The organism is Streptomyces sp. NBC_00223 (assembly GCF_036199905.1).
Taxonomy (GTDB): Bacteria; Actinomycetota; Actinomycetes; order Streptomycetales; family Streptomycetaceae; genus Actinacidiphila.
This window is the reverse complement of sequence record NZ_CP108109.1, coordinates 5,218,334-5,332,823: the sequence shown is the minus strand read 5'-3', so window position 1 is coordinate 5,332,823 and position 114,490 is coordinate 5,218,334. Positions and strand designations below refer to the sequence as shown.

The following is a 114,490-nucleotide window of genomic DNA, read 5'->3' as shown; positions in this document are numbered from 1 at the left end:
CGCGCCAAGATCGAGGACGTGCCGTCGTCGCCGACGCTGATCCGTACCGTCCGCGGGGTCGGCTACCGCCTGGACACCCCTCAATGAGACGTGGCTCGATCGGCGGGCCGTTCGGCCTGCTGCGCTGGACGAGTCTGCGACTGCGGCTGGTCGCGGTGTTCGCGCTGGTGGCGCTGACGGCCGCGGTGTCGGTGTCGGGGATCGCGTACTGGCTGAACCGGGACGCGGTGCTGACCCGCGCGCAGAACAGCGCCCTCAACGACTTCCGGGACTCCTTGCAGCGCAACGCCGCCGATCTGCCGGTCGAGCCGACCTGCCAGTCGCTGAACACGGTGGCGACCCGGATAGGCGGCCCGGACACGTATCAGGTGGTGCTGATCGACACCACGCCGGACGACGGGCCCTGCGCGGCGCCCTCGAACCGGGACGCGTTCTCGATGGACGACGTGCCGGCCTCGCTCCAGCGGGCGGTCAACACCCGGCACGAGAAGGACCAGAACCGCTACCACCTGCACTGGGAGCGGATCTCGCTGGAGGGCCACCCGTATCTGGTGGCGGGCGCGCGGATAAACGGTGACGGGCCGACCGGCTACATGCTCAAGTCGCTGGACGCCGAGCGCAAGGACCTCAACTCGCTGGCCTGGTCGCTGGGCATCGCCACCCTGCTGGCGCTGATCGGTGCGGCGCTGCTGGCGCAGGCGGCCGGTTCCACGGTGCTGCGGCCGGTGCGGCGGCTCGGCGAGGCGGCCCAGCGGCTCGGCGAGGGTCATCTCGACACCCGGCTGAAGGTTTCGGGCACCGACGAGCTGGCCGAGATGTCGCGGACCTTCAACAACGCGGCCGAGGCGCTGGAGGTCCGGGTCGAGGAGCTGAGCGCCCGGGAGGCGGCCAGCCGCCGCTTCGTCGCGGACATGTCGCACGAGCTGCGCACCCCGCTGACCGCGATCACCGCCGTGACCGATGTGCTGGAGGACGAGGCGGAGGCGCTGGACCCGATGATCGCCCCCGCCGTACGGCTGGTGGTCAGCGAGACCAGGCGGCTGAACGAACTGGTGGAGACGCTGATGGAGGTCACCCGGTTCGACGCCGGGACCGCGAAGCTGCGGGTCGACGAGGTGGACGTGGCGGACATGATCATGGCCTGCATGGACACCCGGGCCTGGATGGACTCGGTGGAGCTGGACGCGCCCCGCGGGGTGCTGGCCACCCTCGACCCGCGCCGGCTGGACGTGATCATGGCGAACCTGATCGGCAACGCGCTCAAGCACGGCGGGTCGCCCGTACGGGTGGCGCTGCGCACCGAGGGCAGCGCGATGTCCGGCGAGGTCGTGGTGGAGGTCTCCGACCACGGGCCCGGCATCCCCGAGGACGTGCTGCCGCATGTCTTCGACCGTTTCTACAAGGCGGACGCCTCACGGGCCCGCTCCGAGGGCAGCGGCCTCGGCCTGTCCATCGCGATGGAGAACGCGCACATCCACGGAGGCGACATCACCGCGGCCAACAGCCCCGACGGCGGCGCCGTCTTCACCCTGCGGCTGCCGATCAGGCCGCGCGAGGAAGGCCCGGAGGACGGCGAGGGCCCGGACTTCGGCCCGGCCGACGGACCCGCGGGGGACGCCCGATGAGCGGGCACGACGCGGGACGCCGCGACGACGGTCAAAGACGCGGTACGCGGCGGCTGGCGGCCGTGCTCGCCACCGCCGCGGTCGCCGTGGCGCCACTGCTGAGCGGCTGCGGCATCCGGACCACCTCGGTGCCCGTCGACGCGGGGCCGGCGCCGTCGCGGGTGTCGTGCGCGGCCCCGAAGGCGTCGTCGACGCCCACCGAGAACGTGGTGATCCGCAAGGTGTACCTGGTGTGCAGCATGCAGATCGCGCCGGTCTCCAGGAGCGTTCCGCTGCGCGACCGGAGCACCGACCGCTACACGCAGGTCAGGGAGTTGCTGGCGCAGTTGCAGATGAGCCCGAGGATCGCGGAGACCAAGGCCGGGTTCTCCACGGCGGTGCCCGGCACGCTGGAGATCACCCCGGGGGCCAAGGGCGACCCCAGGGACGCGCTGCGGCTGAGCGAACCCCATGACGAACTGCCGTCCTTCACGCTCGCGCAGATCGTCTGCACCCTGACCGCCGACGCGCTGGTCGCGCCCAAGCACCGGGTGATCCTCGGTGACCCGGCGCCGGGCAAGCTGCGCTCGTACACCTGCACTCCCGATCTGCGCACCCGTTCGGAGGCCGCCGACACGGCGGGCACCGAAGTGTCGTGAGGAAGTCGCCCGCTCGCCCCGCGCGGCGGTGTGAGCGGAATCACCGGCTCCGCGCGGCCCCGCCGGGGGAACCGCCGCGGGGGCGTGCCGCGTCCTGGGCTGTGTGCGGTACGACGGCTCCATGATCAGGGTGCGCGCGGCGGGGCTGCTGCTCACCGCCGCCTATCTGGCCTTCACCGGCTGGATGCTGCTGCGCCCGCACTATGTGCCCTGGGTACCCGCGCCCAATCTCCAGCCGCTGGGCACGATCCGCGAGGACCTGGCCATGGGCCCGGCCCAGGCGGCCCGGCGGATCGGTGCGGGGCTCGGACTGCTGGCGCCCCTCGGGGTGCTGCTGCCGATGGCGGGCGGCCGGGCGCACACCTCGGGCGTCGCGTCCTTCGTGCGGACGGTCTTCGCCGGGCTGATGGTGTCGCTGTCGCTGGAGTTCGCCCAGACGATGGTGCCGGGCCAGCTCTTCGACGTGGACGCGCTGCTGCTCAACACCGCCGGGGTCGCGGTGGCCCATCTGCTGGTCGTGCCCGCGGTACGCCGCAGACTGCGCGGGGCGGCCGCCCAGCGCCCGCCGCGGCAGCCGGTGACGGCCGGGGTGCGGTAGGCCCGTACGCGTACGGCCGGTGGCTTCAGGTACGCCGACGGGCCGCGCCCCCTCCCCGTACTGGAGGGGGCGCGGCCCGTGGAGCGCGCGGCCGGCCGGTTCAGCCGCCGAGGACGCTGCCCGTCGGGAGGCCGCCGAGCAGTCCGGAGACCGGGGCGATCTGGTTGCCGGACAGGTGGTTCCCGGACGGGAGCAGGCCGGTGGTGTTGGCCGGGAGCGCGGAGGTGCCGTTGTGGACCGCCTGCTGCGCGCCGGCGGCGCTGGTGGCGGCGCCGGGCACCAGGTTGGCGGCCGAGCCGACCGGCAGCCCGCTGAGGACGTTGCCGGGGGCGGCGGTGCCGGCGGCCGAGGCGGAACCCGCGGCGGCGGCGGCGAAGGCGAGGCCCAGGGCGGTGGTCGCGAGGGTCTTCTTGGTTCGGGTTTGCATAACTGCGGAACGTAGTCAGCGACTCACCACCCGTGCAACCGGCGTGGCGCGGCCGTGACGCCGCGTCAAGGCCCGTCCGCGCCGCCGCCGTGTCAGCCGGCCTCGGGGGCGGAACCGCTGGCCAGAGGGGTGACCGCACCACCGGGGGCGAAGAGCCACTCGGCCTTCAACTCGGCGTATCCGGGCTTGATGACCTCGTTGATCATGGCGAGACGTTCATCGAAAGGGATGAACGCTGATTTCATCGCATTGACGGTGAACCACTGCATGTCGTCGAGCGTGTAGTCGAACGCCTCGACCAGGTGCTCGAACTCACGGCTCATCGCGGTGCCGGACATCAGCCGGTTGTCGGTGTTGACGGTGACCCGGAAGTGCAGCCGCCGCAGCAGCCCGATGGGGTGCTCGGCATAGGAGGAGGCGGCGCCGGTCTGGAGGTTGGAGGTGGGGCACATCTCCAGCGGCACCCGCTTGTCGCGGACGTACGACGCCAGGCGGCCGAGCGAGACCTCGCCGTCCTTCTGCTCGATGTCGTCGATGATCCGCACCCCGTGGCCGAGCCGGTCGGCGCCGCACCACTGGAGTGCCTGCCAGATCGAGGGCAGGCCGAACGCCTCGCCCGCGTGGATGGTGAAGTGGTTGTTCTCGCGCTTGAGGTACTCGAAGGCGTCCAGGTGCCGGGTGGGCGGGTAACCGGCCTCCGCGCCCGCGATGTCGAAGCCGACGACCCCCAGGTCCCGGTAGCGGTTGGCGAGTTCGGCGATCTCCTGGGAGCGGGCGGCGTGCCGCATCGCGGTGAGCAGGGCGCCCACCCTGATCCGGTTGCCGTCCTTACGGGCCCGGCGCTCACCGAGTCGGAAGCCCTCGTTGACCGCCTCGACGACCTCCTCCAGGGTCAGGCCGCCCTCCAGGTGCTGTTCGGGCGCGTACCGGATCTCGGCGTAGACGACGCCGTCGGCGGCCAGGTCCTCGGCGCACTCGGCGGCGACCCTGACCAGCGCGTCACGGGTCTGCATGACCGCGCAGGTGTGCTCGAAGGTCTCCAGATAGCGTTCGAGCGAGCCGGAGTCGGCGGCGGCGCGGAACCACGCGCCGAGCCGGTCGGGGTCGGTCTCCGGCAGCCCCTCGTACCCGGTCGCGCGGGCGATGTCGACGATCGTGCCGGGGCGCAGGCCGCCGTCGAGGTGGTCATGGAGCAGCGCCTTGGGAGCGCGGCGGATCTGTTCCGGTGTCGGGCGGCCCGATGTGGCGTTCTGCATACGGGAAACGATAGCCCCTACGCGCGTAGATATCCCGTACGGGCCAAGTATTTCCCGCACGGCCATACAGTCCGCACCCGGTTGTCTGCCATCGTTGCGCCATGGCTTCGCAAGCTTTACCGGCGCGTGGCGCGCGGCTGGGGCGCCCGGTCGCCCCCGGGTTGGTGCCCGCCTCCCGACAGCGGGACACGGGCACCGATCCGGGAGCGACCGTGCGCGCGGTGGTGCTCGCCCTGCCCGGCGGTGACGTACTGAGCACCCGGCGCCGCTCCCCGCTGGCCGCCGCCGTCATGTGGCCGCTCGCCCGCCACCTGGTACGGGAGGGCTGCGCGGAGGGCGTGGCGGTCCATGTCGTGCACTACCGCTACCGCGGCTGGAACGGCGGCCACGCGCATCCCGCCGAGGACGCCGAGTGGGCGGTCGGCGAGGCGGTACGGCGCTACGGCGACGTGCCGGTCTGCCTGCTGGGCCTGGACATGGGCGCCCGGGCGGCGCTGCACGCCGCCGGGCACCCGGCGGTCACCTCCGTGGCGGCGGTCGGCCCGTGGCTGCCGGAGGGCCCCGAGCCCGAGCCGGTCAAGCAGCTCATAGGGCGCCGGGTACTGCTGGTGCACGGCACCGACGACGAGTCCACGGCCCCCGAACTGTCCTACCGGCTGGCCGAACGCGCCAAGAAGGTCAATCGCGAGGTGTGCCGCTTCGAGGTGCACTCCGACGGGCACGGGCTGCACCAGCACCGGGCCGAGGTCTTCGCCCTCACCTCGGACTTCGTCCTCGGCTCGCTGCTCGACCGCCCCTTCGCCCGCCCGGTCGCCGACGCGCTCGCCGCTCCCCCGCCGCTGGGCCTGCGGATGCCGCTGGCCGCGGGCTTCGGCCGCTCGCTGCGGCACAGTTGACAGCCTGCCCTGCCGACCCGTCCTAGCCGCAGCGCCAGGCGGTGACGTCGAGGGTGCCGGTGTTGCCGAGGTCGACAAGGACCGGGACGCTCTGGGCGGCGGCCCCCGGCGCCGGGACGACCTCGATCGCGGCGCCGTTCGTGGCCACGACCGTGGAGTCCGTCACCGTGTTCCGCCACGCCAGTACGGCCAGGGCGCCTTGGCCCGGCGCGAGGGTCAGCCGGGTGGGGGCGGGATCGTCGATCCCGGTCGTCACGGAGATGCCCCGGTGCACCGTCACCGGGAGCGTCCCGCCGTCTCCGTCCAGCACCCGCAGCGCCGGATAGCCGCTGACCGTACGGGACTTCGTACCGCAGTTGGTCAGGTGGACGGACATCGCGCGCAGGCCCATGGCGGCGTCCGGCTCGTCCGCCGTGAGCCACAGGCCCGCGGCCGGGCACACGGGCGCGGTGGCGGGCGCGGTGGGCGCGGTGGATGGGAGGTCGCCGTATCGTTCCAGGCCCCGCAGGTCGCTCGGCAGCGGATCGGCCTTCACCCGGACGTCGGGCACGGGTCCGACCGCGCCGGGCCCGGCGCCCTCCGTCGCCGTACCGCACCCCGCGGTCGCGGCCAGCGCGACCCCCAACACACCGGTGACCAGCCGTCTCCCCATCCCCGCATCCTCACACACGGGCCGGCCCCCGCCGTGCCGGGACCCCCGCCCTACGCGATGCGGTCCAGCAGGATCGGGGTCGGGGTGAAGGCGGTGTCCGCCGGGGAGACCGTCACCGCGTCCGCCAACGCCTCCTGGGCGTAGCCGAACTTCTCCGGGGTGTCGGTGTGCAGGGTGAGCAGCGGCTGCCCGGCGACCACCGACTCCCCCGGCTTGGCGTGGAGTTCGACGCCGGCCCCGGCCTGCACCGCGTCCTCCTTGCGGGCGCGTCCGGCGCCCAGCCGCCAGGCGGCGACCCCGACCCCGTAGGCGTCGAGCCGGGTGAGGACGCCGGAGGACTCGGCGCGGACGACCTGCCGCTCCCGGGCGACCGGCAGCGGCGCGTCCGGGTCGCCGCCCTGCGCGCGGATCATCCGCCGCCAGGCGTCCATGGCCGAACCGTCGGCGAGCGCCTTGGCCGGGTCCGCGTCCGGCAGACCGGCCGCGTCCAGCATCTCCCGGGCCAGCGCCAGCGTCAGTTCGACCACATCCGCGGGCCCGCCGCCGGCCAGCACCTCGACGGATTCGCGGACTTCGAGCGCGTTGCCCGCCGTCAGCCCGAGTGGTACGGACATGTCGGTGAGCAGCGCCACCGTCCGCACCCCGTGGTCGGTACCGAGGCCGACCATCGTCGCGGCCAGCTCCCGGGCGTCGTCGAGGGACTTCATGAACGCCCCGGACCCGACCTTCACATCGAGGACCAGCGAACCGGTCCCCTCGGCGATCTTCTTGGACATGATCGAGGAGGCGATCAGCGGGATGGCCTCGACCGTCCCCGTCACGTCGCGCAGCGCGTAGAGCTTCTTGTCGGCGGGCGCGAGGCCGTCACCGGCGGCGCAGATCACCGCGCCCACGTCGCCGAGGACGGACAGCACCTCCTCGTTGCTGAGCGAGGCCCGCCAGCCGGGGATGGACTCCAGCTTGTCCAGCGTCCCGCCGGTGTGCCCGAGCCCGCGCCCGGACAGCTGCGGCACGGCCGCGCCGCACGCGGCGACCAGGGGCGCGAGCGGCAGCGTGATCTTGTCGCCGACGCCCCCGGTGGAGTGCTTGTCCGCGGTGGGCCGGGCCAGGCCGGAGAAGTCCATCCGCTCGCCGGACGCGATCATCGCCGCGGTCCAGCGGGCGATCTCGGCGCGGTCCATGCCGTTGAGCAGGATCGCCATGGCGAGCGCGGACATCTGCTCGTCGGCGACCTCGCCACGGGTGTAGGCGTCGATCACCCAGTCGATCTGCTCGTCGCTGAGCCGGCCGCGGTCGCGCTTGGTACGGATGACGGAAATGGCGTCCATGAGACAGGGTTCCTAGCGGTTGAGATCTTCGGGCCCGAACGCGTCGGGCAGAACGTCGCTCATGGGCCTGACGCCCCGGACGGTGTCGACCAGCAGTTCCGGCCCGCCGTGCTCCCAGAGCAGCTGCCTGCACCGGCCGCACGGCATCAGGACGTTGCCCCGCAGGTCGACACAGGTGAAGGCGGTCAGCCGTCCGCCGCCGGAGGCGTGCAGCGCCGAGACGAGCCCGCACTCGGCGCACAGCGCGACCCCGTAGGCCGCGTTCTCCACGTTGCAGCCGACGACCACCCGGCCGTCGTCGGCCAGGGCCGCGGCGCCGACCGGGAAGCGGGAGTAGGGCACGTACGCCCGTCCCATGACCTCCCGGGCCGCGCCGCGCAGCGCCTCCCAGTCCACTGTCGTGTCCGTCATCCGCCCTGGCCCTTCCGATAGGGGACACCGTCCGCCTTGGGCATCCGCAGCCGTTGCGCGGACAGCCCCATGACCAGCAGCGTGGCCACGTACGGCGTCGCCTGGACCACCTGGTCCGGCACGGTGTCGGTGAGCATGTACCAGACCGCCAGCAGGACCGCGAAGCCCGTGGCGACGGCCGCGCCGACAAACGCCCGGCGGTAGAACTTCCACAGGCCCATGGCGAGCAGCAGCAGCGCGAGCAGCAGGAGGAGCGCGTGCACCGAGGGGCCGCCGTTGCGCAGTTGCAGGCTGTCTGCGTAGCCGAACAGGCCCGCGCCCATGGCGAGTCCGCCGGGCCGCCAGTTGCCGAAGATCATCGCGGCCAGACCGATGTAGCCGCGCCCGCCGGTCTGCCCGGCGAGATAGAAGTGCGTGCCGATGGCGAGGAAGACACCGCCGAGTCCGGCCAGCGCGCCCGAGACGATGACGGCCGCGTACTTGTACGTGTACACATTGACGCCCAACGACTCGGCGGCCACCGGGTTCTCGCCGCAGGACCGCAGCCGCAGACCGAAGGACGTGCGCCACAGGACGAAGAACGTGCCGACGAAGAGCACCACGGCCAGCAGGGTCAGCGCGGAGATCCCGGTGACCAGGCCGCCGACCAGCCCGGCGAGGTCGGAGACCAGGAACCAGTGATGTTTCTCCACCGTCCCGAGCCAGTGCGAGAGCCCTGGCACCGTGAAGTCCTTGATGTCACCCATCGGTGGGGACTGCTTGGGGCTGCCGCCCTTCTCAGCCGCCTCGCCGACGTTGAACCAGCGCTTGGCGAGATAGGCGGTGACTCCGGTGGCGAGGATGTTCATCGCCACACCGGCGATGATGTGGTCGACGCCGAAGGTGACGGTGACGATCGCGTGCACCAGGCCGCCGGCCGCGCCGCCGAGCACACCGGCCAGGACGCCGATCCAGGGGTTGGTCTGCCAGCCGGCCCACGCGCCGAAGAACGTACCGAGGATCATCATGCCCTCAAGGCCGATGTTGACCACTCCGGCCCGCTCCGACCACAGGCCCGCGAGGCCCGCGAGACCGATGGGCACGGCGCCGGACAGCGCCCCGGCGATCTGCCCGGAGGAGGTGACGTCCTCGGCGCCGGTGATGGCACGTACCGCGGAGACCGCGATGAGGGCTCCGGCGATGATCAGCAGGATCACCGGGAGGGTGAGCTTGATCCGGCCTTTTCCTCCGCCGCCCCGCAGTTTGGGCGCGGCAGGCGGCGGGGTCTGGGTAGCGGTGGCAGTCACGCCGACACCTCCTGCTTGTCGTCGGAACCGGCGGCGGCGAGTTCCGCGCCGACCTGGCGTTGCTGCCGGGTGAGTCCGTAGCGGCGGACGAGTTCGTAGGCGATGACCACGGCGAGCACGATCACGCCCTGGATCACGCCGACGATCTCCTTGTCGTAGCCCTCGAACTCCAGGCCGTTGGAGGCGCGTTCGAGGAAGGCCCAGAGCAGGGCGCCGACCGCGATGCCGATCGGGTTGTTGCGGCCGAGCAGGGCGACCGCGATACCGGTGAAGCCGATGCCGGTCGGGAAGTCGGTGCCGTAGTCGTGCGACTGGTTGAGCAGTGTGGGCATACCGACCAGGCCCGCCATGGCGCCGGAGATCAGCATGCTGGTGACGACCATCCGCTTGACGCTGACGCCGCTGGCCTCGGCGGCGGACTGGGAGCGGCCCACCGCGCGCAGGTCGAAGCCGAAGCGGGTGCGGGCGAGCACGAACCAGTAGACGGCGCCGGCCAGGACCGCGAAGACGATGAAGCCGACGACCGGGTCGGTGGAGGTCTGGAAGTTGAACAGATGGCTGGAGGACGGCAGCGGCTTGGTGGAGACCATGTTGGCGTCCTTGTCGAGCACGCCGAGCCTGCCGCCTTGCAGGAAGTAGCCGATCACGATGCCCGCGATCGAGTTCAGCATGATCGTGGAGATGACCTCGCTGACCCCTCGGGTCACCTTGAGGACACCCGCGATGGCCGCCCAGATCGCGCCGACCGCCATGGCGGTCAGGATGATGACCGGGATCTGGATGACGCCCGGGATCGACATCGCGCCGCCGACCGCGGCGGCGAAGAACGCGGCGAGCCGGTACTGGCCGTCCACGCCGATGTTGAACAGGTTCATCCGGAAGCCGATGGCCACCGCGAGACCGGCGAGGTAGTAGGTCGTCGCCTTGTTGAGGATGTAGACCTGGCTGTCGGTCTTGCTGCCGTAGTCCACCATCACGTTGAACGCGTGGAACGGCTCCTTGCCGGTGGCCAGCAGCACCAGGGCGGTGACGATCAGCGCCCCGACGACGGCCAGCACGGGCGCGGCGATCCCCAGGATCGCCCGGTCCTTGTCGAACTTCTTCATCGGTCCTCTCCCCCGGACTGGTGGGACCCGGAGTCACCGGGGTCGTCGGAACCGGACTGGTCGGACCCGGATTCGGTGGTGTCGGCCCGGCCGGAGGGTGTCGCCCCGGAACCGGATTCCGTCCCCGGCCCGTCGGCGCCCTCGGCCGTGAGGGTGCCGGAGGCGGCGCCGGTCATGGCGGAGCCCAGCTCCTCCGGGGTGATGGTGGCGGGGTCGGCGTCGGCGACCAGCCGGCCCCGGTACATCACCCGCAGCGTGTCGGACAGGCCGATCAGCTCGTCCAGGTCGGCCGAGATCAGCAGTACGGCCAGGCCGTCGCGGCGGGCCGCGCGGATCTGGTCCCAGATCTGCGCCTGCGCGCCGACGTCCACCCCTCGGGTGGGATGCGCGGCTATCAGCAGCTTGGGCAGGTGGCTCATCTCACGGCCGACGATCAGCTTCTGCTGGTTCCCGCCGGACAGCGAGGCCGCGGTGACCTCGATGCCGGGGGTACGGACGTCGTACTCCTGGACGATCCGCTCGGTGTCACGGCGGGCGGCCCCGGTGTCGAGGAGGAAGCCGCGGCTGTTGGGCCGCTCGGTGACGTGGCCGAGGATGCGGTTCTCCCAAAGCGGCGCTTCGAGCAGCAGACCGTGGCGGTGCCGGTCCTCGGGGATGTAGCCGATGCCGTCCTCGCGGCGACCCCGGGTGGGGGTGTGGGACATGTCCCGGCCGTCCAGGACCAGCGAACCGCCGTCCAGGGCCCGCATGCCCATGATGGCCTCGACGAGTTCGGCCTGGCCGTTGCCCTCGACACCCGCGATGCCCAGCACCTCGCCCTTGTGGATGGTGAAGGCGATGTCGTCCAGGACCGTACGGGCGACGCCGTCGGGGTCGACGGCGGCCAGCCGCAGGCCGTCCACGGTGAGCATCGGCTCGGTGGTGACGGTGGACTCGCGGGTCTCGGGCGAGGGCAGCTCGCTGCCGACCATCAGCTCGGCGAGCTGCTTGGCGGTGGTGTGCGCCGGGTCGGCGCTGCCGACCGTCGTGCCCCGCCGGATGACCGTGATGTCGTCGGCGACCGACAGCACCTCGCCGAGCTTGTGCGAGATGAAGATGACGGTCAGGCCCTCGGACTTCAGTCCGCGCAGGTTGTCGAAGAGCGCGTCGACCTCCTGGGGGACCAGGACCGCCGTGGGTTCGTCGAGGATGAGGATGCGCGCGCCGCGGTAGAGGACCTTGAGGATCTCCACCCGCTGGCGGTCGGCGACGCCGAGATCCTCCACCAGGGCGCCGGGCCGTACCCCGAGGCCGTACGCGTCCGAGATCTCCTCGATCTTCGCGCGCGCCCGGCCGCCGATGCCGTACAGCTTCTCGCTGCCCAGCACGATGTTCTCCAGCACGGTGAGGTTGTCGGCGAGCATGAAGTGCTGGTGCACCATGCCGATCCCGCGGGCGATGGCGTCGCCGGGGTCGCCGAAGGAGACCTGCTCACCGTTGACGGCGATGGTGCCCTCGTCCGGCTTCTGCATGCCGTAGAGGATCTTCATCAGGGTGGACTTGCCGGCGCCGTTCTCGCCCACGAGGGCGTGCACGGTGCCGCTGTGCACGGTGATGTCGATGTCGTGGTTGGCGACGACGCCGGGGAAGCGTTTGGTGATGCCGCGCAACTCAACGGCGGGGGGACTCGTGGAGGCGTTGATGGCGCACTCTCCTCGCGGGGGGAGGCTCGGGGCGGGTGGTGGTGAAGGTATCGCGGAAAAGTTGATCTACGCGCGTAGCGTGAGGGGATCCATACTCCCGCGCACAGGGGGGACACAGGGGGGCGCTGCACAGGGATCGAGGCCCGGCGGGGGTGTTGCGGCATCCCCCGCCGAGCCTCCGGGCCGTTCCGGTCGAGTCGCACCGGGACGGTCCATGATTCAGTCGCCGTACCGATTCACTCGCCGTGCGTCACGGAGTGGAGCTGACCGTGATGGACTTCGAGACGATCTTCTGCCGGGCCGCGTCCAGCTGCGACTTGATGTCGTCGATGTAGCCGCCGGAGGTGGCAAGCGACACACCGTCGTTGGCCAGGTCGTACGAGTTGGTGCCCGTCTTGGCCTTGCCGTCGTGGACCGACTTGATCAGGTCGTACACCGCGACATCGACGTTCTTCACCGCCGAGGTCAGGATGTGGTCCTTGTACTTCGCCAGCGCGGGGTCGCCGTACTGGTCGGAGTCGACGCCGATCGCCCAGGTGCCCGGCTTGGCCGCCACCGTCTGGATCGAACCGTCGCCGGACAGGCCGGCGGCGGTGTAGATCACGTCGATGCCCTTGTCGAGCATGCCCTTGGCCTTGCCCGCTGCCGCCGCCGGGTCGTTGAAGCCCCGGGCGTCTGTCTCATAGAGGTACTGTCGAGTGAGCTCGACCTTCGGGTCGGTGTCCTTGACGCCCTGCGCGAAGCCGGCGTCGAAGGTGCCGATCAGGGTGTTGTGCACGCCGCCTATGAAGCCGACCTTGCCGGTCTTGGTCTTCAGCGCGGCGGCCACACCGGCGAGGTACGAGCTCTGCTCGGTGGCGAACACCATGCTGTCGACGTTCGGCGCGTCCACCACCGAGTCGACCAGGCCGAAGGTGACCTTCGGGTACTTCTTGGCCATCTTCGCGACGGCGTCACCATAGGTGTAGCCGACGGCGATGACCGGGTTGTAGCCACCGCCCGCGAGCAGATCGAGGCGCTGCTCGCGGTCGGACTCGGTCTCGTCGTTGCTGGCCGTCTGTTCCTTGTCCCCGAGCTTGAACTCCTTGGTGGCCTTGTCCATGCCACGGGCCGCGGAGTCGTTGAAGGAGTGGTCACCTCGACCGCCGACGTCGTAGGCCATGCCGACGCCCTTGTCCTTGCCACTGCCCGAGGTGGAGCTACTGCCACACGCGGTCGCAGTGAGCGCGAGAGCCGCGGACACCACGCCCGCGGCAGCGATCTTGGATACCCGGCGCAAGAGGGTCCCCTTCGGTTGGAAGCGCCCCGTCCGGCGCTGGCTAAGCGGGAGCTTAACGCGCGTAGATGTCAGGTAAAGACCGAATGAGGACCCGTTATCGGATCGACGCATTCCAGCCAGGTCAGGGCCTCGTGACCACGGGATCACCCGTGGTCAGGACAGCAGCGCAGCCGTGGTGAAGAGCTCCACACCGACCGCGATGGCCCCCTCGTCGACGTCGAAGTCGCCCTGGTGGAGATCCCGCTTCGTCTGGTCCCCGACGGTCCGCACACCGAGCCGGGCCAGCGCGCCCGGGACGCGCTCCAGGTACCACGAGAAGTCCTCGCCGCCCAGGCTCTGCTCGGTGTCCTCGACGGCGTGGGTGCCGTAGCGGGTGATCATCGCGTCCCGCAGCGCCTCCACGGACGTCGCCTCGTTGACCACCGGCGGCACCCCGCGCTGATAGGTGATCTCGCACTTGGCCCGGTACATCGCGGCGATCTGGTCGATCACCTCGTGCACGAGGTCGGGTGCGTCGTGCCAGGCGGACAGGTCCAGGCAGCGGACGGTGCCCTCCAGTTCGGCGTGCTGCGGGATGACGTTCGCCACATGCCCGGCCTCGATCCGGCCCCAGACGATGCTGAGCCCGGAGCGCGGGTCGACCCGGCGGCTGAGCGCGGCCGGCAGTTCGGTGGCCATCTTGGCGGCGGCCATCACCAGGTCGGTGGTCAGATGCGGACGGGCGCTGTGGCCGCCGGGGCCGTCGAGCGAGAGCTTGAGCTTGTCGGCGGCCGAGGTGATCGCGCCCTGCCGCAGCCCGATCTTCCCGACGTCGACCTTGGGGTCGCAGTGGACGGCGAAGATACGTTCCACCCCGTCGAGCACACCGGCCTTGATCGCGTCGAGCGCGCCGCCGGGCATGATCTCCTCGGCGGCCTGGAAGACCAGCCGGACCGGTCGCGGCAGCCGTCCGGCCCGCGCCAGGTCCGCCAGTACGAGTCCGGTGCCCAGCACGATGCTGGTGTGCACATCGTGCCCGCAGGCGTGGGCGCGGCCCTCGACGGTGGAGCGGTACTCCACGGTCTTGGTGTCCGGCACAGGGAGCGCGTCGAGGTCGGCGCGCAGCGCGAGGCGGCCGCGGGCGGGGTCGGTGGGGCCGATGTCGCACACCAGGCCGGTGCCGTTGGGGAGCACGCGCGGAGTCAGTCCGGCCTGCTCCAGGCGGGCCCTGACCTGCTCGGTCGTACGGAACTCCTGCCGGCCCAGCTCGGGGTGACGGTGCAGATCACGGCGGAAGGCGATGAGTTCGGCGCGCAGGTCTTCGGGCAGTGCGACCTCGGACAGTGCGGCTTCGGACAGCGCGCCGGACGGCGCTGCGGGTGAGTCGTTCACCTCAGTCAGGGTATGCCCCACGACCGGCTCCTCTTACAAGATCGGGAATAAATGATGCGGGGGGAGGAGGGGGAGTCGCCCGATCGGCGCACACGTCGGCTTCCTCGGGGGCCTTTGTGGGGAGCGTTGCCATATGAGCGCGCTGACGGGGTGGCGCGTCGTCCTGCCGGCACGCGGATGGGGTGACGCGCGCCCGGTCGTCCCACCCTACGGGTGGATTGTTGCGGCCGTGTTGTGACGGCCTGTCAGTCTCCGCGCGGAGAGCGCCCGCGCCGGGACGCCTCCGTGCGGGGGGTGCCCGCGCCGGGACGCCGAGGGAGTCGGCGGCCTCAGGGGCGTGCGACGTCGGCGATCTCCGACAGGAACGTCCGAGCCCGCGCCGAAGCGCCCGGTGCCAGCCACTCGTCGTCGACTCCGCAGACCACCACCTCGACCCCCACCCCGGCCAGCGCCAGCGGCAAGGTGTGGACCACCGTCGAGGGGAAGGACAGCACCGTCCGCCCCACCGGTCCGCGCCGGGCGACGAGTTCGAGCGGCAGATCGGGCCGTACGACCTCAAGGCCCGCCTCCGCGGCCAGCCGCGCGAGCTTGTCCTCGGCCTCCCGCCGGTGCGCGAAGTACCGTGTGGCGCCGTGCCGCTGGGCCAGTGCGCGGACCACCGCCACATACCGCTCGGGGTCGATCACGCCCGTCTCGACCAGCGACGTGCCGATCAGGTCCGTGCCCGCCAGGACCCGCGGCGGCCCGAAGCGGCTGCGGGTCCAGGCGAAGCGGTTGGCGCGCAGCGCCATCCCGGCCGGCGGGGTGGCCGGCATCGCGCTGAACAGCTCGACCCGGCTGCGCCGGCCGGGCGTCAGCCGGCGCCGCGCGGCCGACGCGAAGAGCCCGAAGGCCACCTCGCCCGGCGATCGGCGGCGCCCGCTGCGGTGCCAGCGCACCAGCCGCCCGCCGCGCTGAAGGATCTCGGTGAACTCCATGGTGGCCGTGCCGTCGTCCACGACGGTCAGCTCCCGGGTCCGGCACAGCGGCAGCAGCACCTGCACCAGCCGGGAGAACGGATCGCCGATCACCAGCCGTTCCACCCGCAGCAGTGTCGGCGCGAGCGCCAGCGCCGTACGGAGCAGCCCGCCGCGGCCGCCGCGCGCCTCGTACCAGCGGACGGTCATGCCCTCGTCGCGGGCGAGTTCGGCCATCCGGCGCAACTGGCCGCGGCTCATCGGGTCGGCGGGCGCGAGCACCACCACCGTCGTCGGCCGCGACCCGCCCGCGCCCCGGGGCGCGGGCGGGTCGACGTGCGCCCACTCCAGGACGTTGAGGAGCTGGACGGGTGACTCGACCAGCGCGACGACTCCGGCGCCCGGTGCGGGCCTCCCCCCGGTCGTACCCGGCCGCCGTGTCATCGCCCCGCCCCTCCTCGCCGCCTTGGTGGCGGCCCGCCCGATGTCCGGTACGAGCCGCGTGCTGGTCCCTGGTGCCGGTGGGCGCCGCCGCCCGCGTACCGACTGGTTCAGGCGTTCGCGCCCTCGGACTCGTTCGCACCCTCGGACTCGGCGATCACACCGGGCACCCGGCGCAGCTTCTTCATGGGGCCGAGCTCGCCCTCGTAGACCTTCTTGACGCCGTCGCCGAGGGAGGTCTCGATGATGCGGATGTCGCGCACCAGGCGCTCCAGGCCCTGCGACTCGACGGAGGCGGCCTGGTCGGAGCCCCACATCGCGCGGTCGAGGGTGATGTGCCGCTCGATGAAGACCGCGCCGAGCGCGACCGCCGCGAGGGTGGTCTGAAGGCCGACCTCGTGGCCGGAGTAGCCGACCGGCACGTTCGGGTACTCGGCCCGCAGGGTGTTGATCATCCGCAGGTTGAGCTCTTCGTGCTTGGCCGGGTACGTCGAAGTGGCGTGGCACAGCACGATGTTGTCGCTGCCGAGCACCTCGACCGCGTGGCGGATCTGCCGGGGCGTCGACATGCCGGTGGACAGGATGACCGTACGGCCGGTGGCGCGCAGGGCGCGCAGCAGGTCGTCGTCGGTCAGACAGGCGGAGGCGACCTTGTGCACGGGCACGTCGAACTTCTCCAGGAAGGCGACGGACTCGACGTCCCACGGGGAGGCGAACCAGTCGATGCCGTGCTTGCGGCAGTACTCGTCTATCGCCCGGTAGCCGCTCTCGTCGAACTCCACCCGGTGCCGGTAGTCGATGTACGTCATCCGGCCCCAGGGGGTGTCGCGTTCGATCTCCCACTGGTCGCGGGGGGTGCAGATCTCCGGGGTGCGCTTCTGGAACTTGACCGCGTCGCAGCCCGCGGCGACGGCCGCGTCGATGAGGGAGAACGCGTTCTCCAGGTCGCCGTTGTGGTTGATGCCGATCTCGCCCGTGATGTAGACGGGCTGGCCGTTGCCGATCTGGCGGGAGCCGACGCGACGGGGGTTGGCGGGGAGGGAGGTGCTCACGGGTGTTCCTTAGGTGTCTCGGGACTTGGGTGGAAAGGGGTGTGAAGAGGAGTGCCGGTCAGCGGGCGAGGGTGGGGCCGAGCAGCCAGGCGGCTATCTCGCGGATCGCGCCGCGGCCGCCGTCGGCAGCGGTGACGGCGCGGGCCGCGGCCCGTACCACGTCGTGGGCGCCGGCGACCGCGACGGGCCAGCCGACCATGCCGAAGCAGGGCAGGTCGTTGACGTCGTTGCCCGCGTAGAGCACCCGCTCGGGCGCGACGCCGTGCTCCTCGCACCACTGCTTGAGCGCGAGGTCCTTGCGGTCGATGCCGTGCAGCACGGGCACGCCGAGCTTGCGGGCGCGGGCGGCGACGACCGGGTTGGTCTCGGTGGACAGGATGAGGACGGGCAGGCCCGCGCGGCGCAGGGCCGCGATCCCGAGCCCGTCGCCGCGGTGCACGGTGACGGTCTCGCGTCCGTCGGAGTCGATCGACACCCGGTCGTCGGTCTGGGTGCCGTCGAAGTCGAGTACGACCGCGTCGATGTCGTCGCGGGTCGGGGTGGTGGCGGCCGCCGCGTCGAGCAACGGCGCCAGGGCGCGGGCGCGTTCGAGGTCGGCGGGGTCGTCGATCTCCAGCACGCGCGCGGGGTCGGTGCGCACCAGGGTGGTACGGCCGAAGAAGCGGTGGCCCGCCGCGCGGAAGCCGTCGGCGCGCATGGCGTACGCGGCTCCGGTCTCCAGCAGGTCCTGCGGGCGGTCCTGGCGACGGGGGCGGGTGGCGCGGTTGTGGTTGACGCCGTGCGCGCCCTCGGGGTCCTCGGACGCGCGCCACACGAAGCCGTGGAAGGGCGCGACGGTGTGCGCGGTGTCGGCGCCGTCCTCGGTGACCGCGGCCGCCACGGCGTCGATCTCCTCGGCGGTGACGAAGGGGCTGGTGCACTGGACCAGCAGGACGACGTCGGCGGCGGCGCCGGTCATCGCCTCGTGGGCGTCCATGGCGTGCGTGACGGCGGCCTCGCTGGTCGCGGTGTCCCCCGCGATGGCCGCGGGCCGCAGTACGACGGCGGCGCCGGCCGCGCGGGCGACCTCGGCGATCGCGGCGTCGTCGGTGGAGACGACCACGTCGGTCACCCGGCGGGCGCCGGCGCAGGCCCGTATCGCGCGGGCCACCAGCGGTATGCCGCCGACGGGCGCGAGGTTCTTGCCGGGCACCCCCTTGGAGCCGCCGCGGGCCGGTACGACGGCCAGCACCCGCGGCCCTCCGTCCGCCACCGCTCGGGGTTGTGCGCTCGTCATGTCACTGACTCCTGGATCTGTACGGGTCCGCGCCACAGGGCGCGGGTGAACGGTCGGGCTCCCACCGGGAGCGGCCTCGGCGTCCGGCCGGCAACCGGCCCGGGGCCTGCGGCCGCGGGTGCGGGCCGACGGGCGTGGCCCGCCGGGAACGACTCCGGCGGATCGCCGACGGCCGTCGCGGAGAGCCGCGCGCCGCAGGGCTCGGAGGGCCGAGCCGGGCGGCCCGATGACGGTCGCGGCTGTGGGGAACGGTCTGCGTGTGCGGCGGGAAGGCGCCGCGAGACGCCGACCGCCGGGCAAGGGGCGAGCAGCCGAACTGCCCTGACGGCCGCGGGTGACCGGAACGGGCGGTGTGCGCCGCAGGCGCGGGCGGGCGATCCGGCCGACGGAACCGGGCGGTGTCCCCGGGGGACTCGGGGGCTCACAGTTGGCCCCAGCGGCGGATGGCCGGGGCGACGCGTTGGACGCCCTGGCGGTAGGCGGTGCGGGCGGAGTTGCGGACGATCTCGCGTACCGCCGTGCGGACCGGGCCCGCCTCGCGGGGGGCGAGTCCGGCGACGGGCTCGCCCTTGGGGTCCAGGCCGTGCCGGGCCAGCACCCCGGGGAGGTAGCCGGGGGCCGTGCGCAGCGTGTAGTACGGGGCCAGCGGCGGCAGTTCGGGCGCGTCGAGCAGCGCGTCGACCCGGGAGCGCAGGGCTGCGTAGGGGTCGCCGCCGCCCACCCCGTGCGCGGCGGTCCACAGCGGGTCGGCCGACGGCAGATGGCCGTCGTCCAGCTCGTCCCAGGAGGCGTAGCACCCGGAGCCGAGGAAGTGGTGGTTGCCCAGCGCCTCGCGGACGCCCAGGTCGGTGAGGATCGCCGTGGGGATCGCGCGGTGCAGCGACTCCAGGGCTGCGGTCGAGCTGACCGTCACCAACAGGTCGGTGCGGTCGAGGACTTCGCCCATGTTCCCGTAGACGAGCGAGACGTTCTCCGGCGGGTCGAGGGCGGCCACCAGCCGCTGGTACGGGTGCTCCTCGATGTGCGTGGTGTGCTCCCCCGGCTTGCTGCGCAGCTTGACCAGCACCTCGCGCTCCGGGCGCCGCCTGGCGTGCTCGACGGCCCGCCGCAGCAGATACGTCCGGTCGGCGCGGCCCTCGGGCGCGGAGGGCTGTACGGCGAAGGTGACGGTGAACCGCCGCCCGTCGTCCGGGCGGTAGCGGTCGCCGCCGAGGAAGGGCAGCGCGGTCTCGGTGATGCTGCCGGTCGGGTGGCCGACCCCTTCGTAGACGTCCCGGAACCGCTCGGCGTCCTCGGCGCTGTTGGCCAGGACGACATCGGCCCCGGCCCGCAGCAGCAGACCGTCGGCGAGCTTCTCGTAGACCACCCCGACGTACCCGGTGACCACGACCGGGCGGTCCGGCCGGCCGGCCCAGGCCCGGGAGAAGCCGTGCAGCAGGGCCTGGACGGTGCCGCCGACGCAGGAGAGCACGACCATGTCGCAGGTGTCGGTGCCCACTTCGGCCAGCAGCTCCGCGGCGGTCCGCTCGACCATGGAGTCGGCGGGTATGCCGAGTTCGGCGAGCTGGCGCGGGGTCGGCGTGGCCCGGCCGCGGAGCAGCCGCGCGTCGAGCCGGGCGTCGGCGTCGACGCGGCGCGCGGTCAGCGCACCCCATTTCCACCGGGTGTCCGAGTCGGCGATCACGGTGACCCGCAGCGGGTCGGTGTTACGGATGGGCACGTCGGTGACGATAGGAAGCCGAAGAGTGGGGGTTCCCAATTCACGGCGAACCGAAGGTAAACAACACACCTCCAATTGGGCACGCGACGATCAGGCGGCGAAAAGGCCCCGGTTTCCCCGCGTTTCGGCTGGTCACGAGTACCGCCCAGGCCCGGTACGACGGCCCCGTCCGGCCCACGCCACCGGGAATTCACCTGCCGTTGACCCAGTCGACAGACGCTCGCACGACCAAGGGTCGGAAGGGCTCTCCGAGGTACGGCGGGCGGTCGAGCTCTCCGTAATCGTGGCCTTTTTCCATGTGCGGCAATTCGATCCCGACGCGCTGCGCAACGCCGGCACGCTGACGTCCGGGGGCGCCGGACAGCGGGCCGGGGGCCCAGGAGCCGGCAGTGGGCCCGGCGGACGGGGGCCGGGCCTTTTCGGCCGCTGCCCTACGATAGAAGCGTGAGCGACATCACCCGCGGAAGGCTGCGCGAACCGACACGCGCCGAGGAGATCCTCGCCGTCGGACTGCGGGACGAGAAGAGACGCCAGACCCGGCGGCACATCGCCGAGGTCGCCACCGGGCTGTTCCTCGAACAGGGCTTCGCCCGGGTGACGATCGCGGAGGTGGCCAGGACCGCCGAGGTCTCCGTCAACACCGTCTACACGTACTTCCCCTCCAAGGAAGACCTGGTCTTCTACCCCGAGGAGGCGTCCGCGGAGCGGATGGTGCAGATGGTCCGCGACCGCGCGCCGGGCCGTTCGGCGGCCGCCGCGGTGCTCTCCGCGCTGCGCCGCGAACTGCGGGACGGCGAGCGGATGCCGGGCCTCGCCCAGGGCTTCGGCCGGTTCCTCGAAATGGTCCGCGCCGAGCCGACGCTCGCGGTGCGACTGGACTCGATAGCGCGCGAGATGGTCGACGCGCTGGCGGCGACGCTCGCCGCCGAGACGGGCGCGGCGCCCGGCGACCGGGTGCCGCGGCTGGTGGCCGCGCAACTGGGCTGGGTGCAGGAGCAGCTCTTCCGCGAGATCGGCGAGCGCACCCGCGCCGGCCAGGACCCGGCCTCGGTCTCGGCGGCCGGCCTGGCGCTGCTGGACAGCGTCGAGGAGCTGCTGAGCCCGAAGGTGCTGGCGTACGCGACCCGCTGACCCGGCCGGGCGCGAGTGCGCCGGCGCGCGTCCACCCGCCCGTGAGATACGTCACCTTGGGCGTGAAGTGCGGCATTCGCCCCTTTACCCGGGCACGGCCGCTGACGCATCGTGGACGGCCGGGGGGCTGAGCCGCCGGACGCCGAGCCGTCCGCACACGATGAGGAAGACGCCCGTGAGCGACTACGCCACACCCCGCGCCGACGCCCGTACCGGCGGGCCGAAGCCGCGCGACCGCAAGGATCTCGTCGAGCAGGTGGTGGGCTGGACGCTCGCCGTCCTGGTGGCGATGTTCGTCGTGCAGCTCCACCTCATGTGAGCCCCGCCCGGCAGCGGATCGCCGGGGGTCAGAAGGCGTCGGTGGGGATGTACGTGCCCCACACCTCGCGCAGCGCGTTGCAGACCTCGCCCACCGTGGCCCGGGCCCGCAGCGCGTCCTTCATCGGGTAGAGCACGTTGTCCGTGCCCTCCGCCGCCTTGCGCAGCAGGTCCAGGGCGTGGTCGACGGCGTCCTGGTCGCGGGCCTCGCGCAGCACCCTGAGCCGTTCGGCCTGCTGGGCCTCGATCGCGGGGTCGACCCGCAGCGGCTCGTAGGGCTCCTCCTCGTCGAGCTTGAAGCGGTTCACCCCGACCACGATGCGCTCACCCGCGTCGGTCTCCAGCGCGATGCGGTAGGCGTTGCGCTCGATCTCGGACTTCTGGAAGCCGTGCTCGATCGCGGTGACCGCCCCGCCCAGGTCCTCGACCTTGGCCATCAGCTCCAGCGCCGCGGCCTCGACGTCGTCGGTCATCTTCTCCACGACATAGCTGCCGGCGAACGGGTCGACCGTCGCGGTGACGTCCGTCTCGTAGGCCAGCACCTGCTGGGTGCGCAGTGCGAGGCGGGCGGACTTGTCGGTGGGCAGCGCGATGGCCTCGTCGAAGGAGTTGGTGTGCAGCGACTGGGTACCGCCGAGGACCGCGGCCAGGCCCTGCACGGCGACGCGGACGAGATTGACCTCGGGCTGCTGGGCGGTGAGCTGGACACCGGCGGTCTGGGTGTGGAAGCGCAGCATCAGCGACTTGGGGTTCTTCGCGCCGAACTCCTCGCGCATCACCCGGGCCCAGATCCTGCGGGCCGCGCGGAACTTGGCGACCTCCTCCAGGATCGTGGTGCGCGCCACGAAGAAGAACGACAGCCGCGGCGCGAAGTCGTCCACCTCCATGCCCGCGGCCAGCGCGGTACGGACGTACTCGATGCCGTCGGCCAGCGTGAAGGCGATCTCCTGCGCCGGGGAGGCCCCCGCCTCGGCCATGTGGTAGCCGGAGATCGAGATGGTGTTCCACTTGGGGATCTCGGTACGGCAGTAGGCGAAGATGTCCGCGATCAGCCGCAGCGAGGGCTTGGGCGGGAAGATGTACGTGCCGCGGGCGATGTACTCCTTGAGCACGTCGTTCTGGATCGTGCCGGTGAGCGCGCCCGCGGTCACGCCCTGCTCCTCGCCGACCAGCTGGTACATCAGCAGCAGCAGCGCGGCGGGCGCGTTGATCGTCATCGAGGTGGAGACCTTGTCCAGCGGGATGCCGTCGAAGAGCACCCGCATGTCCTCGACCGAGTCGATCGCGACCCCGACCTTGCCGACCTCGCCGGAGGCGATGGCCGCGTCGGAGTCGTGGCCCATCTGGGTGGGCAGGTCGAAGGCCACCGACAGACCCATGGTGCCGTTGGCGATGAGCTGCTTGTAGCGGGCGTTGGACTCCGAGGCCGTGCCGAATCCGGCGTACTGCCGCATCGTCCACGGCCGGCCGGTGTACATCGAGGGGTACACGCCCCGGGTGAACGGGAAACGGCCCGGCTCGCCCAGCTTCTCCCCGGCGTCCCAGCCGTCCAGCGCCTCAGGACCGTACACCGGTTCGATCGGCAGACCGGACTCCGACTCGCGCGTCATGGTTCACGCCTCCGCTGAATGTTACTGGTCAGTAATTCCAAGGGCCCGCCACGGACTGTAGTGGCGGCCGTGCGTGCCGTGCAGCGCTGCGGGCTGGGACGTTCCTCACAGTCCCGGACACAGTCCTACCCGTTCAGTCTTAACCGAGCCTTGGCGCAACCGCGCGTGCGGCGTCCCGCGTCCGACAGTGCGTAGGGCGTACGGCCGTACGCGGACGACCGCGTCGTACGGCGACGGGCGCGGCCGGGCAGGGGGAATCGCGCCCGGCCGCGCCCGGTAGGCGGACCCCGGTACGGGGAGAACCGGGGTCCACAGGGACCGATGACCAGTCGGTCCACTTGCTACGGCGCATCCGGCCGCGGAAGTGTCACGCCCGATCCCCGCCCGGAGTGACGGTGGCCCGGCGCCACATGCGCGCCCCGGCCCGTAGCGCCCCGGGCGCCGGGCTGCGCGTCCGGCCGGGCGGCCCGGCGCGCGCTCTTCTCCGGGTGCTTCGCGGTGCGCCCGGCGCCCGACGTCCGTTCGCCCGCCTTGCCGTCCAGGTGACGGCCGGTCGGCGGCGTGCCGGTGTGCCGCCGGTCCTGGGTCCGGCCCTCGGCGCCCGTTCCGGCCGGCGGGGTGCCGGTGCCGGCGGGGACGGAGGGGAGCGCGGAGGCCCTGCCGCCCTCGGGGGTCACGGCCGCCGGGGGCCTGCTCACCGGGCCGGAACGCGAGCCCTGCCCCGGCATCGGGAGGCTGCCCGTCGTGGTCGCCACCGCGACCGCGACCCCGCTCAGGGCGAGCGCGGACGCCAGGGCGGCGACCGTCATCCGGACCGGGCGGCGGGCCGGGCGCGGGCGCCGGGCCGGGGCAGGGGATGTGCTGAGCGCCGCCCGGAAAGCGGCCAGCGCGGCCTCCTCACGGGCCGGGTCGAGCGCGGGGCGCGGCGGAAACGCGGGCCTGGGCGGGACTCCGGGCGGACCGACGGGCGACTCCACGGCCGTCCGCCCGCCCGCCGCGGCCAGCAGCCGGGCCAGCCGGCCGGCCGTGGCCGCCGCCTCGGCGTCGGAGGGCCGGACCCGGCGGCCGGTGAGCAGGAGTTCGGCGGCGTGCCCGGTGAGCCAGTGGCCGCCGCGCGCACCGCGCGCCCGGCGGGCCGGCCCGCGCCGGACCGGCCGCCCGGGTCTGCCGGGGCGCCCGCCGTCACGTCGTGACTCGTCTCTCATGTCACTCCCTCACAGCGCCTTGGACGTGGAGAACGTCACATCGGCCTCGTGCCCGTCGACACCGCTGTTCTCCAGGAGTTCGGCCAGCCGCCGCAGACCCCGGTGCGTGGCCATCCGCACCGAACCGGCCCGCTTGCCCAGCACCCGGGCGGCGCTGGTGGAGTCCAGACCCATGACGACCCGCAGCAGCACGGCCTCGGCCTGCTCGCGCGGCAGGGTCGCGATGGCCGCGAGCGCCCGGTCGGTGGCGACGGCGTCCAGCGCCTCGCCCGCGGTGTCGGACCGGTCGGGCAACTGCGCGAGTTCGTCGAGCCCGGCACCGGAGACCGGGCGGCGGCTGCGGGCGCGGATGTGGTCGAGCGCGCGGTTGCGGGCGATCCGGGCGGCCCAGCCGCGGATCGAGCCCTCGCCGCCGCGGAAGTGAGGAAGATCACGGGCGATCTGCAGCCATGCCTCGGACGCCACGTCCTCCGCGTCGGCCGGGCCGACCAGACTGCGGACGTACTGCAGCAACTGCGGCTGCACAGCGCGGTACACGACCCGGAAGGCGGTCTCGTCACCGCCCTGCGCCGCACTCACTGCGGACTCCAGATCCACCTCAGGCCCCGCCCCCTCGTACACCTGCACCATCCTGCCTCATACGGGCCGGTGACACTTCTGGAGAGGGATACGCCGTACAAGACGGCGGCCGGGGACGCTCCTGTGGGGGGAGGCGGCCCCCGGCCGTCGTCAACGCCGCTCACGGCCGCCGTGACCGCCGCACGCGCCGTGGAGGAAGCCCCGATGCCCGTGGAGCGTCTTCCCGACGGCCTGCCTTCCGGTCGGCTGCTGCCCGGTTCGACACCGGGGCTGTGGGTGAGCGACGAGCCGGTCGTGGCGCCCAGCCGGCTGTGGGCCAGGCTCCAGGAGCAGCAGCGCGCGACGGGCTGGCTGCCGCTGCTCATGGCGTGGCCGTGCGCGGACGGCGCCGGGCACTGCCCCGCCGAGATCGCCGCCGTGGACGTCGAGGAGACGCTGCACGAGTCGTGGTCGTCGTATCAGCAGAACCGGTGGCTGCGGCCGCCGCACCCGGCGGTCGACGAGTTCCGTCCGGGCGAGTCGGCCGATCTCGCCGACCTGGCGGCGCTGCTGGCCGACCCGGGGCCGCCGTTCACCCGCTGGCCGGGGCTGGCCGCGCCCGCCGCGCCGCACCCGGGTCCGTCGCCGGACGCGGTGGCGCGGGCCGCGGTGGGCCAGATGCTGCACTACTTCACCACCCGTTTCATCGGACACATCGCGCTCGTGCGCGCCGAGCGGTCGGCCGATCTGCCCGCGCTCGCGGGGTGGGAGGCGGATGTGCCCGTCCTGGAGCTGTCGGCGCTGCTGCGGTCGTGGGAGGACCGGTTCGGCGCGCGGGTGATCGGCTTCGAGGGCTCGTCGGTGTTCGTCTCGGTGGCCTCGCCGCCGCTGAGTTCGGCGCACGCGGCGCATGTGGCGCTGGAGCACGTGCTGACGGGCGCGGCGAACCTCAACGACGGAACGTTTCCCTTCCCCGACTACGCGGAGGCGCTGCGCGGGGAGCGGCTGTGGTCCTTCTGGTGGGACTGAGGCGGTGGCGCCGTTCCTGCTCTTCTTCCCCGACCCGTCGGGGCGTCAACTCACCGCCGCGCACCCTCCGTACGGGTGAAGTTCACCGCCCCCTCCTCCGCACGATCCGGGCCCGACCGTACAGTTGAGTGCCCCCGCCGTAACCGCATTACCGGTCCGTACGAGTCCCCGTACGGGCGCCGCACCGTGATCCAGGAGCCCTCCGCTGTCCAGCGACACCCCGCCCGAGGGGCTGCGCGAGCTCAACCGGGCTCCGTCCGTGGCCGCCGAGGCGGCCCTGCGCGGCTGCTGCGGCTCGCACCGCTGGGCCCGCCGGGTGGCCGCGCACCGGCCGTACCCGACGGTGGACGCGCTGCTCGCCGCGGCCGACGAGGCGGCGTACGACCTGACGTCCGGCGACCTCGCCGAGGCGCTGGCCGGTGAGACCACCACGCCGCTGCCCGACCGCGGCGGTCTGACCGTGCACACCGCGCTGCGCGCCGCGTACGCCGCTTACGAAGCGAAGTTCGGCCACTCCTTCCTGATCGCGCTCGACGTGTCCGACCCGGCCGCCGCGCTCGACCAGACGCTGGCCAGCCTGCGCGAGCGGCTGGGCCACGACGAGGACGAGGAAACCGTGGTCACGGCCGAGCAGCTGCGCCGGATCTGGCGGGCCCGGCTGCTGCGGCTGGCCGGAGCCGCCGGTTCACCCGACCGTGCGGGATCGATCACACCTGGCCTACCCCGCGGTACTGAGCCGACATCGCGTCGCTACGATGGCCGGGGCCGGTGGACCGTACCCGGCCGGGCGTGACCGACACCGAAGCCGGCAGCCCTCGTCCCGCTCCCGGAGGGTATTTCCGTGCCGGCTGGAACGCTTTACCGCGGCCGGGAAGGCATGTGGTCCTGGGTGGCTCATCGAGTCACCGGTGTCCTCATCTTCTTCTTCCTGTTCGTGCATGTCCTCGACACCGCCCTGGTGCGGGTCTCACCCGAGGACTACGACAAGGTCGTCGCGACCTACAAGACCCCGATCGTCAGCCTGCTCGAATACGGCCTGGTGGCCGCGATCCTCTTCCACGCGCTGAACGGTCTGCGGATCATCGCCGTCGACTACTGGACCCAGGGCGCCCGTTACCAGAAGCAGATGTTCTGGTGGGTGATGGGCCTGTGGATCCTGCTGATGGTCGGCGCGATCTACCCGGTCCTCGGCCACGCCGCACGAGTCCTGTTCGGGAGCTGAACGACACATGGCCACTGAAGTCACCCCCGAAGACGATGTGCAGCTGACCGGATCGAGCGCCGCGATCAGCCCGTCCAACCCGGCGCCCGTCATCGAGCCGCCGCGCACCCGCACCAGCCGCACCCCCCGCTCCACCCGGACCAACTTCGAGCTGTACGGCTGGCTGTTCATGCGGCTGTCCGGCGTGGTGCTGGTCGTACTGGTGCTGGGCCATCTGCTGATCCAGCTCGTGCTCGACGGCGGTGTCACCAAGGTCGGCTTCGCGTTCGTCGCCGGCCGCTGGGCGTCCCCGTTCTGGCAGTACTGGGACCTGGCCATGCTGTGGCTGGCGATGCTGCACGGCGGCAACGGTCTGCGGACCGTCGTCAACGACTACGCCGAGCAGGCGAACACCCGCTTCTGGCTCAAGACGCTGCTGTTCACAGCGGTGGCGTTCACCATCGTGCTGGGCTCGCTGGTGATCTTCACCTTCGACCCGAACATCCGTTAAGCGCTGAGCCAGGGCAGGAACAGGGAAGCGACCCCATGCAGATCCACACATACGACACCGTCATCGTCGGGGCGGGCGGCGCCGGGATGCGCGCGGCCATCGAGGCCACCAAGCGCAGCCGCACCGCCGTCCTGACCAAGCTCTACCCCACCCGCTCCCACACCGGCGCCGCCCAGGGCGGCATGGCCGCCGCCCTGGCGAACGTCGAGGAGGACAACTGGGAGTGGCACACCTTCGACACGATCAAGGGCGGCGACTACCTGGTCGACCAGGACGCCGCCGAGATCCTGGCGAAGGAGGCCATCGACGCGGTCCTCGACCTGGAGCGGATGGGCCTGCCGTTCAACCGGACGCCCGAGGGCCGGATCGACCAGCGCCGGTTCGGCGGTCACACCCGCAACCACGGTGAGGCCGCGGTACGCCGCTCCTGTTACGCCGCCGACCGCACCGGTCACATGATCCTCCAGACGCTCTATCAGAACTGCGTCAAGGAGGGTGTGGAGTTCTTCAACGAGTTCTACGTCCTGGACCAGCTGCTCACCGAGGTCGACGGCGTGAAGCGCTCGGCCGGCGTGGTGGCGTACGAGCTGGCCACCGGCGAGATCCATGTCTTCCAGGCGAAGGCCGTGATCTACGCCTCCGGCGGCACCGGCAAGTTCTTCAAGGTGACCTCCAACGCGCACACCCTGACCGGTGACGGCCAGGCCGCGGTGTACCGGCGCGGACTGCCGCTGGAGGACATGGAGTTCTTCCAGTTCCACCCGACGGGCATCTGGCGGATGGGCATCCTGCTGACGGAGGGCGCCCGCGGTGAGGGCGGCATCCTCCGCAACAAGGACGGCGAGCGCTTCATGGAGAAGTACGCGCCCGTCATGAAGGACCTCGCCTCGCGTGACGTCGTCTCCCGGGCGATCTACACCGAGATCCGCGAGGGCCGCGGCTGCGGTCCCGAGGGCGACCATGTCTACCTCGACCTCACCCACCTGCCGCCGGAGCAGCTCGACGCGAAGCTCCCGGACATCACCGAGTTCGCGCGGACCTACCTGGGCATCGAGCCGTACACCGACCCGATCCCGATCCAGCCGACCGCGCACTACGCCATGGGCGGCATCCCCACCAATGTGCAGGGCGAGGTGCTGCTCGACAACACCACGGTCGTGCCCGGGCTCTACGCCGCCGGTGAGGTCGCCTGTGTGTCCGTGCACGGCGCGAACCGGCTCGGCACCAACTCGCTGCTTGACATCAATGTCTTCGGCCGCCGCTCCGGCATCGCGGCCGCGCGGTACGCCGACGCCAACGACCACGTCCCGCTGCCGGAGGACCCGGCCGCGCAGGTCGTCGCCCAGGTCGAGCGGCTGCGCGCGTCCACCGGCAACGAGCGGGTCCACGACATCCGCCGTGAGCTTCAGGAGTGCATGGACGCCAATGTGATGGTGTTCCGCACCGAGCAGACCATCAAGACCGCGGTCGAGAAGATCGGCGAGCTGCGCGAGCGCTACCTCGACGTCGCCATTCAGGACAAGGGCAAGCGGTTCAACACCGACCTGCTGGAGGCCGTCGAGCTGGGCAACCTGCTCGACCTGGCCGAGGTGATGGCCGTGTCCGCCCTGGCGCGCAAGGAGTCCCGCGGCGGTCACTACCGCGAGGACTACCCCACCCGCGACGACGTCAACTTCATGCGGCACACAATGGCGTACCGCGAAGTGGACGCGAACGGCACCGAGTCGATCCGCCTCGACTACAAGCCGGTCGTGCAGACCCGCTACCAGCCGATGGAGCGTAAGTACTGATGAGCACCCCGACGCTCGACAGCCATTCGGCCGCGCTGGACGCCGCCGAGAACGGCGCGGAGCACCTGATCACCGTCGTCCTGCGGATCCGCCGGTTCAACCCGGAGGTCGCCGCCGAGGCGCAGTGGGTGGACTACCAGCTCCCGATCGACCCGAAGGAGCGCGTCCTGGACGCGCTGCACAAGGTCAAGTGGGAGATCGACGGTTCGCTGACCTTCCGGCGCAGCTGCGCGCACGGCATCTGCGGCTCGGACGCGATGCGGATCAACGGCAAGAACCGGCTGGCCTGCAAGACCCTGGTCAAGGACATCAACCCGGAGAAGCCGATCACGATCGAGCCCATCAAGGGCCTGACCGTGCTCAAGGATCTCGTGGTCGACATGGACCCGTTCTTCCAGGCGTACCGGGACGTGATGCCGTTCCTGATCACCAAGGGCAACGAGCCGACGCGCGAGCGGTTGCAGTCCGCGGCCGACCGTGAGCGGTTCGACGACACCACCAAGTGCATTCTGTGCGCCGCGTGCACGTCGTCCTGCCCGGTGTTCTGGAACGACGGCCAGTACTTCGGGCCGGCCGCGATCGTCAACGCGCACCGCTTCATCTTCGACTCGCGCGACGAGGGCGGTGAGCAGCGGCTGGAGATCCTGAACGAGAAGAACGGGGTGTGGCGCTGCCGCACCACCTTCAACTGCACGGACGCGTGCCCGCGCGGTATCGAGGTCACCAAGGCGATCGCGGAGGTCAAGCGGGCGCTGGTCACCCGGCGCTTCTGATCGTCGCCCTGCGCCTCGCGCCTTGCGCTTTACGCGGCCGGGTCCGTTCCCCTGTGCGGGGGGCGGGCCCGGCCGTCGTATTACAGCTGGCTGAGGATCGTGGGGTCGGTGATCTTCGTGTCGTCGGCGAGCATCATCGCCTTGCTGAGCACGACCGCGAGCGTGCGGTCGCCCTCGAAGGGCAGATAGCCGCCGAGTTGGCCCGGGTCCTGGCCCGCCGCCTTGGGGACGATGCACAGATAGGAGTCGTTCGGGGACATCAGGATGTTCCCGGAGCCGAGGTGGATCTTGTACGTGTGCCGCTCGCCGCGCACATGCAGGAAACGCCCCTCGACGGTGCAGCGGTCGGCTATCGCCAGCCGGGGCACCAGGCGGGTGAGCAGGTCGCGGCGGCTCTCGGCGCTCTGCGAGAGCTCGCCGAAGCCGTAGCTGTGCCAGTAGGTGCGGAACCGGCCCTCGGGGCCGCCGTCCTGCCAGGTCGGGTCGTTGCCGATACTGGCCACCCCGACGAACAGGTCGACGTCGCGCAGGACTTCGCTGAGCACCAGCGCGGGTATCTCCTCCAGCGGCAGCGGGTCGGCGGCCGGGGCGTCGCTCCAGCCCTGCCCGTAGCCGCCGCCCGAGGCGTGCGCGAAGTTCTCCGGCGCGTCGATCGGATAGAACCGCACCTGGTCGGTGACCAGCCGCAGATAGCTGCCCGAGTCGGTGGTGTCGACCTCGTACGCATCGCCCGCGCCCTCGATCCAGAACTCGGCGCGCAGCCCCCACTGCGGCAGTTCGCGGGTCGCGGGCGGGCAGGTGTCGTCCACCATCAGCCGGAGCTTGTTCCGCCAGCCGCGGACGGCGGCCAGCGAGTGGAACTGGTGCTGGCGCAGCACATGCGCGGCGAACCGGTTGGAGTACGTGGCGGTGGCGCGCTCGGCGTCGGTGAGCAGATACACCTCGCGGTGGGCCTGCTTGAACGGCTGGGTGATGCCGTGCCGCTCCAGCCAGTCCCGCCAGGCGACGACCTCGGCGGGTTCGCGGCCCACCGGGTGCCACAGGGTGACGGTCTGCCCGGCGGGCACAGGGTCGTCGGTGAGAGTGCGCAGCTCGCCGTCGGCCCAGCCGCAGGGCCGCCCGTCCACGAGCCACAGCAGCCGCCGGGCGAGGGTGCCGACCAGCGGGTGGTCGAGATAGCGCTCGCGCCAGGCGGCGTACGGCCAGCTGCGGCGGGCGAGGAACTGCCGGTCCAGGCGCTCGGCCTGGGCGCTGAGCATTCTGTCGATGTCCTTGGCGGCGGCCTTGAGCTCGGCGACCTCCTCCGGGTGGTCCCGCTTGACGGCCGCGGGCACCCCCTTGACCTCCTTGCCCGCCGCGTTGCGCCAGGTCAGTACGGCCTTGCCGGCGTGTACGGCCAGCTCGCCGTGCTCGTGCGGGCGGCGGCCCACCCCGGTCAGCCCGTAGGAGGGCACGGCCAGTTCCTCGATCTCCTCGCGGGTCAGGCCGAGGGCCGCCGCCCGGGCCTCCAAGGCGGCGTCGATCTGCTTGAGGGTGCCCTTGAAGGTGACCCGGGTGGCGAGCCTGGCCAGTTCGGCGAGGGCGGGCTCTCCGTCGGCCCGGCCGAGCGCCACCACCGCGGCGTTGGCGACCTTCGGGTTGCGCGGGCCGGTCCCGGCGACCTTGCGCAGTGAGGTCTCGACCAGGGCGCCGAGCGCACGGGCGGTGTCGCGGTGCGACGGGAGCAGGGACAGCGTCCAGACCAGGCCGCGCAGCACATTGGCGTTGTACGGGTCGTAGAGCTGGTTGATGTCCGACTCGAACTCGGCGCGTTCGAGCGGGACGGTGCGGGGGCGGCCGACCAGGGTGAGCCAGGATGTCACGGCGGCGCGTACGGGCTCCGGGCCGATCGCGTCGATCAGCGCGCGGGCCTGCTTGTCCCAGGCGACGGTGGGCTTGGCGGCGGTGGCCCGCGCGGCGTGGCCCAGCAGCCGCAGCCAGGACTCACCTTGGGCGGTCGCCTCGGCCGTCGCGGTGTCGGCCCACAACTCCCCCGGGTTGAGCGGCGGTTCGGTGAGCTTCTTCGCCAGGGTCCGCAGACCGCTGTCGTGGGTGTACATGGTGGCGGTGCGGCGGAAGACCGCGACGACCTCGGGGGCCAGGGGGCGGCCGGCGGCCACCTCGGCCTCGGCGAGGAGGTCCAGGCCGACCGAGTGCCACGGGGAGTACGTCTGCCGCCCGGTCAGGGAGGCGAGCCGGGCCGACCGGGCGTCGGCCAGCGGGTCCCCGTCGAGTCCGCGCCCGACGATCGCGGAGAGCAGCAGCAACGTGTCGCTCACGCCCTGCTTTTCGCGCTTCGAGCCGTACCGGTCGGCCCACGCGGTCACCAGCCGCAGCCGCTGGCCGGCGGTCAGGGCCGCGGCCACGTCGACCTGCTGGGCGACCAGCTGATCGCGCATCCCGCGACCGGTGTACACGGCCTTGGCCAGCCGCTTGGCCAAGGCGTCCATGTCGTCCTGGGCGGCCAGGCGCTGAACCGTCATCACGTCGTACATCGTCTCGGTCATCAGCCACCCACCAGGGCAACGAGCTTGAGGAAGACCACTTCGGTGCCCGTCGGCAGGTCCACTTCCTCGTCCAGCTCCACTATCTGCCGGTCGCCGACCAGCACCAGGAAGCCGTTGCGCCCGAAGGCGGTCAGCGCCAGCTCGCACTGCCGCTCGGGGTCGATCCGGCGCGGGGCGCGTGACCGGTCGCCGTTCAGCATCAGCTCGGTCCGCGTCGGCTGGACCAGGCCGCGGAAGACCACGCGCTCGCTGGCGTGGTGCTCCGCCACTTCCTGGAAGATCCGACGGCGGATCACCTCACGCAGCGTCAGCCGCTCCTCCGCGATCTCCAGCCCCCCGGAGTCGCGGCGTTCCCCTGATGTCGTCTCGTCGACGAAGGTCACCGTTCCCATACCGAAAAGCGTATGCGCCCCCACTGACAACGCCCGGCGAGCCGCCGTACGGCGGCCGTCACCGTCATGAGGGGTGTTCAACGTTCACTCAGCTCTGCTCAACACCGGCGGCGGGAGGTGGGCCACCACGCGGTCGAAATACGACTCCACGTCCTCACCGGCCGCGTACAACTCCCTCAGATACGCCGCCCATGGGCCGACGACAGCGGGATCGGTGTGGCGGATGGCGCCGTCCGGCACCCCGGCGTCGGTGTACAGCACGCGGTAGAGGGTCCGTTCATCCAGGATCGTCAGCTCCGGCAGCATGCCCACCGACTCCGCGGCGACAACCGCTGCCACGGGCAGGACGCGAATCCGGTGGCCGCAGGCCGCGCGCTGTCGGAGAGAGTGCAACTCCCACTGGACATACGGCGTCAGCGGCTCCTCGACCACACGCACACGGTGGAACGCCGAGCCGCGGCGGTCAGCATCACGAGCGGCTTCCCGCAGGTCCTCTTCCCGGCCCTCGAACAGTCGGAGAGCTTCCTGCCAGTCACCCCGGCTCAGCGCGTCCCGGCTGGGAATGCCCTGTTCCTCGAAGTGCTGGAGCCGCTCCAGCTTCCACGAATCGCCGTTACGGATCGCCGTGTTGCGCTCCCGGAAGTCGCTTCTGTACTCGGCGCTGGTGAGCCGTTCCCCCTGCCCGGCGGGCAGGGCGGGGGCATGGAGTTCACGCATCGGGACTCTCCTTCTTCGCGCCCAGCCGGCGTTCGAATAGCGCGGACGGGTCGGTCTCCCGCGCCTGTGCCATTCCAACTCTCCGGATTGCTACGGACCGTTGCCCCTACCATACTCGGAGTCAGCATATGTCTCAGGCATATGCTGACTATGCACAGTCGTCACGCGCGATACGGGCGACAGCGCGCGGTATCGCGACGCCGGCTTGCCCGGGAGCGAGAACCCGGCCCCCTCGGGCCTACGTCCAGAGACGGGAACTCAGCGTTCAGGTCGCCAGCGTGATGACGAGCTGCACGAGCAGCGACAGGCCCAGTGCCCCCGCGGTGTACGCGACGGAGCGCCAGGAGGTCGAGGTTTCCGCCCTCTTCCGCTTCCGGCGCCACGCGCTCACGGCCCCGAGGAAGAGGGCATGGGCGAGGGCGAGGCCGAACAGAATCGTGGAGACGTAGCCGGCCGTACTCGCCGCGCTGGTGTGCGTATAGGTGCTGCTGCCGGTCCTCCGTACGGACACGACGCTCCCGGGGCTGCCGGTGTCGACGGTTGCCCGGTGGTCGATCTCGCGGCCGTCCTCGGAGAGGAACGTGCCGGTGCAGATCTTCTCCTTGCTGTGGCTGTTCAGCCGGTGGACCTCACAGGAGCGGACCGTTATCTTCCCGGGCGTCCCCGTCAGTCCGGCCGCGGCGGGGAAAGCGCTGACCCCGATGATGATGGCCGCGGCAGCGCCCACCATGAGCCCCAGTATCAGGAAACCCACGAAGCCCTTGACGAGGAGGACGGCGCAGCCGCCTTCCTTCTCCCCCTTCTCCTCGCCGTTGGTGCTTGTCCCCGCTGTCGCTGCCATCCGTGCCCCCGAGCTGTCTTCGCAGAACTGTTCGGCGCGCGATCCTAGCGGCCGCCTTGGCCTACGGCACCCTTTGTGCGCCGTTACTCGTTGCTTCGCGGCGGGTGGTGAGCGGTCCAGTCGTCGCGGGCGGCGGTGAGGGCGGGAGCGACGTGGTGGTCGAGGTGGTCGGCGTGGGTGCGTAACGCGGTGGCGAGGTGGGCGAGTTGGGTGGGGTTGAGGCTGGTGATCCAGTGGTCGTCGATGATGCGGAGGTTGACGACGGGGATGTTGGGTTCGGGGTGGTCGGCGTAGGGGACGCATTCGATGGTGCCGCTGAGGATTTCGTTGGGTTCGGCGGGGCCGGCGCCGTGGACGGCCTGGACGCAGAGGCCGTCGAAGGGGGCGCGGTGGGTGATGTCGGCGAGCTGCGCGGAGAGCCGGTCGAGCGGTACGCCGGTCTCGGTGGGGTCGTCCTCGGCCCAGTCGGGCAGGTGACCGGTGGCGGTGTAGCCGTTGGTCGTGGTGAGGGTCCAGGTCCCGGCGGGGGCCTGAGCCTGCTCGGCGGTGGTCGGCGCAGTCATGGTTTCGGCTCCGGGGTCGGGAAGGTCCGCGGTGGTCGGGTGCTGTGCCGTGGCGGTTGCGCGTGCGCGTTCGAGGACGACCAGGGGGCAGTTGAGAGCTGCGGCGATTCTGGCGAGGTTGGCGGGGGTGGCGCTGCGCCAGCCGGATTCGATCTCGCCCATGAGCACTTCGGAGATCCCGATCTCCTGGGCCAGGGCGCGTTTGGTCAGTCCGGCCTTCTCACGGGCCCAGGTGACGGCCCCGGGTTCCTGGTGCAGCGTGCGAGGCCGGGTACGCGGGCGGGTGCGGGTCATGACCGGACGGTCCTCTCCAACGAGATGGGGTGGGGGGTGGGGGGCCACGCCGTCTGTGTCCGGCGTGACCCCCGGGGCGAAGGAGTCCCGCTGACCCCGCCTGTGGCGCCAGGCCGGGGACCGGGCGCGGGCGCGCGTAGCCGTGGGGGCCTGCACGGGGGTGGACCCGGCCGTGCGGCCCCCCGCGCGCCCGCCGGCATCCGGTCGGGGAGTCCTTCACCGGCCTCGGTCCCGCGTGAAAGGGGTCGGGACCGAGGGGTCTGGGGTGGTCTGGGGTGGTGGGGGCTGCACGTCCGGACGTGCAGCCCCCACCGTGTGGGTCTGTCCGCAATGCGTCTCGCAGTCGGTGAGCGCAGAGTCAAGCCGGAATCAGACCCCCTCACCCGTGCGGGGCGAACCTCTTCTCCCGCACCGGCAAGGAACTCTTGAACATGTCGTGGTCGACGCGGCAGGCGACCAGGTCCTGTACGAGGTAGCCGCTCGCGGAGTACACGGGATCGGCCTGCGCGGGGTGGACGGCGAGGTGTTCGCGGGCGTAGGCGATCCGGTCGTCGGGGGTCAGGTCCCCCGGCATGGGCGCGATGCCGTCCAGCGTCACCCCGAGCCAGGACAACGCGTCCTCGGGCCGGTCGAACGTCGCCGCGTACACGCCCCGCGGCCGGAACACCCACTCCCGCACCACCAACGGGGAGACAGCGGACGTGGCCAAGGGGACGGCTGTTCCCGTCGCGACTGAGGTGTGCCAGTGCAACGCGCTCACAGCCTCACCACCAGCGCGCCCAGCGCCACCGCGCTGGTGAGGAGCCCCAGCAGCCAGATCGTCTCGATGTGATACCCGAGCCACGCCCGGACACCGCCGAGGGAGCGGCCCCGGCGTTCAGACCTGGACACCGGCCCCCGCCTCCCCGCAGCACGCCACGGTCACACGGGCCCAGACCCGCTTGCCCACACCCTCGCGCTCGCTCACACCCCAGCCGTCCGGCCCGACCACCGCCGCAACCAGGAACAACCCCCGCCCGCTCTCCTCATCCTCACCCGCCTTGTGCCGCACGGGCATACGGTCGCCGGCGTCATGCACCTCAATCCGCACACCACCCGCCTCCCGCGCAAACCGCGTCTCCACCAACCGGTCCGCGACCTCCGCATCCACGTGCTGAATCGCGTTCGTGAACAACTCGCTGAGCACCAACTCCGCAGGCGCAACCAGGGTGTTCAGCTCCCAGCGCTCCAACACCCTCCGCAGAGAAGAACGCGCCCGCCCGACCGACAACGGCTCACTGGCCCACCGCATCACAACCAGCGGCTCGGGATGGGTGGTTACTGAAGCTGCCATGGGCTGGACCTCACTCTCGGTGCATCGCTGTGCTCACAGTCCGCGGGCCCAACGTCCGTCGGGCAGGTCGTCCGCCCATTTCCGCCGGCCCCGGACCGAAAGAATTCCTGCTTCTCCCGGCCGCAGTACCGACATCCCGTACGTCACGGCGAACGGCGAACAAGCCCACCGAGGCGCGCAGTTGAGGCACGTACGGACCCCTCGACCACGTCGCCAACCGTGGTTTTCGGGACACCGCCCGTTCCTCTCCGTAGTGAAACCACTACCGGGAGCCCTTAATGTGGCCTACAGTCAGGAATCGTTCAACTGGTCTCTGACGAAAGTGCAAGTAGAGGGAGGGCACTTGAACCGCCGAACACTTGATCCAACAAAGTCCCCACACCATGCCTTCGGATCACAACTCCGCAGCTCACGTGAAGCTGCGGGACTGACACAAGATCAGTTGGGCGAACGGATGGGGTACACGGGTACGTACATCTCCGCCGTAGAAGTCGCGCGCAAATCGCCTGCGCGCAAGTTCGCAAGAGCTGCCGACAAGACTCTGGGCACCGGCCAGACGCTCGAACTGATGTGGATCGGACTCCGCCGCCAAGGGTTCATCGACGGATTCCCGGAGCACGCTTCGCAGGAGGCCCGCGCGGCCGAGATCAGGATCTTCGAGCCCAACATCATCCCGGGGCTTCTCCAGACCCGGGACTACGCGGCTGCCCTCACAACGAGTGAGGTGCTGCGCGGGAGCATCACTGAGGACCAGGCGGGCGAACGGCTGAAGTTCCTCGCGGTACGCCAACGTCTGCTCGACCGATCCACTCCGCCGCTCATTCACGCCATTCTGGACGAGAGCTGCATCCGCCGTCCGATTGGGGGAGCCGACGTCATGAGGGAACAGCTCGGACATCTCTCTGACCTGGCAGCACGTCCGAATGTGATCACTCAGGTGGCGCCGTACAGCCTGGCGGGGAACGCACCGTTCCGGGCGTTCATGACGCTGCTCACCTTCACCGACCGGTCCGTGATCGGATACACCGAATCGGTTGAGCAGGGCTACGTGGTGCGGAACGAGGAGACAGTCAGAGCATGGGAAGCGGACTACCATCGCTTGCAGGTGGAGGCGCTGTCCCAGGCTGCATCCATGGCCATGATCCGCACCGCACGAGAGGAACTGACCCGATGACCGACATAGATCTGTCCGGCGCTTCCTGGTTCAAGTCCAGCTACAGCAGCAACGGCGGAAGCTGCGTCGAGGTGGCCCCTGGCTTCCCCGGCATCGTCCCGGTCCGTGACAGCAAGGTCCTCGACGGACCTGCCCTGACCTTCCCGTCCGCCGGTTTCGCCGCCTTCGTCAAGGCGGTCAAGGCAGGTGAGTTCGGCACCGTCTGATGCCGCGACCACAGCAAGTGCCCCCGGGACCCCATCACGTGCTCTTGGCGTGATGGGGTCTCCCGCTTTGTTCGGCGGCTGTGGCATCTGACGGCTGGCCACCGGTATGGCGAGCCGAACGGCTACCCCACCTGCCCCCGAGCACGGCGAGGTGGCAGGCTGGTCCCCTGTCCAGCCTGCCTGCGCACTCATCAGCCGAGCGAGCCGTCACTACCGCTTGGAGCGGACCTGATCAGCCCGAGGCGGCACGGCGGAGGCTTCGACCGCCCGCTCCGCGGCTGAGCGAATGATCTCGGCCGTCGGCCGACCTGGCGAATGGTAGGGATATGAGCGAGGAGCCTTCTGCGAGCGTGGGTGCTTCGCACCGAGGCCGGCTGGTGACGAAAGCCGTGCTGACCTCGACGGCCATCGTGGTCGGCGTGGTCCATGTGGTGTGGCCGCATCTAAAGATCGATCTGATCACGGTCGGGCTGCTGGTCGTGGGGGTGATCCCCTGGCTCGACGGGTTGTTCAAGTCGGTCCAGACCCCGTTCGGCGGATTCGAATACCGCGACATGGAAAGACGGCTGGACGAACTCACCGGCGAGACGCAGAGCGCACGGCGCCTCGCTGAGACGGGCGAGGCGCGGGAACTGGCTCGGCAGGACGCCAGGGCCGCAGGCGGCAACGCCGCCCTGGCGGAACTCGCGGAGGAGTACGACCGCCTCAGGGCTTCCCTGCCGCCGGGCGAGTCCCGTACGAACGCGATGACGACCGTGGTCGGGAGGATGATCTCCGCCGTCGAGGGTGGCGAGGAAGCCGATCTCGCGGCCAACCTGGCGAGTCGGAGCCGGGGAACGCGGCTCACGGCTTACGTCTCCCTGTACGTCCGCCCCGATACTGCCCTGCTGATCCCGTTGGTGGACAGTCTCATCGACCACGAGGACAAGCCGTTCGGCCAGTACTGGGCCCTCCGGGGCCTGCGGCGCATCGTCGAGGCGGGGGGAGAGAACCTGGTGGACAACAACACCCTGAGGAGACTGCGCCAACTGAACCGGAACGTCCCGCCCGGCTCGGACCGCGGTTACGAACTCGGCCGGATTCTGGCGTACTTCCAGTAGCGTGTCGCAGCGGATGAACTCCCGGTCCTGGCCGGCGTCGTGAACAGGGCGGGCCGGGAGCGGGTCACGGGCATGGCCGAGGAGCTGGTAGGGCTTCTCGACCATGCACACCACCGGACATGCCGGGTCATGGAGCCGGACACAGACGGCCAGCGCATCTTCCACCGGGCTGCGAACTCCGCATTCGCCCGAGGTGGGATGGTCCAGCACTTTTTCAGATGAGGACGCAGCTTCGTTTTTTCAGCCCCGCCCGATGGTGGAGCGGTCCAGACGACGAACCCAGCCTCCGTTCGGGCGAAAGCGCCCGAGGGGCCGTGCTCGGCCGGCGCCAACTGGGCGCATGAAGGCCGTGCGGGTGCCTGGGAAGCGTTCGGTACTCCAAGTATTGTTGGGGCGACGGTCCGTAGCGATCCAGGGGGCAGAAGTGACACAGGCGTGGGAGGCCGATCCGTCCGCGTTATTCGAACGCAGGCTGGGCAAGTCGGCCCAGGAGCTGGGCAATTCCGACGGCAAGGACGAGTGCCCGGACATCTGGCAGCTCAGCAACGGTGACATCGTGGTGATCGGCCGGGACCTCACCGCCGAGTACGCCGCCCGCCTGCCGAACGGCGTCGCGCTGGGTGCGGGTGAACGGCTGGTCGTCATTCCCGGCAACTTGCTCAGCGCGGCGAAGGCGGATATTCCCGATGTCTGATCTCCAAGTCCCTGCCCCCGGTTTTGCCCGGGGGCAGGGCGAACGGCTCACCCGGGCCGACTACAGGCGCGACTTCGGGGAACGCGACGCGGCCATCCACAACGGCGATTCGTGGAAGCTCGAACGGCTCCAGCACTTCGAGGAGGTGGGCAGTCCCAGCCGGGATGCCCTGCGCCGGGGCGACTGGGAAGAAGCTCTCCGCCTGTTCGAGGAGCGCCACGACGCCCTGCGCGAGGCCGCGCTTGACGACGAGCGTCGGGGCTCGGTCTTCCACCGGGTGCGTGTGGTCGAGGAGCCGCTGACTCCCTACGTGCAGTGGGAGTTGCACTCGCTCAGGCAGCAGGCGCAGTACGGGCAGCGGGTTCGCGTGCTGCCTTCATCGGCGATTGCCGCCGCCGAATCCGATGGTCTACTACCCGAGTTGACGATCCTCGATGAGCGCACCCTCTACCGCGTGCTGTATACCGACGCCGGGGTGCCGGACGGCGCGATCCGTTACACCGATCCCGCTGTCGTCGGCCCTTGGGCGGTGTACATCAGGGAGTTGTACGCGGCCGGTGAAGACGTGGAGTCCTACTTCCACCGTGTGGTGGCACCCCTCCCGCCACCGGTGCTGAGTATGTGATCGACCCCTCGAACCGAAACGACGGCCCGCCCAGCGGATTCTTCCAATGCGCCACTGAACGAAGCGGTTCAGCGGGGCGTCGCGCATCCCATGAGCCCCTGTACCGGCCTCGCCCGGACGCGATGCTCAAAGAAGAAGACGCCATGGGCGGAAAACCCGCGGTAGCCCCGACGAACCCAGCCTCCCCTCGGGCGGAACACCCGAGGGGCCGTGCTCGGCCGACGCCAACTGGGCCCATGAAGGTCGTGCGGGGGACCTGGGAAGTGCTGGATACCCCCGGTATCGTGGGAGCAACGTTCCGTAGCGATCCAGGGGGCAGGAATGGCACAGGCGTGGGAAGCCGATCCGTCCGCGTTATTCGAACGCAGGCTGGGCAAGTCGGCGGAAGAGCTGGGCAACTCCAAGGACAAGAATCAGTGCCCGGACATCTGGCAGCTCGACAATGGTGACATCGTGGTGATCGGCACGGACCTCACCGACGTCTACCGGCCGCGCTTGCCGGAAGGCGTGGGCCTCGCTGCGGGCGAACGGCTGGTCGTCATCCCGGGCAACATGCTCAGTGCGGCGAAAGTGGACATTCCCGATGCGTGAACTCCGTCCCTCCGTCCTTCCCACAGAGCGGGGGGAACGGCTCACCAACGCCGAGTACCAACGTGACTTCGCGGAACGCGATGCGGCGATCCACAACGGCGACTCGTGGAAGCTCGAACGGCTCCAGCACTTCGAGGAACAGGACGACCAGAGTTGGGACGCGCTGCTCCGCGGTGACTGGCAGGAAGCCCTTCGCCTCAACGAGGACGCGCGCGGTGCTCTGCGCGAGGCCGCGCTTGACGACGAGCGTCGTGGGTCGATCTTCCACCGGGTGCGTGTGGTCGAGGAGCCGCTGACGCCGTACGTCCAGTGGGAGTTGCACTACCTGCGGATGGCTGCGGAATACGGGCAGCGAGTTCGTGTCCTGCCCGTGGCAGCAGTTGCCGCCGCTGAAACCGGGGGTCTGCTGCCGGAGTTGACGATCCTTGATGAGCGCACCCTCTACCGCGTGCTGTATACCGACGCCGGGGTGCCGGACGGCGCGATTCGTTACACCGATCCTGGCGTGGTGGGCCCATGGGCAGCCTATGTGCGAGAGCTCTATGCGGCCGGCGAGGATCTGGCCTCGTACTTCGACCGCGCAGTGGCCCCCCTTCCGCCGCCAGTTTTGAGCAGAGCTGAGTGAACGTTGAGTACCCCGCGGGACGGTGAGGGCCGTCCTTCTGTGTCGTCGAATGATCTGTCGGGGTCGTCGCGTGACACCGTGCAGGCCGGGAACGTCACTGGTGGCATTCACTTCCACGGTCCCGACAGTTCCGGGCGGGCCGGTGCCCCCGGCCCGACTCCACGGCAACTCCCCGCCGACATACACGGTTTCGTCAACCGGTCCAGCGAACTCGGCCAGCTCGATGCGGTGCTGGCGGGCCGGGACGGCAGTGCGCTGGTGCTGTCGGTCTACGTGATCGCCGGTACGGCCGGTGCGGGCAAGACGTCGCTGGCGTTGCACTGGGCGCATCAGGTCAGTGACCGTTTCCCCGACGGGCAGCTGTATGTGAACCTGCGCGGCTACGACCCCGGCGAGCCCGTCACCCCCGCCCAGGCGTTACGCGGCTTCCTGCGCGCGCTCGGCGTACCCGCCGCCGAGGTGCCGCAGGATGTGGACGACGCCGCCGGCCTGTACCGTTCGCTGCTGGCCGGGCGCCGCATGCTGGTCCTCCTGGACAACGCGGCCACCGCCGCCCAGGTCCGCCCGCTGCTGCCCGGCACCGGGGACAGCCTTGTCGTGGTCACCAGCCGCAGCCGCCTGACCGGGCTGGCCATACGCGACGGAGCCCGCCGCCTCACCCTGGGCACCCTCCCCGAACCCGAGGCCGTCGCGCTGCTGCGGGCCGTGACCGCCGGGTACCGGCCCGAGGACGACCAGGACAAGCTGACCGAACTCGCCCGGCTGTGCGCCCGCCTCCCCCTTGCTCTGCGGATCGCCGCCGAACGCGCCGCCACCCACCCCCACCTGCGCCTGGACGACCTCATCACCGACCTGCGCGACGAATCCGCACTCTGGGACACCCTCAGCACCGGAGACGACGAAGAAGCCGACGCCGTCCGCACCGTCTTCACCTGGTCCTACCGCGCCCTGCCCGCCCCCACCGCCCGCCTCTTCCGCCTCCTGGGCCTCCACCCCGGCCCCGACTTCAGCCTCCACGCCGCCGCAGCCCTCGCCGGACTCACCCCCACCCGCACCCGCCAGCTCCTCGACAACCTCACCGGCGCCCACCTACTGGAGCAGACCGCGCCCGACCGCTACCAGTTCCACGACCTCCTCCGCGCCTACGCCACCGACCAGGCCCACCACGACGAACCCCCCGACCAACGCGAAGCCGCCCTCGTCCGTGTCCTGCACTGGTACCTGCACACCGCCGACGCCGCCCAGACCTGGATCGAACCCGCGGAAGACCACCTGCCCCTCGGCGAACCCGAGCCCGACGTGGGGCCGTTGACGTTCACCGACTACGACACCGCCGTGGACTGGGCAGAACGCGAGTACACCAACGCCCTGCACGCGGTCCGGGCCGCCGCAGCAGCCGGACTCGACCGTCTCACCTGGCAACTCGCCACCGTCCTGTGGAACGCCCTGCCACCCTCCGCTCCCGTCACCGACTGGACCCGAACAGGACAGACCGGCCTCGCGGCGGCACAGCGCCTGGACGACCACAGTGCCCAGACGCTCCTGCTCATGGACCTCGGCATGGCTTACCGGGCAGCCAACCGCCTGGACGAGAGCCTCGACCACCTCCGCAGAGCCCTGGAGATCTCCCGCACCCTCGGCAACCGGCTCGACGAAGCAAACGCCCTCAACCTCATCGGCCTGGTCCACCTCCGCACCCGACAACTCGACGACGCGTCGGAACACTTCGAGCAGGCAGCCGACCTCTTTCGACAACTGGGCAGTGCGCACTGGGCCGCAACTGCCCTGACCAACCTCGCCGGGACACACCTGAGCGCCGGGCACCTCACCGAAGCCGCCGCCGTCATCCAGCAGGCCCTGGCCGCCCGCCGGTCCTTGCACGATCGAAGTGGCGAGGGCGAGATCCTGTTTCTCGCTGCCGAACTCCACATCGAGCAGGGGGAAACTGACCAGGCGCTGCGCTCCGCACAGGAGGCAGTGGAGATCGCACTCAGCCTCCGTGACCACACGCTGGAAGGCTTCTGGCTGATCACCCTCGGCAACGCCCAGCAGGCCGCGGGCCAGTACGGCGAAGCGCTGGCCTCCTACCAGCGGTCCGCGATGCTCCACCGGCGCCTCGGTGACCGCAGCCGCGAAGCACTCGCCTGGCGCGGCACCGGACAGACCTACCTCCACCTCAACCGCCCCGACGAAGCCGTCGACTTCCACCGCCAGGCCGCCGCCGTCCACCAACAGCTCGGCGACACCTGGCAGCACGCACTCGAACTCGACGCCCTGGCCACCGCACTCCACCCCACCGACCCCACCACCGCCCACCACCACTGGACCCAAGCCCTCACCCACCTCACCCCATACAACGACCCCCGAGCCACCCACACCCGCAACCACATCACCCAGCAGTTAGCCGCAGACGGGGACTGAGACCGGGACGCGCGCGTGGCAGCACTCGGCCCGACGCCGCCGTCAACCGGCCCGGTGGCCGACGCGGCAGTCAACGCAGCGGGCAGCCGGGTCGTGGGAGCGGATCGCGCGGTCGCAGCCGTCGCAGGTGATCAGGGGCGGCGGACGGTCGGCGGCCACAGGCCCCGGCGTGGCCGGGAGCGGTGGCGGGAGGTGGGTGGTGAGGCGGTAGTCCAGGAAGCGGGCGGGGTGGTGGATGGGTACTTGCTGCGGCGGAAGGCTCGCAGTCAGCGTGCGGACGATCTGCGCGGCCGTGGCCGCACGGGCCAGCCACGTGTCCACAGCCGGAGCAAGGGCGAGCACATCGCGTGCGGACAGCAGCAGCCGCGAGTCAGTGAGGCGTAACCGGGCAAGGATCTCAGCGGCGGGCCCGCTGACGGGCGCCGGGTGCGCGAGTGCTGTAGCCGGCCTCGCAGCCACGGTGGGCGTCCCCCGCCGCAGGGGTACGGGGGCCGGGCCGGCCGTAGGCCGTACGCCCCCGCCGCCGGGCTGGTCCGGCGGCTCAGCGCCCCCGTGGCCGGGCCGGTCGTACGCGAACGTACGCGTCGCGAACCTGCCACCACCCAGCGGAACCCGGCGCCGCTCCAGATAACCCGCCGCCACCAACTCGTTCAGCGCCCGCCGAACCGTCGTCTCCCCCTCACGGAAACGCAGCGTCAACGCCTTCACGGTGACCGATGCCCCGTCCGGCAGCGACAGAATGTGCACGCCGAGCCCGATCGCGACGGCGGACAGGTCCGGGTGCTGGGCCAGATGGTTGCCGACCACCGTGAAACGGTCGGTGTGCGGACTCCGCACATGGATCACCCCGGCCCGGGGCGCGCCCTCGGGAAGCGGATACGCGGACAGGCCCGCGTTAGACTGCGCGTCAGCCATAAGGAAGCGATCTCTTCCTGAACGGTCAGGCCCTCGGCGCGGATTGCAGTCCCACCGGGGGCCGTCGTATGTGCGGTTACTGCCGCCGAACGTACCGCACACATCCGATATACGGACGTATCCTCACCCGATCGAGCGACACCACCACCAACACCACCCACCCCGGGTCCGGTCAGGTGAGGTACTTTCCCGTTCCTTTAAAGGACCCCGCGCCCCACCGGGACGCGAACCACGGCACCCCGGCGGCGACCCCACCGGCTCTGAACCAGGACACCCGCGGCAACGGGCAGGACACGTGGATCGAAATGGGTAGCATCCCGTTCTGGAAGGGCGGGCGGGTCGAGGCGGACAACCTGCACGACCCGGGCACCGGAGACTCCGACGTCGCTTTCGACGCCGTGGCCTTCGTCCCCTCTGTGACCTACGTTCAGGGCGTCTGCGGATTCGGATACTGATGATCAATTTCACGCAATCGGTGCGTGCCGGTGTGCTGGTGGCCGTGCTTGTCGCGGCCACCGGCGTCGCTGGTTGCAGCGCACACCAGACTCGGGACCTGGACGGCGGCCTGGACCAGGCGCAGGACTCGGGTGACCGGGTACATCGGACGGAGGACCCGGACGACGGCATACAACCCGGGACCGCTCCCCCCACGACACCCCCGGGCGGCACCGACGGTTACCGAACCGAGCCCGGCAGACAGCCGCTGTCCGCGTGGCCCGCCAAGCCCTTCACGGACAGCGCGCCTTTCCGCTGGGACACCGAGCATGTCGCGATCGCCGTCGGCTACAAGGCGGTGGACTTCCGCTCAAGGATGCAGAACGCGTGGCGCCTGTCCAAGGGGAGCACCACGAAGAAGAAGGACTTCACCGGGAGGTCCTACAGGATCTTCACGGACAAACTCAAGAACGGCGAGCAGTTGCTGGCCGACGTGGTCGGACTCGAAGACGAGCAGGGCAATCTCCAGCAGGTGATCTGCGAAGTCTACGAAGACGCCCCCCGGCCGGCCGCCTTTCTCAAGGACTGCGCGTCCCTCGACTACCCGAAGGCGAATCCCGCCAAGGCGGCTGCCTGGGAGGAGACGTACCGGCCCCAACTGGACGCGCTGCTCGTGAAGAAGACATCGTGGGTGAGCAGTCCGCTGTTCAGCGCTGGCGGGACCTCCATGTTCATGCGTCACAGCCGGCCCGCCATGACCAGCGACGGTGCCCGCATCGTCTACGAGCTCGTCATCTTCGGCACCGGCGAGCCCGACAGCAAGTAACCCACCGGCCCGCGCGCCCGCGCCCGCGCGCCCGCCTCACAGCCCCGCCTCCCTCGCAACAGCCGAAGGAGGCGGGGCCGACCTCGTTTGCCCGTCGGCCGGGTCAGTCGGTGGAAAGGGTGTCCGCTGGGTCAGTCCGTGGAGAGGGTGAGTTCGAGGGGGGAGCCGCCGTCGCCGTCGTCGTCCAGGGTGCCGCCCTCGGTGACCCGCACGGTTGCCGGGAAGGGCGGGTACCCCATGGTCAGCAACGTGTAACTGCCCGCGTAGAGATTGCCGAAGGCGTACGAGCCGTCCGCACCCGTCCGTACGGACGCGATCTCGTGACCGTCCGCGTCCTTCAGTACGACCCGCGCGTCTTCGACCGGCTGCCCGTCGGCGCGGCGGACCGTACCGGTGAGCGAGCCCGTGCCGGTGAGGCGCAGATCGCAGTCGACCGGGCGGTCGGCGGTCAGCACGCTCGCCGTCTGCGGGTGGTGCCCGGCGGCGTTGGCGACCAGGACGTACGCGCCCTCGCCCGGCGTCGGCAGCAGGAACGTACCGTCGTCCGCCGCCCGCGCCCGGCCCACCTGGCGGCCGTCCGCGGCGATGAGGGTCAACTCCGAGCCCCCCACGGGCAATCCGGCCGCGCCCGTCACCCGCCCCCGTACGGCCGGACCCGCGGAGTCCTCCGGCGCCTCGTCCTCGGCAGGCTCCACCGCGAGGTGCGGCAGCCGCTTGTCCAGCCAGGCCGGCAGCCACCAGTTGGCCGACCCGAACATGTGCATGAGCGACGGCACCAGCACCGTCCGCAGGATGAACGCGTCCAGCGCGACCGCGCCCGCCAGCCCTATGCCGAACATCGCCAGCACCCGCTGCCCGCTGAGCACGAAGGCGCCGAAGACGCAGATCATGATGACGGCCGCCGAGTTGATCACCCGGCTGGTCTCGGCGAGCCCGACCCGTACCGCCCGCGCGTTGTCCCGGGTGTGCACCCACTCCTCGTGCATGCGGCTGACCAGGAAGACCTGGTAGTCCATCGACAGACCGAAGAGCAGGGAGAGCATGATCACCGGCAGGAAGGCGTCGATCGGCCCCTCCCGCCCGGCCAGCGAACCGCCCCAGCCCCACTGGAAGATGGCCACCAGCACGCCGAACGACGCGGCCGCCGCCACCAGGTTCATCACCGCCGCGGTCAGCGGGACGATCAGGCTGCGGAACGCGATCAGGAGCAGCACGAAGCCGAGCACGATGATCACACCGATGAACAGCGGCAGCTTCCCGAACAGCACGGTCGAGAAGTCCTCGAACATCGCGGTCGGCCCGCCGACGTACGCCCGCATCGTGCTGCCCTGTTCGGCCGCCGGTACGACGTCGTCACGAAGGTGGTCGATCAGGTCGGACGTCGCCTTGTCCTGCGGGGAGGTGGTCGGCACGGCCTGTATCAGCGCGACCTTGTCGCCCGGCTTCATCGGCATGGCCGCCGCGTAGGCGACCCCGTCCGTGCCCTTGAGCGTGGTCACCAGCCGGTCGAGCGCGGCCTTGTCGGACGCGGCGGGCACCTCGGCGAGGATGGTCAGCGGGCCGTTGAAGCCCGGACCGAATCCCGTCGCCAGCATGTCGTACGCCTTGCGGGTGGTGGTCGTCGTCGGGTTGTTGCCCTGGTCGGAGGAGCCAAGACGCAGGCTCAGCGCCGGGATCGCCAGGGTCGCCATCACCGCCACGGCCACCACGGTCAGCGCGCGCGGGTGCCGTTCGAGGAACGACGACCAGCGGGCCGCCGCGCCCGTGGCGGTCTCGGTGCTCGGGCCGCCGGCCGCCAGCGCCCGGCGCTGCCTGCGGCTGAGCACCCGCATGCCGAGCGCGCCGAGCAGCGCGGGCAGCAGCGTGACGGCCGCGGCCACCGTGATGACGACGGTCAGCGCGGAGGCGACGGCCACGCCGTTGAGGAAGGTCAGCCGCAGCGTGAACATGCCGAGCAGCGCGATGCACACCGTGCCGCCCGCGAAAAGCACGGCCCGGCCCGAGGTGTTCAGCGCGGTGACCGCGGCCTCCTCGGGGCTCTTGCCGCGCAGGATGCCCTTGCGGTGGCGGGTCACGATGAACAGCGCGTAGTCGATGCCGACGCCCAGACCGACCAGCATCGCCAACTGCGGGGAGAAGTCGGCCACATCCATGCCGTGGCTGAGCAGGATGATCGCGGACGACGAGATGCCGATGCCGAACAGCGCGGTCACGATCGGCAGCAGCATGCCGAACAGCGAGCCGAGCGCCAGGAAGAGCACCACGCCCGCGGCCGCGATGCCGACGCCCTCGGCGAGCCCCGGCAGCGGCTGCTCGGCCTGGGCGGGCTTGTTGCCGCCGACCTCGACCGCCAGGCCCTTGGTGCTCGCGCTGTGCGCGGTGTCGATCAGCAGCTGCGCCTGGTCGTTGCTCATGTCGTTGCCGAGACGGGTGTACGTCACGGTGGCGTACGCCGTGCGGCCGTCCCGGCTGATCTGCGCGGCGCCCGCCTTGTCGTACGGGCTGACGACCGTACCGACGTCCTTCTGCCGGGCGATCTTGGCCAGCGCGGGGTCGATCCGCTGCCGTACGGACGCGTCGCGCACCGAGCCGGAGTCGACGTGCCACACGACGGTGTCGGCCTCGCCCGAGCGCTCGGGGACGACCTTGTCCATCAGGTCGAGGACCTTCGCGGACTCGGTGCCCTTCAGCGAGAACGCGTTGGAGTAGCTGTCCCCCAGCGTCTGCGCCGAGGCGCCGACGCCGAGCAGCGCCGCCAGCCACAGCACGATCACCAGCCATTTGTGCCGGAAGCACCATCGCGCCACTGTGGCCACGATCACATCCCCCATCGTCGGTACGGGTACGCGCGCGCCATCGGTCGCTCTGTCGGTACGGACCGTCGGTACGGACCTGTTGATGCGCGTCACCTCAGCCTCCGTGGCCACGGGGGTGGGGACCAAGCCGAAACGGTTTCTCTCAGGGAACTCCAAAGTTCCGGGTGGTCGGGGGCGTGGGGCGGATACGGATACTGGACGGCATGGATGCCCTCAGTGAGCCGCCCGCCCCCGGCCTTCTCCGCCCGCCCGGCAGCGCGTTCCCCTCGGGCGGGGGGCCGGCCGGGCGGGAGTCGGCCCGCGGGGCGGACGGCCGCGCCGATTGGGCGCAGCACGCGGGACCGGCCGCGACTCGGGCCGGTGCCGGGACCGGGACCGGGACCGGCAACACCGCGCGTGCGGCTGAGGGCGCTGCGCGGGGTGCCGCCGCGCACGCGTTTCGCGCGGGGCCGGCCGCTGCGGCCGCGCGTGCGACGGGTGGGGAAGCTGTTGGGGCCGGTCGCCCGAACCCGGCCGCGCGCGGGGGCACGGGTGCCGCGCGCGCAGGCGACGACGGCGCGTGGGGGCCTGGCAGAGAGGTCTTCCGCGCGGACCCGGCCGCGACGGCCGCGCGCGCGGCTGAGGGCGCTGCGCGGGGTAGCGCCGCGCACGCCTCTCCCGCAAGACCGGCCGCTGCGGCCGCGCATGCGGCGGGCGGCGAAGCCCACGGAACCGGCCGCCCGAACCCGAACCCGCGCGGGGGCACGGGGGACGCGTGGGGGCCCGGCCGGGAGGTGTTGCGCGCGGGACCGGCCGCGTCGGGCGCGGGGGCGGTGCCCGGCGGGCCCGGAGGGGGTGGCGGGGTCGTGCTGATCGTCGAGGACGAGCCCGGCATCGCCGACATCCTGCGGATCACCCTCAAGTACAACGGCTTCACCGTGCACAGCGCGGCCACCGGGCGCGAGGCCGTCGCCGCCGCGCGCGAGCACCGGCCCGACCTCGTACTGCTCGACGTGATGCTGCCCGACGGCAACGGCTGGGAGGTCTGCCGGACCCTGCGCGAGCAGCGCGCCGCCGACGGCCCGGACGGCGACGACCTCGCGATCATCTTCGTCACCGCGCGGGACGCGCCGCGCGACGTCGTGGCCGGCCTCGCGCTCGGCGGCGACGACTACATCACCAAGCCGTTCGGCGTGGACGAGGTGGTGGCCCGGGTGCACGCGGTGCTGCGCCGTACCCGGCGCGGTGACGGCCGCCCCGCCGACCGGGTGCTGCGCCACGGCGACCTGGAGATGGACGAGTCCACGTACACCGTCAGCCGCGCGGACCGGCCGGTCGAGCTGACGCCCACCGAGTACAACCTGCTGCGGCACCTGATGCGCAACGCCGGGCGCATCCTCACCAAGGAGCAACTGCTCCAGCACGTATGGCAGTACGACACCGCCGTGTCCTCCACGGTCGTGGAGACGTACATCTCCTATTTGCGGCGCAAGCTCGACCGGCTGGGCCCGCCGCTCATCGAGACCCGGCGCGGCATCGGCTACGGGCTGTGCGCACCGCGCCCGGACGCCGGTGAGGACTCGGCCGACGCCGGTGAGGACGCGGCCGGCCCGGCCATGCCCGGTGGGGGCGTACGGTGAGGCGCTGCTTCTGGCCCCGGCCCCACTCGCTGCGCGGCCGCTTCACCATCGCCAATGTGATCTTCCTCGCCGTGGGCCTGGTGCTCGCCGCGGCGGCCAGCATCGCGGCCACCTACATGGTGCTGATCAGCGAGATAGACGACTCGCTGCGCAGCTCGCAGTCCGCCCTCTCACAGACCGCGCTCGACGCAAACGGCCTGCGCCAACTGTGCACGCTGGCCGACCTGTTGAGCAGCGGCAAGAGTGACTCCTCCATCGCCCAGGCGTTCCAGCAGGACCTGCTCATCGTGCTCGACCCGAAGGGCCGGCCGGCGACCATGTGCCGGGACGGCGACGTGCCGTTCAGCGCCGAGCAGCGGCGGCTGGCGGACGCGCTGCCCGACGCCGCCCGGCTGGCCCGCGGCGGCCAGGCCGCGACCGTGACCTCGGGGAACACCGAGTACCGGGTCGTGGCGCTGCGGCTGAGCGACGGCACGATCGTGGTCAAGGGCACCCGGCTGAACGGGGTGCGGCACGCCATCGGGAAGCTGCTGATCGTGGAGTCGGGCGTCGGGGTGGTGCTGCTCGCGCTGCTCGCGACCGGTTCGCTGACCGCCGCCCGGCGGCGGCTCAGCCCGTTGGAGGACATGGTGGAGACCGCGTCGGCGATCGCCGAGGGCGACCTGTCCCGGCGGATCGGCACCGCCCGCCACGGCTCGCTGGAGGTCGAACAGCTCAGTACCGCCCTCAACGCGATGCTCCAGCAGATCGAGACCGCGCTGACCGACAGCGAACGCGCCACCGACCAACTGCGCCGCTTCCTCGCCGACGCCTCCCATGAACTGCGCACCCCGCTGGCGTCCGTACGCGGCTATCTCCAGCTGTACGAGAAGGGCATGCTCGACGCCGACGAGCAGGACCGGGCGCTCGGCCGGGTCTCCGCGGAGGCGCTGCGGATGAGCCGCCTGGTCGACGAACTCCTCGCCCTGGCCCGGCTGGAGGACCGCCCGACGCTCACCTTCCGGCCGGTCGACCTGTGCTGCCTGGTACGGGACGCCGCCGCGGATCTCGCCGCGCAGCAGCCGGGCCGCCCGCTCACGCTGCTGCTGCCGCAGGGCGGCCGGGACCTGCCGGAGGGCGGCCGGGAGCTGCCGGACGCGCTCGGCGACGAGGCCGGGCTGCGGCAGGTCGTCGGCAATCTGCTGAGCAACGTCCGTGTCCACACCCCCGCGGACTCGCCGCTGACCATCGCCGTGGAGCCGTACGGGGACGGTGAACTCCGGCTGCGGATCAGCGACTCGGGTCCCGGGCTGAGCGCCCAGGACGCCGACCGGGTCTTCGACCGCTTCTTCCGCGCGGCTCCCGACCGGGCTCGTGACACCGGGGGTTCGGGCCTGGGCATGTCCATCGTGCAGGCGGTCGTGCACGCCCACCACGGCACGGTCACCCTGGACACCGCGCCCGGCAAGGGCCTGACCGTCCACGTCACCCTGCCGGCGGCCCCGGCCCCGGCGCCCGTACTGGTTCGCGCCTGACCTGCTCCCGGTGTGCCCGGCTCCAGCCGGGCGGCGGCAACATCCGAGCGCGCCGGGCCAGTGACGCCCCCGGGCGGCACAACCGGTGACAAAGCCGAGCCCGACAGGTCCTCGCCCGCCGGGTCCCGGCGGGCGGATTTCGCATGTCCCAGGGGAGGTTGAACGTGTTCAAAAAGAGGGCTACTGTCAACGACAACGGGTTTTGAACACGTTCAACAAGGGGTGGCGCTTGCCATGAACCTGACCGTCCTCGCCTACGTCGTCTACCTGACGATCAGCATCGCGCTGACCGTCTGGGTCGCCCGCACCCTCAGCAGCAACGGCCGGATCTTCCTGTCCGACGTCCTGCACGGCAACGAAAAGCTCGCCGACGCCGTCAACCACCTCCTGGTGGTCGGCTTCTACCTGGTCAACTTCGGCTTCGTCGCCCTCTACCTCAAGTCGACCGACACGATCGACGACGCCCGCCAGGTCTTCGAGGCCCTGTCGGTCAAGCTCGGCGTCGTCCTGCTCGTCCTCGGCGTGATGCACCTCGGCAACGTCTACGTCCTCAACAAGATCCGCCGCCGCGGTGTCCTGGAGCGCGAGCAGTTTCCGCCGGTCGTCCCCGACGGGCACACCCCCACCGCGTGGACCGCGCCCAAGCCCTCGGGCGCCTGAGATGACCGCCGCGACCACCACCGGCTCGACCACCACCGGCGCGACCGCTACGGCCCGCGCCACCGCCACAGCGTCCCGTGCGTATCCGCCGCCGCACCGGCTCACCGTGCTCTACGACCCCCAGTGCAGGCTCTGCACCTTCGTGAGCAACTGGCTCCCCCGGCAACGGCAGTTGGTCCCGCTCGACCTCGTACCGGTCGACTCGCCCGAGGCCCACCGCCGCTTCCCCGCGCTCGACCACCCGGCCACCCTGCGGGACGTCACGGTGATCGGGGACGCGGGGCAGATCTTCCGCGGCGACTCCGCGTGGATCGTGTGCCTGTGGGCGCTCGCCGACCACCGCGCCTTCTCGCACACCCTGTCCGGGCCGGCCGGGCGCCGGCTGGCCCGGGCCGCCGTCCTCAGCGCCGCCAAGTACCGCGGCTCCGGGCGGCACACCGTACCCGCGCCCGCCGCCGGCCGCCCCGTCGAGACGCCCGGGCGCGGCGCCCCGCGGGCCGGCACGGGGGCGTACCCCCAGGTGGCGCCCGGCTGGACGTACGACAAGGCCACCGGCTGGACCCAGGGGCCCGACGCCGACTGCACGGACGGCTGCGCGCCGCGCCCCGGCTAGGCTCACCGGCGTGGAGCACAAGGACAAGGCCGACAAGGTCACGGAGGCGCGGCCGGGCCCGGACCGACCGGCCGACGCACCGGCCCCCGCCGCACAGCCCGAGCCCGAGCCCGAGCCCGGCCCGGCGAAACCCGGAGCCACCCCGGCCGCGAAGCCCGACCCCGACGCGCAGCCCGACCCCGCCGCGCGAACGGACGGCCCCGGCCCGGCGAAGCCCCCGGCCCCGGCCGCGAAGCCCGAGCCCGACGCCCCCGCCGAAGAACTCCCCGGCGGCCGCGCCCGGCCGAAGACCGGCAAGAGCGAGCAGACCCGCGCCCTCATCCTCGCCACCGCCATGCGCCTGTTCCAGGAGCGCGGCTACGACAAGACCACGATGCGCGCGATCGCCCAGGAGGCCGGGGTCTCCGTCGGCAACGCCTACTACTACTTCGAGTCGAAGGAATTCCTGATCCAGGGGTTCTACGACCTGATGACCCACGACCACGCGCGTGACGCGGCATCCCGTATGGAGGGGGCACGGGATTTCGCGCAGCGGCTGGAGATCGCGCTGGAGTCGTGGCTCGACTGCGCGGCGGACTACCATGAGTTCGCCGCGCAGTTCTTCCGTACCGCGGCCGACCCGGACAGTTCGCTCAGCCCGTTCTCCAACGAGTCGCACCCGGCGCGGGCCACCGCCGTGAGCCTGTTCCGGGACGTGCTCACCGGCTCGGACCTCGCGCCCAAGCTCGACACGGAGCTGGCCGAGCTGCTGCCCGACCTGCTGTGGCTGCACTTGATGGTCGTCGTCCTGTACTGGGTCTTCGACCGCACCCCGGACACCGCGCGCACCCGCGAGTTCGTCCGCCGCTCCACGCCCTTCGTGGCCCGGATCATCGCGCTGTCCCGCTACCGCGCCTTCCGGCCCCTGGTCCGTGACGCCAAGGCGCTCATCCAGGACTTCATCCTCCCCACCATAGGCAAGAGCCCGCTCCCCGCCGCGAAGCCCACGGAAGCAACGGTTCCGGTCGGCAAACGCGGTCGGCGTGGCTGAAACCGGCGCGGTCGCCCGAAAGCCCGCAAAGCCGTCAGTGCGACGAGGAAGACGTTGACAGCCCGCTGACATACCGACAGAATCTAACTGTCGAAAACACCCGACGGGACTTGTACTTCGTCTTTGCAGGCACCATTCGCAACACTGCCGTAAGACGCGCAAAGCGTGTTCCGTCAAAGCCCTTGTGGGTGCGACGGAACCGCTTTTGCGGGTAGGGGGCGCAGTCCGCGCTCCACACTGCCAGCGATAGTGGGGGTTATCACGTGTACGATGTCATATGCGTGGGTTTCGGGCCGGCCAACATAGCCGTGGCCGTGGCATTCGAAGAGTTATGGCCGACCGCCCGTGTCAAGTTCTTAGAGAAGGCTTCCGGGCCGCTCTGGCAACCGGCGATGCTGCTCGACGGTTCCGACGTCCAGAACAATCCGGTACGCGACCTGGTGACGCCACGGAACCCGAGAAGTCGTTACACGTTCATTAATTATCTGCACGAGCACGGCCGGCTCTTCAAGCACCTCAACCTGCCCAGCCACTTCCCGCTGCGCAAGGAGTACGCCCGCTACGTCAAGTGGGTCGCCGAGAACGTGTCGGCGGACGTCGACTACGACCAGGAGGTCACCCGTATCGGGCTGGCCGGCGACGGGCACGGCGAGGGCAGGCGTCCGGTCGAGGTCACCACCGCCGACGGCACCGTCTACCGCGGCCGGTCGGTCGTCGTGGCCCCGGGCCGCTCCCCGCACATCCCCCCGGTCTTCGCGGGCACCGAGTCCCCGCAGGTCTTCCACACCTCGCAGTACCTTCCCGGCATCGCCGACCTGAGCGCCGACTACACCGGCACCCTGGCCGTCGTGGGCGCCAGTCAGAGCGCCGTCGAAGTGGTGCTCGACCTGGTCGGCCGCTTCCCCGCGGCCCGCGTGGTGAACGTGATGTCGGGCTTCGGCTACCGGCTCAAGGACACCAGTCCGTTCTCCGAGGAGGTCTACTTCCCGGAGTTCGTGGACTACTACTTCCACGCCTCGGAAGAGGGCAAGCAGCGGCTCCGTACGCAGCTGCGCCCCACCAACTACTCGGCGGCGGACGCCGATGTGGTCGACGCGCTCTATCTGCGCATGTACGAGGACGAGTTGGACGAGCGCCCGCGTGTCTCGCTGCGCACCAACCGGCTGATCACCGCCGCCGAGGTCAGCGGCGAGAGCGTCACGCTCGATCTGACCGAGCACATCACCGGCGCCGAGGAGCGCCTGACCGTCGACCGGGCCATCCTGGCGACCGGCTATCTGGACATCGGGATCAGCGGGCGCACCGAGCAGCTGCCGCCGCTGCTGTCGGACCTCGCCGAAGTGCTGGGCGTCTCCGACGACCGCCCGCTGACGGTCGGTTACGACTACGGCGTGGTGCCCGACGCGGCCGTCAAGGGCATACCCCCGATCTATGTGAACGGCCTGTGCGAGTCGACGCACGGTCTCGGCGACGCGGGCTCGTTCAGCCTGCTCGCACTGCGTTCGCAGGCCATCGTGCAGAGTCTGCACGAGCGCCTCGCGCAGGCCGCGCCCACCGCCGACCTGGTCGGCGCGGCGCAGCTCCCCGGCACGGGAATCTGAGGGGGCGCCGGTATGCAGACCCTTGACACCGCCGATCCCGGCGCAGACCTGTCCGAGCCGGGTCCCAACGGCCGTGCGCTGCTGGCCAGTCAGGCCGACACGGAGTCCAACGCCCGTACCTACCCGCGCCGGCTGCCGGTGGCCATCGCGGAGGCGTCCGGCTCGTACATCACGGATGTCGACGGCCGGCGGTACATCGACTTCCTGACCGGCGCGGGGGTGCTGGCCCTGGGCCACAACCACCCCGAGCTGATCGCGGCCGTCACCGAGCAACTGCCCAGGCTCACCCATGGGCTGGACTTCCCGACCCCGGTCCGCGAGGAGTTCAAGCGCCGCCAGATCGGCATGCTGCCCGAGCATCTGCGCGACGACATCAAAATCCACTTCTGCGGGCCCACGGGCGCCGACGGAGTGGAGGCGGCAATCAAACTCTGCAAGAAGGCGACCGGGCGCGGCGGAGTGGTGGCCTTCCAGGGCTCCTACCACGGGTCGACACAAGGGACGATGTCCCTGACCTCGGAACACCACCCGAAAACCGGGCTGAACAATCTGCTGCCCGGTATCCATTTCGCGCCCTACTCCTACTGCCACCGCTGCCCGCTCAGCCTCTCCCCGGCCAGTTGCGCGACCAACTGCGCGGAAATGCTGGTCAATACGCTCACCGACACGCACGGCGGGGTCCCGCTGCCCGCCGCCATCATCCTGGAACTGGTCCAGGGCGAGGGCGGTGCCATTCCGGCCCGGGCGGATTTCGTCCAGCGGGTGGCCGAGCTGGCGCACCGGCTGGAAATTCCGCTGATCGTGGACGAGGTGCAGACCGGGTGCGGCCGTACCGGCACCTGGTTCGCATTCGAGCAGTACGGGATCACGCCCGATGTGATCGTCGCGTCCAAGGGCCTGTCCGGCATGGGACTTCCGGTGTCGGTGATTATGTACCGCAAACATCTGGACACCTGGGGCCCCGGCAGTCACATTGGCACCTTCCGTGGCAACAACCTCGCCTTCGCCAGTGCCAACGCGTATCTGGACGTGGTCGAGCGGGACGACCTGCTGGCGCATGTCAGGACCGAGGGCGAGTACCTGCTCGGTGAACTGACCGCGATCCAGCAGAAGAGCGTCCTGGTCGACGACGTACGCGGCCTCGGGCTGATCATCGGCATGGAGATGGCCGCCCACGGGTCAGTCGGCGCCGCCGAGGTCGCCGCCCGGGTGCAGCGGGCCGCCCTGCGGGCCGGTCTGATCCTGGAGCTGGGCGGCCGCGAGGACTGTGTCGTACGGCTGCTGCCGCCGCTGAACGTGTCACGGGCGACCGTGGACGACGCGCTGGTCGTCATCCGCGACGCGATCGCCGCGGTGGAGGCCGAGCTGGCCGCGGAGGTGACGCTGTGACCACGACACTGGAACGCGTCGGGCCCTCGTCCGGCCGGCTGCCGCGGATCGGCATCGTCAATCTGATGCCGTACGCCGAGCAGTACGAGCAGTGGCTGACACCGCAGCTGGCCGGGGCGTGGCCGTTCGACCTGCAGTGGATCAGGATCGCCTCGCGCCGCTACCACCTGGACGACCCGGACCGGATCGCCCGGACGTATGTCACGTACCAGGAGGCGGTCGCGCAGGCGCCGCTGGACGGACTGATCGTGAGCGGCGCGGCCGTCGAGCACCTGCCCTACGAAGAGGTCAGGTTCATGGCCGAGCTGGACGAGATGGTCCAGCCGACCGCGGCGCAGGGCGTACCCATCCTCGGGCTGTGCTGGGGCGCGCTCGGGGTGGCCCATCTGCTGTACGACCTGCCGAAGCAGGTGTATCCCACGAAGATCTCCGGGATGTACGAGACCGAGCGGCTGGTGGACGACGGCCCGATCGCGGGCGCGCTCGACGACCGCTTCTGGTCGACGCACAGCCGGTTCGCGGGCTTCGACGACGAGGCGCTCGACGCCTCGCCGTCGGTCCGCGCGGTGGCCCGCGCCGAGGGCGCGGGCACGGTGATCGCGGAGTCGCGCGACCACGGGGTCGTCATGCACGTCGGCCACCCCGAGTACACCGCGCACCGGCTGGTGGACGAGTACCGGCGGGACAGCACCCAGGGCGTCGACGGCGTACGGGCACCGGCCAACGTGGATCTCGCCCGCCCGGTCAATCTGTGGCGCAGCCACAGCCTGGCCTTCTTCGCCGGCTGGATCAGGCTGGTCCACGAACGCGTGCCCTCCCGGTGACCGGCGTGGGGCATGTGACCTGGAGGGAGAGTCCGGTGTTCGACCACACCCGAGCCGCCGCGGACGGCGGCTCCCGGCACCGCGAGTCGAGGGCCGACAGAGAGTGACGACCTTGTCGACGAGCCAGGACGCCAAGCGTGACGGCGTCCTGGCCAACCGGGATTTCACCAGGCTGTGGGGCGGGGAGACGATCTCGCTCGTGGGTTCGCAGGTGACCGACATGGCCCTGCCGCTCACGGCGATCCTGACCCTGCACGCGACCGCGTTCGGGATCGGGCTGCTGAACGTCGCGCGCTACGCGCCGTTCGTCCTCGTCTCGCTCTTCGCCGGGGTGTGGTTCGACCGGCGGCGCCGGCGGCCCACCCTCATCGTCAGCAACTTCGGCCGGGCGATCCTGATCGGGCTGATACCGCTGGCGAGCGCGCTGCATGTCCTGTCGATGGGCCTGCTGTACGTGGTCGCCTTCTGCGCCGGACTGCTGACGGTCCTGTTCGACGTGGGGATTCTGTCCTACGTGCCGGGGCTGGTGGAGCAGCGCCATCTCGCCGAGGCCAACAGCAAGATCACGGTGAGCTATTCGGTGGCCGGCATCTGCGGTCCCGGGCTCGCCGGATTCCTGGTGGGGGCGCTGTCCGCGCCGGTCGCGCTGACCGTGGACGCGGTGTCGTACCTGGTGTCGGCGACCGCGCTGTCGCGCATACGCAAGGTCGAACAGGCGCCGGAGCAGCCCGAGGTGCGGCCGTCGGTGTTCAGCTCGATCGCCGAGGGGCTGCGCACGGTGGTGGGCAGCCGCATCCTGCGCCATCTGGCGACGCAGTCGGCCACCTTCAACCTGTTCGAGAACGTGCTGACCACCATCTTCCTGGTGTACGCGGTGCGGATCCTCGGCTTCGGGCCGACCCCGCTGGGCTTCGTGGTCGGCGCGGGCTCCGTGGGCGCGCTGCTGGGCGCGGTGCTGGCGAGCCGGATCGGCAACCGGCTCGGCTTCGGCCGCACCCTGTGGCTGTCCACGCTCGTGGCGTGCGTGTCGCCGCTGCTGCTGCTGGCGCCGCAGGGCTCGGGGCCGGTGTCCATGGTGCTGATCAGCGCCGCGCTGGCCGTGCACGGCTTCCACCTGGCGATCTTCAACATCAACGCGCTGACACTGCGCCAGACCGTGACACCGAACCGGCTGCTCGGTCGGATGAACGCCAGTTACCGGCTCGTGCTGTTCGGTACCGTGCCGATCGGCGCCCTGCTCGGCGGCTCGCTGGCCTCGCTGTTCGGACTGCGGGCGGCCCTGGTGGTCGGCGTCATCGGGGTCGCGTCCCCGGTCGCGTGGCTGACCTTCTCGCCGGTCTTCCGGCTGCGGGAGATGCCCGAGGGCCCGATCGACCTCGACACCAAGACGAATGTGTCCGCGAACGATAGGAACGCATGATGTTGACCAACTCCCAACGGGCGCTGCTGGCCGCCCAGCTCCGCCGGCGTACCGCGAACGCCCAGAGCACGGGGATTCCCCGCCGCCGCGCCGGACTTGAGGAGCTGCCGCTCTCCTTCGGCCAGGAGCAGCTGTGGTTCATCGACCAGTTGGCCCCCGGCCTGTCCACGTACAACATCGCCGGCGCCGTACGGATGGCCGGGCCGCTCGACCGCGACGCGCTGTCCTCCGCGTTAGACGCGCTCGTGCTCCGGCACGAGGCCCTGCGCACCCGGCTGGTGACCATAGACAGCCGGCCCGGCCAGGTCGTCGACCCGGCGGGCCCGGTCCTGGTGTCGGTGACGGATCTGCGCGAGGTCTCCGACGAGGAGCGTGAGGACGCCTGGCGCGCCGCGGCGACCGAGGAGGCCCAGCGGCCGTTCGTGCTCGACCGCGGGCCGCTGCTGCGGGTGCTGCTGCTGCGGCTGGCCGAGGAATCCCATGTGCTGGTGATCACCGTGCACCACACGGTCTTCGACGGCTGGTCGTTCCCGGTGCTGTTGCAGGAGCTGGCCGAGCTGTACGAGGCCGGGACCGCCGGTCGGGCCCCCGAGCTGCCCGAACTGCCCGTGCAGTTCGCCGACTTCGCGCTGTGGGAGCGGGAGCGGCTCCAGGGCGAGACGCTGGACGAGCTGGTGACGTACTGGCGGGAGACGCTCAAGGGCGCCCCGGTGCTCCAACTGCCCATCGACAAGCCGCGCCCGCTGGTGCAGACGTACGACGGCGCCACCGAGACCGCGGACTTCGGCGACACCCTGCTCGACGGTCTCAAGGAGCTGGGCCGCGGCGACGGCGCCACGCTCTTCATGACGCTGATGGCGGCCTTCCATGTGCTGCTCCACCGCTACAGCGGCCAGGACGACATCGTCGTCGGCACGGTCAGCGCCAACCGGGGGCGGCCCGAGCTGGAGCCGCTGATCGGCTATCTGATCAACACCCTGCCGGTGCGGGTGGATCTGTCCGGCGACCCCACCTTCCCCGAGGTGCTGGAGCGGGTGCGCGCGGCGACCGTCGGGGCGTACGCCCACCAGGACCTGCCGTTCGCCAAGATCGTGGACGCGCTGCGGGCGCCCCGCGACCCGAGCCGCCACCCGCTGTTCCAGGTCGGCTTCATGCTCGCCGACAACCAGCAGCGCGATCTGCGGGCCGGTGAACTGACCTGGACCTCGGAGGAGTTGCAGACCGAGGCGGCCAAGTTCGACCTGCTGGTGTCGGCCGTGGAGACCGACGGGCAGTTGTCGGTCGGTGTGTCGTACGCGACCGCGCTGTACGAGGCCGCGACCGTACGGCGGCTGCTCGGTCACTTCCGGGTGCTGCTCGACGGCATCGTCGCCGATCCGACGACGCCGCTGTCCCGGCTGCCGATCATGACCGAGGCCGAGCTGCGGCAGGAGATCGTCGAGTGGAACGACACCGCGGTGGAGTTCCCCGACTGGAATCTGCACCAGAAGTTCGAGTCGCAGGTCGACGCCCACCCCGACGCGGTCGCGGTGGAGCTGGCCGGCGCCGGCGTGACGTACGCCGAACTGAACGCGCAGGCCAACCGGATCGCCCGGCGGCTGCGTGACCTGGGTGTCGGCCCCGAGGTGCTGGTCGGCGTCAGCATGCAGCGCTCCGCGCGGCGGATGGCGGGCCTGCTGGGCATCCTCAAGGCGGGCGGCGGCTATGTGCCGCTGGACCCGGAGTACCCGGCCGACCGGCTGTCCTTCATGGTCGAGGACGCCGCGATGTCCGTGGTGCTCACCGACGAGGCCAGCCAGGCCGCGGTGCCCACCGGTTCGGTGACCGTGGTGAACCTGGACCGGGAGTGGGACGGGCTGTCCGCGCTCGACGGCTCCAATGTCGAGGTGGCCGCCGACCCCGCCAACGTCGCCTATGTCATCTACACCTCCGGCTCGACCGGCCGGCCCAAAGGAGTGGTGGTCGAGCACCGCCAGGCGGTCAACTTCGCGACCGCGGAGATCGAGCACTGGCCGCTGGGACCGGGCGACCGGATTCTCCAGTTCGCCTCGCTCAACTTCGACGTGTCGGTGCTCGACATGTTCGGCGCGCTGCTCTCGGGCGCGACTCTGGTGCTGGGCACCACCGAGACGCTGCTCTCGCCGCCCCGGCTGGCCGAGCTGATCCGCGGCGAGGGCATCACCTTCATGTGCCTGCCGCCCGCGGTGCTCAACCTGCTCGCCGACGAGCAGTTCCCCAGCCTGCGGGTGGTCATCGCGGGCGGGGAGGCGTTCTCCTCCGAGCTGGTGCGCAGCTGGGCCCGGCCCGGGATGAAGTTCATCAACGGCTACGGCCCGACCGAGACGACCGTCGGCTCCACCATGGCCGAGTGCCACGACAACGGCATCGACCCGCCGCCGATCGGCCTGCCGCTGACCAACTACACCGCGTACGTGCTCGACAAGCACCTCAACCCGGTGCCGGTCGGGGTCGCGGGCGAGCTGCACATCGGCGGGGCGAGCGTGACCCGCGGCTACCTCAACCGGCCGGAGCTGACCGCCGAGCGGTTCGTCCACGACCCGTTCGGCAAGGCGCCGGACGCGCGGATGTACAAGACCGGTGACCTGGCCCGCCGGCTGCCCGACGGCAATCTGCAGTTCCTCGGCCGGTTCGACGACCAGGTCAAGATCCGCGGACTGCGGGTGGAGCTGGGCGAGATCGAAGCCGTACTGGCCTCCCACCCGTCCGTCGCGCAGGCCGCGATCCTGGTCGTGGAGGACCAGGCGGGGCAGAAGAACCTCGTCGGGTACGCCCGGTCCGCGCCGGACCTCCCGGCGGTCTCGCAGGCCGAGCTGCGGGTGCACCTGGCCGAGCACCTGCCCGCGTACATGGTCCCCACCCACCTGGTGATCCTGGACAAGTTCCCGCTCAACGCGAACGGCAAGGTCGACCGCTCGGCGCTGCCGTCGCCCGACAGCGCGGACACCGGGGCCGACTACGTGGCGCCGCGCACGCTGGTGGAGACCGTCCTGGTCGACATGTACGCCAGCGTGCTCAATCTGGACCGGGTCGGCATCGAGAACAACTTCTTCGACCTCGGCGGCAACTCGCTCCAGGCCATGCAGCTGATCACCCGGCTGCGCAAGGACCTGGCCGTCGACACCGATGTGACCGCGATCTTCCTGGCGCCGACGCCCGCGCAGCTGACCTCGGCGCTGACCAAGAAGCACGGTCTTGAGGACACCAGCCTCGACGAGATCGACCTGGACGAGCTCGGGCAGCTGTCCGAGGACGAGGCGGCGGCGCTGCTGGCCTCGGTGGAGGGCGGCGGCACCGCCGCCGCTCCTTCCGTCCCGGCCTCCGGACCGCTGGTAGCGCTGACCGACGGCCCGGGCGAGGACCCGCTGTACCTGGTCCACGCGGTCGGCGGCACGGTCTACGCCTTCGTGAACCTGGCCAAGGACCTGGGCAGCCGCTACAAGGTGTACGGCGTCGAGGCCGCCGGGGTCCGGCCGGGCACCTCCCCGGCCGCGAACCTGGACGCGATGGTGACCCGTTACGTCGAGGCGATCCGCGCCGCGCAGCCCGCCGGCCCCTACCGGCTGGCCGGCTGGTCGATGGGCGGTCTGGTGGCGCTGGAGGCGGCCCGCAGGTTCGAGGCGGCGGGCGCCGAGGTGTCGCTGGTGGGTCTGCTCGACACGCCGATCGAGCCGCCGGACGTCACGGGCGCCTCGGAGAACGACTTCGCGGCGCAGTTCGTCCTCGACGCCGCCCGGGCGCTCGGGCCGGACGCGGGCGACCCGCCGAACCCGGAGACCGCGACCGTGACCGAGCAACTGGAGTGGCTGGGCGAGAGGCTGACCGCGGGCTCGGGCGACCTGGCCGAGGTGCGGGCCGACATCGAGAGCCGCTTCGAGGTGTTCAAGGCGCATCTGCGGCTGATCGGCGGCCACCGCCCGGCGCCGGTGAAGGCGCCGACCGTGGTGGTCACCGCCGACGGGTCGTTCGACATGACCGACCGGTGGACGGCGCTGCTCGGCGCCGGGGCGCGGACGGTGACCGTGCCCGGGGACCACTACTCGTTCCTCCAGGCCCCGGGGGTCCACGAGGTCGCGGAGGCGATCAAGTAGTCCGAAGGACGTACGACGGTGGCGGCCCCGGGCACGAGGGGGCCGCCACCGGCCGTTCAGCGTACGGTGGCGCGCTCGGACTCTTCAACGGTGCTGTCGGCCTGCTCCCCGGCGGGCTCCCGGGCCGGCCCGCCCGCGGTCCCGTCGGCGCCGCGCAGGGCCCGCAGACCGCGCACACCCAGCCAGCCGATGCCCGTCCCGAGCAGGAAGGACGTGATGGCCAGGGTGAGGTGGACCCAGAAGTACGTGGTCGGCGCTGAGTGGTCGCCGTGCCGGAACGCGAGGCCGCTGGCGTCCTTCCAGAGATTCTTCACGAAGGTGGTCCAGACGATCCAGGACCAGACGCCGAACGCGACAAGGAACCAGGAGACCCGGCGGCTGAGCTTCATACGTACCAGTATGAGTGGAACCGGACGGGAGACGGCAGCGGGGGCCTTGACGGGAAGACGGGAGCCGCGGGTGCGCACAGGCCGGTGTGGGCGGGGTATATGGGGCGGGCGTGGACCCGGGGGCCCGGCCGGGCGCCGGGCCCTGTACGTTCTCCGAGTGCCCAAGACCGTGACCGCGGCCGTCCCCGGCCGCACCGCCCTGGCCGTGTCCCTGATCGCCGCGCTGTTCGGCGGCACCGTGCTCGCCGGAACGGCGGACGCGGCCCCGGCGGCCGGGAAGACACCCAAACCGCCCGCGAGGATGTCGACGGTGGGCGGCGACCGGCTCGGGGTGCCGGGCACCCAGCTCAACCAGGCGCCGGGCGTGCCCGCGCTGCCGAAGAAGCTGACCGCCCGCTCCTGGATCGTGGCCGACGCCGAGACCGGGGCGATCCTGGCGGAGCACAACGCGCACTGGCGGCTGGCCCCGGCCAGCACCCTGAAGATGCTCTTCGCCGACACGGTGCTGCCGAAGTTCCCCAAGTCGACCGTGCACAAGGTGCTGCTGAGCGACCTCAAGGGCGTGGGCGAGGGCAGCAGCCTGGTCGGCATACGCGAGAACCTCACGTACACCGTCCACGATCTGTGGCTGGGCGTCTTCCTGCGCTCGGGCAACGACGCCGTGCACGTCCTCGCCGCGATGAACGGCGGCGTCCCCGCCACGGTCGCCGGGATGAACGCGCGCGCCCACGAACTCCAGGCGAACGACACCCATGTGGTCTCGCCCGACGGCTACGACATGCCGGGCCAGGTCAGCAGCGCCTACGACCTCACGCTCTTCGCGCGCGACGGGCTGCAGAACCCCGACTTCCGCGCCTACTGCTCGACGGTCACCGCGCAGTTCCCCGGCGACTGGAAGAAGGTCAAGAAGTCCAAGAAGGCGGGGAAGGCCGGAAAGAGCGCGACCAAGCCGGCCAAGGTCAGGGAGTCCTTCCAGATCCAGAACACCGACCGCCTGCTCAGCGGGGACTACGACCTCAAGCCGTACCCGGGCATAGCCGGCGTGAAGAACGGCAACACCACCAACGCGGGCGCCACCTACACCGGGGTCGCCCAGCGCGGCGGCCGTACGCTGCTGGTCACCGTGATGAACCCGGCGCCCGGGCACAACGTGGTCTACCGCGAGGCGGCCTCGCTGCTGGACTGGGGGTTCGCGGCGGCGCCCGTCGTACAGCCGGTCGGCACGCTGGTGCCGCCGCTGAGCCAGGTGCCGCACCCCTCGCCGACGCCCAAGGCGACCTCCCGGCCCGGCTCGCACGTGGCCGCGCAGACGACGGTCGCGGCGACCTCGTCCTCCTCCTCGCGCGGCCTGTGGACGGCGGCGGGCCTGACGGCGGGTACGGGGGCGCTGCTGGCCGCGGTGATCATCGTGGTACGCCGCCGCCGTCCGCTCCCCACCGGGGACGCTCCCACCGGTGCGACCCGCCCTGCTCGTCGGCGTCGCCGGTGATCTCCTGGCCCTTGCCGCCGCGGTGGGCGTGCGGGTCCAGGTCCCCCGCGTGGATCGGGGTCGCCGTCCACGCGGCGCAGTACAGCAGCAGCTTCGCCATGAAGTTGATCCACAGCAGCAGCGCGATCGGCGTGCCGAAGGCGCCGTAGACGTTCTTGCCCGCCACCCGTTGCAGATAGCCGCTGAGCGCCAGCTTCAGCACTTCGAAGCCGACCGCGCCGATCAGCGCCGCGCCCGCCACCGCCCGGCGCGGCGGCTCCACGCCGGGCAGCAGCGTCAGCAGATAGACCAGGATCAGGAAGTCGGCGATACCGGCCAGGACGTAGCCGACCAGGGTCAGCAGCACGGGCCCGGGGCCGTTGTGCGCGATCCCGATCCGGGCGGCGGTCCAGTCGACGGCGGCGGTGGCGAAGCCCGAGGCGGCGAGCGAGATCAGGACGGCGGCGCCGAGGCCCAGCAGAATGCCCGCGTCCTGGACCTTGTTGACGATCAGGTTGTGTTCCTCGTCGTCCTTGTGCCAGACCGCCCGCAGGCAGTCGCGCAGCGAACCGACCCAGCCGACCCCGGTGAGCAGCAGGGCGCCGGCGCTGATCAGGCCCACGGCCCCGGCGTTGGCGACCAGGCCGCTGATGTCGAGCTGGTCGGCGATGCCGGGGATCTGCTGGGTGAGCTTGTGCTCCAGCGTGGCCAGCTGGCCCTTCGACAGTGTCGCGGCCCCGATCGCGGCGCTGACCGCGAGCAGCGGGAAGAGCGACAGAAAGCTGGTGAAGGTCATCGCGGCGGCCAGCCGGGTCCAGTGCACGGTCAGCAGGTGCGCGAACGCCCGGTACGCATGGGTCCGCATCACCGTCGCGATACGGGAGCCGATCCACGGCAGTCCGGTCAACCAGTCCATGCGAAGCGGTTACCCTCCCCCGGCCCGAGCACGCCCGCGGCTCCTGCGGCCCGGTGAGCGGGCGGCAGAGCGTACCTCGGGCCGCGGCCGGAAGACCAGCGTGCGGATCCCCCAGAAGCGCAGCGCGGTGGCCAGCAGCATTCCGACGCCCGCCCCGGAGACGATGTCCGAGCGCGGATCGGTGAAGCCGAGGACGTAGTGCGACACGGCCAGGCACAGCAACTGGACGAGCGCGCCCGCGGTGTTGACGGCGAAGAAGACGCCGTACTGCCGGGCCCGGCCGGCCGGGGGCGTACGGCGGCGGTAGGTGCCCAGCGCGTTCCCCGCGTAGGCGACCGTGCAGCCCGCGAGGAAGGACAGCGCCTTGGCGGTCAGCGGACCGAGCCCGCCGGGACCGCGCAGCCAGATGAACAGGCCCAGATCGGCGACGTAGGCGGCGCCACCGGCGAGCGCGAAGCCGAGGAGTTCCGGCAGCATGGCCCGTACCCGCCGCGCGCCCGGCGCCGGCCTCATCGATTGATCACGGCGAGCACGTACAGCGCTCCCCACGCCAGGGCGATGGCCAGCAGCGCGCGGTCACGGAGCATCAGGTCCTCGGGCTCGCCCGCGGAGCCCGCGTCGGCGAAGACGGCGTAGCGCAGCACGGCCAGGATGAACGGGATCATCGACAACTGCCGCCAGGGCAGCCAGCTCCCGGGCGCGCGGCCGGTCTCCAGCGCCCACAGGCAGTACGCGAGGACCGCGACGCCCGCCGCGAGCTGCCACACGAACCGCAGATAGCCGATGGTGTACGAGCCGAGCAGCGCCCGGGTGGCGCCGACCTCGCCGTCGGCCTGCTGGGACATCAGCACCAGCTCGGAGTAGCGCTTGGCGGCGACCATGAACAGCGCGCCGAAGCCCGAGGTGATCAGGAACCACCGGGACAGCCCGATGCCGAGCGCGAGCCCGCCCGCCATGGCCCGCATCAGGAATCCGGAGGTGACGACCACCAGGTCGACCACGAGCATGTGCTTGAGCCACAGGCAGTACGCGAGCTGCATGACGACATAGCCGCACAGCAGTCCGGCGGTGTCGGCGTTGCAGGTCACGGCGGCGGTGGCCGGGGCGAGGACGGCGAGCAGGCCGCCGACCGCGTAGGCCACGGGGACGGGCACCCGGCCGCTGGCCACCGGCCGCAGGCACTTGACGGGGTGGGCGCGGTCGGCGTCGGCGTCGCGGGCGTCGTTGATCAGATAGACGGCCGCCGCGCACGCGGTGAACAGCGCGAGCACCACCGCGAGGCGTATGGCCTCGGGTGCGGTCAGCAGCCGGGCGGCGGCGAAGGGCGCGGCGAGCACCAGGACGTTCTTCACCCACTGCCGGGGCCGGGCGGTCCGCAGCAGGCCGCCGAGCAGCGACCGCGGGTCGACCGGGGTGGCCCCCGATTCCGGGGCGGCCCGTTCCGTCAGGGTCGCGGTCTGCTCGGTCACGACCATCGCCTCCGCCCAACGGAGGCAACCGGCCGCCCGGCGACCCCGGCGGCCCCGGCGGCCGGCCCGGCCACGCGGGCGAACGTACCGCCGACCGCCCGCCCGGCCGGCGTGGTGGCTGCCGCGGCTGCTCCGGACAGGGCCGAGGCGGCCACCACGGAGGCGCCCCCGCCCCAGCGGCCCGCCCGCAGCGACCAGTCGCGGCCGAGCCGGGCCAGCGCGCCGCCCAGCAGGGCGCCGCAGGCCACGTCCGTCGGGTAGTGGACGCCCGCCACCAGCCGGGACACGCACACCGCGGCGGCCAGCGGCGGGACGGGGCCGCGTGGCAGCAGCGGCGCGAAGGCGACGGCCGCGGCGACGGAGGACGCGGCGTGCGAGCTGGGAAAGCTGTGCCGCCCGGCGGTCCTGACCAGCGGCGCCTGCCCCTGCGGGCGGGGCCGGCGGACCACCCGCTTGACGGCCATGCTCGCCACGTGCGCGACGGCGACCAGCGCGGTGGCCCGCAGCCACGCCCGGCGCAGGTCCCGGTCGGCGCCGGCCGCGCCCGCGCCCGCGAGCCCCGCGGCCAGCCAGAGCGCGCCGTGCTCCCCCGCCCGGGACAGCCCCTTCGCGGCGCCCGCGACATACGGGTCGGCGGCGCAGCGGCGCAGCGCGGTGAGCAGGTGGTGGTCCGCGCGTTCCGCGGCGGATTCGAGGTGGCGCACCGGCGGTCTCCCTCATGTGCGGTCATACGAATCACCCATCGGACTACGAGTGCTTACCGTGCGCCCCTCCTCCTCACGCCTCCCCACTCACCCTTTCCAGTGAGAAATCCGGCCATAAGCGGCGATTTATTAAGCTTTTACCGCCTTTTCGGCGATACGGTCACGGGCATGTCCGCACCCTCCGCGACGGATGCCCCCGGCCGGCCCGGCCCGGGCCCCGGCCGCCCCGACCCCGACCACGGCGGCGCCGCCTCCGTCTCCGTCTCCGGCTGGGGCCGCACCGCCCCCACCACGGCCCGGCTGCTGCGCCCGGGTTCGTACGAGGAGGCCGTCGCGGCCGTGCGGGAGTCCGGCCGCCGCGGGCTGATCCCCCGGGGCCTGGGCCGGGCGTACGGCGACGCGGCGCAGAACGCGGGCGGCGCGGTCCTCGACATGACCGGCCTGGACCGCGTCCACGAGATCGACGCGGTCAACGGCCTGGTGGTGTGCGACGCGGGCGTCTCGCTGCACCGGCTGATGGAGGCGCTGCTGCCGCTCGGCTGGTTCGTACCGGTCACCCCCGGCACCCGGTACGTGACGGTCGGCGGCGCGATCGGCGCCGACATCCACGGCAAGAACCACCACGGCGCCGGGTCCTTCACCCGCCATGTCCGGGCGGTCGAGCTGCTCACCGGAGACGGCGAGACCCGGCTGGTCACCCCGGAGGAGGAGCCGGAGCTGTTCTGGGCGACGGCGGGCGGGATGGGCCTGACGGGGGTGATCCTGGCCGCCACGATCCAACTGCTGCCGGTGCGGACCTCGCTGATGGCCGTGGACACCGAGCGGGCCGTCGACCTGGACGACCTGATGGACCGGCTGACCACGACCGACCACCGCTACCGCTACTCGGTCGCCTGGGTCGATCTGCTCGCGCGCGGCGCCGCGACCGGCCGGGCCGTGCTCACCCGCGGCGACCACGCCCCCCTCGACGCGCTCCCGGCCCGGCTGCGCGCCACCCCGCTCGCCTTCCGGCCGCGGCGGCTGCCCGCCGTCCCGCGCTTCGTGCCTGACGGACTGCTCGGGCCCCGCTCTGTGGGGCTCTTCAACGAGTTCTGGTACCGCAGGGCCCCGCGCGAGGAGCACGGCCGGCTGCGGAGCCTGTCGTCCTTCTTCCACCCGCTGGACGGCCTGCCCGAGTGGAACCGGATCTACGGCCGCAGCGGCTTCGTCCAGTACCAGTTCGTGGTCGGCCACGGCCAGGAGGAGACACTGCGGACGGTCGTACGGCGGCTGAGCACGCGCGGCTGCCCGTCGTTCCTCGCGGTGCTCAAGCGGTTCGGGGACGGCGACCCGGGATGGCTGTCCTTCCCGATGCCGGGCTGGACCCTGGCCCTGGACATCCCGGCGGCCCTGCCAGGACTCGGCGCGCTGCTGGACGAACTGGACGAGCTGGTCGCCACCGCGGGCGGCCGGGTCTACCTCGCCAAGGACTCCCGGCTGCGGCCCGAACTGGTCGCCCGGATGTATCCGCGGCTCGACGACTTCCGGACGCTGCGGGCGCGGTACGACCCGCGCGGCACCCTCACCTCCGACCTCGCGCGAAGGCTCGCGCTGTGAACCGCGGTACGGCGGCCGCGGGCCGGTCGGCGGCCCGCGCGGCGACTCTGGAGACCCGTATGAAGGACGCTTTCGGCGCACCCCAGTCCCTGCTGGTCCTGGGCGGCACCTCGGAGATCGGTCTGGCCACCGCCCGGCGGCTCGTCGCGCGCCGGGCCCGCCGGGTGTATCTGGCCGGGCGGCCGTCGCCCGCGCTGGAGGCGGCGGCCGAGGAGCTGCGCGGCCTGGGCGCGGAGGCGTACGTGGTGGCCTTCGACGCGCTGGACCCCGGCGCGCACGAGGAGATCCTCGGCAAGGTCTTCGCGGACGGCGACATCGACGTGGTGCTGCTCGCCTTCGGCGTGCTCGGGGACCAGGCGCGCGACGAACGGGAGCCGCTGGCGGCCGTACGGGTCGCGCAGACCAACTACACCGGGGCGGTCTCCGCGGCCCTGGTGTGCGGCACCGCGCTCCAGCGGCAGGGGCACGGCTCGCTGGTGGTGCTCTCCTCCGTCGCGGGCGAGCGGGCCCGGCGGGCGAACTTCATCTACGGAAGCAGCAAGGCCGGGCTCGACGCGTTCACCCAGGGGCTGGGGGACGCGCTACACGGCTGCGGGGTGCATGTCATGGCCGTGCGGCCCGGCTTCGTACGGACGAAGATGACGGCCGGTCTGCCGGCGGCGCCGCTGGCCACGACGGCGGAGGCGGTGGCCGAGGCGATCGAGGGCGGCCTGCGGCGCCGGGCCGAGATCATCTGGGTCCCCGGCGCGCTGCGCGTGGTCATGTCCACGATGCGGCATCTCCCCCGCGCGGCCTTCCGCCGCCTCCCCGTCTGAGGCCGGCGGCGCGGCGGGGATCGGCGGGCGCGGGCCCGGTTGCACAGGCGCGGCTCAGTCAGATGCGGGACGGGCGATGCGGCTCGGTCAGATGCGGGACGCCGTGCGGACGGCCTGGTGCGGCAGCGCCGCCCGGCCCTCCGCGCCGAAGGGGAAGACCCGAAGCTGCCGCCAGACCCCGTCCGACCCCTGCGCGTACAGCGCGAAGCCGGACGCGGTCCACGCCGCCGCGAACTCCGCCAGCTCCGACTGCGCCCGGTCCATCCCGGCCTCGCCGATGCCGTGGGCGACCGTCACATGCGGGTGGTACGGGAACTGGAGCTCCCGGGCCACCGGCCCGGACCGCACCAGTTCCTGGAGTTCGGCGCAATCGGTGCCGCCCTCGGTCACACAGACGTAGACCACGGGCGACAGCGGCCGGAACGTATCCGTCCCGTCGAGCCGCATCGGGAAGGGCCGCCCCTGCCGGGCCACGCCCGCGAGATACCGGCCGAAGGCGGGCAGCTCGGAGCACTCGACCTCGGTGGGCGGCAGCAGCGTCACATGCGTGGGGATCGCGTACGCGGCCGGGTCGCCGAAAGCGGCCCGCCGCTCCTGGAGCAGGCGCCCGTACGGCTCCGGGACCGCGATGGACACGCCGATCGTGGTGGTACCCACTGCGTTCACCCCTTTCCCCGGGTCGATCGCCCGATCCAGTGTCGCGCGCGTGCGGGCATACCGGACAGCGACGTCCGTCACAGCCGCACCGCGGGGCCCGCGCGTCCCCTCAGTGCTTGGCGGGCAGGAACCCGATCCGGTCGTACGCCGCCGCCAGCGTCTCCGCCGCGACGGTCCGTGCCTTCTCGGCTCCCTTGGCGAGAACCGAGTCCAGTGTCTCCGGGTCCCCCAGGTACTCCTGTGTGCGCTCACGGAACGGGGTGACCCACGCCACGAAGATCTCCGCGAGGTCGGTCTTGAGCGCACCGTAGCCCTTGCCCGCGTACTCCTCCTCAAGTTCCGGAATTCCGGTACCGGTGAGGGCGGAGTGAATCGTGAGCAGATTGCTGATGCCCGGCTTTTCCTTTTCGTCGTACTGGATGACCGTGCCCGTGTCGGTCACCGCGCTCTTGAACTTCTTGGCCGAGACCTTCGGCTCGTCCAGCAGGTTGACCAGGCCCTTCGTCGTGGCCGCGGACTTGCTCATCTTCGAGGTCGGGTCCTGGAGGTCGTAGATCTTGGCGACCTCCCGCACGATGTGCGGCGCCGGGATGGTGAAGGTGTCGCCGAAGCGCGTGTTGAAGCGCTCGGCCAGGTCCCGGGTCAGCTCGATGTGCTGCCGCTGGTCCTCGCCGACCGGCACGGCGTCCGCCTGGTAGAGCAGGATGTCGGCGACCTGGAGGATCGGGTACGTGAACAGGCCGACGGTGGCCCTGTCCGCGCCCTGCTTGGCCGACTTGTCCTTGAACTGCGTCATCCGGGACGCCTCGCCGAAGCCGGTCAGGCAGTTCATCACCCAGCCGAGCTGCGCGTGCTCCGGGACATGGCTCTGCACGAAGAGCGTGCAGCGGTCCGGGTCCAGGCCCGCGGCCAGCAGCTGGGCGGCGGCCAGCCGGGTGTTCGCCCGCAGCACGGCGGGGTCCTGCGGCACGGTGATCGCGTGCAGGTCGACCACCATGTAGAAGGCGTCGTGACTGTCCTGCAGCGCCACGTACTGGCGGATCGCACCCAGGTAGTTGCCCAGGTGGAAGGAGCCGGCGGTGGGCTGGATACCGGAGAGCGCACGGGGGCGAACGTTGGCCATGCCCCCATTCTCTCAGGTCGGTGGCACGCTCCCATACCCCTTCTTCCCGGCCGTGGGCGAGGATGGAAGGGGGCACCACCCCGGCCCCCGCTCCAGGCAATCGGTCCTGGCTCCCGACGCACAACGAACGGAGACGCACGTGACCACCCTCTCTTCCCCGACGGACCGCGAGATCGCCTCGGCCGAGGCGCACAGCGCGCACAACTACCACCCGCTGCCCGTCGTCATCGCCTCCGCGCAGGGCGCCTGGGTGACGGACGTCGAGGGCCGCCGCTACCTCGACATGCTCGCCGGGTACTCGGCGCTCAACTTCGGCCACGGCAACCCCCGGCTGATCGCGGCGGCCAAGGCCCAGCTGGACCGCGTGACACTGACCTCGCGCGCCTTCCACCACGACCGGTTCGCCGAGTTCTGTACGGAGCTGGCCGAGCTGTGCGGCATGGAGATGGTCCTGCCGATGAACACCGGCGCCGAGGCGGTGGAGACGGCGATCAAGACCGCGCGCAAGTGGGGCTACCGGGTCAAGGGCGTGCCCGACGGACGGGCGAAGATCGTGGTGGCCGCGGGCAACTTCCACGGGCGCACGACGACGATCATCAGCTTCTCCACCGACCCGGAGGCCCGCGCCGACTACGGCCCCTACACCCCCGGCTTCACGATCGTCCCCTACGGCGACCTGGCCGCCCTCGACGCGGCGGTCGACGAGGACACCGTGGCCGTACTCCTCGAACCCATCCAGGGCGAGGCGGGCGTGCTGGTCCCGCCGCCCGGCTATCTGGCGGGGGTACGGCGGCTGACCGCCGAGCGCGGGGTGCTCTTCATCGCCGACGAGATCCAGTCCGGTCTCGGCCGCACCGGCCGTACGTTCGCGTGCGAGCACGAGGGCGTCGTGCCGGACATGTACGTGCTGGGCAAGGCGCTCGGCGGCGGGGTCGTACCGGTCTCGGCGGTGGTCTCCTCCGCGGCGGTCCTCGGGGTCTTCAGTCCCGGCGAGCACGGGTCCACCTTCGGCGGGAACCCGCTGGCGTGCGCGGTGGGCCTTGAGGTGATCGCGATGCTGCGGACCGGGGAGTACCAGGAGCGGGCCGCCCAACTGGGCGACCACCTCCACGCGGAACTGGCCGCGCTGACCGCCACGGGAGCGGTCACTGCGGTACGGGGCCGGGGCCTGTGGGCGGGCGTCGACGTGGCCCCCACCCTCGGCACGGGCCGCGAGATCTCCGAACGCCTCCTCACCCGCGGCGTCCTGGTCAAGGACACCCACGGCTCCACCATCCGCCTCGCCCCACCCCTGGTCATCTCAAAGCAGGACCTCGACTGGTCCCTCACCAAGCTCCGCGAGGTACTGGCCCAATAGGGACAGCGCCAGCCGCCAACGGCGCGGCACCCCCACGGGGAGACCCGAAGCCGGTGTCGCGCTCGCACGACCCGGCGGGGCCGGGCACTCTCGCCCGCACCCACCCCGGAGACGGCGCGGCAGCCGCCAACGGTGGCGCACCCCCACGGGAGCCCGCAGGCGGCCTCGTACTCGCACGCCCCGGCTGGGCCGGGCGCTCTCGCCCGCACTCACCCCGGAGACGGCGCGGCAGCCGCCGACGGTGGCGCACCCCCACGGGAGGACCGGCAGCCGAAATCGATGCTGCACGGGTGGTGCGGGCGGGGAAACACCCCGCGCCGCCAGGCGCGGGCAACCCCGCACGGACGTGCACCCGAATACGGCGCGGCACCACTTCAAGCCCCCCGTAAAGTCACCCCCGTGCTTACGGGAATGCTCACCGCGCTCGGCGCAGCCGCCTGCTTCGGCGTGGCCACCGTCCTCCAAGCCCTGGCCACCCGCGCCACCGCCCCGGGCAGCGGATCCGGCGTGGACCCCGGCCTCCTGGCCCGGGCCATGCGCCAGGGCCCGTACCTCGCCGGCCTCGCCCTCGACATCCTCGGCTTCGCCCTGGAGCTCATCGCCCTGCGCTCCCTGCCGATCTACGCCGTCGGCGCCGCCCTGGCCGCGAGCCTCGCCGTGACGGCCGTGACCGCCGCCCGTCTGCTGAACGCCCGGCTCGCCGGGAAGGAATGGTCCGCCGTCGCGGTCGTCTGCGGCGGCCTCGCCCTGCTCGGCCTCGCCGCGGGCCACTCGGGCGACTCCCACGGCGACCCGGAGCTGCGCTGGGGCGTCCTCGCCGCCGCGCTCGCGGTCCTGGCGGCCGGCGCCGCCGCCGGAAGGCTGCCGCAGCGGTCCCGCGCCGCGGTCCTCGGCCTGGGCGCGGGCTTCGGTTTCGGCATCGTCGAGCTGGCCGTACGGCTGCTGGACCGGCTGACCCCGACCGGGCTGTTCACGAACCCGGCCGCGTACGCCCTGCTCGTCGGCGGTGGGACCGCCTTCCTGCTGCTGACCTCGGCGCTGCAAAGCGGCTCCGTGACGGTGGCCACCGCGGGCATGGTGATCGGCGAGACGGTCGGCCCCGCCCTGGTCGGCGTGGTCGCGCTGGGCGACCGTACCCGCGCGGGCTGGGCCCCGGTGGCCGTCGCCGGTTTCGCGCTGGCCGTGCTGGGCGCGCTCGCGCTGGCCCGGTTCGGCGAGGGCGGCCCGTCGCAGTCGCCCGCTACGCCCGGATCGCCGGGGAGAGCCGGCAGGTGACGCCGATCCGGTTCCAGGCGTTGATCGTCACGCACATCGCGATCAGCCGCGGCAGCTCGTCCTCGTCGAAGAGCCGGGCCGACTCGTCGTAGACCGCGTCGGGGACCCCGTGGGCGCCGAGTGCGGTGACCTCCTCGGCCAGGGCGAGCGCGGCCCGCTCCCGTGCGGTGAAGAAGGGCGTCTCGCGCCAGACCGTCAGTCCGTGCAGCTTCTGGTCTGACAGCCCGAGGTCCCGGGCGTCCGCGGTGTGCTTGTCGACGCAGTACGCGCACCCGTTGAGCTGCGACGCCCGGATGCGGACCAGCTCGCGTACGGCGGGGTCGAGTCCGAGCGAGGCGGCTTTGTCGAGCGCGAACATCGCCTGGTAGAAGTCGGGCGCGCGGTCCATGAGGTTGATCCGCCGGGCCGGGGGAGCGACGGTTTCTGTGGTCGTCATGAGCCCAAGCTAGCCCCGAAGTGGCCTGCCGCTGTGGTCCACTTGACCCATGGACGACCGGGCCACTCAGGACGACCGGACCGCTCGGGGCGACCGCGCCGCCGGTTACGACCTGCTGCTCGACCTCGCCGCCGCCCGCGCCGCGACCCCCGGCGCCGGGGCCAGGGCCGGGCTTGAGGCGGCGCTGCGCGAGGCCGTGCGCGAGGGGCGGCTCGCCCCCAGCTCGCGGCTGCCGTCGAGCCGGGAACTGGCCCGCGACCTCGGGCTGGCCCGCAACACCGTCGCCGACGCGTACGGGCAGCTCGTCGCCGAGGGCTGGCTGACCGCGCGACAGGGCTCCGGCACCACCGTGGCCCCGCGCCCGGCTCCCCGTACGCCCGTGGCCCCGCTCCGCCGTCCCGACCCGCCGGGGGCCGGGCCGGCCGAGCTGGTGCCGGACGCGATCGCGCTGCCGTACTCGCTGTGGCCGGGCTCCCCCGATCTGTCCTCCTTTCCGCGCACCGCGTGGGCGGCGGCCGCCCGGCGGGCGCTGACGGCGGCGCCGAGCGAGGCCTTCGGCTACTCCGACCCGCGCGGGCGGCCCGAGCTGCGGACGGCGCTCGCCGGGTATCTCGCCCGGGTCCGCGGGGTGCGTGCCGACCCCGAACTGATCGTGATCTGCACGGGGTTCGTCCAGGCGGTCGGACTGCTGGCCCGGGTGCTGCGCGGCCGGGGAGCCCGCCGGGTCGCGGTGGAGTCGCGGGGCTTCCCCGACAACCGCGCGCTGCTCGCGGCCGCCGGTCTGGAGACGGTGACGCTGCCGCTGGACGCGGACGGCGCCCGGGTCGAGGACCTGGACGCGGAGGTCTCGGCGGCGCTGCTGACGCCCGCCCACCAGTTCCCGACCGGGGTACGGCTGTCCCCCGCCCGCCGTACCGCCGTCACCGCGTGGGCCCGGGAGACCGGCGGGCTGATCGTCGAGGACGACTACGACGGGGAGTTCCGCTACGACCGGCAACCCGTGGGGGCGCTGCAAGGGCTCGCGCCCGACCATGTGGTGTACGCGGGCACGGCGAGCAAGAGCCTGGCGCCGGGGCTGCGGCTGGCGTGGATCGCCGTGCCGCCGTCGCTGATGGAGGCGGTGATCCGGGAGAAGCGGATGGCCGACCACCACTCGCCGGTGCTGGACCAGTTGACGTTCGCGGAGTTCATCGCCTCGGGGGCGTACGACCGGCATGTCCGCGGAATGCGGCTGCGCTACCGGGCGCGCCGGGACCGGCTGGTGGCGACGCTCGCCGCGCGGGCGCCGCGGGTACGGGTGTCGGGGATCGCGGCGGGACTGCACGCGGTGCTCGAACTCCCGCCGGAGGCCGGGCCGTTGACGGCGGTCGTCGACCGGGCCCACCGACGCGGTCTGGCCGTCACGGGGTTGCCGGTCTTCGGCGCGCCGCCCGATGCCCCGCCCGCCCTGGTGATCGGCTACGGCACCCCGCCGGAGCACGCGTTCGGCACCGCGCTGGATCTGCTGTGCGAGGTGCTGAACGGGTGATCGTACGAGCCGGTGAGCGGATGAGCCGACCGTCTCAAGGGCTCGGCGGCGGGCCGACCCACGGGTAAGGGGCCCCACCCATGGGCGGGGCCCCTTACCGACAAGGCGTGGAACGGATCAGATCAGACCGAGGTCACGCACCGCGGTGCGCTCCTCCTCCAGCTCCTTGACGGACGCGTCGATCCGGGTCCGCGAGAACTCGTTGATGTCCAGGCCCTGGACGATCTCGAACGCGCCGTCCTTCGTGGTCACCGGGAAGGACGAGATCAGCCCGGCCGGGACGCCGTAGGAGCCGTCGGAGACGACACCCATCGAGGTCCAGTCGCCCTCGGCGGTGCCGTTGACCCAGGTGTGCACGTGGTTCAGCGCGGCGGACGCGGCCGACGCGGCGGAGGAGGCGCCGCGGGCCTCGATGATGGCCGCGCCACGCTTGGCGACGGTCGGGATGAACGTCTCGGCCAGCCACTGCTCGTCGTTGACGACCTCGGCCGCGTTCTTGCCCGCGATCTCCGCGTGGAAGATGTCCGGGTACTGGGTCGCCGAGTGGTTGCCCCAGATGGTGAGGCGCTTGATGTCGGAGACCTGCGCGCCGGTCTTCTTCGCCAGCTGCGCGATCGCCCGGTTGTGGTCCAGGCGGGTCATCGCGGTGAAGCGCTCGGCCGGTACGTCCGGGGCCGCGGACTGCGCGATGAGCGCGTTGGTGTTCGCCGGGTTGCCGACGACCAGCACCTTGATGTCGTCCGCCGCGTGGTCGTTGATCGCCTTGCCCTGCGGCTTGAAGATGCCGCCGTTGGCCGACAGCAGGTCGCCCCGCTCCATGCCGGCGGTGCGCGGGCGCGCGCCGACCAGCAGAGCGACGTTGGCGCCGTCGAAGGCCGCGTTCGGGTCGTCGGTGATGTCGATGCCGCGCAGCAGCGGGAAGGCGGCGTCGTCCAGCTCCATGGCCGTGCCCTCCGCGGCCTTGAGGCCCTGCGGGATCTCCAGCAGCCGGAGGTTCACCGGCACGTCCGCGCCGAGCAGGTGGCCCGAGGCGATGCGGAAGAGGAGGGCGTAGCCGATCTGGCCGGCCGCTCCGGTGACGGTGACGTTGACGGGAGTGCGAGTCATGCCTTCTCCTGGCCTTTTCCTGCTGCGGGTTACGGTCGCCCCGGCAGTGGCCCAGGCGGCCCCTAACGTGGATCTCTCGGCGTCAAGAGAGCCAGTCGCCAGGCTATCGCGCGCGGGCCCCGGCGCTCACCCGAGGTCGTGTGGCCCCGGTCACCGTGGGTCGCGGCCCGGCCGCCACCGGCGGCGTATCGCCGAGCGCGTGCCCGTGGGTCGGGAGGTACGCACGGCGGGTCGGCCCGCGCGCGCCGCCGGGACCGTACAGCCCAGACCCGTACCGTCCGGACCCGTATCGCCCGGGCCTCGCGTCTCAGCCGAGGCAGATGCCCGCGCCGGTAGGTCGGGAGGTATGCCACGCCCGGCCGGCCCGCGCGCGCCGCCGGGACCGTACAGCCCGGACCCGTACGCCCAGGCCCGTACCGTCCGGACCCGTACTGCCCGGGCCTCGCGTCTCAGCCGAGGCAGATGCCCAGGATGGGCAGGGAGAGGCACAGGCCGGTGCGGGTGGGGCTGGGGGTCGCCGTGGCCGGGTCGGTGGCCGGCGCCGAGGTCGTACCGCTGTCCGGGGTGCTCCCCTCGCCCGTACCGCCGTCCGGCCCGCCGTCGGAGCCTCCGCCCGTGCCTCCGGCCGGGGTCGTCGCCGTGGCGCCGTCGGTCGGGGTCGCGTGTCCCGCGCTCGCAGCCGTCGTGTGCCCGGCCCCTGGCGCCGCCGACGGCGACGCCGAGCCCATCGCCGCGGACGGCCGGTCCTTGGGCGTGTCGTCCGGCTCCGGGGCCTCGGCGCCCGTCACGCCCGGCGCACGGCCACCGGCGGTCCCGCCGAGGGGCGGGGAGGTCGGACCCGAGGCCGAGGGCAGTCCCGAGACGGTCGGCGCCGCGTCCTCCTCGGGCGGGCCGCCACTGCTCCGGCCCGCCGTGAGCAGCACCCCCACCAGCGCGCCGGCGGCCAGCAGCGCCACCACGGCCAGCACCAGCACATTGCGGCGGCGCCCCGGCAACCCGTCCTCCGCCCCCAGCGGGTCCAGCGGATCGGGGTGCGGCAGCGGCCGACCGGGCACCCGGTCGCCGGCTCCCGCCTGGGCCTTCTCCGCCAGCCGCCACAGCGCGCCGATCCGGTCGTAGTCCGCGCCGCTGATCTGCGCGAGCACCTCCACCGCGTCCAGCGGCGGCACCGCCCGGCCCGCCAGCGCCCGCGTCCAGGTCTCGACGGGCTGCGCGGTGCGCGCCGCGAGCGCCGGTACCGTCAGCCCACCGCGGTCCTTCATCCGCCGCAGTTGCGTGGCGAGCCGCCGCACATCCAGCGGGATGCGGTCCGCCAACGGCTCCCACTGCCCCACGCCTTACCCCTCGCGTCCGTTCGGCACTCGTTCCGAGAGCCACGCTAGAACGCCAGTGCCCCATCCGGAGGACTTTCCGGACAGGACACCGCAAGGCCGTACGACCTGCTATAGGCGCGTCGTACGACGATCGGCTCGGCACCGCCTACGTCCGCCGACGACCGCGTCCGTCACCGCGGATGGCCGCCGACGTCCGCGTCCGTCACCGCACCGAGAAGTGGATGATGTCCTCCAGGAACGGGATGCGGATCAGCGGGTCCGGCTGCGCCATCAGCGCCAACAGCACGATTCCGAGGCCGAGCACCCCGTAGGTGATCACATCGGTGAAGCGGCTGCGGACCGCGAGCATGCCGACCGCCGTCAGGCTCCACCGCAGCACCGCGCCGACCAGCAGCGAGGCGCCGACCGTGAGCGTACCCGGCCGAAATGCGCCGGTCGCCGTGACGATCAGACCGATGATCGCACCGGCGATGACCAGCAGGATCGGCCACTGCCGGGCGGGCGCCGGGGCGTCCGCGCCCGCGGCGCGCCCGCCGCCCTCGGGCCGCGCGGTGGTCCTGGGCGCCCCGCGCCCGCGCTCGTGCCGGCCCGCGTACGCCCGGCCGGACTCGCGTCCCTCGCGGCCTTCACGACTCTCGCGGCCCTCGCGGCCCTCGCGGCCGGGACCCGCGGCCGGGGCCGCGGGGGTCTCAGCCGACACGGTCCGCCGCCAGGCCCTCGGCGGCGCGCTCGGCGGCCTCCACCACGTTCTGCAGCAGCAGCGCGCGGGTCATCGGGCCGACCCCGCCGGGGTTCGGCGACAGCCAGGCGGCGACCTCGGCCACGCCCGGGTGCACATCGCCGACGATCTTCCCGTGCTCGTCCCGGCTGACGCCCACGTCCAGGACGGCCGCGCCCGGCTTGACGTCCTCCGGCTTGACCAGGTGCGGCACACCGGCCGCTGCCACGACGATGTCGGCCTGCCTGATCTGCGCCGACAGATCGCGGGTGCCGGTGTGGCACAGGGTCACCGTGGCGTTCTCCGACTTGCGGGTCAGCAGCAGGCCGATCGACCGCCCGACGGTGATACCGCGCCCGAGCACCACCACATGGGCGCCGTTGATCTCCACGCCGTGCCGGCGCAGCAGCTCCACGATGCCGTTGGGGGTGCACGGCAGCGGGCCGGTCTCGTTGAGCACCAGCCGCCCGAGGTTCGTCGGGTGCAGACCGTCGGCGTCCTTGGCCGGGTCCATCAGCTCCAGCACGCGGTTGGTGTCGATGCCCTTGGGGAGCGGGAGTTGCACGATGTAGCCGGTGCACTCCGGGTTGTCGTTCAGCTCGCGGACGACCGCCTCGATCTCGTCCTGGGTGGCGGTCGCGGGGAGTTCGCGCTGGATCGAGCCGATGCCGACCTGGGCGCAGTCGCGGTGCTTGCCCGCGACGTACCACTTGCTGCCCGGGTCGTCACCGACCAGCAGGGTGCCGAGGCCGGGGGTGATCCCGCGGGCCTTGAGGGCCTGGACGCGTGCGGTCAGCTCGGCCTTGATCGCGGCGGACGTGGCCTTGCCATCGAGAATCTGGGCGGTCATGCCCCCCATACTCGCCGATCCGCACCGCGCCCGACCAATCCGCCCGCACCCCGGACAACGCCCGCCCGCCGGGACCGGACCGGGACCGCCCGCACCCCGGACGCGGACCGTCCGCCGGCGCCGGACAACATTGTCCCTTGCGTACCACCCGGCCGGGGCCCCACGATGTGCCGCGTCCCCGGAAACGCCCGTCCCCGCCCAAAGGATGCCGCACGTGACCCAGCCCCCCGACCCCGCGAACCCCTACGGCGGCCAGCCGCAGCAGCCGTACGGCAGTCCGCCGCCGCAGCAGCCGTACGGTTATCCGCAGCAGCCCTCGTATCCGCAGCAGGGACCGTACGGCGGCCAGCCGGACCCTTACGCCGCCTATCCGCAGCCGCCCGGCGGTCCCACGCCCTACTACCCGCAGAACGGCCTGCCGCCCGGCATGCCACCGCTGGCGAGCTGGGGCGCCCGGGTGGGTGCGACACTGCTCGACGGCCTGATGTTCATGCTCATACCGATCGGCCTCATCATGGCCGGATATGTGCAGTTCATCAGCAAGTTCATCGACGCGCAGGACGCCTGCGACCGCGCGGGCACTTCCTCGGCCGACTGCCCGACCCCGGACCTCCCGGGCAGCGCTCTCGGGCTGATCGCCATCGGCGCCGTGCTCTCCCTGATCGCCGCCCTCTACCTCTGCTACCGCGAGGGCAAGACGGGCCAGACCCCCGGCAAGCGGATCGTCGGCATCCGGCTGCTCAAGGAGTACGACGGCGCCACGCTGGGCTTCGGCCTCGCCTTCGGCCGCCGACTGCTGCACGTGGTGGACGGTGCCGCCTGCTACCTCGGCTACCTGTGGCCGCTGTGGGACAACAAGAACCAGACCTTCACCGACAAGATCGTGCACACGGTGGTCATCAAGGACCGGTCCTGACCGACCCGGCCGGGTCCTTAGCCCGGTACGACCTGGAGGCCGCACCCCCGTTGCTCAGGGGGTGCGGCCTCCGGCCGTCTCGCGTCGCTACCGGGCGCGGATCAGTGGAAGAAGTGCCGCGTACCGGTGAGGTACATCGTCACGCCCGCCTTGCGCGCGGCCTCCACGACCGCCTCGTCGCGGATCGAACCACCGGGCTGGGCCACGGCCTTGACGCCCGCGGCGGTCAGCACCTCCAGCCCGTCGGGGAACGGGAAGAACGCGTCGGAGGCCGCGTACGAGCCCGCGGCGCGCTCGGCGCCCGCCCGCTCGACCGCGAGCTTCGCGGAGTCGACCCGGTTGACCTGGCCCATGCCGACGCCGACCGTGGCGCCGCCCTTGGCGAGCAGGATCGCGTTGGACTTCACGGCCCGGCAGGCGCGCCAGGCGAACGCCAGCTCGGCCAGCTCCTCTTCGGGCAGCGGGTCGCCGGTGGCCAGCGTCCAGGTGGTCGGGTCGTCGCCCTCGGCCTGGAGGCGGTCCTTGACCTGGACCAGCACACCGCCCTCGATCGGCCGCTGCTCGGTCACCGCCCCGGGCGCGTCGGGGCAGCGCAGCACCCGGATGTTCTTCTTGCGGGCCAGCACCTCGACGGCGCCGTCCTCGTACGCCGGGGCGACGATCACCTCGGTGAAGATCTCCGCGACCTGCTCGGCCATCGCCACCGACACCGGCCGGTTGACCGCGATCACACCGCCGTACGCCGACAGCGGGTCACAGGCGTGCGCCCTGCGGTGCGCCTCGGCGACATCCGCGCCCACCGCGATCCCGCACGGGTTGGCGTGCTTGACGATCGCCACGCAGGTCTGCTCGTGGTCGTACGCGGCCCGGCGCGCGGCCTCGGTGTCCGTGTAGTTGTTGTACGACATCTCCTTGCCGTGCAGCTGCTCGGCGCCCGCCAGGCCCGTGCCGCTGCCGTCGACGTAGAGCGCCGCGCCCTGGTGCGGGTTCTCGCCGTAGCGCAGGGTGTGCTGACGGGTGTACGTGCCGCCGGTGAACGCGGGGAAGCCGCTGTCGTCGGCCGCGTAGCCCTCGGCGAACCAGGAGGCGACGGTCACGTCGTACGCGGCCGTGTGCGCGAACGCCTCGGCGGCCAGCCGCTTGCGGGTCGTGAGGTCGAAGCCGCCGTCGGTGGCCGCGGCGAGTACGTCCGCGTACCGGTCGGGGCTGGTGACCACCGCGACGCTCGGGTGGTTCTTCGCGGCGGCGCGGACCATCGAGGGGCCGCCGATGTCGATCTGCTCGACGCACTCGTCGTCGCTCGCGCCCGAGGCGACCGTCTCGCGGAAGGGGTAGAGGTTCACCACGACCAGCTCGAACGGCCGTACGCCCAGCTCGTCGAGCTGTCGGCGGTGGTCGTCGAGCCGCAGGTCGGCGAGGATGCCCGCGTGCACCTTGGGGTGCAGCGTCTTGACCCGGCCGTCCAGGCACTCCGGGAAGCCGGTCAGCTCCTCGACCTTCGTCACCGGCAGGCCGGCGGCGGCGATCCGCCCGGCGGTCGAGCCGGTCGACACCAGCTCGACGCCCGCGTCGTGCAGGCCGCGGGCCAGCTCCTCCAAGCCGGTCTTGTCGTAGACGCTGATCAGCGCGCGGCGGAAGGGCCGCTTCGTGCCGTCGTTCTGCGTGCTGCGCTCGGCGCTCATGCCGGAATCAGTACCTTTCGTCCCTCAATGCGGTAGCCGTCGCGCGACAGCCGCCCCACAACGTCGACGAGCAGTCCTCGCTCGACTTCCTTGATGCGCTCGTGGAGCGCTTCTTCCGTGTCGTCCGGCCGGACCTCGACCACGCTCTGGGCGATGACCGGGCCGGTGTCGACGCCGTCGTCGACGAAGTGGACGGTGCACCCGGTCACCTTCGCGCCGTACGCGAGCGCGTCGCGCACGCCGTGCGCACCGGGGAAACTCGGCAGGAGCGCGGGGTGCGTGTTCATGAACCGCCCCCCGAACCTGGCCAGGAACTCCTTGCCGACGATCTTCATAAAACCGGCCGAGACCACGAGGTCGGGCTCGTACCCGGCGGTCGCCGCGGTGAGGGCCCGGTCCCAGGCGGCCCGGTCCTCGTGGTCCTTCACCCTGACGACGAAGGTGGGCAGTCCGGCGCGCTCGGCGCGCTCCAGCCCGGCGATGTTGTCGCGGTCGGCGCCGACCGCGACGATCCGGGCGCCGTAGGAGGGGTCGTTGTCGATGGCGTCGAGCAGCGCCTGCAGGTTCGTACCCGAACCGGAGACGAGGACGACAAGGCGGGCGGGGGTACGGGGGGCCACTGGCGGGGGCTCTCTCGGGGCGGTACTGGATGTTGGATGATCGTACGAGAAGGGGGCCGCTCGGATTCCGGGGAACCCTACGAGGCCGCCGTCCGTCAGCAACGATACCGGCACTACGGACAGCCCCCACGGGACGGGGGAGCGCGCGGACGGTAGCGTCTGCCGAGAGAGCGGGACTCCGCGCGCCCCCGGTGCGCGAGTCAGAGCGACCTGAAAGCACGTGTCAGCTACTCGCTACGAGGAGTCGAGCCCAAGGGGATGGCGCATCACATCATGAGCAGCGAACGCAATCATCTCGTGCTGCGCGCGCCCGAGGGCGATCAGCGGGACAACCCGTTCGCGCCTCCGCCCGAGGGGGCGGAGGACCGGCCGTGGCAGCCGCGGCAGCCGGAGGAGCCGGGGGCCGGGACCGAGGGGTCTACGGACGGGGCTCCTTCCGGGCCGCCGTCCGCGGCACCGTCCGGGGCGCCTACCGCGTGGGGCAGCCAGTGGAGCAGCCAGCAGCCGCAGTCCGGGCGGCCGGACCCCTTCGCCCGGCGGCCGGAGGGCGGCGGGCAGGGGCCGAGCGGGCCGCAGGGCACGGGGCCGCGCTTCGACCCGACGGATCCGGCGCACCGGCGGTCGCGTTACGCCCTGGTGTGCGGCGGGTGGGGGCTGATCTTCGCGCTCCTCGGGTGGACCGCGGTCGGTCTGCTGCTCGGGGCGCTGGCGCTCTACTGGGGGATCAGCGCGCTGCGGATGTCCCCGGCGGACCGTGCGGCGGCGCGGGCGGCGGCGGCTTCCGCGCTGGCGGAGGCGGCGCAGAGCCCGCGGCCGGCGCCGCCGGCGCCGGGGCCGGAGGCGCAGCGGTCGTTCCGTACGGCGGTGTGGAGCGGGATCGTGACGAGTGCGCTCGCGCTGGCGGTGGTGGCGGCGACGTACAGCTTCCACTTCGCGTACCGCGACTACTACGCGTGCAAGGCGGACGCGTTGACGGCGCCGGCCTCCCATGCCTGCCAAAAACTCCTCCCGGGCCCCCTCCGCGACCTCCCCGCCCTCCACGACTAGGCCGTCCCCGGCCCGCCCCCGGGGCCCGGGCGCTTCTTGCCGCCGGGGCGGAAGAGCACACGTCGGCACGCCCCCGACGGCCGGGGGCGGACGCCCGGCAGGTGCCGTTGCCCAACTTCTTGCCGCCGCGACGGCGAGACGACACACGACGCAACCCGGCGGCGCCGAACCGCCCGGACCGGCAGCACGGCACCGCCGAGACGCGCCAACCCGCGTCCCGCCGCGGCGGCGGAGAGAAGGGGTGCGTCGGCACCCCCTCACCCCTGTTGCCCAAGGCAACGGCGCCGCCTGGCCACAGGAGCGACCCGCTGCCCCACCCCGCCGCCCCGGCGGCGCCAGCCACCAGGGGCCATTGCCCGCAGGGCAACTTCCTTCCGCCGCAACGGCGGGACGGCACACGACGCGAACCGGCGGCGCCGAACCGGCAGCACGGCACCGCCGATAACCGGCAACCCGCGTCCCGCCGCCGCGGCGGAGAGAAGGCGCGCGCCGGCACCCCCTCACCCCTGTTGCCCAAGGCAACGGCGCCGCCTGGCCACAGGGGCGACCCGCTGCCCCACCCCGCCGGCGGCGCCAGCCACCAGGGGCCATTGCCCGCAGGGCAACTTCCTTCCGCCGCGACGGCGGGACGGCACACGACGCGAACCGGCGGCGCCGAACCGCCCGGACCGGCAGCACGGCACCGCCGAACCGGCAGGTCCCCGCGTCCCGCCGCGGCGGCGGCAACGGGGTGCGCGTCCGGCACGCACCCCCTCGCCTCAACCGCCTGGCCGCAGGCTCGACCACAGCCCCGTTGCCCGCAGGGCAACTTCCTTCCGCCGCGACGGCGAGACGACACACGACGCGACCCGGCGGCGCCGAACCGCCCGGACCGGCAAGCACGGCACCGCCGAGACGCGCCAACCCGCGTCCCGCCGCGACGGCGGAGAGAAGGGGCACGTCGGCACGCCCCGGTGGGCGGTCCCGTTGGCAACCCGTGACGCGCGCCGCAGGCGTCAGGCGTGGGGGAGAAAGCGGAGTGCCGCGTTCCATAGGGGGCGGCATCGCGGGGCCACGCGGGTGAGGAGGGACGTGGGGAGGGCGACCGCCACGGTCCACGCGAGGGCCGCGGGCCCCGCGAGCCACCACGTCGGCCCAAAGCGGGCGAGCGTCCCCGTACCGAGCGCCCCACCCGACCACGCAGCGAGCACAGCGAACCCGCACCCGCACACAACCCCCGCCCCCGCCACGACCCGGACCGTACGCCACACGGCCCACCCCCGACCCCCGGCCCACCACCCCATGACGCCCCCCGCGGCACCGGGCACCACGAGCGTGACCCACCCGACCCAGCCGCCCACCCCCGGCTGGGGCAACGCGGCCAGCAGCGGAAACGCCGGCAGCAACCCGTACCCCGAAGCGCCCGCAGGGCCCACCGCACTGCCGACCCCCACCGAGAACCCGACGCCGAGCCCGTACGAAGCCGCCCACACCGCCAGGTTCGGCACGAGCGCGACCGCGAGCAGCAGGACCGCGAACCGTCCCACGAGGGGCCCACTGAGCTGCGCGTACGTCCGCCCCGACGCCCCCGCGTGCCACGCGAGCGACACCGCGCCGAGCAGCGCCCCGCCCGCGAGCAGCACCCCGCCGGCGATCCCGGCCCCCCGCAGCGCCGCCCCGATCTCCTCCCCGACCGCCCCGAAGAACGCCGGCCGCCCGCACCCCTTCCACGCCCCGGCCCCGGCGGCGACCGCCGCGAACAGCAGCACGTAGAGCGCGGTGAGCACGTTCACCCGCAAGGACCCGCCGGCCGCCCAGCCCACCACGACCGCGGCCACCACGAGGTACCCGCCGAGTACCCGCCCGGCCACCAGCGCCGCCTCGCGGGGGTCCTCCGGGTCGGCCTCGGTGACCACCGACGCCGTACCTCGGTAGAGCAGCCACGCGGGCAACGCGCTGAGCAGCAGCGGGGTGACGGCGACCGGCGCCGGGTCGCCGGACAGCGTGCCGGTCCGTACGAGTTCGGCGCCCTGCGCGAGCAGCCACAGCCCGGCGCCGATGTGCAGCGCCCCGCCGAGCCCGCTCTCGGGGAAGGGCGAACTCATCCACAGCAGCAGGACCACCGTGATGACCGCCCCGAGCCCGAGCCCGGCCGCGGACATCCCCCCGGCGAAGGCGGACGCCCGGACGGCGGGCCACGCCGCTCTCGCCCCTGCCGCCTCCTCGGGCTCGGAGTCGAACTCGGGCTCGGACCTGGGCTCGGGCCCGGTTACGGCTCCGGCTCCGGCTCCGGTCTCGGGAGGGTCGGGCGGCGGTACGGGGGCCGTTGCGGATTCGCTCGTGTGCGTCACGACCCCCCATCGTGCCAACAACACCCGTTTTGCCCCGGCAGCGGGCGGAAAGTCGTCGTGTCGTTCATGATGGGGCTTATGTGTGCTTTTTTCCGATCGTCATCTCTACCGATCGACGGCTCATACGGAAATGCCGGTACGAGGCCCGACCCCGGGACGCCCCGATGACCGCCCGCAGGAAGTCGCAGAAGCGGCGCAAGGGGGCGCGGGCGCGCAAGCCGGGAGTGGCCGCGCCGCCGCGCAAGCCCGGTGCTGCGGCGTCCGCCACGGCTCCGGCGGCCCGGGTCACCCTCCCCGCCGCCGCGCACGTACTGCCGCGTACGTACCGTCCTGTCGCGGCCATGCCCGCGCCGCCGCCCGTACCGGCCGAACCCCCGGCCCCGCCCGGACCCCCGCCGCCGGCCCCACCGCGCAAGGGCCCGCCGAGCAAGGCCACTCCGCGTAAGAACCCCACGCCCAAGCCCGCGCCGCACCGAAACACGACGACAAAAGCCGCGCCACCCAAGCCCGCACCACGCGAGGGCGCAACGGCGAAACCGACCGCCCGCGGGGACACGCCGCTCAAGGCCGCCACGCCCAAGCCCGCGCCGCGCGAGGGCACGACGACGAAAGCCGTGCCGCCCAAGTCCACCTCGCGTACGGCGACGCCGCGCGAAGGCAGGACGCTCAAGGCCGGCCCGCCCAAGACCACGACGGCCAAGGCGCCCTCGCGCGAAGCCCCGCCGCGCAAAGCCGACCCGCCGCCCAAGACGCCGCCACGCGAAGCCCAGCCTCGCGCGGCCGCGCCGACCAGGACCTCCCCGCCGCGCGAGGCGGCAGGCGCGCCGCAGACCGCCCGGACCCCCGAAGCCGCCTTCGACGCGCTCTACCGCGGCGGCGCCCCCGCCCTCCTGCGCCAGGTCGAACTCCTCACCGGCGACCCCCTCTTCACCCGCCAGGCCGTGGCCCACGCCTATGACCAGGCATGGCAGCACTGGCCCGAGGTCGCCGGGGACAGCGACCCGGCGGGCTGGGTGCGGGCGGCGGCGTACGACTACGCGCTCGCGCCCTGGCAGCACTGGATCCCGGGCCACCGCCCGCACCCCCGTACCCCGGACGGCCCCCTGGAGGCCGCGCTGCTCGACCTGCCGCCGACCCAGCGCCGCGCGGTGCTGCTCTACGACGGGCTCGGGCTCGACCTGCCGGAGGCGGCGGCCGAGGCCGAGGCCAGTACGGTCGCGGCGGCGGGCCGGATCCTCCGGGCGCGGAAGGCGCTGACCGCGGCCGTACCGGATCTGGCCGACGAGGCCGAACTGCCGGTACGACTGGGCGCGCTGCTCGACGCGGACCCGGAGGCGGAGCCGCCGGGAGCGCCCGAGGGCGTACGGGACGCGAGCGAGCGCGGGGCGCGGCGCCGAACCGCCGGGGTCTTCGCGGCGACCGGGCTGATCGCGCTGGCGGCCACCGTGGCCGTGGCGATCGGGCCCGCGCACCTGACGGACACCGGGCCGCGCCAGGCCGGCCCGCCCGCCCCCACGTCGACGCACCCGCAGGAGCCGCAGGGCCCGCAGGGTTCGTTGACCCCCGGACGCCGGAACGGCGCGGGCCCGTCCCCTTCCGGGGTACGGACCCACGCCGTCACACGGTGAAGCCGAGGCGCCTGCCTCAGCCCGCGAGGATCGCCCGCGCGAGCCGAGCCGTCTCGGACGGCGTCTTGCCGACCTTGACGCCCGCGGCCTCCAGCGCCTCCTTCTTCGCCTGGGCCGTGCCCGACGAGCCGGAGACGATGGCGCCCGCGTGGCCCATCGTCTTGCCCTCGGGCGCGGTGAAGCCGGCGACGTAGCCGACGACCGGCTTCGTCACGTTCTTCTCGATGAAGGCCGCGGCCCGCTCCTCGGCGTCGCCACCGATCTCGCCGATCATGACGATCAGATCGGTGTCGGGGTCGGCCTCGAACGCGGCGAGCGCGTCGATGTGTGTCGTGCCGATGATCGGGTCGCCGCCGATGCCGATGGCGGACGAGAAGCCGATGTCCCGCAGCTCGTACATCATCTGGTACGTCAGCGTGCCGGACTTCGACACCAGGCCGATCCGGCCGGGCTTGGTGATGTCGCCGGGGATGATGCCCGCGTTGGACTGGCCGGGGGTGATCAGGCCGGGACAGTTCGGGCCGATGATCCGGGTCTTGTTGCCCTTGGCCTGGGCGAGCGCCCAGAACGCGGCGCTGTCGTGCACCGCGACACCCTCGGTGATCACGACGGCGAGCGGGATCTCGGCCTCGATGGCCTCGACGACCGCGCTCTTGGTGAACTTCTCCGGGACGAAGATGACCGTCACGTCCGCGCCGGTGGCCTCGATGGCCTCCTTGACGGTGCCGAAGACCGGTACCTCGCCCTGGTCGAAGGAGACCGTGGTGCCGGCCTTGCGCGGGTTGACGCCGCCGACGATGTTGGTGCCGTCCGCGAGCATCAGCCGGGTGTGCTTCATGCCGGTGCCGCCGGTCATGCCCTGGACGATGACCTTGCTGTCCTTGGTCAGGAAGATAGCCATGGTTGTCGGTGTCCTCGTCCCTTACTTCGCGGCCAGCTCGGCGGCCTTGTCGGCCGCGCCGTCCATGGTGTCCACTCGCTGCACCAGCGGGTGATTCGCGTCGGACAGGATCTTGCGACCCAGCTCCGCGTTGTTGCCGTCCAGGCGGACGACCAGGGGCTTGGTGACGTCCTCGCCCTTGGACTTCAGCAGTTCGAGGGCCTGAACAATGCCGTTGGCCACCTCGTCACAGGCGGTGATGCCGCCGAAGACGTTGACGAACACGGACTTCACATCCGGGTCGCCGAGGATGATCTCCAGGCCGTTGGCCATGACCTCGGCGCTGGCGCCGCCGCCGATGTCCAGGAAGTTGGCGGGCTTCACGCCGCCGTGGGCCTCGCCGGCGTACGCGACGACGTCCAGGGTGCTCATCACAAGACCCGCGCCGTTGCCGATGATGCCGACCTGGCCGTCGAGCTTGACGTAGTTGAGGCCCTTGGCCTTGGCCTTCGCCTCCAGCGGGTTGGCGGCGGCCTTGTCCTCCAGCGCCTCGTGCTCGGGCTGCCGGAAGGCGGCGTTCTCGTCGAGCGAGACCTTGCCGTCCAGGGCGACGATCTTGCCGTCACCGGTCTTGACCAGCGGGTTGACCTCGACGAGCAGCGCGTCCTCCTTGATGAAGACGGTCCACAGCTGCTGGAGCACGGAGGCGACCTGGTCGGCGATCTCGGCCGGGAACTTCGCCGCGGCCACGATCTCGGCGGCCTTCTCCGGGGTCACGCCCTCGATCGCGTCGACCGCGACCTTGGCCAGCGCCTCGGGGTTCTTCTCGGCGACGACCTCGATCTCGACGCCGCCCTCGACGGAGGCCATGGCGAGGAAGGTGCGGTTGGTGCGGTCGAGCAGGAAGGAGACGTAGTACTCCTCCTTGATGTCCGCGGTCTGGGCGAGCATCACCTTGTGGACCGTGTGGCCCTTGATGTCCATCCCAAGGATCGCCTCGGCCTTGGCGACCGCGTCGGCCGGGTCGGCGGCGAGCTTCACGCCACCGGCCTTGCCGCGGCCGCCGACCTTGACCTGCGCCTTGACGACCGCACGGCCGCCGAGCCGCTCCGCCACCTCGCGCGCCGCCTCAGGCGTGTCGATGACTTCACCGGCCAGCACCGGTACACCGTGCTTGGCGAAGAGGTCCCTCGCCTGGTACTCGAACAGGTCCACGCGCGTCCGTCTCCCTTTTCCCTGGTTTCCCTGGTTCCTGGCTTTTCCCCGGATGCTTCCCGGGATTCGGCGTCCCGCGGGCGGCTGCCGCCAGATGTACGGCGCTGCCTGGTCTGCCGGGGCGTGCCGCTACGGGCAGGGCAACTGCGCTGTCACAGGGAAGCGCACACGGTGACCGAGTACGCGGCATGTCCGTCTTGCAGGTTATCGCCGAGGGCCATGGGGGCCTAAACCGCAGATCACATGTGAGCGGTGAGAACGGTCACAGATCGCCTTCCTCACGTTTCTCGCACGTCTTTCACACGTCCGGTATCGGCAGCGGGCGTTTTTCGATCGCGGCGGCCATGACCTCGGGGAAGAGGTCGGGGGTGCAGGCGAACGCCGGGGCGTCCAGGGCCGCAAGCGCCGCCGCGTGCTCCCGGTCGTAGGCGGGCGCGCCCTCGTCCGACAGCGCGAGCAGGGCCACGAACTGCACCCCCGACGCCTTCATCGCCGCCACCCGTTTGAGCATCTCGTCGCGGATCCCGCCCTCGTACAGATCACTGATCAGGACGACGACGGTGTCCGCCGGACGGGTGATCAGGGACTGGCAGTACGCCAGCGCGCGGTTGATGTCGGTGCCGCCGCCGAGCTGTGTGCCGAACAGGACGTCGACCGGGTCGTCCAGTTGTTCGGTGAGATCGACCACGGCGGTGTCGAAGACGACCAGCTTGGTGTCGATCGACCGCATCGAGGCGAGCACGGCGCCGAAGACCGAGGCGTAGACGACGGACGCGGCCATCGAACCCGACTGGTCGATGCACAGGACGACGTCCTTCTTCACGGCCCGGTCGGCGCGGCCGTACCCGATCAGGCGCTCGGGGACGATCGTGCCGTGCTCGGGCAGATAGTGCTTGAGATTGGCCCGAATCGTGCGGTCCCAGTCGATGTCGCGGTGCCGGGGGCGGTTGACCCGGGCGGAACGGTCGAGCGCCCCCGTCAGCGTCGCCCTGGTGCGGGTGGCGAGCCGCTTCTCCAGATCGTCGACCACCTTGCGGACCACCGCCCGCGCGGTCTCCTTGGTCGTCTCGGGCATCGCCTTGTTCAGCGAGAGCAGGGTGCCGACCAGGTGCACGTCGGCCTCGACGGCCTCCAGCATCTCCGGCTCCAGCAGCAGCGCGGACAGGCCGAGCCGGTCGATGGCGTCGCGCTGCATCACCTGAACGACGGAACTGGGAAAGTACGTACGGATGTCGCCGAGCCAGCGGGCGACCTGCGGGGCGGAGCCGCCGAGGCCGGCCGAGCGGTCGGTGCCGCGGTCCGCGGTCCGGTCGCCCCGATCACCGCTCCGGTTGCCGTAGAGGGCGGCGAGCGTACGGTCCATCGCCGCGTCGCGCCCTGCGAGTTCACGGCCGGTGCCGTCGGCCTGACCGCCGCCGAGGACGAGTCGCCAGCGGCGCAGCCGCTCGTCGGTGTCCGTCATCTCCCATTACCCCCAAGGTCGGCCGGCTCCAGGGCGGTTGTCATGGGCCGGTTGAGCAGTAGTCGTACGGTCCGGTCGGCGGCGAACGCGCGGGTCCGGTCGAGGCCGGGGCCGAAGCCGGGCAGCCCGGCTTCGGCGGTGCCGGACGTGCCCGCCGGACGGCGGGCGGCGGTGGGCCCACGGCGCACCAACTCGCCCACCGAGCGGCGCACTCCGGGCTCGAAGTCCGCGAACGTCCGCCGCAGCAGCGGCAGTACATCCGTGAACGCGTCCCCGGTCACGCTCGTCAGCCACCCGTCCACGAGGGCGAGCAGCCGCTCGTCGTGGACCAGCAGCATGCCGCCGCCGGCGAGGAAGCCCTCGACCCACGCGGCCGCTTCGGCCGGGCCGGTGCCGGGGGACAGCGCGAGGCCCATCAGACGCGCGGTCTCCTCCGCGCTCAGCCGCCCGTCGTCCATGAGCAGCCGCGCGGCGGCGCCCCGCAGCACCCCGGGTATCACCCCGTCCCGCTCGGCGATCCCCCGCAGCACCCCCGCCCAACGCTCCCGCAACTCGCCTCCGGCGGGGGCGAGCACGGCGTCCGAGCCCCCGCCCCGCGCGGACCCGGCATCCGCCGGACCGGCCGGGGGTGTTGTTGCACCTTCGGCGCCGGGCTCGGGGCCGGCGGGCAGGCCCGGGGCCGGCGGCACGGAAGCCATCTCCCCGGCCGGGACGGCGGGCGCGGGGGCAGCCGTACCCGGCTCGGCTCCGGCCCCATCGAGGCGGACCAACACCAGAGCTGACGGTCCGGCCAACGCACCCTCCCCCACCCCGGCGCCGGACTCGGTACCGGCGGGCAGGCCCGGGGCCGACGGGACGGAAGCCGTCTCCCCGGCCGGGACGGCGGGCGCGGGGGCACCCGCGCCCGGCTCGGCTCCGGCCCCATCGAGGCCGACCAACACCAGAGCTGACGGTCCGGCCAACGCACCCTCCCCCACCCCGGCGCCGGACTCGGGGCTGGCGGGCAGGCCCGGGGCCGACGGGACGGAAGCCATCTCCCCGGCCGGGATAGCGGTTGCCGGGGCGGAGGGGAGGAGGGCGATCGCGCGGTGGACCTCGTGGAGGTGCGTGCGCAGGGACGCCGCCGCGTCCGTGTCGAGGCCGACGCAGGCCGACGGGAAGCCGACGCAGATGCGCTGGGCCAAGCCCTCCGCCACCCGGCCGAGCGCGGCGGAATCCGTGCCGCGCACATCGCCGTAGCGGACCGCGCGGACCAGCGCGGGCAGCGCCGCGGCCAGGTGGGCGACGTCCACGTCCAGGGCGGCGCGGTCCGCGAGCGCCCGCATCACCGTGGGCAACGCGTCCGACAGCCCGGCGAGCAGGCAGCGCTCGGCGACCGAGGTGACCTCGGCGAGAGCCGTGGCCCGCACCGCCTCGTCCTCCGCGCGGGCGGTGGCCGCGGAGTGCACGGTCGTGCCCCAGATGCCGGCCTCGGCGACCCGTATCGCCGCCTCCGGCTCCCACCGCAGCCGCCAGGTCTCCCGGAACGTCCCCTTGCCGCCGCGCGCCGACACCGGCTCGCCCCAGTCGATCCCGAGCAGCCGCAGCCGGTGCAGGAGTTGGCTACGCGCCGCGTCCGTGTCCTTGCGCAGGTCCAGGTCGAGATCGCGTTCGACCGCCTCCGGCTTGAGGCGCAGTCTGCGCTGCTCGCGGGCCAGATCGCGGGCGAGCGGCACCGCGGGGGCGTCCGGCGGCACCTCGCCGAGCACATCCCCGACGACGAGCCGGTCCCGGATCAGGGCCAGCGGTACGTCCGACCCGTCGCACATCACCGCCCGGACCGCGTCGGTGGTCTCACCGAGCCCGGCCAGCGGGCGGCCGCGCATCGCCGCGAGGGTGTCGGCGAGCCGCACGGCCTCGATGACATGGGCCGAGGACACCGGCAGGTCCTCGTCCCGCAGCAGCCCGGCGACCTTCGTCATCCAGCGCGTGACGGGCCGGTCGGGCGAGGAGAACAAGTGCCCGTACCAGCCGGGCGAGTCGATCCCGGCGCCGTATCCACTGGCCCTGGCCAGCCTGCGGTGGGTCCACGGCACCCAGGTCGCCTCGACCTTCGCCTTGGGCAGGCCCTTGAGAAGCTGCCGATCGGCCGTGGCCGTGGTCCGCGCCGCGAGCGCCGGGACGTGCCAGGCGCCGCACACCACGGCCGTCCTGTCGTACGCGCGCCGGGCCTCGCGGACCCGCAGCCGCATATGGGCCTCCCGCAGCGGGTCCTGGGCGTGGCCGCCGTCGCCGTACGTCTCCCGGATCGCGGTCATCGCCTCGGCCAGCGCCGTGAAGGGGGTCAGCGCGTCCCCCTCCCCCTCGCCGCCGCGGTGCTCGACCGCGTCCTCCCACCAGCGCTCGGGGTCGTCGTACCCCGCGGTCTCGGCGAGGACGGCGAGCGGGTCGATCCGTACGGCGGCCGCGTCGGGGCCGTCACCCGTTCCGTCCTCCGGACCGGCCTCGGACGCCTCCGTGCCGTCCGCGGCCCGCAGGGCGAGCGTGTGGGCGGCGGGCAGGTCGATGAAGCGGATCTCCGCCCCCGCCTTGGCCGCCCACTGGATCGCCACCCACTCGGGCGAGAACTCGGCGAAGGGCCAGAACCCGGCCCTGGCCGGCTCGTCCACGACGTGGGCGAGCAGCGCGACGGGCGGGCGCATCGCGGGGTCGGCGGCCAGCGCGGTGAGCGCGTCGGCCTCCGGCGGGCCCTCGATGAGGACGGCCTGCGGCCGGTACGCGTCCAGCGCGGCCCGCACCGCGCGGGCCGAACCGGGGCCGTGGTGCCGTACGCCCAGCAGTACGAGGTCGTCCTCGGTACCCGGCGGGCGCGTCGCCTGCGGAGTGGTGGTCGGGGTCGTCATGCCGACACCTCACGGCAGGCACGGTAGAAGTCCTTCCAGCCGTCCCGCTCCCTGACGACCGTCTCCAGATACTCCTGCCAGATCAGCCGGTCGGCGGCCGGGTCCCGGACCACCGCGCCGAGGATGCCTGCGGCGACGTCCCCGGCGCGCAGCACGCCGTCCCCGAAGTGGGCGGCCAGGGCCAGGCCGTTGGTGACCACGGAGATCGCCTCGGCCGTGGAGAGCGTGCCCGACGGGGACTTGAGCTTGGTGCGGCCGTCGTCGGTGACGCCGCCGCGCAGCTCGCGGAAGACGGTGACCACCCGGCGGATCTCGTCCGCGCCGCGCGGCGCGGCGGGCAGGTCGAGGCTGCCGCCGATCTGCTCGACCCGGCGCGAGACGATGTCCACCTCGTCCTGCGCGGTGGCGGGCAGCGGCAGCACCACCGTGTTGAAACGGCGGCGCAGCGCGCTCGACAGATCGTTGACCCCCCGGTCGCGGTCGTTGGCGGTCGCTATCACGTTGAAGCCGCGCACCGCCTGGGTCTCGGTGCCCAGCTCCGGTATCGGCAGCGTCTTCTCGGACAGGATCGTGATCAGCCCGTCCTGCACGTCGGCCGGGATACGGGTCAGCTCCTCGATACGCGCGATCCGGCCCTCGGCCATCGCCCGCATGACCGGGCTGTGCACGAGCGCGGCCGGGCTCGGGCCGTGGGTGAGGAGCTGCGCGTAGTTCCACCCGTAGCGGATCGCCTCTTCCGGTGTGCCCGCGGTGCCCTGCACGAGCAGCGTGGAGTCCCCGCTGATCGCGGCGGCGAGATGCTCCGACACCCAGGTCTTGGCCGTGCCGGGCACGCCGAGCAGCAGCAGCGCGCGGTCGGTGGCCAGCGTGGTGACGGCCACTTCGACGATGCGCCGCGGGCCCACGTACTTCGGGGTGATCACGGTCCCGTCGGGCAGCGCGCCGCCGAGGAGATACGTCGCGACCGCCCACGGCGAGAGTTTCCAGCGGGCCGGGCGCGGCCGGTCGTCGGCGGCCGCGAGCGCGGTCAGTTCGTCCGCGAACGCGTCCTCGGCGTGCGGCCGCAGGGCCTGCTCGACACCGGGCGCCGCACTGGCTGTTGCGGTCATGGCTCTCCCCCACTCACCTCCACGGACCCCCGCGGTCCGTGCTGGTTTCCACTGTGCACCCCACCACTGACAATCGGTCACCGAGCGCTATAAGCACAGGTCAGAGCGATTGTCAGTGGGGCGTTCTACGGTCGGTGGCATGAAAACGGAAGCACGGTGGACAGCGGATCAGGTGCTCGCGCTCGCACCTGACACCGCATCACGCAAGGCGGGCGCGCGGCTCGCGACGCCCGCGCCGTGGTCCGGCACGGGGGTGGCGGGGACAGCGGTGTGGGGGTTGTGCAAGGGCAGCGGCAGCAAGCCGTATCAGACGGCCGTCGATGTGGACGGGCCGGCGTTCCGCTGCACCTGCCCGAGCCGGAAGTTCCCCTGCAAGCACGCGCTGGCGCTGCTGCTGATCTGGGCGGAGGGCGAGAGCGGGCCGGTCGGTCCGGCCGCTGAGCCGGACTGGGTGGAGCAGTGGACGGCGGCGCGGCGCAAGAAGACGGAGGCCGCGGTCGCGGGGGCGGCCGCACGGGCCTCCGGGCCCGCGGACCCGGACGCGGCGAAGCGGCGGGCCGACCGGCGGGCGGTCCGGGTGGAGGGGGGTGCGGCCGAACTGGAGCAGCGGCTGACGGACCTGTTGCGGGGCGGTCTGGCGGGGGCGGACCGGGCGGGGTATCAGCAGTGGGACGAGATCGCCGCGCGGATGGTCGACGCGCAGGCGCCCGGACTCGCCTCGCGGGTGCGGGAGTTGGGGGCGGTGGTCGCGACGGGGGGCGACTGGCCGTCGCGGATGCTGGAGGAGACGGCGCTGCTGCATCTGCTCGCCCGCGGCTTTCTCGGCCGCGAGCGACTGCCAGGACCGCTCGCGGACACAGTACGGGCGAGGGTCGGATTCACCGTCGACAGCGCGGAGTTGCTGGCCGGCCCCACGGTCCGGGGGCAGTGGCTGGTGCTGTGCCAGTACGACACGGCGGACGAGCGGCTGACCACGCGGCGGATATGGCTGTACGAGGAGGGGTCGGGGAAGTTCGCGCTTCTGCTCTCCTTCGGAGCGGCCGGGCGGGCGCCCGAACTGGCCCTGCCGGTGGGCTCGGTGGTCGACGCGGAGGTCGCCTACCATCCGTCGGCGCTCCCTCTGCGGGCGGTGCTCGGGGCGCGGCACGGGGTCACCGTCCCTCGGGGCGTGCCGTCGGGGGTGGAGGTCGAGGCGGCCCTCGCGTCGTACGGTACGGCGCTGGCCGACGATCCCTGGCTCGACGCGTGGCCGGTGCTGTTGTCCGGGGTGGTGCCCATACCCGGGGGCGGGCGGTGGCAGTTGGCCTCGGCGGAGGGGCCGGACGCGGTGCCCGTTGCCGGGGCGCCCTCCTCCGCGCTCTGGCGGCTCGCCTCCGTCTCCGGGGGCGCCCCGGTCCCCGTCTTCGCCGAACTCGGCCCCCTGGGCGTCCGTCCTCTCGCGGCATGGGCCCCCGGGCTCACGCCTCTCTGACGCGAGCCTGTCCCGGGGCGGGGCGGGGCGGCGGGTTCGCCGCCGGGCGAGTCGGGAGGCTGCCCGGGCAGGCGTGGAGAAGCTGGCGCCGGCTGGGCGCCGCCGGGCCGGGATGCGGGGGCGTTCCGCCGGATCAGCCCAGGCGTTGGGCAGTTCCCTGCGGCTCGGGGGCGGGGCTGGACCACGGCAAGCACCTCTCCCGTCGGGGGGAACGCGGGGCCGGACGGGGAGGGTCCGTCGCATCGGAGGGGGGACAGCGGGAGCGCTGCCAAGCACGCAGGTTCGGACCGGAGCGCCGGGCTCCCGCAGGGAGGTGGCGGGCCGAGGCCGCGGTTCGGGGCCGGGTGCGGCTCGCGTTGCCGGGGGCTCGCGCCCAGGGGGCGGCGTCGCGGTGGGAGAAGGCGAGGAAGCGGGGCTCACAGCGGCGGTTTTGGTACCGCGCGGGGGCTGGGTGTGACGAGGAAGGGGAGCAGTGCGATGAAAGGGGAAGTGATGAGCGTGGCGTGGGACGACCTCGTCGGCAATGCGCTGCTCGGGACCGAGCGGCGGCGGCCCACCGGGGTGGTCGGGGATGCGGAGGAAGCCGCCGAGAGCCTGTTGGACGCCGCGGCGGGCGGGGTCGTACGGCGCCGGGCCGGGGTCGTCCCGGCGGTCGCCGGGGAGCGGCCGCCCGTCGCCCCGCCGGACCCGCGACCCGAGTTGCCGCAGGCGGCCCGGCGGCGGCTGGCCGCGCTGCTCGCGGACCGTACGGCCGACGGCGCCAGAGCCCGGCGAGGCGCGGCGCCGAACCTCGCCGAGCTGCTGCCGCAGTGGCTGGCGGCCGCCCGCCGGGAGGGCTACCGCGCTCCGCCGCCGCTGCTGCCCGCGCTGCTGGACGCCGCCAGGGCCCGTACGGACCTGCGGGCGGACGCCCTGGCGCTCGCGGGACCGCGCGCCCTGTGGCTCGCGGGGCTGAACCCGGACTGGAAGTTCGCCCTGCGCGCGGGCGGCGGCGCGGCCGTGACGGAGGAAGGGGAGCCGCAACGGCTGTGGGAGGAGGGCCTGTTCGCCGAACGTATCGCCCTTCTGACGCGGCTGCGGCTGCGCGACCCGGCCGGCGCCCTCGCCCTGCTCGCCTCGACCTGGCGGAGCGAACGCGCCGAGGACCGGCTGATGTTCCTGGACGCGCTGCGGACGGGCCTGTCGGCGGCGGACGAACCGTTCCTTGAGGAGGCGTTGACCGACCGCAGCCGTAACGTGCGGGCGACGGCTGCCGAGTTGCTGTCCGCGCTGCCGGACTCCGCGCTGGCCGGGCGGATGGCGGCCCGGGCCCGCAGTTGTGTGTCGCTCGGGCCCGAGGGGATCACCGTCGAGGCACCGTACGCCTGCGACCCGGCGATGGAGCGGGACGGGGTGGCCGCGAAGCCGCCGAACGGGCGGGGCGAACGTTCCTGGTGGCTGGGCCAGTTGGTGGACGCGGCGCCGCTGTCGATGTGGCCGGCCCGGTTCGGCGGCCGTACGCCGGAGGAGATCATCGCGCTGCCCGTGCTGGACGAGTGGCAGTCGGACCTGCACGCCGCGTGGTGCCGGGCGGCGGTACGGCAACGGGACACGGCCTGGGTGCGGGCGCTGCTCGGCCCGCCGCCCACGTCCGCCGCGCCGGTCGCGGCGATCGGCGATCCGGCGAAGCTGCTGGCGATCCTGCCGGCGGGGGAACGGGCGGACTGGGTTGCCGAGTTCATCGCGGCGCACGGGCTGTCGGAGGCGTTCCAGATGCTCGGGGTGTGCGCGGTGCCGTGGTCGGGGCCGTTGGGCCGGGCGGTGGTGGACGCGCTGGACATCGCGCGGGACGCGGGCAGTTACCCGTGGAGTTTCAGCGGCGTGATGGGCCTGGCAGAGCGTTCGCTCGACCCGGACGCGGCCGACCAGGTCGCCGTACTGAGCGCGGCGGCCGAGGAACCGCGGGACGGTTCGCCGGGGGCGGTCGCGTACTGGTCGGAGGCGTTCCAGCGCCTGGTCGGCACGCTGCGGCTACGGGCCGCGATGCTGACGGAGCTCCGCCCGCCCCAGCAGGAAGGCGCGCCGCGATGAACCCGCCCCCGCTGCCGCGCACTTGCGCCCAACGCCCGTCGGGGTCACGCGCACCACGGCCACGCGCACCGCGCCGAGCCGGGCCGACGGGCCCCCACGGTCACGCGCGAACCGCCCGCCCAGCGCGGATGTCTCCGCGCGGAGGGGGCCACGGTCACGCGCAACCGACCCGCGCGGAGCGCGGGCCGCACCCCTCGTACACGGGCGTGCGCCGAGCCGCACCCCTCGTACACGGGCGCACCTCAGCCGCGCCCCGGCTTGGGCGCGGCTCGGCGACAAGCCGGGCACGCGCCCGGCCGCAGGGGTCGCGCGGGAGCGGGTTACGCGCCGGCGGGCTGGCGGACGTTCGCGTTGACCCAGGTCACCACGTCGCCGGTGGGCGTGCCCGGCGTGAAGATCGCGGCGACGCCCAGCTCCTTGAGCGGGGGGATGTCCGCCTCGGGGATGATCCCGCCGCCGAAGACCTTGATGTCCGCCGCGTCGCGGTCCTTGAGCAGCTCAAGCACCTTCGCGAAGAGCGTCATGTGCGCGCCGGACAGGATCGAGAGCCCGATCGCGTCGGCGTCCTCCTGGATGGCCGTGTCGACGACCTGCTCGGGCGTCTGGTGCAGCCCGGTGTAGATGACCTCCATACCGGCGTCCCGCAGCGCCCGCGCGATCACCTTGGCCCCACGGTCGTGGCCGTCAAGACCGGGCTTGGCGACCACCACGCGGATGGGTCCGGACACTCCCATGACTGCCTCCATGCGTACGGCTCGCGGGCCGGGTCTGTGAGCCGCGGCACCGGTCGGCTCACCGCAGCGTGAACGAACGTTATCGCCCCCGCCGGGGGCCCGTCAGTTTTACGGGACCCGGGGAGGGGGAAATCACACAGGGGGACAGATTCACCGAGAGTCGGGTCCGCCCAGGTCTCCCCGGCGCGGGACACGCCGGAGCGGCGGGTGGGCCCGGCACGTTCCGCAGGAGCCGCAGCCAGGAAGCCGTATCGCCGCACCTCAGCCGCAGGACACGGCGGTGCGGCCTCCGCTCCGGCTCCCGCCGAGGGCGCGCCCGGAGGTCATCGTCGACCTCCCGACGCCGCGACGGGAGGTGGGCCATGGCCGCCCAGTCGTCGGAGACCGGTCCGGGGGCCGAGCCCGGCCCTCAGCCGCCCGACCATCAGCGATCCGGCCCTCAGTCACCCCGCTCTCAGCACCCCGGCCCTCAGCCGCCCGGACAAGACCGAGCCGACCACGAGCAGCCGGAGGCCGCCGAGCCCGAGGCCCACCGCCACCACTGGTCACTGCCGGGCAGCCGGCTCTGGCGAACCCACAGCGCCGAGCTGGCCCGGGCCACCGCCATCGACCTGGCCCTGCTGGCCGGACATGTGCTGCTCTACCCGACCGGCATGCTGCCCGAGCGCGAGCACTCCCCCGCACCCGCCCCGCCGCCCGCCGACGCCATGGATGCCGCGGACGCCGCCGACACCACGGACTCCGCAGACTCCGCAGACGACACGGACGCCACGCCCGGACCGCGCACCCGGGCCACCTCGCACAACAAGCCATCGGCCCGGCCGCCCGCCGAGCACCCTCCGGTCCTCCTCCTCCACGGCTTCGTGGACAACCGCTCGGCGCTCACCCTGCTGCGTCGTTCTCTGCTGCGGCACGGCTGGCCCCGCGTCCAGGCGGTCAACTATTCGCCGCTGACCAGCGACATCCGTACCGCCGCCGAACTGCTGGGCCCGCTGATCGAGCAGGTCTGCGCCCGGTCCGGCCACTCCGAGGTGGACATCGTCGCCCACAGCCTGGGCGGCCTGGTCGCCCGCTATTACGCGCAGTGCCTCGGCGGCGACGCGCGTGTACGCACCCTGGTGACGATGGGCACCCCGCACGCAGGCACCCGCGCGGTGCCGGCCCTCGCCCCGCACCCGCTGGCCCGCCAGATGCGCCCCGGATCTCCGGTGCTGAAGGAGTTGGCGGGTCCGGCGAAGGGCTGCCGAACACGCTTCGTAGCCTTTTGGAGCAACCTCGATCAGTTGATGATTCCGGTCGAGTCGGCGCGCCTCGAACATCCGGACCTGAGGGCGAAAAATGTCCTGGTGACCGGTATCGGCCATCTCGCACTGCCCGTGCACACGGCCGTAGCTGCGGAGATACGCCGGGCGCTGACCGAAAACGGCCCTTTGCAGGACGCGATCGACGCCGCATAACGGACACATAACGGTCGAATACCGACCGAACACCGGGCAAGGCGGACGCCAGGTCGCCGGAAGAGATTGTGGCGGCTGGGTACAGAGGGCTACAGTCGCCGCTAATTCTCCTGCTGCCGAGGCGAAAGAGAAGCTGGCGGTGAACGCACGTCCCCCGTCGGGGTATACCCCCGATTACGACGCACACGGGTACGACTCCTACTCCCAGGATTCCTACCGGCCCGTCGGCACCACCTACGCGGACGACGCGACCGGCACCTACGCGTACATCCCGCCGCAGCCGGACCCGTTCGGCCAGATGCAGGCCCAGCAGACCCAGCAGTTCCAGATGCAGCAGCCTCAGGTGCCCGCGCAGGGGTACGGCTACGGTCCCGAGGGCTACGCCACCGGATACGAGCAGTCCGCCGCGCAGTCGTACGGCACCGGATACGAGTCGACGACGTACGGCACCGGGACCTACGACACGGGTACGTACGACACAGGTACATACGACACGGGTGTCATCGGCGCCGTCGGTTACGACACCACCGCCTACGACACGGGGTCGCACGCCACTTACGACCCGTACGCGTACGGCAACTCCGGCTACTACGACACCGGCACGTACGACACCAGCGCGCTGTGGCAGGCCGAGCCGCCCACCGCCCAGGCCACTCAGGCCGTCCAGACCCCGGCCGACCAGTCCCAGCAGCCCCAGCAGTCCGCCGCCGGCTATCCGCAGCAGGACTGGGACTCGGGCGCTTACCCGGCGTACGGCTATGGGTACAGCTATGGCTACGGGTACGACGCGAGCGGCGACACCGGCGTCTTCGAGCAGGCGCCGCCCGCGTACGAGAGCCACGGGACCTACGAGCCCCGGCAGACGCCCGAGCCCGTACGGACGCCCGAGCCCACGGTGGCCTACGACCTCGACCCGGACCCCGCGCTCGACGACGTGTTCACGACGACCGCGCTCGCCACCGACGACGTGCCCGAGCGGCACGACTACGCCGGTGACGACCTCGCCGGGCACGGGGAGCCGGTCGCCCGCAGCCGTCGCCGCAAGCCCGCGAAGCGTTCGGCGCTGCTCACCGTCGCAGTGCCGTCCGTGGCCGTGATGGGTGTGGCGGCGGTCGGCGCCGCCGCGGTGGCCGGGGTGGACATGGCCCATGACTCGTCCAGTACGCGGGCCGACGGCCAGGCGTCGGCGAAGGCCCCGACCACGCAGCTCGACCGGCAGCTCGCCGGGGTGAGCCGCGACGCGGACGACTTCGCCACGCGTGCCAGCCGTACGCAGGAGCGGATCGACCTCAAGGACCGCCAGGAGGCGGCGAAGAAGGCGAAGGCCGAGGCGGCGGCCCGCAAGGAGGCGCTGCGGCCGAAGTTCCTGCTGCCGGTGAAGCAGAAGGGGTTGAGCGCGTACTTCGGGCAGGCGGGCGTCAACTGGATGGCGCTGCACACGGGGATCGACTTTCCCGTACAGGTCGGTACTCCCGTGATGGCCGCGACCGATGGAACGGTCCGTACGCAGTGGAACAGCTCGTACGGAAACATGGCGATCGTGACCGCGCCCGACGGTACGGAGACGTGGTACTGCCATCTGAGCAGTACGAAGATTCGTAGTGGCAAGGTCAAGGCGGGGGAGGTGATCGCCTACTCCGGAAATACGGGTAATACCACCGGGCCGCATATGCACTTTGAGGTGCGGCCGAATGGGGGGGCGCCCATTGATCCGCTGCCGTGGTTGTTGGCGCATGGGCTCGATCCCCGCTGATCCTTCGCGGGGCGGTGGGAGAGCCGAACGCGGTGGCGCGTTGGGGCTGGTTTCCGGAACGTCCGCCGGTAGCGGGCTGAGCGCGCAGTTCCTCGCGCCCCCGACCGCAGGGGGTGCCCCCGAGGCCAGTTCCGGACCTTCCGCCCGGTCGATGGCTGGTCGCGCAGTTCCTCGCGCCCCTAACCGGAGGCCGCTGCCTCCAAGGCCCTGGTCCGGAACATCCGTCCGTCGTGGGGCGGGCGTTAGAGTTTTTCGACTGGGGCGTAGCGGAGGAGGAGTTGTTTGGGGCGCTCGTCGCCGAAGTCGATCGTGGCCTTTTCGTCGCCCGGGTTGCCCGTGACCGAGACGACCGTGCCCAGGCCGAACTGGTCGTGGGTGACCCGGTCGCCGACCGTCAGTGAGATCACCGGGCGGTCGCCGGACGAGCGGCGCGTCGCGAAGCCGCCGCTGGCGGAGCGGCCGCCGCCGCGCCCGGCGGAGAGCGTCGAGGAGAGCGACGCCGCCGCCTTGGAGCCGGGCCCCGAAGGTCCCCCGGACGAACCCGTCCGCTTCCACTCGATGAGCGAGTCCGGGATCTCCTCCAGGAACCGCGACGGCGGGTTGTACGAGGGCTGGCCCCACGCGCTGCGCATCATCGACCGGGTGAGGTAGAGCCGTTCGCGGGCGCGGGTGATGCCCACGTACGCCAGCCGGCGCTCCTCCTCCAGCTCTTTGACCTGGCCCAGCGCCCGCATGTGCGGGAAGACCCCGTCCTCCATGCCGGTCAGGAACACCACAGGGAACTCAAGGCCCTTCGCGGTGTGCAGCGTCATGAGCGTGATCACACCGCCGGACTCCGTGTCGTCGTCCGGGATCTGGTCCGAGTCGGCGACGAGCGCGACCCGCTCCAGGAACTCGGCCAGCGTGCCCGGCTCCTCCTCGCCGCGCTCCTGCTCGAACTCCAGTGCCACCGCGGCGAGTTCCTGAAGGTTCTCGACCCGGGTCTCGTCCTGCGGATCGGTCGACGCCTGCAACTCGGCGAGATAGCCGGTCCGTTCCAGCACCGCTTCCAGCACCACCGCGGGCCCGGCGCCCGACTCGACGACCGTGCGCAGCTCGTCCATCAGCGTGTTGAACCGCTTGACCGCGTTGGCCGAGCGCGCCGCCATGCCGTAGGCGTCGTCGACCCGGCGCAGTGCCTGCGGGAAGGAGATCCGCTCGCGCTGCGACAGGGCGTCGATCATCGCCTCGGCCCGGTCGCCGATGCCGCGCTTGGGCACGTTGAGGATGCGGCGCAGGGGTACGGAGTCCTCGGGGTTGGCCAGCACCCGCAGGTAGGCGAGCACGTCGCGGACCTCGCGCCGCTCGTAGAAGCGGACGCCGCCGACCACCTTGTACGGCAGCCCGACCCGGATGAAGACCTCTTCGAAGACACGGGACTGCGCGTTGGTGCGGTAGAAGACGGCGACGTCGCCGGGGCGGGCGTCACCGGCGTCGGTGAGGCGGTCGATCTCGTCGGCGACGTACTGCGCCTCGTCGTGCTCCTGGTCGGCCGCGTAGCCGATGATGACCGGGCCCTCGCCGGACTCGGTCCACAGGTTCTTGGCGCGGCGCCCGGCGTTGCGCTCGATGACGGCGTTGGCGGCCGAGAGGATGGTCTGGGTGGAGCGGTAGTTCTGCTCCAGCAGGATCGTACGGGCCTGCGGGTAGTCCTCCTCGAACTGGAGGATGTTGCGGATGGTCGCGCCCCGGAAGGCGTAGATCGACTGGTCCGCGTCGCCGACGACGCACAGCTCGGCCATCTCGTGAGCCGGCTCGCCGCCCTCGGCTCCGCCCGGCCCGACCAGCTCGCGCACCAGCGTGTACTGGGCGTGGTTGGTGTCCTGGTACTCGTCGACGAGGACGTGCCGGAAGCGCCGCCGGTAGTGCTCGGCGACGTCGGGGAACGCCTGGAGCAGATTGACCGTGGTCATGATGATGTCGTCGAAGTCCAGCGCGTTGGCCTCGCGCAGCCGCGCCTGGTACATCGCGTACGCCTCGGCGAGCTTCTTCTCGAAGGAGTTCTCCGCCTGGGCGGCGAAGGTCTCCTCGTCGATGAGTTCGTTCTTGAGGTTGGAGACCTTCGCGCTGAAGGACTTCGGCGGGAACTGCTTGGGGTCGAGGTCCAGGTCCCGGCAGACCAGCGCCATCAGCCGCTTGGAGTCGGCGGCGTCGTAGATCGAGAAGGACGAGGTGAAGCCCAGCACCTTGGACTCGCGGCGCAGGATGCGGACGCAGGCGCTGTGGAAGGTGGACACCCACATGGCCTTGGCGCGCGGGCCGACCAGCTCCTCGACGCGCTCCTTCATCTCGCCCGCGGCCTTGTTGGTGAAGGTGATCGCGAGGATCGCGCCGGGGTGCACCTGGCGGGCGCCGAGCAGATAGGCGATGCGGTGGGTGAGCACCCGGGTCTTGCCCGAGCCGGCCCCGGCGACGATGAGCAGCGGTCCGCCGGCGTGCTCGACGGCCGCGCGCTGCTGCTCGTTGAGCCCTTCGAGCAGTTGCGCGGGGTCGGTGGCCGGGCGCGGTGCGCCGTCCCGGTAGTACGCGTCGCGCTCGGGCGGCGGCCCGTCGAACCGGTCGCCGAAGAGGCTGTCCGGTACGTGCTCCGGCCCGCCGTCGTCCTCCGGCGGCGGGGGCGCGGAGTCGACCGGCCCATGGGCGGCGGAGTCGAGGCCGGCGAGGAAGTGTTCGTCAAAGAGGCTGCTCATCGCCTCCCGAGTCTAGGCGTCCCCACCGACAGTCCGGCCCGGTTCACCGAAGGACCCGGCGGAGGTGTCCGTACGGGCCCGCGGCGCCGCCCCGCGCCCGTCCCCTCGTAGCCCGTCCGCCACCCTCCGTCACAACTCTCCGCGATCGGCAAAAGATGACGAAAAGGTATCGGGCCTATCGGACATCGGCCTTTCCAGTGGTACCGGGCGTTGGCTACGGTTCCGCACCAACCGCATCCAGGCAGCGGCCGAGAGGAGTCCGCCCGCAATGGCGACACACCGTAAGGCCCGTACCGCGCTACTCAGCTCCCCCGGCCCGCGCGCGGCCGTGGGGCTCACCACAGCCGCCCTGGCCACCGTGACCCTGCTCACCGAGAGCGCGAACGCCGCGCCCGCCAAGCCCGCGCAGCCGTCGATATCCGAGGTGAAGGCGAAGGTCGACTCGCTGATGCACCAGGCCGAGGTCGCCACCGAGCACTACAACGGCGCCAAGGAGCAGACCGACCAGCAGAACACGAAGGTCAACAAGCTGCTGGCGCAGGCCGCGCGGAAGACACAGCAGCTGAACGACTCCCGGCGGTTGCTGGGCCAGTACGCGGCCGCGCAGTACCGGGCCGGCGGCGACGACTCGGCCGGGCGCTATCTGCTCGCCGCCGACCCGGAGAGCCTGGCCGACCAGGCCCATCTGACCGATGTGCTCGGCCGGCGGCAGAAGCAGGCCGTGGAGTCCTACCGGGTGCAGCAGGCCGCGGCCACTCAGCAGCGGATCGAGGCGGCGCAGAGCCTGGCGACCCTCACCACGCAGCAGGCCGGACTGCGGACGGCCAAGAAGGACGTACAGACCAAGCTGGGCGCGGCGCAGCACCTGCTCAACACGCTGACCGCGCAGGAGAAGGCGCGGCTGGCGGCGCTACAGGCCGAGCAGGAGGCCGAAGCGCGGGTGAAGGCGGCCGCGCTGGCGGCGAAGGAGAAGGCCGCGCGGCAGGCCGCGGCCGCCAGGGCCGAGGACGCCCCCGTGCCGGCCGCCAACTCCTCGGTCGCCGACCAGGCCATCGCCTTCGCGCGCAACCAGCTCGGGAAGCCGTATGTGTGGGGCGCGACCGGGCCGGACTCGTTCGACTGCTCGGGCCTTACCCAGGCGGCGTACAAGGCGGCCGGGATCGAGCTGCCGCGGACCACGTACGACCAGGTGGACGTCGGCACCCGGGTGTCGGAGTCGGACCTCCGGCCGGGCGATCTGATCTTCTTCTACAGCGACGTCAGCCATGTCGGGCTCTACATCGGCGACGGCCAGATGATCCACGCCCCGCACACCGGCACGGTGGTCAAAATCGCCCCGATCACCGAAATGCCGTTCTATGCGGCGGCGCGCCCGTATTGATCCCTTGAGGGCGATCGGAGCGCATTGGGCGGTAATGGGTAACGATGCCCCGCACAACCCGTAAGATCACAAAGCGATTTCGGTCACATTGCGATCTAAACTTCCCAAGCCTTGCGCCAGTTGACTACCGTAGCCCGCTAGGTGGCTCGTTCCCCGCCGGTGAAGGTGCCGGCAGCCAGCCGCCTCCGCCTAATCCGGCGACAGCCGGAACCGGGGACCCACCAGCAGTTTGGGGTGAATCGGGGCAGGCGCCGACAGGCGTCCGGCCCGTAGGGCTACCTTTCCGGCCCGAACCCGTCAGCTAACCCGGTCGGCGGCGCATGGAAGGAGTCGCCTCCTTGGCGTCGCACCGCAAGCCGCGCACCCACATACTCTCCTCGGCCGCTCCGCGTGCCGCCGTGGGTATCACCGCCGCGGCCCTCGCCTCGGTCACCCTGCTCAGCGAGAGCGCCACTGCCGCGCCGGCCAAGCCCTCGCAGCCCTCGATCTCCGAGGTGAAGCAGCAGGTCGACGACCTCAACGAGCAGGCCGAGATCGCGACACAGCACTACGACCAGGCCAAGGAGAAGACCGAGAAGCAGCGGGAGAAGGCCAACCAGCTGCTCACCCAGGTCGCCCAGAAGACCCAGAAGATGAACGAGACGCGGCGGGTGCTCGGCCAGTTCGCCGCCGCCCAGTACCGCGACGGCGGCCTGGACCAGACGACCCAGCTGCTGCTCTCCGACAACCCGGAGCAGTTCTTCCAGCAGTCGCACCTGATGGACCGGGTCTCCGCCACGCAGGAACAGGCGCTGGAGGACTTCAAGATCCAGCAGGAGCAGGCGTCCATCCAGCGTGCCCAGGCCACCGCGAGCCTGAACGAGCTGACCACCGCGCAGAACAAGCTCGCCACCGAGAAGAAGAACCTCCAGACCAAGCTGGCCGCCGCGCAGAAGCTGCTCAACAGCCTCAACGCCGAACAGCGCGCCAAGCTCGCCGCGATGCACCCGAAGGTGGCGCCGGTCTCGTCGTCGTCCTCTTCTTCCTCTTCTTCCTCCTCCTCGGCGTCGAACGCGAGCTACACCTACAACGGTCCCGCCTCCGGGCGCGCGGCGGCCGCGATCGCGTTCGCGATGGCCCAGCGCGGCAAGCCGTACCGCTCCACCGGCACGGGCCCGGACTCGTACGACTGCTCGGGTCTGACCCAGGCGGCCTACCACGCGGCGGGCATCACCATCGGGCGGACGACCTGGGACCAGGTCAAGGACGGCACGGCGGTCTCGCAGTCCGAACTGCGCCCAGGCGACCTGGTGTTCTTCTACTCCGGCATCAGCCATGTCGGCATCTACATCGGCAACGGCCAGATCGTGCACGCACCGCACACCGGGGCGGTCGTGGAGGTCGGGCAGATGAGCTGGATGCCGTTCGCGGCGGCGCGCCGGATCGCGTAAGGCGCCGCCTCCGGGCGCCGGGTCGCGTCACCGCCGCTCTCGACTGCCGAGCGCTCAGCGCAGCCGACGCTCTCGGCCGCCGAGCGCTCAGCGCAGCACCAGCAGGTCCATCCAGCTCGTCGCGGGCGCGTCCGGGTCGGCCGCCCGCAGCCGGGCCGTGCCGCGCGCGAACTCCTCGTCGCTCAGCGCCCGCAGCTTGGAGTCGGCGTCCCGGCGCAGCCGGTCCGCGTACTGCCCGAGGTTCGCGGCGCTCTCCTGCGGTACGGCGGCCAGGCTCACCCGGGTGAATCCGGCCGGCGCGAAGGCCGCGCAGACCTGCTCGACGCTCGCGTAGTCGGCGATGCCCCGGGCGGTCTCGGGGAAGAACCGCACCCGCAGGTCGTTGTCGGCCCGGCCGGGGAAGATGTTGCGGATCAGCACGGGGGCCTGCGGCCGGAGCGCCCTGCGCAGTTCGTGGGCCGCGGCCGTGAGGTCGCCGATGTGGTGCAGGACCGAGCCGAGCCAGGCCGCGTCCGCGCAGCCGTCGGCGACGGGCAGCGCCTCGGCGCGGCCGTCCAGCGCCTCGATGCCGGGCTCCGCCGGGATCAGGTCGCGCATCGCCGCCGCGGGCTCGACCGCGAGCACCCGGACGCCGAACCAGTCGCGCAGCGCCCCCGCGAACCCCCCGGTGCCCGCGCCGACGTCGAGCACGGTCATGCCCGGCGCGAGCCCGGCGGCAGCCTCGATCGCCGTACGCCACGCCGTGAGCCCGTCACGCGGGATCTCCCGGGCGAGCCGGTACTGCTCGGCGGTGTCACGGTCGTACGAGATGCCTGCCATCGGTGCTCTCCCCCTGAGTTCGCCGCGGTCCCCATGCCCGGCCGCCGCCGGGCCGCGCCGCCCGCGCAACGATAACCGGGGCCCGACGGCCGGACGCGGGGTGTCCACGGCCGCGCGCCGGGAGCGTGCTCCTGATCGCGGCCGCTCACGGCCGCGTTCGGGCAGCCGGGCGCCGGTGGCCGCAGCCCGGAGCGAGCGGCACCCGACCGCCGGCCTCGCCCCCCGTAGCACTTCTCTGCCGGTCCCGGGCCGGAGCCGGTCACTTCGGTCAGCGATTATCCGGATATGGGCGATTCACCCGTCGAACGGCGGTCGTTCATGATCACACCACGGCCGAAAGAGGGCAGTCCCGATCTCCTGGCCCGGCCCCTCCCCCGGGGAGCCATAGCGTCAGTCCCCGGGTGGCCGGCACCCATTGCCGTCCGAACGCGGACGGCACGGCCGCCCCAGCCGAGGTCCGGCGGCGCGCGTTCCCCCGTACGGGCGCCGCCGGACCCCTCTTGGAAGGAGTGACCGGCCGCATGGCCTCACACAGTCGCCGTCCCGCTTCGCGCAGGGCCTCCCGTACGACCGCCCGCGCGGCGCTCACCCTCGTCCTCGCGTCGGCCGCCTCCCTGATGTGGGGCGAGACCGCGCACGCCGATCCAGGGGCCTCGGTGGCCGGGACCAAGGCGAGGGTCGATGCCCTGTACCGGCAGGCCGAGCAGGCGACGGAGGACTACGACGGCGCGAAGCAGCAGTCGCACGCGGCCGGTGCGGCGGTGGCCGCGCTCCAGGACGAGCTGGCCCGCAAGACCGCGCGGCTCAACTCGACGCGGGACGCCATCGGTTCGATCGCCGCGGCGCAGTACCGCTCGGGATCCCTGGACCCCGGGCTCCAGTTGGCGCTGAGTTCATCGCCCGACAGCTATCTGGAGAAGGCCGGGATGCTCAACCAGCTCGGGGGCCGACAGACCGCGACTCTGGCCCGACTGGCCGCGCAGCGCCAGGACATCGAGCTGACCCGCGCCCGGGCCGACGCCAAACTGGCCGCGCTGCGGACCGCGCGGACCCGGCTCGCGGAGCGGAAGCAGACCGTGCGGACCAAGCTGCACGAGGCGCAGGAACTCCTCGACAGGCTCACCGCCCCGCAGCGCGCCTCGGTCGACGCGTCCGAGGGTGCCGGCCCCGCCGCGCGGACCACCGCCACCCGTTCGCACCTCCGCCTGCCGGTCGTCGACGTCCCGGCGCCCTCCGCCCGCGCCGCCCAGGCCGTGGCGTTCGCCTACCGCGCGCTCGGCAGCCCGTACGTGTGGGGCGCGACCGGCCCCGGCGCGTTCGACTGTTCGGGCCTGACGCAGGCCGCCTGGCGGTCGGCGGGGGTCTCGCTGCCGCGTACCACCTACACCCAGATCAACGCCGGGACCCGGGTCGCGCAGTCGCAACTGCGCCCGGGCGACCTGGTGTTCTTCTACTCCGGGGTCTCGCACGTCGGCCTCTACATCGGCAACGGCCAGATGATCCACGCCCCGCACCCGGGCGCGGCGGTCCGGATCGCGCCGATCTCGGAGATGCCCTTCGCGGGTGCGACCCGGCCCTCGTAGACCTGTCTGTCAGGGGAGAGAAACCGCAGCTCGGGGCCGCCGTCTGACAGGTTGCTGGGAGGGGGGCCGGGCCCTGGGACGCGGGTAACTGTCATTGTCCGGGCCCCGCCCCTGTCCCTAGCTTCATGGACATGGCAGCGACTCTTTCGGCGGAGGCCGACACACCCGTACGGGGCATCGACCCCGTTCCACTCGATGAGGTTCCCGAGGTTGCCGCGGCGATGGAGCGGCTGGGCCTCGGACGGTTCGCGGCGGACGGCGGGTTGACCGGCGTCATGGGCCGCAACGACAACTGGGCCGGCCGTACCGAGAGCGGCCGCGAGGTGTTCGTCAAGCGGATCGGCGGCGAGGGCCCGCACGCCCGGGCCCGCTTCGACCGGCTGTGCGCCTTCGAGGCGGCGCTCGCGGGGACCACACCGAGCGGCTGGCGGGCCCCGGTCTTCCTCGGCGGCGACCGGGACGCCCTGGTACTGGCCTTCGAGCGCCTGGAAGGCGGCCGCGCGGGCCACCACGTGGCCGAGGACGGCGAGTTCGACGCAGTACTCGCCCGCCGGGCCGGCCGCGCGGTCGCCGAGGTGCACGAACTGGCCGTACGCCGGGAGTCGATGGAGGAGCTGCGCGGCGCGGGCCTGCCCGGCCACATCAGGGCGCTGACCCTCCAGGACTACGCGGGCAGCAGCTTCGCCGAGTTGGAGGCGTGGGCGCTGATCCACCACGACAAGGGGCTGAACCGGGCGCTGGCCGCGCTACGGGAGCGCTCCGACGCGGCCTCGCGGGTGCCGAGCCACTGCGATCTGCGGCTCGACCAATTCCTGCTCGTCGGCGAGGAGTTGTACCTCACGGACTGGGAGGAGTTCCGGCTCGCGGACCCCGCGCACGACGTGGGCGGCCTCGTCGGCGAGTGGCTTTTCCGCGCGGCGAGCCGGATGTTCACCACCGCGGACTCCGCTGACGCGGACTCCGTCGGGGACGCGCACGGCAGCATCGTGCGGGGCGGCGAGGACGAACTGACCGCCGTACGGCCGCTGATCACCGCCTTCTGGCAGGGCTACCGCGAGGTGCGCCCGGCCGCGGACCACGATCCGGGCGACCCCGGATTCGCCGAGCGGGTGGTCGCCTTCGCGGGCTGGCACCTGTTCGACCGCATGCTCGCCGGGGCGATGTTCGGCCCCAAACTCACCGGCATGGAACGCGGGGTGGCCGGCGTCGGCCGTGGCGCCCTGCTCAGCCCGGAGCGCTTCGTGGAGACGATCGGTCTGGTGGAGGAGTGATGAACATGACGGCACCACAGACGCAACCCCGGCTCGCGGCGGGCCTCGCCGAGGCGCTGGCCACCGTACGGGTCGACGAGGCCGGCACCACCGCCCGCGTCGGCGAGCGCGAGGTGACCGCGGACTCCGCGCGGGACCTGCGGCGCGAACTCGGCTCCGTGCTCTACGAGGAGTGGCACGCCGGCATCGACCGCCGGGACGGCAGCAGGCGCGGTCCGCACCGCGACCGGCCGTACGAGCAGCGGCTGATCGCCGCTACC

General features: G+C 72.2%; 100 protein-coding genes, 1 pseudogene and 1 riboswitch (2 of these 102 cut by a window edge). Of the genes and pseudogenes, 51 read left to right on the top strand and 50 right to left on the bottom strand.

All coding sequences use genetic code 11. From position 1 onward, the window contains the following. From OHA30_RS22705 to OHA30_RS22690, 4 genes are all read left to right on the top strand, one after another. Positions 1–87: the 3' portion of a response regulator transcription factor gene (locus OHA30_RS22705; protein ID WP_177246411.1), read on the top strand. 591 nt of this gene lie to the left of the window's left edge; the window shows 87 of its 678 coding nt (coding positions 592–678); its start codon lies beyond the left edge, outside the window; the stop codon is at positions 85–87. Then, positions 84–1,625 carry a HAMP domain-containing sensor histidine kinase gene (locus OHA30_RS22700; RefSeq protein ID WP_328915696.1) on the top strand — a complete coding sequence of 514 codons (1,542 nt, stop codon included), beginning with the start codon at positions 84–86 and terminating at the stop codon, positions 1,623–1,625. Before OHA30_RS22705 ends, OHA30_RS22700 begins: the two co-directional genes overlap by 4 nt. Then, entirely contained in the window at positions 1,622–2,263 is a 642-nt protein-coding gene (locus OHA30_RS22695; RefSeq protein WP_328915695.1) for a hypothetical protein, read from the top strand. Before OHA30_RS22700 ends, OHA30_RS22695 begins: the two co-directional genes overlap by 4 nt. 121 nt (positions 2,264–2,384) lie before the next feature. After that, positions 2,385–2,861, top strand: coding sequence for a VanZ family protein (locus tag OHA30_RS22690; RefSeq protein ID WP_328915694.1), 477 nt, complete (start codon positions 2,385–2,387; stop codon positions 2,859–2,861). 100 nt (positions 2,862–2,961) lie between these two features. On the opposite strand, the gene OHA30_RS22685 is transcribed toward OHA30_RS22690, so the two are convergent. Continuing rightward, positions 2,962–3,288 (bottom strand): ATP-binding protein, encoded by a 327-nt coding sequence (locus OHA30_RS22685; RefSeq protein WP_328915693.1) that lies wholly within the window; start codon positions 3,286–3,288, stop codon positions 2,962–2,964. A gap of 92 nt (positions 3,289–3,380) precedes the next feature. Next, complete coding sequence (locus tag OHA30_RS22680) at positions 3,381–4,544, bottom strand: adenosine deaminase (protein WP_328915692.1); 1,164 nt, start codon at positions 4,542–4,544, stop codon at positions 3,381–3,383. Between the two features lie 101 nt (positions 4,545–4,645). Between OHA30_RS22680 and OHA30_RS22675 the strand changes: the two genes are divergently transcribed. Then, on the top strand, positions 4,646–5,440 hold the full coding sequence (locus OHA30_RS22675; RefSeq protein ID WP_328915691.1) for an alpha/beta hydrolase: 795 nt from the start codon (positions 4,646–4,648) through the stop codon (positions 5,438–5,440). A 22-nt stretch (positions 5,441–5,462) separates the two neighbouring features. Here OHA30_RS22675 and OHA30_RS22670 read toward each other — a convergent pair whose 3' ends face one another. The 12 genes from OHA30_RS22670 to OHA30_RS22615 form a co-directional block, all read right to left on the bottom strand. Beyond that, positions 5,463–6,092: a DUF4232 domain-containing protein gene (locus OHA30_RS22670; protein ID WP_328915690.1), complete on the bottom strand. Its 630-nt coding sequence runs from the start codon at positions 6,090–6,092 to the stop codon at positions 5,463–5,465. A 50-nt stretch (positions 6,093–6,142) separates the two neighbouring features. Further along, entirely contained in the window at positions 6,143–7,420 is a 1,278-nt protein-coding gene (locus OHA30_RS22665; RefSeq protein WP_328915689.1) for a thymidine phosphorylase, read from the bottom strand. A gap of 12 nt (positions 7,421–7,432) precedes the next feature. Continuing rightward, positions 7,433–7,831: a cytidine deaminase gene (locus OHA30_RS22660; RefSeq protein WP_328915688.1), complete on the bottom strand. Its 399-nt coding sequence runs from the start codon at positions 7,829–7,831 to the stop codon at positions 7,433–7,435. Continuing rightward, positions 7,828–9,117: an ABC transporter permease gene (locus tag OHA30_RS22655; RefSeq protein WP_328915687.1), complete on the bottom strand. Its 1,290-nt coding sequence runs from the start codon at positions 9,115–9,117 to the stop codon at positions 7,828–7,830. Before OHA30_RS22655 ends, OHA30_RS22660 begins: the two co-directional genes overlap by 4 nt. Next, a complete protein-coding gene (locus OHA30_RS22650; protein ID WP_328915686.1) occupies positions 9,114–10,223 on the bottom strand; it encodes an ABC transporter permease in 1,110 nt (369 codons plus the stop codon). The genes OHA30_RS22655 and OHA30_RS22650 overlap by 4 nt, the downstream gene beginning before the upstream one ends. Continuing rightward, complete coding sequence (locus OHA30_RS22645) at positions 10,220–11,905, bottom strand: ABC transporter ATP-binding protein (RefSeq protein ID WP_328917954.1); 1,686 nt, start codon at positions 11,903–11,905, stop codon at positions 10,220–10,222. The genes OHA30_RS22650 and OHA30_RS22645 overlap by 4 nt, the downstream gene beginning before the upstream one ends. A gap of 250 nt (positions 11,906–12,155) precedes the next feature. Next, positions 12,156–13,184 (bottom strand): BMP family lipoprotein, encoded by a 1,029-nt coding sequence (locus tag OHA30_RS22640; RefSeq protein ID WP_328915685.1) that lies wholly within the window; start codon positions 13,182–13,184, stop codon positions 12,156–12,158. A gap of 153 nt (positions 13,185–13,337) precedes the next feature. Then, on the bottom strand, positions 13,338–14,555 hold the full coding sequence (locus OHA30_RS22635; RefSeq protein ID WP_405785415.1) for a M20 family metallopeptidase: 1,218 nt from the start codon (positions 14,553–14,555) through the stop codon (positions 13,338–13,340). A 329-nt stretch (positions 14,556–14,884) separates the two neighbouring features. Continuing rightward, positions 14,885–15,955, bottom strand: a complete 1,071-nt coding sequence (locus OHA30_RS22630; RefSeq protein WP_328915684.1) for a hypothetical protein — start codon at positions 15,953–15,955, stop codon at positions 14,885–14,887. A 107-nt stretch (positions 15,956–16,062) separates the two neighbouring features. Continuing rightward, complete coding sequence (locus tag OHA30_RS22625) at positions 16,063–17,004, bottom strand: N-acetylneuraminate synthase family protein (RefSeq protein ID WP_328915683.1); 942 nt, start codon at positions 17,002–17,004, stop codon at positions 16,063–16,065. Between the two features lie 58 nt (positions 17,005–17,062). Continuing rightward, a complete protein-coding gene (locus OHA30_RS22620) occupies positions 17,063–18,280 on the bottom strand; it encodes an acylneuraminate cytidylyltransferase (protein WP_328915682.1) in 1,218 nt (405 codons plus the stop codon). A gap of 421 nt (positions 18,281–18,701) precedes the next feature. Further along, on the bottom strand, positions 18,702–20,000 hold the full coding sequence (locus OHA30_RS22615; RefSeq protein ID WP_328915681.1) for a DUF6716 putative glycosyltransferase: 1,299 nt from the start codon (positions 19,998–20,000) through the stop codon (positions 18,702–18,704). 444 nt (positions 20,001–20,444) lie between these two features. On the opposite strand from OHA30_RS22615, the gene OHA30_RS22610 reads away from it, so the two are divergent. Both OHA30_RS22610 and OHA30_RS22605 read left to right on the top strand, forming a co-directional pair. Next, positions 20,445–21,131, top strand: coding sequence for a TetR/AcrR family transcriptional regulator (locus OHA30_RS22610; RefSeq protein ID WP_328915680.1), 687 nt, complete (start codon positions 20,445–20,447; stop codon positions 21,129–21,131). A gap of 175 nt (positions 21,132–21,306) precedes the next feature. Beyond that, positions 21,307–21,450: an SCO1431 family membrane protein gene (locus tag OHA30_RS22605; protein ID WP_328915679.1), complete on the top strand. Its 144-nt coding sequence runs from the start codon at positions 21,307–21,309 to the stop codon at positions 21,448–21,450. Positions 21,451–21,478: 28 nt separating this feature from the next. Here OHA30_RS22605 and OHA30_RS22600 read toward each other — a convergent pair whose 3' ends face one another. From OHA30_RS22600 to OHA30_RS22590, 3 genes are all read right to left on the bottom strand, one after another. Beyond that, the gene (locus OHA30_RS22600; protein WP_328915678.1) at positions 21,479–23,059 is read right to left on the bottom strand and encodes an acyl-CoA mutase large subunit family protein; all 1,581 of its coding nucleotides are present in this window, start codon (positions 23,057–23,059) and stop codon (positions 21,479–21,481) included. 341 nt (positions 23,060–23,400) lie between these two features. Further along, entirely contained in the window at positions 23,401–24,264 is an 864-nt protein-coding gene (locus OHA30_RS22595; protein ID WP_328915677.1) for a hypothetical protein, read from the bottom strand. A 9-nt stretch (positions 24,265–24,273) separates the two neighbouring features. Then, entirely contained in the window at positions 24,274–24,894 is a 621-nt protein-coding gene (locus tag OHA30_RS22590) for an RNA polymerase sigma factor (RefSeq protein WP_405785417.1), read from the bottom strand. A 153-nt stretch (positions 24,895–25,047) separates the two neighbouring features. On the opposite strand from OHA30_RS22590, the gene OHA30_RS22585 reads away from it, so the two are divergent. The 6 genes from OHA30_RS22585 to OHA30_RS22560 all read left to right on the top strand — a co-directional run bounded on the left by OHA30_RS22585 (position 25,048) and on the right by OHA30_RS22560 (position 30,126). Next, complete coding sequence (locus OHA30_RS22585; RefSeq protein ID WP_328915675.1) at positions 25,048–25,851, top strand: DUF4253 domain-containing protein; 804 nt, start codon at positions 25,048–25,050, stop codon at positions 25,849–25,851. A gap of 205 nt (positions 25,852–26,056) precedes the next feature. Next, the gene (locus OHA30_RS22580) at positions 26,057–26,644 is read left to right on the top strand and encodes a 2-oxo-4-hydroxy-4-carboxy-5-ureidoimidazoline decarboxylase (protein WP_443045134.1); all 588 of its coding nucleotides are present in this window, start codon (positions 26,057–26,059) and stop codon (positions 26,642–26,644) included. 48 nt (positions 26,645–26,692) lie between these two features. Continuing rightward, a complete protein-coding gene (gene sdhC / locus OHA30_RS22575) occupies positions 26,693–27,073 on the top strand; it encodes a succinate dehydrogenase, cytochrome b556 subunit (protein ID WP_328915673.1) in 381 nt (126 codons plus the stop codon). Positions 27,074–27,080: 7 nt separating this feature from the next. Beyond that, the gene (locus tag OHA30_RS22570; protein WP_328915672.1) at positions 27,081–27,563 is read left to right on the top strand and encodes a succinate dehydrogenase hydrophobic membrane anchor subunit; all 483 of its coding nucleotides are present in this window, start codon (positions 27,081–27,083) and stop codon (positions 27,561–27,563) included. A gap of 35 nt (positions 27,564–27,598) precedes the next feature. Continuing rightward, entirely contained in the window at positions 27,599–29,353 is a 1,755-nt protein-coding gene (sdhA, locus tag OHA30_RS22565; protein WP_328915671.1) for a succinate dehydrogenase flavoprotein subunit, read from the top strand. After that, complete coding sequence (locus tag OHA30_RS22560) at positions 29,353–30,126, top strand: succinate dehydrogenase iron-sulfur subunit (protein ID WP_328915670.1); 774 nt, start codon at positions 29,353–29,355, stop codon at positions 30,124–30,126. The genes sdhA and OHA30_RS22560 overlap by 1 nt, the downstream gene beginning before the upstream one ends. 80 nt (positions 30,127–30,206) lie before the next feature. On the opposite strand, the gene OHA30_RS22555 is transcribed toward OHA30_RS22560, so the two are convergent. The 8 genes from OHA30_RS22555 to OHA30_RS22520 all read right to left on the bottom strand — a co-directional run bounded on the left by OHA30_RS22555 (position 30,207) and on the right by OHA30_RS22520 (position 36,812). Further along, the gene (locus OHA30_RS22555) at positions 30,207–32,672 is read right to left on the bottom strand and encodes a DUF4132 domain-containing protein (RefSeq protein ID WP_328915669.1); all 2,466 of its coding nucleotides are present in this window, start codon (positions 32,670–32,672) and stop codon (positions 30,207–30,209) included. After that, the gene (locus tag OHA30_RS22550) at positions 32,672–33,064 is read right to left on the bottom strand and encodes a hypothetical protein (protein ID WP_328915668.1); all 393 of its coding nucleotides are present in this window, start codon (positions 33,062–33,064) and stop codon (positions 32,672–32,674) included. The genes OHA30_RS22555 and OHA30_RS22550 overlap by 1 nt, the downstream gene beginning before the upstream one ends. 84 nt (positions 33,065–33,148) lie before the next feature. Further along, a complete protein-coding gene (locus OHA30_RS22545; protein ID WP_328915667.1) occupies positions 33,149–33,781 on the bottom strand; it encodes a DUF6879 family protein in 633 nt (210 codons plus the stop codon). A gap of 265 nt (positions 33,782–34,046) precedes the next feature. After that, positions 34,047–34,622, bottom strand: a complete 576-nt coding sequence (locus OHA30_RS22540) for a hypothetical protein (RefSeq protein ID WP_328915666.1) — start codon at positions 34,620–34,622, stop codon at positions 34,047–34,049. Positions 34,623–34,705: 83 nt separating this feature from the next. After that, positions 34,706–35,479: a helix-turn-helix domain-containing protein gene (locus OHA30_RS22535; RefSeq protein ID WP_328915665.1), complete on the bottom strand. Its 774-nt coding sequence runs from the start codon at positions 35,477–35,479 to the stop codon at positions 34,706–34,708. Positions 35,480–35,858: 379 nt separating this feature from the next. After that, complete coding sequence (locus tag OHA30_RS22530; protein ID WP_328915664.1) at positions 35,859–36,188, bottom strand: hypothetical protein; 330 nt, start codon at positions 36,186–36,188, stop codon at positions 35,859–35,861. Positions 36,189–36,235: 47 nt separating this feature from the next. Next, positions 36,236–36,370 carry a hypothetical protein gene (locus OHA30_RS22525; RefSeq protein WP_328915663.1) on the bottom strand — a complete coding sequence of 45 codons (135 nt, stop codon included), beginning with the start codon at positions 36,368–36,370 and terminating at the stop codon, positions 36,236–36,238. Then, complete coding sequence (locus OHA30_RS22520; protein WP_328915662.1) at positions 36,357–36,812, bottom strand: ATP-binding protein; 456 nt, start codon at positions 36,810–36,812, stop codon at positions 36,357–36,359. The genes OHA30_RS22525 and OHA30_RS22520 overlap by 14 nt, the downstream gene beginning before the upstream one ends. 322 nt (positions 36,813–37,134) lie before the next feature. On the opposite strand from OHA30_RS22520, the gene OHA30_RS22515 reads away from it, so the two are divergent. From OHA30_RS22515 to OHA30_RS22480, 8 genes are all read left to right on the top strand, one after another. Continuing rightward, positions 37,135–37,986, top strand: coding sequence for a helix-turn-helix domain-containing protein (locus OHA30_RS22515; protein ID WP_328917952.1), 852 nt, complete (start codon positions 37,135–37,137; stop codon positions 37,984–37,986). Next, entirely contained in the window at positions 37,983–38,192 is a 210-nt protein-coding gene (locus tag OHA30_RS22510) for a DUF397 domain-containing protein (RefSeq protein ID WP_328915661.1), read from the top strand. Before OHA30_RS22515 ends, OHA30_RS22510 begins: the two co-directional genes overlap by 4 nt. A 350-nt stretch (positions 38,193–38,542) precedes the next feature. Next, entirely contained in the window at positions 38,543–39,292 is a 750-nt protein-coding gene (locus OHA30_RS22505) for a hypothetical protein (protein ID WP_328915660.1), read from the top strand. 424 nt (positions 39,293–39,716) lie between these two features. Beyond that, positions 39,717–39,986 (top strand): hypothetical protein, encoded by a 270-nt coding sequence (locus tag OHA30_RS22500; RefSeq protein ID WP_328915659.1) that lies wholly within the window; start codon positions 39,717–39,719, stop codon positions 39,984–39,986. Beyond that, on the top strand, positions 39,979–40,611 hold the full coding sequence (locus OHA30_RS22495; protein ID WP_328915658.1) for a DUF6879 family protein: 633 nt from the start codon (positions 39,979–39,981) through the stop codon (positions 40,609–40,611). The genes OHA30_RS22500 and OHA30_RS22495 overlap by 8 nt, the downstream gene beginning before the upstream one ends. A gap of 321 nt (positions 40,612–40,932) precedes the next feature. Next, positions 40,933–41,202: a hypothetical protein gene (locus OHA30_RS22490; RefSeq protein ID WP_328915657.1), complete on the top strand. Its 270-nt coding sequence runs from the start codon at positions 40,933–40,935 to the stop codon at positions 41,200–41,202. After that, the gene (locus OHA30_RS22485) at positions 41,195–41,827 is read left to right on the top strand and encodes a DUF6879 family protein (protein ID WP_328915656.1); all 633 of its coding nucleotides are present in this window, start codon (positions 41,195–41,197) and stop codon (positions 41,825–41,827) included. Before OHA30_RS22490 ends, OHA30_RS22485 begins: the two co-directional genes overlap by 8 nt. A gap of 39 nt (positions 41,828–41,866) precedes the next feature. Then, positions 41,867–44,248: an ATP-binding protein gene (locus tag OHA30_RS22480; protein WP_328915655.1), complete on the top strand. Its 2,382-nt coding sequence runs from the start codon at positions 41,867–41,869 to the stop codon at positions 44,246–44,248. A 42-nt stretch (positions 44,249–44,290) separates the two neighbouring features. On the opposite strand, the gene OHA30_RS22475 is transcribed toward OHA30_RS22480, so the two are convergent. Then, the gene (locus OHA30_RS22475) at positions 44,291–45,163 is read right to left on the bottom strand and encodes a hypothetical protein (protein ID WP_328915654.1); all 873 of its coding nucleotides are present in this window, start codon (positions 45,161–45,163) and stop codon (positions 44,291–44,293) included. A gap of 305 nt (positions 45,164–45,468) precedes the next feature. Between OHA30_RS22475 and OHA30_RS22470 the strand changes: the two genes are divergently transcribed. Together OHA30_RS22470 and OHA30_RS22465 are read left to right on the top strand one after the other, a co-directional pair. Next, positions 45,469–45,618, top strand: a complete 150-nt coding sequence (locus OHA30_RS22470; protein WP_328915653.1) for a hypothetical protein — start codon at positions 45,469–45,471, stop codon at positions 45,616–45,618. After that, on the top strand, positions 45,618–46,424 hold the full coding sequence (locus OHA30_RS22465) for a hypothetical protein (RefSeq protein WP_328915652.1): 807 nt from the start codon (positions 45,618–45,620) through the stop codon (positions 46,422–46,424). The genes OHA30_RS22470 and OHA30_RS22465 overlap by 1 nt, the downstream gene beginning before the upstream one ends. Before the next feature lie 131 nt (positions 46,425–46,555). On the opposite strand, the gene OHA30_RS22460 is transcribed toward OHA30_RS22465, so the two are convergent. Beyond that, positions 46,556–49,255, bottom strand: coding sequence for an MMPL family transporter (locus OHA30_RS22460; RefSeq protein WP_328917951.1), 2,700 nt, complete (start codon positions 49,253–49,255; stop codon positions 46,556–46,558). A gap of 836 nt (positions 49,256–50,091) precedes the next feature. Between OHA30_RS22460 and OHA30_RS22455 the strand changes: the two genes are divergently transcribed. The 10 genes from OHA30_RS22455 to OHA30_RS22410 all read left to right on the top strand — a co-directional run bounded on the left by OHA30_RS22455 (position 50,092) and on the right by OHA30_RS22410 (position 64,019). Beyond that, positions 50,092–50,859, top strand: a complete 768-nt coding sequence (locus OHA30_RS22455) for a response regulator transcription factor (RefSeq protein WP_328917950.1) — start codon at positions 50,092–50,094, stop codon at positions 50,857–50,859. Then, on the top strand, positions 50,856–52,373 hold the full coding sequence (locus tag OHA30_RS22450) for a sensor histidine kinase (RefSeq protein ID WP_328915651.1): 1,518 nt from the start codon (positions 50,856–50,858) through the stop codon (positions 52,371–52,373). Before OHA30_RS22455 ends, OHA30_RS22450 begins: the two co-directional genes overlap by 4 nt. A 234-nt stretch (positions 52,374–52,607) precedes the next feature. Beyond that, a complete protein-coding gene (locus OHA30_RS22445) occupies positions 52,608–53,033 on the top strand; it encodes a hypothetical protein (RefSeq protein WP_328915650.1) in 426 nt (141 codons plus the stop codon). Position 53,034: 1 nt separating this feature from the next. Beyond that, positions 53,035–53,646, top strand: coding sequence for a thiol-disulfide oxidoreductase DCC family protein (locus OHA30_RS22440; protein WP_328915649.1), 612 nt, complete (start codon positions 53,035–53,037; stop codon positions 53,644–53,646). Between the two features lie 10 nt (positions 53,647–53,656). Continuing rightward, positions 53,657–54,676 carry a TetR/AcrR family transcriptional regulator gene (locus tag OHA30_RS22435; protein ID WP_328915648.1) on the top strand — a complete coding sequence of 340 codons (1,020 nt, stop codon included), beginning with the start codon at positions 53,657–53,659 and terminating at the stop codon, positions 54,674–54,676. A 263-nt stretch (positions 54,677–54,939) separates the two neighbouring features. Beyond that, on the top strand, positions 54,940–56,277 hold the full coding sequence (locus OHA30_RS22430; protein ID WP_328915647.1) for a lysine N(6)-hydroxylase/L-ornithine N(5)-oxygenase family protein: 1,338 nt from the start codon (positions 54,940–54,942) through the stop codon (positions 56,275–56,277). Between the two features lie 12 nt (positions 56,278–56,289). Continuing rightward, complete coding sequence (locus tag OHA30_RS22425) at positions 56,290–57,666, top strand: aspartate aminotransferase family protein (RefSeq protein WP_328915646.1); 1,377 nt, start codon at positions 56,290–56,292, stop codon at positions 57,664–57,666. Next, the gene (locus tag OHA30_RS22420) at positions 57,663–58,490 is read left to right on the top strand and encodes a homoserine O-acetyltransferase/O-succinyltransferase family protein (protein WP_328915645.1); all 828 of its coding nucleotides are present in this window, start codon (positions 57,663–57,665) and stop codon (positions 58,488–58,490) included. Before OHA30_RS22425 ends, OHA30_RS22420 begins: the two co-directional genes overlap by 4 nt. A 112-nt stretch (positions 58,491–58,602) precedes the next feature. Continuing rightward, positions 58,603–59,910 carry an MFS transporter gene (locus tag OHA30_RS22415; protein ID WP_328915644.1) on the top strand — a complete coding sequence of 436 codons (1,308 nt, stop codon included), beginning with the start codon at positions 58,603–58,605 and terminating at the stop codon, positions 59,908–59,910. Continuing rightward, positions 59,907–64,019 (top strand): non-ribosomal peptide synthetase, encoded by a 4,113-nt coding sequence (locus tag OHA30_RS22410; RefSeq protein ID WP_328915643.1) that lies wholly within the window; start codon positions 59,907–59,909, stop codon positions 64,017–64,019. Before OHA30_RS22415 ends, OHA30_RS22410 begins: the two co-directional genes overlap by 4 nt. A gap of 56 nt (positions 64,020–64,075) precedes the next feature. Here OHA30_RS22410 and OHA30_RS22405 read toward each other — a convergent pair whose 3' ends face one another. Further along, complete coding sequence (locus tag OHA30_RS22405) at positions 64,076–64,408, bottom strand: SCO4848 family membrane protein (RefSeq protein WP_328915642.1); 333 nt, start codon at positions 64,406–64,408, stop codon at positions 64,076–64,078. A gap of 157 nt (positions 64,409–64,565) precedes the next feature. Between OHA30_RS22405 and OHA30_RS22400 the strand changes: the two genes are divergently transcribed. Next, on the top strand, positions 64,566–65,897 hold the full coding sequence (locus tag OHA30_RS22400; protein ID WP_328915641.1) for a D-alanyl-D-alanine carboxypeptidase family protein: 1,332 nt from the start codon (positions 64,566–64,568) through the stop codon (positions 65,895–65,897). Here the strand turns inward: OHA30_RS22400 and OHA30_RS22395 are convergent. From OHA30_RS22395 to OHA30_RS22380, 4 genes and pseudogenes are all read right to left on the bottom strand, one after another. Next, entirely contained in the window at positions 65,812–66,792 is a 981-nt protein-coding gene (locus OHA30_RS22395; protein WP_328915640.1) for a YihY/virulence factor BrkB family protein, read from the bottom strand. The two genes, OHA30_RS22400 and OHA30_RS22395, sit on opposite strands and share 86 nt — an antisense overlap. 9 nt (positions 66,793–66,801) lie before the next feature. Continuing rightward, a complete protein-coding gene (locus tag OHA30_RS22390; protein WP_328915639.1) occupies positions 66,802–67,305 on the bottom strand; it encodes a GtrA family protein in 504 nt (167 codons plus the stop codon). After that, positions 67,302–68,267 carry a decaprenyl-phosphate phosphoribosyltransferase gene (locus OHA30_RS22385; protein WP_405785423.1) on the bottom strand — a complete coding sequence of 322 codons (966 nt, stop codon included), beginning with the start codon at positions 68,265–68,267 and terminating at the stop codon, positions 67,302–67,304. The genes OHA30_RS22390 and OHA30_RS22385 overlap by 4 nt, the downstream gene beginning before the upstream one ends. Before the next feature lie 188 nt (positions 68,268–68,455). Continuing rightward, positions 68,456–68,965: pseudogene (locus tag OHA30_RS22380) on the bottom strand (phosphatase PAP2 family protein); the annotation flags it as partial. Positions 68,966–69,133: 168 nt separating this feature from the next. On the opposite strand from OHA30_RS22380, the gene OHA30_RS22375 reads away from it, so the two are divergent. Then, positions 69,134–70,561 carry an FAD-binding oxidoreductase gene (locus tag OHA30_RS22375; protein WP_328915638.1) on the top strand — a complete coding sequence of 476 codons (1,428 nt, stop codon included), beginning with the start codon at positions 69,134–69,136 and terminating at the stop codon, positions 70,559–70,561. Positions 70,562–70,620: 59 nt separating this feature from the next. Beyond that, positions 70,621–71,376 (top strand): decaprenylphospho-beta-D-erythro-pentofuranosid-2-ulose 2-reductase, encoded by a 756-nt coding sequence (locus tag OHA30_RS22370; RefSeq protein WP_328917948.1) that lies wholly within the window; start codon positions 70,621–70,623, stop codon positions 71,374–71,376. Positions 71,377–71,463: 87 nt separating this feature from the next. Here OHA30_RS22370 and OHA30_RS22365 read toward each other — a convergent pair whose 3' ends face one another. Further along, positions 71,464–72,033 carry a 2'-5' RNA ligase family protein gene (locus OHA30_RS22365; RefSeq protein ID WP_328915637.1) on the bottom strand — a complete coding sequence of 190 codons (570 nt, stop codon included), beginning with the start codon at positions 72,031–72,033 and terminating at the stop codon, positions 71,464–71,466. A gap of 109 nt (positions 72,034–72,142) precedes the next feature. Next, positions 72,143–73,156: a tryptophan--tRNA ligase gene (trpS, locus tag OHA30_RS22360; protein ID WP_328915636.1), complete on the bottom strand. Its 1,014-nt coding sequence runs from the start codon at positions 73,154–73,156 to the stop codon at positions 72,143–72,145. 139 nt (positions 73,157–73,295) lie between these two features. On the opposite strand from trpS, the gene rocD reads away from it, so the two are divergent. After that, a complete protein-coding gene (rocD, locus tag OHA30_RS22355) occupies positions 73,296–74,513 on the top strand; it encodes an ornithine--oxo-acid transaminase (protein ID WP_328915635.1) in 1,218 nt (405 codons plus the stop codon). A gap of 411 nt (positions 74,514–74,924) precedes the next feature. Beyond that, positions 74,925–75,788, top strand: coding sequence for a hypothetical protein (locus OHA30_RS22350; RefSeq protein ID WP_328917947.1), 864 nt, complete (start codon positions 74,925–74,927; stop codon positions 75,786–75,788). Here OHA30_RS22350 and OHA30_RS22345 read toward each other — a convergent pair. Beyond that, the gene (locus tag OHA30_RS22345; protein ID WP_328915634.1) at positions 75,754–76,224 is read right to left on the bottom strand and encodes a carboxymuconolactone decarboxylase family protein; all 471 of its coding nucleotides are present in this window, start codon (positions 76,222–76,224) and stop codon (positions 75,754–75,756) included. The two genes, OHA30_RS22350 and OHA30_RS22345, sit on opposite strands and share 35 nt — an antisense overlap. 49 nt (positions 76,225–76,273) lie before the next feature. Between OHA30_RS22345 and pdxR the strand changes: the two genes are divergently transcribed. Further along, positions 76,274–77,752 (top strand): MocR-like pyridoxine biosynthesis transcription factor PdxR, encoded by a 1,479-nt coding sequence (gene pdxR / locus OHA30_RS22340; protein ID WP_328915633.1) that lies wholly within the window; start codon positions 76,274–76,276, stop codon positions 77,750–77,752. Between the two features lie 117 nt (positions 77,753–77,869). Here the strand turns inward: pdxR and OHA30_RS22335 are convergent, their stop codons facing one another. From OHA30_RS22335 to OHA30_RS22320, 4 genes are all read right to left on the bottom strand, one after another. After that, positions 77,870–78,859, bottom strand: a complete 990-nt coding sequence (locus tag OHA30_RS22335) for a malate dehydrogenase (protein WP_328915632.1) — start codon at positions 78,857–78,859, stop codon at positions 77,870–77,872. Positions 78,860–79,308: 449 nt separating this feature from the next. Continuing rightward, positions 79,309–80,193, bottom strand: coding sequence for a helix-turn-helix domain-containing protein (locus OHA30_RS22330; RefSeq protein ID WP_328915631.1), 885 nt, complete (start codon positions 80,191–80,193; stop codon positions 79,309–79,311). 202 nt (positions 80,194–80,395) lie between these two features. Further along, positions 80,396–80,893: a DUF3017 domain-containing protein gene (locus OHA30_RS22325; RefSeq protein ID WP_328915630.1), complete on the bottom strand. Its 498-nt coding sequence runs from the start codon at positions 80,891–80,893 to the stop codon at positions 80,396–80,398. After that, positions 80,883–81,761: a bifunctional methylenetetrahydrofolate dehydrogenase/methenyltetrahydrofolate cyclohydrolase gene (locus OHA30_RS22320; RefSeq protein ID WP_328915629.1), complete on the bottom strand. Its 879-nt coding sequence runs from the start codon at positions 81,759–81,761 to the stop codon at positions 80,883–80,885. The genes OHA30_RS22325 and OHA30_RS22320 overlap by 11 nt, the downstream gene beginning before the upstream one ends. A 205-nt stretch (positions 81,762–81,966) precedes the next feature. On the opposite strand from OHA30_RS22320, the gene OHA30_RS22315 reads away from it, so the two are divergent. Then, positions 81,967–82,677 (top strand): RDD family protein, encoded by a 711-nt coding sequence (locus OHA30_RS22315; RefSeq protein ID WP_328915628.1) that lies wholly within the window; start codon positions 81,967–81,969, stop codon positions 82,675–82,677. 101 nt (positions 82,678–82,778) lie between these two features. Here the strand turns inward: OHA30_RS22315 and purH are convergent, their stop codons facing one another. Further along, positions 82,779–84,359 (bottom strand): bifunctional phosphoribosylaminoimidazolecarboxamide formyltransferase/IMP cyclohydrolase, encoded by a 1,581-nt coding sequence (gene purH / locus OHA30_RS22310; RefSeq protein WP_328915627.1) that lies wholly within the window; start codon positions 84,357–84,359, stop codon positions 82,779–82,781. After that, positions 84,356–84,979 carry a phosphoribosylglycinamide formyltransferase gene (gene purN, locus OHA30_RS22305; protein ID WP_328915626.1) on the bottom strand — a complete coding sequence of 208 codons (624 nt, stop codon included), beginning with the start codon at positions 84,977–84,979 and terminating at the stop codon, positions 84,356–84,358. Before purN ends, purH begins: the two co-directional genes overlap by 4 nt. A 258-nt stretch (positions 84,980–85,237) precedes the next feature. Between purN and OHA30_RS22300 the strand changes: the two genes are divergently transcribed. Then, complete coding sequence (locus OHA30_RS22300; protein ID WP_328915625.1) at positions 85,238–86,026, top strand: hypothetical protein; 789 nt, start codon at positions 85,238–85,240, stop codon at positions 86,024–86,026. Positions 86,027–87,021: 995 nt separating this feature from the next. Here OHA30_RS22300 and OHA30_RS22295 read toward each other — a convergent pair. Further along, positions 87,022–88,356 carry a cell division protein PerM gene (locus OHA30_RS22295; RefSeq protein ID WP_328915624.1) on the bottom strand — a complete coding sequence of 445 codons (1,335 nt, stop codon included), beginning with the start codon at positions 88,354–88,356 and terminating at the stop codon, positions 87,022–87,024. A 164-nt stretch (positions 88,357–88,520) separates the two neighbouring features. Between OHA30_RS22295 and OHA30_RS22290 the strand changes: the two genes are divergently transcribed. Next, a complete protein-coding gene (locus tag OHA30_RS22290; protein ID WP_328915623.1) occupies positions 88,521–89,984 on the top strand; it encodes a sigma factor-like helix-turn-helix DNA-binding protein in 1,464 nt (487 codons plus the stop codon). A 16-nt stretch (positions 89,985–90,000) separates the two neighbouring features. Here OHA30_RS22290 and sucD read toward each other — a convergent pair whose 3' ends face one another. The 5 genes from sucD to OHA30_RS22265 form a co-directional block, all read right to left on the bottom strand. Further along, positions 90,001–90,885, bottom strand: a complete 885-nt coding sequence (gene sucD / locus OHA30_RS22285) for a succinate--CoA ligase subunit alpha (RefSeq protein ID WP_328915622.1) — start codon at positions 90,883–90,885, stop codon at positions 90,001–90,003. A gap of 21 nt (positions 90,886–90,906) precedes the next feature. Then, complete coding sequence (gene sucC, locus OHA30_RS22280; protein WP_328915621.1) at positions 90,907–92,079, bottom strand: ADP-forming succinate--CoA ligase subunit beta; 1,173 nt, start codon at positions 92,077–92,079, stop codon at positions 90,907–90,909. A gap of 298 nt (positions 92,080–92,377) precedes the next feature. After that, positions 92,378–93,541, bottom strand: coding sequence for a VWA domain-containing protein (locus tag OHA30_RS22275; RefSeq protein WP_328915620.1), 1,164 nt, complete (start codon positions 93,539–93,541; stop codon positions 92,378–92,380). After that, complete coding sequence (locus tag OHA30_RS22270; RefSeq protein ID WP_328915619.1) at positions 93,538–96,423, bottom strand: DUF5682 family protein; 2,886 nt, start codon at positions 96,421–96,423, stop codon at positions 93,538–93,540. The genes OHA30_RS22275 and OHA30_RS22270 overlap by 4 nt, the downstream gene beginning before the upstream one ends. Further along, complete coding sequence (locus OHA30_RS22265) at positions 96,420–97,532, bottom strand: ATP-binding protein (protein ID WP_328915618.1); 1,113 nt, start codon at positions 97,530–97,532, stop codon at positions 96,420–96,422. The genes OHA30_RS22270 and OHA30_RS22265 overlap by 4 nt, the downstream gene beginning before the upstream one ends. A gap of 139 nt (positions 97,533–97,671) precedes the next feature. On the opposite strand from OHA30_RS22265, the gene OHA30_RS22260 reads away from it, so the two are divergent. After that, positions 97,672–99,003 carry an SWIM zinc finger family protein gene (locus OHA30_RS22260; protein WP_328915617.1) on the top strand — a complete coding sequence of 444 codons (1,332 nt, stop codon included), beginning with the start codon at positions 97,672–97,674 and terminating at the stop codon, positions 99,001–99,003. A gap of 477 nt (positions 99,004–99,480) precedes the next feature. Then, positions 99,481–101,073 (top strand): DUF5691 domain-containing protein, encoded by a 1,593-nt coding sequence (locus OHA30_RS22255; protein ID WP_328915616.1) that lies wholly within the window; start codon positions 99,481–99,483, stop codon positions 101,071–101,073. Between the two features lie 320 nt (positions 101,074–101,393). Here the strand turns inward: OHA30_RS22255 and OHA30_RS22250 are convergent, their stop codons facing one another. Further along, a complete protein-coding gene (locus OHA30_RS22250; protein WP_328915615.1) occupies positions 101,394–101,807 on the bottom strand; it encodes a cobalamin B12-binding domain-containing protein in 414 nt (137 codons plus the stop codon). Positions 101,808–102,169: 362 nt separating this feature from the next. Between OHA30_RS22250 and OHA30_RS22245 the strand changes: the two genes are divergently transcribed. Both OHA30_RS22245 and OHA30_RS22240 read left to right on the top strand, forming a co-directional pair. Continuing rightward, the gene (locus tag OHA30_RS22245; protein WP_328915614.1) at positions 102,170–103,264 is read left to right on the top strand and encodes an esterase/lipase family protein; all 1,095 of its coding nucleotides are present in this window, start codon (positions 102,170–102,172) and stop codon (positions 103,262–103,264) included. Positions 103,265–103,403: 139 nt separating this feature from the next. Then, on the top strand, positions 103,404–105,017 hold the full coding sequence (locus tag OHA30_RS22240) for a M23 family metallopeptidase (protein WP_328915613.1): 1,614 nt from the start codon (positions 103,404–103,406) through the stop codon (positions 105,015–105,017). A gap of 242 nt (positions 105,018–105,259) precedes the next feature. On the opposite strand, the gene pcrA is transcribed toward OHA30_RS22240, so the two are convergent. Next, on the bottom strand, positions 105,260–107,746 hold the full coding sequence (gene pcrA / locus OHA30_RS22235; protein ID WP_328915612.1) for a DNA helicase PcrA: 2,487 nt from the start codon (positions 107,744–107,746) through the stop codon (positions 105,260–105,262). 268 nt (positions 107,747–108,014) lie between these two features. On the opposite strand from pcrA, the gene OHA30_RS22230 reads away from it, so the two are divergent. Together OHA30_RS22230 and OHA30_RS22225 are read left to right on the top strand one after the other, a co-directional pair. Further along, positions 108,015–109,127: a C40 family peptidase gene (locus OHA30_RS22230; protein WP_328915611.1), complete on the top strand. Its 1,113-nt coding sequence runs from the start codon at positions 108,015–108,017 to the stop codon at positions 109,125–109,127. 176 nt (positions 109,128–109,303) lie between these two features. Next, positions 109,304–109,458, top strand: a riboswitch (cyclic di-AMP (ydaO/yuaA leader). Positions 109,459–109,465: 7 nt separating this feature from the next. After that, positions 109,466–110,557: a C40 family peptidase gene (locus OHA30_RS22225; protein WP_328915610.1), complete on the top strand. Its 1,092-nt coding sequence runs from the start codon at positions 109,466–109,468 to the stop codon at positions 110,555–110,557. A gap of 87 nt (positions 110,558–110,644) precedes the next feature. Here the strand turns inward: OHA30_RS22225 and OHA30_RS22220 are convergent, their stop codons facing one another. Then, positions 110,645–111,376, bottom strand: coding sequence for a class I SAM-dependent methyltransferase (locus OHA30_RS22220; RefSeq protein ID WP_328915609.1), 732 nt, complete (start codon positions 111,374–111,376; stop codon positions 110,645–110,647). A 521-nt stretch (positions 111,377–111,897) separates the two neighbouring features. On the opposite strand from OHA30_RS22220, the gene OHA30_RS22215 reads away from it, so the two are divergent. The 3 genes from OHA30_RS22215 to OHA30_RS22205 all read left to right on the top strand — a co-directional run. Then, on the top strand, positions 111,898–112,959 hold the full coding sequence (locus OHA30_RS22215) for a C40 family peptidase (RefSeq protein ID WP_328915608.1): 1,062 nt from the start codon (positions 111,898–111,900) through the stop codon (positions 112,957–112,959). A gap of 131 nt (positions 112,960–113,090) precedes the next feature. Then, positions 113,091–114,230 carry a class V lanthionine synthetase subunit LxmK gene (gene lxmK, locus OHA30_RS22210; RefSeq protein ID WP_328915607.1) on the top strand — a complete coding sequence of 380 codons (1,140 nt, stop codon included), beginning with the start codon at positions 113,091–113,093 and terminating at the stop codon, positions 114,228–114,230. A 5-nt stretch (positions 114,231–114,235) separates the two neighbouring features. Further along, positions 114,236–114,490 carry the 5' portion of a T3SS effector HopA1 family protein gene (locus OHA30_RS22205; protein WP_328915606.1) on the top strand. The gene runs 750 nt beyond the window's last position, so 255 of the gene's 1,005 nt are visible here — the first part of the coding sequence; the start codon lies at positions 114,236–114,238; its stop codon lies beyond the right edge, outside the window.

Excerpts from the sequence above, each read along its gene's own strand:
- OHA30_RS22700 (WP_328915696.1), top strand. The coding sequence starts at position 84 with ATGAGACGTGGCTCGATCGGCGGGCCGTTCGGCCTGCTGCGCTGGACG.
- OHA30_RS22695 (WP_328915695.1), top strand. The coding sequence starts at position 1,622 with ATGAGCGGGCACGACGCGGGACGCCGCGACGACGGTCAAAGACGCGGT.
- OHA30_RS22690 (WP_328915694.1), top strand. The coding sequence starts at position 2,385 with ATGATCAGGGTGCGCGCGGCGGGGCTGCTGCTCACCGCCGCCTATCTG.
- OHA30_RS22685 (WP_328915693.1), bottom strand. The coding sequence starts at position 3,288 with ATGCAAACCCGAACCAAGAAGACCCTCGCGACCACCGCCCTGGGCCTC.
- OHA30_RS22680 (WP_328915692.1), bottom strand. The coding sequence starts at position 4,544 with ATGCAGAACGCCACATCGGGCCGCCCGACACCGGAACAGATCCGCCGC.
- OHA30_RS22675 (WP_328915691.1), top strand. The coding sequence starts at position 4,646 with ATGGCTTCGCAAGCTTTACCGGCGCGTGGCGCGCGGCTGGGGCGCCCG.
- OHA30_RS22670 (WP_328915690.1), bottom strand. The coding sequence starts at position 6,092 with ATGGGGAGACGGCTGGTCACCGGTGTGTTGGGGGTCGCGCTGGCCGCG.
- OHA30_RS22665 (WP_328915689.1), bottom strand. The coding sequence starts at position 7,420 with ATGGACGCCATTTCCGTCATCCGTACCAAGCGCGACCGCGGCCGGCTC.
- OHA30_RS22660 (WP_328915688.1), bottom strand. The coding sequence starts at position 7,831 with ATGACGGACACGACAGTGGACTGGGAGGCGCTGCGCGGCGCGGCCCGG.
- OHA30_RS22650 (WP_328915686.1), bottom strand. The coding sequence starts at position 10,223 with ATGAAGAAGTTCGACAAGGACCGGGCGATCCTGGGGATCGCCGCGCCC.
- OHA30_RS22630 (WP_328915684.1), bottom strand. The coding sequence starts at position 15,955 with ATGACACGGCGGCCGGGTACGACCGGGGGGAGGCCCGCACCGGGCGCC.
- OHA30_RS22620 (WP_328915682.1), bottom strand. The coding sequence starts at position 18,280 with ATGACGAGCGCACAACCCCGAGCGGTGGCGGACGGAGGGCCGCGGGTG.
- OHA30_RS22600 (WP_328915678.1), bottom strand. The coding sequence starts at position 23,059 with ATGACGCGCGAGTCGGAGTCCGGTCTGCCGATCGAACCGGTGTACGGT.
- OHA30_RS22595 (WP_328915677.1), bottom strand. The coding sequence starts at position 24,264 with ATGAGAGACGAGTCACGACGTGACGGCGGGCGCCCCGGCAGACCCGGG.
- OHA30_RS22590 (WP_405785417.1), bottom strand. The coding sequence starts at position 24,894 with ATGGTGCAGGTGTACGAGGGGGCGGGGCCTGAGGTGGATCTGGAGTCC.
- OHA30_RS22585 (WP_328915675.1), top strand. The coding sequence starts at position 25,048 with ATGCCCGTGGAGCGTCTTCCCGACGGCCTGCCTTCCGGTCGGCTGCTG.
- OHA30_RS22570 (WP_328915672.1), top strand. The coding sequence starts at position 27,081 with ATGGCCACTGAAGTCACCCCCGAAGACGATGTGCAGCTGACCGGATCG.
- sdhA (WP_328915671.1), top strand. The coding sequence starts at position 27,599 with ATGCAGATCCACACATACGACACCGTCATCGTCGGGGCGGGCGGCGCC.
- OHA30_RS22560 (WP_328915670.1), top strand. The coding sequence starts at position 29,353 with ATGAGCACCCCGACGCTCGACAGCCATTCGGCCGCGCTGGACGCCGCC.
- OHA30_RS22555 (WP_328915669.1), bottom strand. The coding sequence starts at position 32,672 with ATGACCGAGACGATGTACGACGTGATGACGGTTCAGCGCCTGGCCGCC.
- OHA30_RS22550 (WP_328915668.1), bottom strand. The coding sequence starts at position 33,064 with ATGGGAACGGTGACCTTCGTCGACGAGACGACATCAGGGGAACGCCGC.
- OHA30_RS22545 (WP_328915667.1), bottom strand. The coding sequence starts at position 33,781 with ATGCGTGAACTCCATGCCCCCGCCCTGCCCGCCGGGCAGGGGGAACGG.
- OHA30_RS22540 (WP_328915666.1), bottom strand. The coding sequence starts at position 34,622 with ATGGCAGCGACAGCGGGGACAAGCACCAACGGCGAGGAGAAGGGGGAG.
- OHA30_RS22535 (WP_328915665.1), bottom strand. The coding sequence starts at position 35,479 with ATGACCCGCACCCGCCCGCGTACCCGGCCTCGCACGCTGCACCAGGAA.
- OHA30_RS22520 (WP_328915662.1), bottom strand. The coding sequence starts at position 36,812 with ATGGCAGCTTCAGTAACCACCCATCCCGAGCCGCTGGTTGTGATGCGG.
- OHA30_RS22510 (WP_328915661.1), top strand. The coding sequence starts at position 37,983 with ATGACCGACATAGATCTGTCCGGCGCTTCCTGGTTCAAGTCCAGCTAC.
- OHA30_RS22495 (WP_328915658.1), top strand. The coding sequence starts at position 39,979 with ATGTCTGATCTCCAAGTCCCTGCCCCCGGTTTTGCCCGGGGGCAGGGC.
- OHA30_RS22490 (WP_328915657.1), top strand. The coding sequence starts at position 40,933 with ATGGCACAGGCGTGGGAAGCCGATCCGTCCGCGTTATTCGAACGCAGG.
- OHA30_RS22485 (WP_328915656.1), top strand. The coding sequence starts at position 41,195 with ATGCGTGAACTCCGTCCCTCCGTCCTTCCCACAGAGCGGGGGGAACGG.
- OHA30_RS22475 (WP_328915654.1), bottom strand. The coding sequence starts at position 45,163 with ATGGCTGACGCGCAGTCTAACGCGGGCCTGTCCGCGTATCCGCTTCCC.
- OHA30_RS22470 (WP_328915653.1), top strand. The coding sequence starts at position 45,469 with ATGGGTAGCATCCCGTTCTGGAAGGGCGGGCGGGTCGAGGCGGACAAC.
- OHA30_RS22465 (WP_328915652.1), top strand. The coding sequence starts at position 45,618 with ATGATCAATTTCACGCAATCGGTGCGTGCCGGTGTGCTGGTGGCCGTG.
- OHA30_RS22460 (WP_328917951.1), bottom strand. The coding sequence starts at position 49,255 with ATGGGGGATGTGATCGTGGCCACAGTGGCGCGATGGTGCTTCCGGCAC.
- OHA30_RS22445 (WP_328915650.1), top strand. The coding sequence starts at position 52,608 with ATGAACCTGACCGTCCTCGCCTACGTCGTCTACCTGACGATCAGCATC.
- OHA30_RS22440 (WP_328915649.1), top strand. The coding sequence starts at position 53,035 with ATGACCGCCGCGACCACCACCGGCTCGACCACCACCGGCGCGACCGCT.
- OHA30_RS22425 (WP_328915646.1), top strand. The coding sequence starts at position 56,290 with ATGCAGACCCTTGACACCGCCGATCCCGGCGCAGACCTGTCCGAGCCG.
- OHA30_RS22410 (WP_328915643.1), top strand. The coding sequence starts at position 59,907 with ATGATGTTGACCAACTCCCAACGGGCGCTGCTGGCCGCCCAGCTCCGC.
- OHA30_RS22405 (WP_328915642.1), bottom strand. The coding sequence starts at position 64,408 with ATGAAGCTCAGCCGCCGGGTCTCCTGGTTCCTTGTCGCGTTCGGCGTC.
- OHA30_RS22395 (WP_328915640.1), bottom strand. The coding sequence starts at position 66,792 with ATGGACTGGTTGACCGGACTGCCGTGGATCGGCTCCCGTATCGCGACG.
- OHA30_RS22390 (WP_328915639.1), bottom strand. The coding sequence starts at position 67,305 with ATGAGGCCGGCGCCGGGCGCGCGGCGGGTACGGGCCATGCTGCCGGAA.
- OHA30_RS22385 (WP_405785423.1), bottom strand. The coding sequence starts at position 68,267 with ATGGTCGTGACCGAGCAGACCGCGACCCTGACGGAACGGGCCGCCCCG.
- OHA30_RS22375 (WP_328915638.1), top strand. The coding sequence starts at position 69,134 with ATGTCCGCACCCTCCGCGACGGATGCCCCCGGCCGGCCCGGCCCGGGC.
- OHA30_RS22370 (WP_328917948.1), top strand. The coding sequence starts at position 70,621 with ATGAAGGACGCTTTCGGCGCACCCCAGTCCCTGCTGGTCCTGGGCGGC.
- trpS (WP_328915636.1), bottom strand. The coding sequence starts at position 73,156 with ATGGCCAACGTTCGCCCCCGTGCGCTCTCCGGTATCCAGCCCACCGCC.
- OHA30_RS22350 (WP_328917947.1), top strand. The coding sequence starts at position 74,925 with ATGCTCACCGCGCTCGGCGCAGCCGCCTGCTTCGGCGTGGCCACCGTC.
- OHA30_RS22345 (WP_328915634.1), bottom strand. The coding sequence starts at position 76,224 with ATGACGACCACAGAAACCGTCGCTCCCCCGGCCCGGCGGATCAACCTC.
- pdxR (WP_328915633.1), top strand. The coding sequence starts at position 76,274 with ATGGACGACCGGGCCACTCAGGACGACCGGACCGCTCGGGGCGACCGC.
- OHA30_RS22335 (WP_328915632.1), bottom strand. The coding sequence starts at position 78,859 with ATGACTCGCACTCCCGTCAACGTCACCGTCACCGGAGCGGCCGGCCAG.
- OHA30_RS22320 (WP_328915629.1), bottom strand. The coding sequence starts at position 81,761 with ATGACCGCCCAGATTCTCGATGGCAAGGCCACGTCCGCCGCGATCAAG.
- OHA30_RS22315 (WP_328915628.1), top strand. The coding sequence starts at position 81,967 with ATGCCGCACGTGACCCAGCCCCCCGACCCCGCGAACCCCTACGGCGGC.
- purH (WP_328915627.1), bottom strand. The coding sequence starts at position 84,359 with ATGAGCGCCGAGCGCAGCACGCAGAACGACGGCACGAAGCGGCCCTTC.
- OHA30_RS22300 (WP_328915625.1), top strand. The coding sequence starts at position 85,238 with ATGGCGCATCACATCATGAGCAGCGAACGCAATCATCTCGTGCTGCGC.
- OHA30_RS22290 (WP_328915623.1), top strand. The coding sequence starts at position 88,521 with ATGACCGCCCGCAGGAAGTCGCAGAAGCGGCGCAAGGGGGCGCGGGCG.
- sucD (WP_328915622.1), bottom strand. The coding sequence starts at position 90,885 with ATGGCTATCTTCCTGACCAAGGACAGCAAGGTCATCGTCCAGGGCATG.
- OHA30_RS22275 (WP_328915620.1), bottom strand. The coding sequence starts at position 93,541 with ATGACGGACACCGACGAGCGGCTGCGCCGCTGGCGACTCGTCCTCGGC.
- OHA30_RS22270 (WP_328915619.1), bottom strand. The coding sequence starts at position 96,423 with ATGACGACCCCGACCACCACTCCGCAGGCGACGCGCCCGCCGGGTACC.
- OHA30_RS22265 (WP_328915618.1), bottom strand. The coding sequence starts at position 97,532 with ATGACCGCAACAGCCAGTGCGGCGCCCGGTGTCGAGCAGGCCCTGCGG.
- OHA30_RS22260 (WP_328915617.1), top strand. The coding sequence starts at position 97,672 with ATGAAAACGGAAGCACGGTGGACAGCGGATCAGGTGCTCGCGCTCGCA.
- OHA30_RS22255 (WP_328915616.1), top strand. The coding sequence starts at position 99,481 with ATGAAAGGGGAAGTGATGAGCGTGGCGTGGGACGACCTCGTCGGCAAT.
- OHA30_RS22250 (WP_328915615.1), bottom strand. The coding sequence starts at position 101,807 with ATGGGAGTGTCCGGACCCATCCGCGTGGTGGTCGCCAAGCCCGGTCTT.
- OHA30_RS22245 (WP_328915614.1), top strand. The coding sequence starts at position 102,170 with ATGGCCGCCCAGTCGTCGGAGACCGGTCCGGGGGCCGAGCCCGGCCCT.
- pcrA (WP_328915612.1), bottom strand. The coding sequence starts at position 107,746 with ATGAGCAGCCTCTTTGACGAACACTTCCTCGCCGGCCTCGACTCCGCC.
- OHA30_RS22230 (WP_328915611.1), top strand. The coding sequence starts at position 108,015 with ATGGCGACACACCGTAAGGCCCGTACCGCGCTACTCAGCTCCCCCGGC.
- OHA30_RS22220 (WP_328915609.1), bottom strand. The coding sequence starts at position 111,376 with ATGGCAGGCATCTCGTACGACCGTGACACCGCCGAGCAGTACCGGCTC.
- OHA30_RS22215 (WP_328915608.1), top strand. The coding sequence starts at position 111,898 with ATGGCCTCACACAGTCGCCGTCCCGCTTCGCGCAGGGCCTCCCGTACG.
- lxmK (WP_328915607.1), top strand. The coding sequence starts at position 113,091 with ATGGCAGCGACTCTTTCGGCGGAGGCCGACACACCCGTACGGGGCATC.